103 protein-coding genes and 2 tRNA genes (1 of these 105 running past the window's edge) are annotated in these 115,343 nt (G+C 60.3%); 36 read left to right on the forward strand and 69 right to left on the reverse strand.

From position 1 onward, the window contains the following. Positions 1-171 precede the first annotated feature (171 nt). Positions 172-253, reverse strand: a tRNA-Tyr gene (locus AB1Z34_RS03955). Between the two features lie 180 nt (positions 254-433). Continuing rightward, on the reverse strand, positions 434-1,489 hold the full coding sequence (locus tag AB1Z34_RS03960) for a polyprenyl synthetase family protein (protein ID WP_016422037.1): 1,056 nt from the start codon (positions 1,487-1,489) through the stop codon (positions 434-436). Positions 1,490-1,607: 118 nt separating this feature from the next. On the opposite strand from AB1Z34_RS03960, the gene AB1Z34_RS03965 reads away from it, so the two are divergent. Further along, positions 1,608-2,960: a geranylgeranyl reductase family protein gene (locus AB1Z34_RS03965; RefSeq protein WP_222867611.1), complete on the forward strand. Its 1,353-nt coding sequence runs from the start codon at positions 1,608-1,610 to the stop codon at positions 2,958-2,960. A 51-nt stretch (positions 2,961-3,011) separates the two neighbouring features. On the opposite strand, the gene AB1Z34_RS03970 is transcribed toward AB1Z34_RS03965, so the two are convergent. From AB1Z34_RS03970 to AB1Z34_RS03990, 5 genes are all read right to left on the reverse strand, one after another. After that, on the reverse strand, positions 3,012-3,704 hold the full coding sequence (locus AB1Z34_RS03970; protein WP_070601339.1) for a demethylmenaquinone methyltransferase: 693 nt from the start codon (positions 3,702-3,704) through the stop codon (positions 3,012-3,014). 10 nt (positions 3,705-3,714) lie between these two features. After that, positions 3,715-4,923 carry a glycosyltransferase family 1 protein gene (locus AB1Z34_RS03975; RefSeq protein ID WP_187400590.1) on the reverse strand — a complete coding sequence of 403 codons (1,209 nt, stop codon included), beginning with the start codon at positions 4,921-4,923 and terminating at the stop codon, positions 3,715-3,717. Between the two features lie 4 nt (positions 4,924-4,927). After that, positions 4,928-5,419, reverse strand: coding sequence for a DUF3592 domain-containing protein (locus AB1Z34_RS03980; RefSeq protein WP_070601337.1), 492 nt, complete (start codon positions 5,417-5,419; stop codon positions 4,928-4,930). 110 nt (positions 5,420-5,529) lie between these two features. After that, entirely contained in the window at positions 5,530-7,254 is a 1,725-nt protein-coding gene (gene menD, locus AB1Z34_RS03985) for a 2-succinyl-5-enolpyruvyl-6-hydroxy-3-cyclohexene-1-carboxylic-acid synthase (protein ID WP_367157976.1), read from the reverse strand. A gap of 191 nt (positions 7,255-7,445) precedes the next feature. Beyond that, positions 7,446-8,471: an o-succinylbenzoate synthase gene (locus AB1Z34_RS03990; protein ID WP_367157936.1), complete on the reverse strand. Its 1,026-nt coding sequence runs from the start codon at positions 8,469-8,471 to the stop codon at positions 7,446-7,448. A 25-nt stretch (positions 8,472-8,496) separates the two neighbouring features. Here AB1Z34_RS03990 and AB1Z34_RS03995 point away from each other — a divergent pair, with 25 nt between their 5' ends. Then, positions 8,497-9,465, forward strand: coding sequence for a 1,4-dihydroxy-2-naphthoyl-CoA synthase (locus tag AB1Z34_RS03995; protein ID WP_367157937.1), 969 nt, complete (start codon positions 8,497-8,499; stop codon positions 9,463-9,465). A gap of 68 nt (positions 9,466-9,533) precedes the next feature. On the opposite strand, the gene pdxY is transcribed toward AB1Z34_RS03995, so the two are convergent. Continuing rightward, positions 9,534-10,460 carry a pyridoxal kinase PdxY gene (gene pdxY / locus AB1Z34_RS04000; protein ID WP_367157938.1) on the reverse strand — a complete coding sequence of 309 codons (927 nt, stop codon included), beginning with the start codon at positions 10,458-10,460 and terminating at the stop codon, positions 9,534-9,536. Positions 10,461-10,501: 41 nt separating this feature from the next. Beyond that, a complete protein-coding gene (arfB, locus tag AB1Z34_RS04005) occupies positions 10,502-10,945 on the reverse strand; it encodes an alternative ribosome rescue aminoacyl-tRNA hydrolase ArfB (RefSeq protein ID WP_284857263.1) in 444 nt (147 codons plus the stop codon). 138 nt (positions 10,946-11,083) lie between these two features. On the opposite strand from arfB, the gene AB1Z34_RS04010 reads away from it, so the two are divergent. From AB1Z34_RS04010 to AB1Z34_RS04035, 6 genes are all read left to right on the forward strand, one after another. Beyond that, the gene (locus AB1Z34_RS04010; RefSeq protein ID WP_367157940.1) at positions 11,084-11,866 is read left to right on the forward strand and encodes an SDR family oxidoreductase; all 783 of its coding nucleotides are present in this window, start codon (positions 11,084-11,086) and stop codon (positions 11,864-11,866) included. 16 nt (positions 11,867-11,882) lie between these two features. Further along, complete coding sequence (locus tag AB1Z34_RS04015; protein ID WP_367157941.1) at positions 11,883-12,563, forward strand: alpha-ketoglutarate-dependent dioxygenase AlkB; 681 nt, start codon at positions 11,883-11,885, stop codon at positions 12,561-12,563. 33 nt (positions 12,564-12,596) lie between these two features. Beyond that, a complete protein-coding gene (locus AB1Z34_RS04020) occupies positions 12,597-13,826 on the forward strand; it encodes a sensor histidine kinase (protein WP_367157942.1) in 1,230 nt (409 codons plus the stop codon). Between the two features lie 52 nt (positions 13,827-13,878). Further along, a complete protein-coding gene (locus AB1Z34_RS04025; protein WP_016422011.1) occupies positions 13,879-14,586 on the forward strand; it encodes a response regulator transcription factor in 708 nt (235 codons plus the stop codon). Positions 14,587-14,701: 115 nt separating this feature from the next. Next, positions 14,702-15,445, forward strand: coding sequence for an ABC transporter ATP-binding protein (locus AB1Z34_RS04030; RefSeq protein ID WP_016422010.1), 744 nt, complete (start codon positions 14,702-14,704; stop codon positions 15,443-15,445). After that, on the forward strand, positions 15,442-16,875 hold the full coding sequence (locus tag AB1Z34_RS04035) for a hypothetical protein (RefSeq protein WP_016422009.1): 1,434 nt from the start codon (positions 15,442-15,444) through the stop codon (positions 16,873-16,875). Before AB1Z34_RS04030 ends, AB1Z34_RS04035 begins: the two co-directional genes overlap by 4 nt. Positions 16,876-16,898: 23 nt before the next feature. On the opposite strand, the gene AB1Z34_RS04040 is transcribed toward AB1Z34_RS04035, so the two are convergent. Both AB1Z34_RS04040 and msrA read right to left on the reverse strand, forming a co-directional pair. Then, a complete protein-coding gene (locus tag AB1Z34_RS04040) occupies positions 16,899-18,080 on the reverse strand; it encodes a hypothetical protein (protein WP_016422008.1) in 1,182 nt (393 codons plus the stop codon). A gap of 99 nt (positions 18,081-18,179) precedes the next feature. Then, entirely contained in the window at positions 18,180-18,836 is a 657-nt protein-coding gene (gene msrA / locus AB1Z34_RS04045) for a peptide-methionine (S)-S-oxide reductase MsrA (protein ID WP_367157943.1), read from the reverse strand. 101 nt (positions 18,837-18,937) lie between these two features. Here msrA and menE point away from each other — a divergent pair, with 101 nt between their 5' ends. Genes menE through AB1Z34_RS04060 form a run of 3 tightly spaced genes read left to right on the forward strand, consistent with a single transcriptional unit; the run spans position 18,938 to position 22,209 of the window. Further along, positions 18,938-20,086 carry an o-succinylbenzoate--CoA ligase gene (menE, locus tag AB1Z34_RS04050; RefSeq protein ID WP_048732378.1) on the forward strand — a complete coding sequence of 383 codons (1,149 nt, stop codon included), beginning with the start codon at positions 18,938-18,940 and terminating at the stop codon, positions 20,084-20,086. A gap of 56 nt (positions 20,087-20,142) precedes the next feature. After that, on the forward strand, positions 20,143-21,039 hold the full coding sequence (locus AB1Z34_RS04055) for a 1,4-dihydroxy-2-naphthoate polyprenyltransferase (RefSeq protein ID WP_016422005.1): 897 nt from the start codon (positions 20,143-20,145) through the stop codon (positions 21,037-21,039). A 9-nt stretch (positions 21,040-21,048) separates the two neighbouring features. Beyond that, positions 21,049-22,209 carry an alpha/beta hydrolase gene (locus AB1Z34_RS04060; protein ID WP_049192983.1) on the forward strand — a complete coding sequence of 387 codons (1,161 nt, stop codon included), beginning with the start codon at positions 21,049-21,051 and terminating at the stop codon, positions 22,207-22,209. On the opposite strand, the gene AB1Z34_RS04065 is transcribed toward AB1Z34_RS04060, so the two are convergent. After that, a complete protein-coding gene (locus AB1Z34_RS04065) occupies positions 22,206-22,565 on the reverse strand; it encodes a DUF4229 domain-containing protein (RefSeq protein ID WP_016422003.1) in 360 nt (119 codons plus the stop codon). The two genes, AB1Z34_RS04060 and AB1Z34_RS04065, sit on opposite strands and share 4 nt — an antisense overlap. Positions 22,566-22,758: 193 nt before the next feature. On the opposite strand from AB1Z34_RS04065, the gene AB1Z34_RS04070 reads away from it, so the two are divergent. Next, on the forward strand, positions 22,759-23,025 hold the full coding sequence (locus AB1Z34_RS04070; RefSeq protein ID WP_016422002.1) for a hypothetical protein: 267 nt from the start codon (positions 22,759-22,761) through the stop codon (positions 23,023-23,025). On the opposite strand, the gene rfbA is transcribed toward AB1Z34_RS04070, so the two are convergent. The 17 genes from rfbA to AB1Z34_RS04155 all read right to left on the reverse strand — a co-directional run bounded on the left by rfbA (position 23,022) and on the right by AB1Z34_RS04155 (position 41,814). Then, positions 23,022-23,897, reverse strand: coding sequence for a glucose-1-phosphate thymidylyltransferase RfbA (gene rfbA / locus AB1Z34_RS04075; RefSeq protein WP_016422001.1), 876 nt, complete (start codon positions 23,895-23,897; stop codon positions 23,022-23,024). The genes AB1Z34_RS04070 and rfbA overlap by 4 nt on opposite strands. Positions 23,898-23,917: 20 nt before the next feature. After that, positions 23,918-24,607 carry a dTDP-4-dehydrorhamnose 3,5-epimerase family protein gene (locus tag AB1Z34_RS04080; RefSeq protein WP_367157944.1) on the reverse strand — a complete coding sequence of 230 codons (690 nt, stop codon included), beginning with the start codon at positions 24,605-24,607 and terminating at the stop codon, positions 23,918-23,920. Positions 24,608-24,709: 102 nt separating this feature from the next. Then, positions 24,710-25,702, reverse strand: a complete 993-nt coding sequence (gene rfbB / locus AB1Z34_RS04085) for a dTDP-glucose 4,6-dehydratase (RefSeq protein WP_016421999.1) — start codon at positions 25,700-25,702, stop codon at positions 24,710-24,712. A gap of 53 nt (positions 25,703-25,755) precedes the next feature. Further along, positions 25,756-26,766, reverse strand: a complete 1,011-nt coding sequence (gene ccsB / locus AB1Z34_RS04090; protein ID WP_367157945.1) for a c-type cytochrome biogenesis protein CcsB — start codon at positions 26,764-26,766, stop codon at positions 25,756-25,758. Between the two features lie 173 nt (positions 26,767-26,939). After that, positions 26,940-28,643, reverse strand: a complete 1,704-nt coding sequence (locus AB1Z34_RS04095; RefSeq protein ID WP_187401356.1) for a cytochrome c biogenesis protein ResB — start codon at positions 28,641-28,643, stop codon at positions 26,940-26,942. Between the two features lie 15 nt (positions 28,644-28,658). After that, entirely contained in the window at positions 28,659-29,519 is an 861-nt protein-coding gene (locus tag AB1Z34_RS04100; RefSeq protein ID WP_367157977.1) for a cytochrome c biogenesis CcdA family protein, read from the reverse strand. 23 nt (positions 29,520-29,542) lie between these two features. Then, positions 29,543-30,157 (reverse strand): TlpA disulfide reductase family protein, encoded by a 615-nt coding sequence (locus AB1Z34_RS04105; RefSeq protein ID WP_367157946.1) that lies wholly within the window; start codon positions 30,155-30,157, stop codon positions 29,543-29,545. A gap of 55 nt (positions 30,158-30,212) precedes the next feature. Beyond that, positions 30,213-30,911 carry a histidine phosphatase family protein gene (locus tag AB1Z34_RS04110; protein WP_367157947.1) on the reverse strand — a complete coding sequence of 233 codons (699 nt, stop codon included), beginning with the start codon at positions 30,909-30,911 and terminating at the stop codon, positions 30,213-30,215. A gap of 7 nt (positions 30,912-30,918) precedes the next feature. After that, positions 30,919-32,265, reverse strand: a complete 1,347-nt coding sequence (hemL, locus tag AB1Z34_RS04115) for a glutamate-1-semialdehyde 2,1-aminomutase (protein WP_049190552.1) — start codon at positions 32,263-32,265, stop codon at positions 30,919-30,921. Between the two features lie 35 nt (positions 32,266-32,300). Next, positions 32,301-34,892, reverse strand: a complete 2,592-nt coding sequence (locus AB1Z34_RS04120; RefSeq protein ID WP_069359109.1) for a cation-translocating P-type ATPase — start codon at positions 34,890-34,892, stop codon at positions 32,301-32,303. A gap of 19 nt (positions 34,893-34,911) precedes the next feature. Beyond that, complete coding sequence (locus AB1Z34_RS04125) at positions 34,912-35,292, reverse strand: hypothetical protein (protein ID WP_016421991.1); 381 nt, start codon at positions 35,290-35,292, stop codon at positions 34,912-34,914. Continuing rightward, the gene (locus AB1Z34_RS04130; protein ID WP_016421990.1) at positions 35,289-35,933 is read right to left on the reverse strand and encodes a hypothetical protein; all 645 of its coding nucleotides are present in this window, start codon (positions 35,931-35,933) and stop codon (positions 35,289-35,291) included. Before AB1Z34_RS04130 ends, AB1Z34_RS04125 begins: the two co-directional genes overlap by 4 nt. Before the next feature lie 45 nt (positions 35,934-35,978). Next, on the reverse strand, positions 35,979-37,037 hold the full coding sequence (gene hemB, locus AB1Z34_RS04135; protein WP_049172406.1) for a porphobilinogen synthase: 1,059 nt from the start codon (positions 37,035-37,037) through the stop codon (positions 35,979-35,981). A gap of 47 nt (positions 37,038-37,084) precedes the next feature. After that, positions 37,085-38,752: a uroporphyrinogen-III synthase gene (locus AB1Z34_RS04140; RefSeq protein WP_367157948.1), complete on the reverse strand. Its 1,668-nt coding sequence runs from the start codon at positions 38,750-38,752 to the stop codon at positions 37,085-37,087. 204 nt (positions 38,753-38,956) lie between these two features. Continuing rightward, entirely contained in the window at positions 38,957-39,889 is a 933-nt protein-coding gene (hemC, locus tag AB1Z34_RS04145) for a hydroxymethylbilane synthase (RefSeq protein WP_049190547.1), read from the reverse strand. A gap of 15 nt (positions 39,890-39,904) precedes the next feature. After that, positions 39,905-41,347, reverse strand: a complete 1,443-nt coding sequence (locus AB1Z34_RS04150; RefSeq protein ID WP_367157949.1) for a glutamyl-tRNA reductase — start codon at positions 41,345-41,347, stop codon at positions 39,905-39,907. 224 nt (positions 41,348-41,571) lie between these two features. Further along, entirely contained in the window at positions 41,572-41,814 is a 243-nt protein-coding gene (locus AB1Z34_RS04155) for a glutaredoxin family protein (RefSeq protein ID WP_016421985.1), read from the reverse strand. A gap of 164 nt (positions 41,815-41,978) precedes the next feature. On the opposite strand from AB1Z34_RS04155, the gene AB1Z34_RS04160 reads away from it, so the two are divergent. Further along, a complete protein-coding gene (locus tag AB1Z34_RS04160; RefSeq protein WP_070603566.1) occupies positions 41,979-43,103 on the forward strand; it encodes an HAD family phosphatase in 1,125 nt (374 codons plus the stop codon). A gap of 238 nt (positions 43,104-43,341) precedes the next feature. Here the strand turns inward: AB1Z34_RS04160 and AB1Z34_RS04165 are convergent, their stop codons facing one another. The 5 genes from AB1Z34_RS04165 to AB1Z34_RS04185 all read right to left on the reverse strand — a co-directional run bounded on the left by AB1Z34_RS04165 (position 43,342) and on the right by AB1Z34_RS04185 (position 47,315). Further along, positions 43,342-43,443 (reverse strand): AURKAIP1/COX24 domain-containing protein, encoded by a 102-nt coding sequence (locus tag AB1Z34_RS04165; protein ID WP_003855542.1) that lies wholly within the window; start codon positions 43,441-43,443, stop codon positions 43,342-43,344. Between the two features lie 242 nt (positions 43,444-43,685). After that, positions 43,686-43,877: a helix-turn-helix domain-containing protein gene (locus AB1Z34_RS04170; RefSeq protein WP_005509751.1), complete on the reverse strand. Its 192-nt coding sequence runs from the start codon at positions 43,875-43,877 to the stop codon at positions 43,686-43,688. 263 nt (positions 43,878-44,140) lie between these two features. After that, entirely contained in the window at positions 44,141-44,950 is an 810-nt protein-coding gene (gene proC, locus AB1Z34_RS04175) for a pyrroline-5-carboxylate reductase (protein ID WP_284797596.1), read from the reverse strand. A 102-nt stretch (positions 44,951-45,052) separates the two neighbouring features. Beyond that, positions 45,053-46,375: a hypothetical protein gene (locus AB1Z34_RS04180; RefSeq protein WP_284797597.1), complete on the reverse strand. Its 1,323-nt coding sequence runs from the start codon at positions 46,373-46,375 to the stop codon at positions 45,053-45,055. Position 46,376: 1 nt separating this feature from the next. After that, a complete protein-coding gene (locus AB1Z34_RS04185; protein WP_161798518.1) occupies positions 46,377-47,315 on the reverse strand; it encodes a Ppx/GppA phosphatase family protein in 939 nt (312 codons plus the stop codon). Positions 47,316-47,349: 34 nt separating this feature from the next. Here AB1Z34_RS04185 and AB1Z34_RS04190 point away from each other — a divergent pair, with 34 nt between their 5' ends. Continuing rightward, positions 47,350-48,282 (forward strand): hypothetical protein, encoded by a 933-nt coding sequence (locus tag AB1Z34_RS04190; protein WP_367157950.1) that lies wholly within the window; start codon positions 47,350-47,352, stop codon positions 48,280-48,282. A 51-nt stretch (positions 48,283-48,333) separates the two neighbouring features. On the opposite strand, the gene AB1Z34_RS04195 is transcribed toward AB1Z34_RS04190, so the two are convergent. The 5 genes from AB1Z34_RS04195 to mshA form a co-directional block, all read right to left on the reverse strand. Further along, entirely contained in the window at positions 48,334-49,029 is a 696-nt protein-coding gene (locus AB1Z34_RS04195; RefSeq protein ID WP_016421979.1) for a response regulator transcription factor, read from the reverse strand. Between the two features lie 3 nt (positions 49,030-49,032). Beyond that, complete coding sequence (locus AB1Z34_RS04200; protein ID WP_016421978.1) at positions 49,033-50,340, reverse strand: ATP-binding protein; 1,308 nt, start codon at positions 50,338-50,340, stop codon at positions 49,033-49,035. A gap of 131 nt (positions 50,341-50,471) precedes the next feature. Further along, a complete protein-coding gene (locus AB1Z34_RS04205) occupies positions 50,472-51,218 on the reverse strand; it encodes a phosphoglyceromutase (protein ID WP_070643272.1) in 747 nt (248 codons plus the stop codon). 70 nt (positions 51,219-51,288) lie between these two features. Continuing rightward, positions 51,289-51,774 carry a YbjN domain-containing protein gene (locus AB1Z34_RS04210; protein ID WP_070643274.1) on the reverse strand — a complete coding sequence of 162 codons (486 nt, stop codon included), beginning with the start codon at positions 51,772-51,774 and terminating at the stop codon, positions 51,289-51,291. A gap of 59 nt (positions 51,775-51,833) precedes the next feature. Beyond that, positions 51,834-53,096 carry a D-inositol-3-phosphate glycosyltransferase gene (mshA, locus tag AB1Z34_RS04215; protein ID WP_180950668.1) on the reverse strand — a complete coding sequence of 421 codons (1,263 nt, stop codon included), beginning with the start codon at positions 53,094-53,096 and terminating at the stop codon, positions 51,834-51,836. Positions 53,097-53,355: 259 nt separating this feature from the next. Here mshA and AB1Z34_RS04220 point away from each other — a divergent pair, with 259 nt between their 5' ends. Further along, positions 53,356-55,191, forward strand: coding sequence for a long-chain-fatty-acid--CoA ligase (locus AB1Z34_RS04220; protein ID WP_367157952.1), 1,836 nt, complete (start codon positions 53,356-53,358; stop codon positions 55,189-55,191). A 305-nt stretch (positions 55,192-55,496) separates the two neighbouring features. Here AB1Z34_RS04220 and AB1Z34_RS04225 read toward each other — a convergent pair whose 3' ends face one another. Beyond that, positions 55,497-56,672, reverse strand: a complete 1,176-nt coding sequence (locus AB1Z34_RS04225) for a UDP-N-acetylmuramate dehydrogenase (protein WP_367157979.1) — start codon at positions 56,670-56,672, stop codon at positions 55,497-55,499. Between the two features lie 85 nt (positions 56,673-56,757). On the opposite strand from AB1Z34_RS04225, the gene AB1Z34_RS04230 reads away from it, so the two are divergent. From AB1Z34_RS04230 to purU, 3 genes are all read left to right on the forward strand, one after another. Further along, entirely contained in the window at positions 56,758-57,255 is a 498-nt protein-coding gene (locus AB1Z34_RS04230; protein ID WP_367157953.1) for a DUF2505 domain-containing protein, read from the forward strand. 97 nt (positions 57,256-57,352) lie between these two features. Continuing rightward, entirely contained in the window at positions 57,353-58,123 is a 771-nt protein-coding gene (locus tag AB1Z34_RS04235; RefSeq protein ID WP_016421971.1) for an LmeA family phospholipid-binding protein, read from the forward strand. Between the two features lie 17 nt (positions 58,124-58,140). Then, complete coding sequence (gene purU, locus AB1Z34_RS04240; RefSeq protein ID WP_016421970.1) at positions 58,141-59,046, forward strand: formyltetrahydrofolate deformylase; 906 nt, start codon at positions 58,141-58,143, stop codon at positions 59,044-59,046. A 182-nt stretch (positions 59,047-59,228) separates the two neighbouring features. Here purU and AB1Z34_RS04245 read toward each other — a convergent pair whose 3' ends face one another. From AB1Z34_RS04245 to AB1Z34_RS04285, 9 genes are all read right to left on the reverse strand, one after another. Further along, positions 59,229-59,540 (reverse strand): DUF2516 family protein, encoded by a 312-nt coding sequence (locus AB1Z34_RS04245; protein WP_042388363.1) that lies wholly within the window; start codon positions 59,538-59,540, stop codon positions 59,229-59,231. A gap of 124 nt (positions 59,541-59,664) precedes the next feature. After that, complete coding sequence (locus AB1Z34_RS04250) at positions 59,665-61,014, reverse strand: DUF445 family protein (RefSeq protein ID WP_070549781.1); 1,350 nt, start codon at positions 61,012-61,014, stop codon at positions 59,665-59,667. Between the two features lie 190 nt (positions 61,015-61,204). Then, complete coding sequence (locus AB1Z34_RS04255) at positions 61,205-61,603, reverse strand: hypothetical protein (RefSeq protein WP_016421967.1); 399 nt, start codon at positions 61,601-61,603, stop codon at positions 61,205-61,207. A 40-nt stretch (positions 61,604-61,643) separates the two neighbouring features. Continuing rightward, entirely contained in the window at positions 61,644-62,393 is a 750-nt protein-coding gene (locus AB1Z34_RS04260) for a succinate dehydrogenase/fumarate reductase iron-sulfur subunit (RefSeq protein ID WP_016421966.1), read from the reverse strand. Next, complete coding sequence (locus AB1Z34_RS04265) at positions 62,393-64,411, reverse strand: fumarate reductase/succinate dehydrogenase flavoprotein subunit (protein ID WP_049172376.1); 2,019 nt, start codon at positions 64,409-64,411, stop codon at positions 62,393-62,395. The genes AB1Z34_RS04260 and AB1Z34_RS04265 overlap by 1 nt, the downstream gene beginning before the upstream one ends. A gap of 19 nt (positions 64,412-64,430) precedes the next feature. Continuing rightward, positions 64,431-65,171 (reverse strand): succinate dehydrogenase cytochrome b subunit, encoded by a 741-nt coding sequence (locus AB1Z34_RS04270; protein ID WP_049172378.1) that lies wholly within the window; start codon positions 65,169-65,171, stop codon positions 64,431-64,433. A 416-nt stretch (positions 65,172-65,587) separates the two neighbouring features. After that, the gene (locus AB1Z34_RS04275; RefSeq protein ID WP_070604907.1) at positions 65,588-68,203 is read right to left on the reverse strand and encodes a glycoside hydrolase family 65 protein; all 2,616 of its coding nucleotides are present in this window, start codon (positions 68,201-68,203) and stop codon (positions 65,588-65,590) included. A 15-nt stretch (positions 68,204-68,218) separates the two neighbouring features. After that, a complete protein-coding gene (locus AB1Z34_RS04280; protein WP_179078196.1) occupies positions 68,219-68,992 on the reverse strand; it encodes an HAD family phosphatase in 774 nt (257 codons plus the stop codon). Between the two features lie 269 nt (positions 68,993-69,261). Continuing rightward, positions 69,262-71,472, reverse strand: coding sequence for a malate synthase G (locus tag AB1Z34_RS04285; RefSeq protein WP_048732321.1), 2,211 nt, complete (start codon positions 71,470-71,472; stop codon positions 69,262-69,264). Between the two features lie 1,016 nt (positions 71,473-72,488). Here AB1Z34_RS04285 and aceA point away from each other — a divergent pair. Together aceA and ramB are read left to right on the forward strand one after the other, a co-directional pair. After that, complete coding sequence (gene aceA, locus AB1Z34_RS04290; RefSeq protein ID WP_016421960.1) at positions 72,489-73,781, forward strand: isocitrate lyase; 1,293 nt, start codon at positions 72,489-72,491, stop codon at positions 73,779-73,781. A 214-nt stretch (positions 73,782-73,995) separates the two neighbouring features. After that, a complete protein-coding gene (gene ramB / locus AB1Z34_RS04295) occupies positions 73,996-75,420 on the forward strand; it encodes an acetate metabolism transcriptional regulator RamB (RefSeq protein WP_070566583.1) in 1,425 nt (474 codons plus the stop codon). A gap of 244 nt (positions 75,421-75,664) precedes the next feature. On the opposite strand, the gene lpdA is transcribed toward ramB, so the two are convergent. Beyond that, positions 75,665-77,080 carry a dihydrolipoyl dehydrogenase gene (lpdA, locus tag AB1Z34_RS04300; RefSeq protein WP_049189521.1) on the reverse strand — a complete coding sequence of 472 codons (1,416 nt, stop codon included), beginning with the start codon at positions 77,078-77,080 and terminating at the stop codon, positions 75,665-75,667. Between the two features lie 82 nt (positions 77,081-77,162). Between lpdA and AB1Z34_RS04305 the strand changes: the two genes are divergently transcribed. From AB1Z34_RS04305 to AB1Z34_RS04335, 7 genes are all read left to right on the forward strand, one after another. Beyond that, positions 77,163-79,313 (forward strand): prolyl oligopeptidase family protein, encoded by a 2,151-nt coding sequence (locus AB1Z34_RS04305; RefSeq protein WP_367157956.1) that lies wholly within the window; start codon positions 77,163-77,165, stop codon positions 79,311-79,313. A 10-nt stretch (positions 79,314-79,323) separates the two neighbouring features. After that, complete coding sequence (locus AB1Z34_RS04310) at positions 79,324-80,784, forward strand: M1 family metallopeptidase (RefSeq protein ID WP_367157957.1); 1,461 nt, start codon at positions 79,324-79,326, stop codon at positions 80,782-80,784. Positions 80,785-80,802: 18 nt separating this feature from the next. Continuing rightward, positions 80,803-82,164 (forward strand): lipopolysaccharide biosynthesis protein, encoded by a 1,362-nt coding sequence (locus AB1Z34_RS04315; RefSeq protein ID WP_367157958.1) that lies wholly within the window; start codon positions 80,803-80,805, stop codon positions 82,162-82,164. A gap of 84 nt (positions 82,165-82,248) precedes the next feature. Further along, entirely contained in the window at positions 82,249-83,070 is an 822-nt protein-coding gene (locus tag AB1Z34_RS04320; protein ID WP_367157959.1) for a glycosyltransferase, read from the forward strand. Between the two features lie 11 nt (positions 83,071-83,081). Further along, the gene (locus tag AB1Z34_RS04325; RefSeq protein ID WP_367157960.1) at positions 83,082-83,786 is read left to right on the forward strand and encodes a glycosyltransferase family 2 protein; all 705 of its coding nucleotides are present in this window, start codon (positions 83,082-83,084) and stop codon (positions 83,784-83,786) included. Beyond that, a complete protein-coding gene (locus AB1Z34_RS04330; RefSeq protein WP_048732304.1) occupies positions 83,783-84,205 on the forward strand; it encodes a DUF2304 domain-containing protein in 423 nt (140 codons plus the stop codon). Before AB1Z34_RS04325 ends, AB1Z34_RS04330 begins: the two co-directional genes overlap by 4 nt. A gap of 49 nt (positions 84,206-84,254) precedes the next feature. After that, on the forward strand, positions 84,255-85,250 hold the full coding sequence (locus tag AB1Z34_RS04335) for a thioredoxin domain-containing protein (RefSeq protein WP_070643209.1): 996 nt from the start codon (positions 84,255-84,257) through the stop codon (positions 85,248-85,250). A 62-nt stretch (positions 85,251-85,312) separates the two neighbouring features. Here the strand turns inward: AB1Z34_RS04335 and AB1Z34_RS04340 are convergent, their stop codons facing one another. After that, positions 85,313-86,278, reverse strand: a complete 966-nt coding sequence (locus tag AB1Z34_RS04340) for a GDP-mannose 4,6-dehydratase (RefSeq protein ID WP_070643225.1) — start codon at positions 86,276-86,278, stop codon at positions 85,313-85,315. 129 nt (positions 86,279-86,407) lie between these two features. Next, positions 86,408-87,697 carry an MFS transporter gene (locus AB1Z34_RS04345; protein ID WP_070643211.1) on the reverse strand — a complete coding sequence of 430 codons (1,290 nt, stop codon included), beginning with the start codon at positions 87,695-87,697 and terminating at the stop codon, positions 86,408-86,410. Between the two features lie 817 nt (positions 87,698-88,514). Here AB1Z34_RS04345 and AB1Z34_RS04350 point away from each other — a divergent pair. Further along, on the forward strand, positions 88,515-89,858 hold the full coding sequence (locus tag AB1Z34_RS04350) for an MFS transporter (RefSeq protein ID WP_048732297.1): 1,344 nt from the start codon (positions 88,515-88,517) through the stop codon (positions 89,856-89,858). A 213-nt stretch (positions 89,859-90,071) separates the two neighbouring features. Next, positions 90,072-92,123: an acyl-CoA dehydrogenase gene (locus tag AB1Z34_RS04355; RefSeq protein WP_367157961.1), complete on the forward strand. Its 2,052-nt coding sequence runs from the start codon at positions 90,072-90,074 to the stop codon at positions 92,121-92,123. 16 nt (positions 92,124-92,139) lie between these two features. Here AB1Z34_RS04355 and AB1Z34_RS04360 read toward each other — a convergent pair whose 3' ends face one another. The 3 genes from AB1Z34_RS04360 to AB1Z34_RS04370 all read right to left on the reverse strand — a co-directional run bounded on the left by AB1Z34_RS04360 (position 92,140) and on the right by AB1Z34_RS04370 (position 94,904). Further along, positions 92,140-93,111 (reverse strand): N-acetylmuramoyl-L-alanine amidase, encoded by a 972-nt coding sequence (locus tag AB1Z34_RS04360; RefSeq protein WP_069359066.1) that lies wholly within the window; start codon positions 93,109-93,111, stop codon positions 92,140-92,142. Between the two features lie 209 nt (positions 93,112-93,320). Next, positions 93,321-93,393, reverse strand: a tRNA-Thr gene (locus AB1Z34_RS04365). 134 nt (positions 93,394-93,527) lie between these two features. Further along, positions 93,528-94,904: a DNA polymerase III subunit delta' gene (locus tag AB1Z34_RS04370; protein ID WP_367157962.1), complete on the reverse strand. Its 1,377-nt coding sequence runs from the start codon at positions 94,902-94,904 to the stop codon at positions 93,528-93,530. A gap of 82 nt (positions 94,905-94,986) precedes the next feature. Here AB1Z34_RS04370 and AB1Z34_RS04375 point away from each other — a divergent pair, with 82 nt between their 5' ends. Beyond that, positions 94,987-96,513: an adenylate/guanylate cyclase domain-containing protein gene (locus AB1Z34_RS04375; RefSeq protein WP_070549776.1), complete on the forward strand. Its 1,527-nt coding sequence runs from the start codon at positions 94,987-94,989 to the stop codon at positions 96,511-96,513. 49 nt (positions 96,514-96,562) lie between these two features. Here the strand turns inward: AB1Z34_RS04375 and AB1Z34_RS04380 are convergent, their stop codons facing one another. Both AB1Z34_RS04380 and AB1Z34_RS04385 read right to left on the reverse strand, forming a co-directional pair. After that, the gene (locus tag AB1Z34_RS04380) at positions 96,563-96,766 is read right to left on the reverse strand and encodes a helix-turn-helix transcriptional regulator (RefSeq protein ID WP_069359064.1); all 204 of its coding nucleotides are present in this window, start codon (positions 96,764-96,766) and stop codon (positions 96,563-96,565) included. Beyond that, positions 96,767-97,357, reverse strand: a complete 591-nt coding sequence (locus AB1Z34_RS04385; protein WP_070429258.1) for a hypothetical protein — start codon at positions 97,355-97,357, stop codon at positions 96,767-96,769. Positions 97,358-97,565: 208 nt separating this feature from the next. Between AB1Z34_RS04385 and AB1Z34_RS04390 the strand changes: the two genes are divergently transcribed. Then, on the forward strand, positions 97,566-98,897 hold the full coding sequence (locus AB1Z34_RS04390) for a DUF418 domain-containing protein (RefSeq protein WP_367157963.1): 1,332 nt from the start codon (positions 97,566-97,568) through the stop codon (positions 98,895-98,897). Between the two features lie 12 nt (positions 98,898-98,909). On the opposite strand, the gene topA is transcribed toward AB1Z34_RS04390, so the two are convergent. Further along, the gene (gene topA / locus AB1Z34_RS04395; protein WP_367157964.1) at positions 98,910-101,870 is read right to left on the reverse strand and encodes a type I DNA topoisomerase; all 2,961 of its coding nucleotides are present in this window, start codon (positions 101,868-101,870) and stop codon (positions 98,910-98,912) included. Positions 101,871-102,139: 269 nt separating this feature from the next. Between topA and AB1Z34_RS04400 the strand changes: the two genes are divergently transcribed. Then, on the forward strand, positions 102,140-102,289 hold the full coding sequence (locus AB1Z34_RS04400) for a hypothetical protein (protein WP_188015624.1): 150 nt from the start codon (positions 102,140-102,142) through the stop codon (positions 102,287-102,289). A 253-nt stretch (positions 102,290-102,542) separates the two neighbouring features. Here the strand turns inward: AB1Z34_RS04400 and AB1Z34_RS04405 are convergent, their stop codons facing one another. Further along, a complete protein-coding gene (locus tag AB1Z34_RS04405) occupies positions 102,543-102,746 on the reverse strand; it encodes a cold-shock protein (protein ID WP_005511370.1) in 204 nt (67 codons plus the stop codon). Between the two features lie 314 nt (positions 102,747-103,060). Here AB1Z34_RS04405 and AB1Z34_RS04410 point away from each other — a divergent pair, with 314 nt between their 5' ends. After that, positions 103,061-105,397: a DEAD/DEAH box helicase gene (locus tag AB1Z34_RS04410; RefSeq protein ID WP_367157980.1), complete on the forward strand. Its 2,337-nt coding sequence runs from the start codon at positions 103,061-103,063 to the stop codon at positions 105,395-105,397. Here AB1Z34_RS04410 and AB1Z34_RS04415 read toward each other — a convergent pair. The 8 genes from AB1Z34_RS04415 to AB1Z34_RS04450 all read right to left on the reverse strand — a co-directional run bounded on the left by AB1Z34_RS04415 (position 105,381) and on the right by AB1Z34_RS04450 (position 110,701). Continuing rightward, entirely contained in the window at positions 105,381-105,746 is a 366-nt protein-coding gene (locus tag AB1Z34_RS04415; RefSeq protein WP_367157965.1) for an Rv3654c family TadE-like protein, read from the reverse strand. The genes AB1Z34_RS04410 and AB1Z34_RS04415 overlap by 17 nt on opposite strands. Next, positions 105,743-106,096, reverse strand: a complete 354-nt coding sequence (locus tag AB1Z34_RS04420; protein ID WP_053092999.1) for a TadE family type IV pilus minor pilin — start codon at positions 106,094-106,096, stop codon at positions 105,743-105,745. Before AB1Z34_RS04420 ends, AB1Z34_RS04415 begins: the two co-directional genes overlap by 4 nt. After that, the gene (locus tag AB1Z34_RS04425; RefSeq protein ID WP_224433445.1) at positions 106,089-106,301 is read right to left on the reverse strand and encodes a DUF4244 domain-containing protein; all 213 of its coding nucleotides are present in this window, start codon (positions 106,299-106,301) and stop codon (positions 106,089-106,091) included. The genes AB1Z34_RS04420 and AB1Z34_RS04425 overlap by 8 nt, the downstream gene beginning before the upstream one ends. 95 nt (positions 106,302-106,396) lie before the next feature. Beyond that, positions 106,397-106,564, reverse strand: a complete 168-nt coding sequence (locus tag AB1Z34_RS04430; RefSeq protein ID WP_367157966.1) for a hypothetical protein — start codon at positions 106,562-106,564, stop codon at positions 106,397-106,399. A 3-nt stretch (positions 106,565-106,567) separates the two neighbouring features. After that, the gene (locus tag AB1Z34_RS04435; protein ID WP_367157967.1) at positions 106,568-107,221 is read right to left on the reverse strand and encodes a type II secretion system F family protein; all 654 of its coding nucleotides are present in this window, start codon (positions 107,219-107,221) and stop codon (positions 106,568-106,570) included. Next, entirely contained in the window at positions 107,218-108,108 is an 891-nt protein-coding gene (locus AB1Z34_RS04440) for a type II secretion system F family protein (protein WP_367157968.1), read from the reverse strand. Before AB1Z34_RS04440 ends, AB1Z34_RS04435 begins: the two co-directional genes overlap by 4 nt. A 66-nt stretch (positions 108,109-108,174) precedes the next feature. Beyond that, positions 108,175-109,320, reverse strand: a complete 1,146-nt coding sequence (locus AB1Z34_RS04445) for a TadA family conjugal transfer-associated ATPase (RefSeq protein ID WP_070642808.1) — start codon at positions 109,318-109,320, stop codon at positions 108,175-108,177. Continuing rightward, on the reverse strand, positions 109,313-110,701 hold the full coding sequence (locus tag AB1Z34_RS04450) for a hypothetical protein (RefSeq protein WP_367157969.1): 1,389 nt from the start codon (positions 110,699-110,701) through the stop codon (positions 109,313-109,315). The genes AB1Z34_RS04445 and AB1Z34_RS04450 overlap by 8 nt, the downstream gene beginning before the upstream one ends. A gap of 681 nt (positions 110,702-111,382) precedes the next feature. Between AB1Z34_RS04450 and AB1Z34_RS04455 the strand changes: the two genes are divergently transcribed. Continuing rightward, positions 111,383-112,282 (forward strand): HAD family phosphatase, encoded by a 900-nt coding sequence (locus AB1Z34_RS04455; protein WP_083308459.1) that lies wholly within the window; start codon positions 111,383-111,385, stop codon positions 112,280-112,282. 24 nt (positions 112,283-112,306) lie between these two features. On the opposite strand, the gene AB1Z34_RS04460 is transcribed toward AB1Z34_RS04455, so the two are convergent. Then, positions 112,307-113,314 (reverse strand): hypothetical protein, encoded by a 1,008-nt coding sequence (locus tag AB1Z34_RS04460; protein WP_367157970.1) that lies wholly within the window; start codon positions 113,312-113,314, stop codon positions 112,307-112,309. A 204-nt stretch (positions 113,315-113,518) separates the two neighbouring features. Here AB1Z34_RS04460 and AB1Z34_RS04465 point away from each other — a divergent pair, with 204 nt between their 5' ends. Beyond that, entirely contained in the window at positions 113,519-114,019 is a 501-nt protein-coding gene (locus AB1Z34_RS04465) for a phage holin family protein (RefSeq protein WP_016421928.1), read from the forward strand. A gap of 93 nt (positions 114,020-114,112) precedes the next feature. Further along, the gene (locus AB1Z34_RS04470) at positions 114,113-115,090 is read left to right on the forward strand and encodes an alpha/beta fold hydrolase (RefSeq protein WP_367157971.1); all 978 of its coding nucleotides are present in this window, start codon (positions 114,113-114,115) and stop codon (positions 115,088-115,090) included. Between the two features lie 82 nt (positions 115,091-115,172). On the opposite strand, the gene AB1Z34_RS04475 is transcribed toward AB1Z34_RS04470, so the two are convergent. Next, positions 115,173-115,343, reverse strand: partial view of a MarP family serine protease gene (locus AB1Z34_RS04475; protein WP_149421296.1) — the 3' end only. The gene runs 1,026 nt beyond the window's last position; the window shows 171 of its 1,197 coding nt (coding positions 1,027-1,197); its start codon lies beyond the right edge, outside the window — the gene reads right to left on this strand; it ends in the stop codon at positions 115,173-115,175.

The following is a 115,343-nucleotide window of genomic DNA, read 5'->3' on the forward strand; positions in this document are numbered from 1 at the left end:
TCGACACCGACTACACCCACTCAATCGGCATTCAAAAAGGCCAAATCTAACCCCCGCGACACGCCGAGCCAGACACACATTTTGACCCTTAACCCTCGTTTAACCCCCGCATCCCCACCAACGGGCCCTACAAAAAATCACCGCGAGAAAATTCTCGCGGTGATTTCACTGTGCCAGATGATGGATTCGAACCAACGAAGGCAATGCCGACGGATTTACAATCCGCTCCCTTTGGCCGCTCGGGCAATCTGGCGTGCACTCTTAAACGGTGCGAATGGAATGCTACCCACTACTCTGTCATTTACACAAATCGGCAGGTCGAGAGGATATTTTCCTACCCGGATTCACCCCTCAGCAGAACTCACCCCAGAGCAGAGCTCACCTCAGAGCAGTGCTCGCCCCTAGGCCCATCTCGCCGATGGAGCTCAATCCACTACCCCACGCGCTCCACGGTGTAGCGAGCAACGTGACGCAGGGACTCCTTGGCCGCACAGTCAGGAAGGTCAGCGATGACGCGGTCGGACTCATCCAGCAGTTCATTGACCTTCTCCATCGCGCGAGCCACACCGTTGGTCTGAGCCAGGAGCTCGAGGGCCTCGTCGACAAGCGCGTCGTCGGAAACTGGGCCGACGAGAATCTCACGGAGGCGGTCAGCGGCTGGGGTATCCTCCTGCAGCGCGTAGAGCACCGGCAGCGTGAAGACGCCCTCGCGCAAGTCAGTACCCGGAGTCTTGCCGGACTGATCGGTATTGGAGGAGATGTCGATGATGTCGTCGACAATCTGGAAAACGATACCGATTAGTTCGCCATAGCGGCGCAGCGCGTTGGAAATCTCGGCGGACGCACCGGCGTGATAGGCGCCGAGATAACCGGCCGATGCGATGAGCACACCGGTCTTTTCGGCAATGACCTTCAGGTAGCGCTCGATGCGCTCTTCAATCGGCAGGTCCAAGTCGTTGAGGCACTCGCGCATCTGACCTGTGACAAGAACACCGAAGGTCTCAGCGAAGTGAGCCACGCTCTCGGAGCCGAGCTCTGCCAGCAGGCGGGACGCAGCAGCGAAGAGGTAGTCACCGGCCAGAATGGCGACGGTGTTGTCCCAGCGCGAGTTTGCGGAGGGCACGCCGCGGCGCTTATCCGCTTCATCCATGACGTCGTCGTGGTAGAGCGTCGCCAGGTGCGTCAGCTCCAGCACCGTCGCGGCGGTGATGACCTTATCGCTCTCCGGGTTCTCCCCGAACTGCGCGGCCAGCATGGTAAACATCGGGCGGAAGCGCTTACCACCAGCGTGAGCTAGGTGGGAAACCCGCTCGACTAGGAAGTCCTCGCCGCGCCCCAGCTCGGTAATCAGGAGGTCCTCGCTCTTGCGCATTCCCTCGGTGATTGTTGCTTCCAGCGCCTCATCAACGAAGTGAGAACTAGTGGCGGTGTGCTCACCAGTGCCCTGAGCACTTCCGGAACTAAGCCCGGAGTAGTCTCCAGTACGCATTCGAGACCTGCCTAACTGACGATAAAAGATAAGAAACTGCTAAATAAACTACCTTACGAGCATAGTGGCTAGCAGACCAGTTCCCATATTTGTTTCAACGTCGTTATACGCTGGGGCAATGACCTCAAGCCCGATTTCGCGAGTTTCCCCCACGTTCGACGGCACCGTCGCTCTACCCAGCAGCACTGACGTGCTCATTGTTGGCGCAGGCCCCACCGGCTCCGCAGCCGCAATTCACGCCGCCCGCGCCGGTTTTTCGGTCACTGTGGTCGACTCCCAGCGCTTCCCGCGCGACAAAACTTGTGGCGACGGGCTCACTCCTCGTGCCATCGCTGAGCTACGTCGTCTAGGGCTTGACGACGAGCTCCTGCGCCGCAACCGCAACCGCGGACTCAAGCTACACGGTTTCGGCGGCTCCATCACCGCACCTTGGCCAGATGATGCCTCGGGCACTTTCCCCGCTGTCGGATCCGCGATGCCGCGAGTTGAGCTCGACACTTTCTTGCTCAATGCCGCCGCTGATGCCGGTGCGCAGGTCTTTGATGGAGTCGCAGCGCGGAAGGTGGTTCTCGGAGCGCTGAACACTGGCGGCACGCGGGGTCATGGCGTGCGCGAGGTGGAGCTTTCCGACCGCGAGGGCAAGCCACACACCATCTCGGCCCGCTGGTTGCTCGTGGCCGATGGGGTCCGCAGTACCGTCGGCAAGCAGCTGGGGCGTGCGTGGCATCGAGACAGCGTCTTTGGCGTGGCCGCACGGTCGTATGTCAGCTTCGACAGCGCAGACGTAGCGGATGACTGGATTCACTCGCACCTGGAACTGCGCGACTCCGAAGGGCATACGCACCCGGGCTATGGCTGGATTTTCCCGCTGGGAGAAGGCCGGGCGAATGTGGGGTGTGGGGCGCTGGCGACGTCGGCACGCCCGGCGCGCACGAATGTGAAGAAGTTGCTGCGCGAGTACCACGGACAGGTGCGCGATCAGTGGCAGATGAGCGAGCCTGAGCACGTGACGTCGGCGTTGCTGCCGATGGGCGGTGCTGTGTCGAATGTGGCGGGGCCGAACTGGGCGTTGCTCGGTGATGCTGCGTGCTTGGTCAACCCGCTCAACGGTGAGGGCATTGACTACGGCATGGAGTCGGCGCGGCTGGCGGTGGAGCTGATTAGCTCGATTGGTGCGGGCCGCGATGGGCTGACGCACTCCTGGCCCGCCCTCCTTCGCGAGCACTACGGCACCGGCTTCTCGCTGGCTCGCAAGTTGGCGCTGACGCTGACGTACCCGAGCTTCCTTCCCACGGTCGGCCCGTTGACCATCGGCGCCCCGTGGGGAGGCCAGCTCATGGGCGTTGCCGCACGCCTGATGGGCAACCTGGTCACGGAACACGACCGCGACGTAGTGGCGCGACTCTGGCGCGCTTCGGGGAGAGCAGCGCTGGCCTCCGATAAGTGCTTCGGACGCCAGCCCTGGCAGTAGGAATCGCTTTACGACGGACCCTGCGACCCAGCCCGACTGAGAGCTAGCGAGCTACTGCACGGGCTTGGTTGCCGAGTGCAGCGCTGCGATACCGAAGGTGAGATTCTGCCAACCGGCATCCTCCCAGCCAGAGGCATTGATGTCGCGGGCAAGCTGCGGCTGGTTTGGCCAGGCGCGAATCGACTCCGCCAAGTACACGTAGGCCTCCGGGTTCGAGGAGACGACCTTGGCGATCTGCGGAAGTGCCCGCATCAGGTATTCCTTGTAGAAGGTGCTGAACACCGGCACCACGGGGGTGGAGAACTCACAGACTGTTAGCTGGCCTCCGGGCTTGGTCACGCGGGCTAGTTCGGCGAGGCCCGCCTTGTAGTCCACGATGTTGCGCAGACCGAAGCTGATGGTCACCGCGTCGAAGGTGTTGTCCGGGAATGGCAGCTTCATGCCGTCACCGCAGACCTTGGGAACATCGCGGTGTGCACCGGCCTTGAGCATGCCTCGGGAGAAATCACAGGCAACGACGTATGCGCCAGACTTTGCCAACTCCACTGATGAAACAGCCGTACCGGCGGCCAGGTCGAGGACTTTCTGGCCAGGCTGCAGGTTCAGGCGCTTTGCCGTGCGCACGCGCCAGTAGTGGTCAATGCCACCGGTGAGCACGGTATTAGTGATGTCGTAATTCTTCCCCACGCCGTCGAACATCGAGGCGACTTCGCTGGGATTTTTCGTTAAATCAGCCCTAGACACGATGTCCAGATTACGCGACCGACTTCTGACGCGTAGCAGCACCTGTACGGGAGGCGTCAATCGCATCTGCTGCGACCTTGCTTGACGTCTCAGCCGCGGAGACCCCAGAAACCTCCTCGTAGTGGCGAACCAGGTCTGCACACAGTGCTTCCCAGGTGCGCTCGGTCACGGTGTCGCGGCAGCGGTTGCGCAGCTGCTTGCGTGCCAGCTCATCGTCGACGAGCAGTAGCTTGTCGACCGCCTCAGACAGATCGCCGGTGAAAGTCTTGGGTTCCAGCAGGTAGCCGTTGACGTCGTTGGTAATCAGGTCGCGCGGGCCGCCTGCGTTCGGAGCGATGGCCGGCACACCGGAGGCGTGGGCTTCCTGTACCGCCTGGCAGAAGGTTTCAAAGTCACCGGTGTGGACGAACACGTCCAGACTGGCGAATGCCGCTGCCAACTTATCGCCGGTGAGCTGTCCGGTAAAGACGGCATTCGGCATCTGCTTCTGCAGCTTCTGCAGCTCCGGGCCATTGCCGACAATGACCACCTGGATATCATCGCGGCTGTTCAGCGCTGCCAGCCGCTCCACAGACTTCTCCGCCGCGAGCCTGCCGACATAACCAACAATCGGCTTGCCCTCCGGGCTCCACTGCTTCCTGAGCTCTTCACTACGCTTTGTCGGAGTAAAGCGAACCGCATCAACACCGCGGCCCCAGCGGTAGACATCACGAATCTTGTGATCCTGCAGGTCCTCAATAGTCGGCGACGACGGCGCCAGCGTTCGGGCGCAGGAGTTGTGAATCACGCGCGTCCACAACCATGCGGCCGTGGAGAGCCCCGCCAACTTGTAGTTCTTGGCAAAACCCGCAACGTCCGTCTGATAGATGGCCACAGCCGGGATGCCCAGTGCCTTGGCAGTCAGCGCGCCCGCACCACCGAGCACAAATGGCGAAGCCAAGTGGACAACATCCGGCTTAAACTGCGTCAGCGCCGACGCTACCCGACGGTTCGGCACACCAATCGGTAGCGAATCAATCAACGGCACCATCACAGTGGGCACACGCTCAATGCGGTAGTCGCAGTAGAACTCTGCCTCTTCCTGCCAGTCCCGAGCACCCGGAGCAATCACCAGCGCCTCGTGTCCTTCACGGCGTAAGTGTTCCAACACCCGCAGCACGGAGTTTGTCACTCCATTGATGTTGGGCAAGAAGCTTTCAGCAATGATGGCAACGCGCATGGTGCTAGTTTTCCATCTCGTCGGAAAGCGAAAGTGACCCTCTGTTTACCTTTTGGGGATCTCTTTGTAAACGACGGGTTGCGCGCAACGACAACCACCACAACGGCGCGACGACGATAAACGCAACCGAAGCGATGCTGGTCGCCGGGAGAAGTGACAACGTCCATGTGCGTCCGGCGACGCGGACGACATTGGGATCAGTGCGGTCGTATTCGACGCGGACGCGCTGCCCCTCTTCCAGACCAACGGGATAGAGCAAACCGGTTGGTGGCGACTGAAAATCACCATTCTCGTCGACGAAATCAACCGTGGTGCGAAGGAGCTCGACCGAGCGCACATTGGCTACGGACTGCCCCATGTTCGACTCGATATTGCGGTCATTAATGAAGCAGCCAACCACCATGGCCAGACACGACAGCAGCAGGCAGATGATTACAAAAAGCAGTACCTGACGAAGGAGGCGCGGCCAATTGGCCAGGGCAGTTTTCCACTGCATGGCGGTCGCGACCTCCTATTTTTCTGTCCCTGATTGTTTCCAGCTCTGATTGGATGCTGCCGGCCGGCTAGTGCTTGTCCAGCGAGCCTTGTCCAGCGAGCCTTGTCCAGCTAGTGCTTGTCCAGCACCCCAATCTCCGCATTGTATGCCAGCTTGTGATGCAACTGCCGACGCGTCGCACGCGTGGTCGCCACCTCAATGACGCGGATGCCATCGACGTCGGTATCCGGGTGCAGCTGCGCGAGCAGATCTGGGAGGCGGTCAACGCGCACGTGCTCGACCCCGTAAGCCTGGCAGATGCCCTCAAAGTCCACGTCCTGCGGGGTGCCGAAGATGCGCTCAAAGCTTCCCCGCAGAGCCGGGCTGCCCGCCTCCAGCGTCTCGAAAATACCGCCACCGGCATCATTGGCCACCACGATGGTGAGGTTTTCCGGCCTCGGCTCCAGCGGCCCAATTGCCAACGCTGCGGAGTCGTGCTGGAACGTCAGGTCACCCATAAGTGCAATCGTCCGCGGCGGGCGGATCTCGTCGGCATGCTCGCGGTCGGACGCCAGTGCAATACCGATTGCCGTCGCCACCGTGCCGTCGATGCCCGCGGCACCTCGTCCCGCATACGTGTTCACACCCGGGAAAGGCAGGCCCGTGTACGACGCATCGCGCACCGGGTTCGACGCGCCCAGCACCACATTGTCACCCGTGCGCAGGCTGTCCGTCAGAGCCGCCGCCACATGAAATCCGGTCAGCGGTTCCTCCGCTTCAATCGACTCGGTAAGCGTCTCTCGCACGGACTTCACCGCCAACTCGCTGGCGGCCTCACAGATTTTCGTCCACTGCGGGTCCTGCTCCCCCACAGTCTGCACATGCCTAACGACGGTCCTTGCGTTCGCCGTCACATCCGGGAACTCCACCCCAAAACCGTGGTTTTCCGCTTCGGAGACAACGGTCAGCTCGATATCCGGATTGGCCAGCAGCTTAGAGATACCTCGGTGCAGCGTCGGCCTGCCGACTAACACAATCTGCTCCGGCGGAATCTGCGCGAAAGTGCCCGCCGCGAGCGGGTGCACCGGGTGCGCCGGCGCATACGCATTCGGCTCAGCGATGGTTGGCAGATCCTCCAGCGCCGGCAGGTGCGAGGCATTCGAACCCGCAATCACGAGTGTGCGGCGGCTGATGTCAATTGTGGCTGTGCTAGCCGCGTTGGCCGGGCCGGTTGCGGTGGCGGCCACGCCGACGTTGTTGCTGTTGGTAGGCGCAATCGTGGTCCAGGGGCCGCCATCGGCGCGGCCCTCGGGGATGTCGGCGACGGAGTCGTCGTCAGGCACGAGCGGTTCGACAAAACGGACGTTAAGGTGGCCGGCGCCGGATGCCATGGCGGCGACAACGCGATCAATGCGAGCGCGGATCTGCGCGGCGGTGGCCTTCATGACCGGGGCGGTGCCGTCCAGATCGAACTCGACGACGGAGGCATCAGCGAACAGGCGGTCCTGGACGATGGTCTGGTTCGCGCCAGTGCCTCGATAATGCGCGGGGCGGTCGGCGGTCAGTGCCAGCAGCGGAATGCCCGACGCGGTGGCTTCCACCATGGCGGGCACGAGGTTCGCCACTGCTGTGCCGGACGTTGTAATTACCGGGGTCACCTTGCGGGTGCGCGAGGCCAGGCCGAGGGCGAGGAAGGCGGCGGAGCGTTCATCGATACGTACGTGGAGGCGAACCTTCGCCGCGTCGGCGGCCTGGACCAGAGCGCGGGCGAGCGGGGCGGACCGGGAACCCGGGCACACCACGGCATCGACCATGCCGAGACGCAGCAGCTCATCGACGATGAGGCCCGCTACCACTGCGGATGGGGCTTGTGTGGACTGGACGGCGTGAGTGGTTTCGACCGCGCCGGTGTCCGGGTCTTGAGAGGTGTCCTGGTTATTGTTCACACTCAATAGGCTACTTGCCGGGAGTTACTGACTAGGTTTATGTCAGTTTGGAAGCCGTTTTTCGGGCTCAAAGTGTCATAAACCTAGTCACTTTCTTGGCGTTATAGATGGGCATACGCCACGCGGAGACGGTCGAACCACCAATCGCGGCGGGGACCCGGCGCGGCGAGCTCGGCCAGGCGGGAAGGGTCGGGCGCGGGGTTGGTGACGGGCAGACGGCCATCGATAAGTGGCCGGGGCTCGATGACGTCCTCAATAAACAGCGAGGACGTGGCCAAACCTGCCGCGTTCGGCTCCGGCTGCAGCTCGGTAGCAGGCAGGGCCGCCGCCGTGAACAATCCCGCGGCCATACCAACGCCGGTATCCAAGGCGCTGGCGACGGTCACCTTCATCTCCAGTTCCTCGGCCAACCGAAGCAAACGGCGTGGCCCGCCAAGCGGCGCAACCTTCATTACGCCCACGTCAGCAGCCTGCTCGCGCGCAACCAAATACGGATCCTCAGCCTTGCGAATCGACTCATCGGCAGCAATCGGGCAAAACTCCCCCACTGCGTCGCGGACCTCGCGAAGCTCGGCGACAGTCGCAACAGGCTGCTCCATGTACTCCAGCGGACCCAACTCATGAGCGGCGCGGATGGCCTGCTCCACCGACCAGCCACGGTTCGCATCGACCCGCACCACAGGTTCATAGCCATAGGCTTCGGCCACCGCGGTGCGGACGGCGGCTACGCGCTCGATGTCGTCGTTAAGCGATTGGCCGCTCTCTGCGACCTTGACCTTAAACGTGCGGCACCCGGGGTAGCGCGCCACGACCTCCGGCACCTGGTCGGGTGTGACGGCGGGGATGGTGGCGTTGACCTCGACAAACTCGCGCTTCGGGGTGGGCAGGCCGACGTATGCGCATTCGATGGCCGAGCGCAGCCACGCGGCGGCCTCGGACGCCTCGTACTCCAGGAAGGGAGCGAACTCGCCCCAGGTGACGGGGCCGTCGATGAGGAGTGCCTCGCGGGTGGTGACGCCACGGAATTTCACTGCCATGGGCAGCGCGACGACGTGGGCGCGGTCGAGGATGTCGTCGATTGGCGGAAGCTGGATGTTGGGCGCAGCGGACACAGACATACCCCTCATGCTAGAGACCTTTATGCTGGAAGCCATGACTGATACCGCGAAGTACTCGACCGATAACCCTTTCCGCCCCGAGCAGTGGAAGACGGTTGATGGTTTTGAGGATTTGACCGACATCACCTACCACCGGCACGTCGGCGAGGGCCGCGAGAACGGTATTGTGCGTATTGCGTTTGATCGCCCGGAGGTTCGTAACGCATTCCGCCCGCATACCGTCGATGAGCTCTACCGCGCGCTCGACCACGCGCGCCGCACCCCGGATGTCGGCGTAGTGCTGCTGACCGGTAACGGCCCGAGCACCAAGGACGGTGGCTGGGCATTCTGTTCGGGCGGTGACCAGCGCATTCGCGGTCGTTCCGGCTACCAGTACGCAACGTCCCACGAGCATGACGACGCTACCGCGGACGCATCCACCATCGATACCGCGCGCGCCAAGGTCGAGGGAGGTCGCCTGCACATCCTGGAGGTGCAGCGCCTAATTCGCACTATGCCGAAGGTTGTTATTGCTGTGGTCAATGGCTGGGCCGCAGGTGGCGGACACTCCCTGCACGTCGTGTGTGACCTGACGCTGGCATCGCGCCAGGAGGCCCGCTTTAAGCAGACCGACGCTGACGTGGGATCTTTCGACGCCGGCTATGGCTCGGCTTACCTGGCGAAGCAGGTTGGCCAGAAGTTTGCCCGTGAGATTTTCTTCCTCGGCCGCTCCTACGACGCTGAGACCATGCACCGCATGGGCGCCGTCAACGAGGTCGCCGACCACGCTAAGTTGGAAGATGTCGCGGTCGAGTGGGGTCGCATGATTAACGGTAAGTCCCCGACGGCGCAGCGCATGCTGAAGTTCGCCTTCAACCTGACCGATGATGGCCTGATGGGTCAGCAGGTCTTCGCGGGTGAGGCTACTCGCCTGGCGTACATGACCGACGAGGCCGTCGAGGGCAAGGAAGCGTTCCTGGAAAAGCGCGACCCGAACTGGGACCAGTTCCCGTTCTATTACTAGGCCTGTTGGGACACTGCTAGGGCGGGCTTAGCGGCGTGAACCCCCAGCCCTACTGCCCCCCCCCAGCCCTACTGAACCTTCGTAACCTCAAAACGCTGCTCTGGGTGGACATAGGCCTCCTGCGCGCGAACGAGCTCCAGCTCGCCAGAGCCGGACTCGTGGGTGACCTTCAGCAGCTCAAAGATACTGGCCGCGGTGTTGCCCAGCGCGACCGAAAGGTCACCGTCAATACCGCGACCACGCAGCAGGTTGCCTGCAAACAGCGCAGCCGCGACATCGCCGGAACCGTTGCGCTTCAGCGGCAGGTACGGTGTCGCCACCAGCCATGCGCCCGCACCATTGACGGCGAGCATCTCAATCTCGCCCTCCTTGCGCTCCGGACGCAGCACGCTGGTCACCAACACGGCCTCCGGCCCCATCTCACGAGCAGCATGGGCTGCCGCAATCGTGGACTCCAGGTCGCTCACCTCGCGGCCCGTCAGGTATCCCAGCTCGAACTGGTTTGGCGTAATCACATCTGCCACCGGCACGACCTTGTCACGCAGCAGCGGCGGAATGTCGTCCGAAACGTGGCAGCCACTCTTGGCATTTCCCATCACCGGGTCACACGAGTAGATAGCCTTCGGATTGCGCTGCTTGGCCAGCGCCACGGCTTCGATGATGACATCCGCAATATCGCTACCGCCCTGGTAGCCGGAGATAATCGCGTCGACGTCGTCAAGCTTGCCCAGCTCATCGATGCCCTTGATGACCTCGCGCACATCCGTGGCCGGAATCATCGGGCCGCGCCACTGGCCGTAGCCGGTGTGGTTGGAGAAATCGACGGTGTGGACCGGCCACACTTCAAAACCTGCGCGCTGCAGCGGGAAGACCGCAGCGGAGTTGCCCACGTGGCCATAGCTCACATGCGACTGGATGGACAGAATCGAGGGCACACGGTTGAACTCCGCAACAGCTTCAGCTGCCTTTTCGGTAGGGGCCTGGTTTTCGCTCATACCATCTATATTGCAACGGATGCGCGAAAAACCCATATTCCCTAGTAGGCGCTGGGGCGACGTCGGCTGGCTTTGAGCTCGGAGCGGCGCTGCTTCTGCGCTTTACGACGGGCAATCGAGGCCCGACTCGGTCGAGTCCGCCGGCGCCTCGGAGGCGGTGGCTGCACAGCTTCTCGGATGAGTTCCGCTAAGCGCCGCCTGGCTTCCGCGCGGTTGCGTACCTGGGAGCGCTGCGTGGTAACGGACACGGTGAGTGTGGTGCCGTCGAGTCGGTGGCTGAGGTTCTGGAGAGCGCGGCGGCGGTGGACGTCGGAAAGCACGCTGAGCTCGGCGATATCCACCGATAGCTGCACCTTGGAGTCGGTGGTGTTAACGCCCTGACCGCCTGGTCCTCCGGAGCGGGCGAAGCGTTCGGTGAGCTCCGCCGCGGGGATGACGAGGCCCTTTGGGATGCCAGAACCTGGTGGGATGTTCAGGGGTTTCATGGTGACCAGTGTAGAGGGCGCGTTTGTAATCGGGTCACACTTCCACCAATCCGCTGTTAAACAACAAATGCTCGCCTAAGCTGGCGGATAACACTCTCAAGTTATAAAAACAGCAAGAAAAGGCAGGATTGAGGCACCATGGCCACTTCTGATTCCCCGTCCATTTTCATCTCCGGCGGCGCGCAGGGTATTGGCCGTGCGGTGGCCGAGAAGTTCCTGGCTGCAGGCTGGACCGTCGGCGTCTACGACATCAACGAGGATGCCCTGGCAAAGCTTAAAGCTGAGCGCCCGGAGGTAATCGTCGGCAAGCTGGACGTGACGAACTATCAGCAGTGGGAAGACGCGCTTGCGGACTTCACCTCCCACACCGGCGGCAAGCTGACGGTGCTGGACAACAACGCGGGCATCATCGGCGATGGCGATATCATCGACCAGTCGCCGGAGATTATTCGCGCGCAGGTGGACATCAACTGCACCGGTCTGACTCTGGGCGCGAAGGCGGCGCACCCGTACCTGAAGCGCACTAAGGGGTCTCACCTGGTCAACATGGGTTCGGCTTCGGGCATTTACGGCCAGCCGCACATCGCGCCGTACTCCGCGTCGAAGTTCTACGTCTCTGGTCTGACGCAGGCTCTGGATCTGGAATGGCGCAAGGACAAGATCCGCGTCGTCGCAATCATGCCGCTGTGGGCGAAGACCAAGCTGGCGGACGTTTTCGCTGGTTCCACCCGCCGTCTTGGCGTGCGCATCACGCCGGACCAGGTCGCTGATGCTGTGTGGAAGGCAACGCACCCGCAGAACTTCATTGAGCGCCAGCGTCACTTCTACTCGGTGTCGGCGGCAGACTTTATCCTGCGCTACCTGGGCAAGATTGGCCCGCAGTTCCTGTCCCGCCCGGTTAACGCAATCATCGCGGGTTAAGAGGCAAACTAAACCTATGCTCTTTGATCAACTCCCGCGCGATGATGCCCGCATCACGCCGGGAGTTGTTCATCTGCCGGGATGGCTTCCATTGGAGCGGCAATCGGGCATCATCACGCAACTCCGCGACATCGCCCGCGACGTTGCCGGCACTTCCCTGGCCATGACTCGTCCGCAGCTCAAAAGCGGCCAGATGCAGGTATTCATGCTGCATCTCGGCCGCATGTGGGCCACAAATCCATACCGCTACGTCACGCACGTCGGCGGCGTTCGCGTCCCGCCCGTGCCTGACAATCTGCTACAGCTCGCTACCGAAGCACTCGGCGCTGCCGCGCTTTACGACGAATCCCTCAGCCAGTGGCCCACCACTTTTCGGCCCGACATGGCGTTGGTCAACTACTACCCGCCCGGGGCCACCATGGGGATGCACCAGGATCGAAACGAAAACTCCCCTGCCCCGATTGTGTCACTCTCTATCGGCGATGAGGCTCTGTTCCGCATTGGCGGGACTGAAAACCGCAACAAACCCTGGGATGACGTGACTCTCGCCAGCGGGGATGTGATTGTGTTTGGTGGTTCGAAGCGGCTTGCGTTTCATGGTGTGCCCAAGACTCGTCCGGGCACGCTGCCGGAAGGGTGCGGGCTTAAAGAGGGCCGCATCAACATCACATTCCGGCAAGTGGAAAACTCACACTAAACCGCGCAAGCCACCGACCGCTAGCCTAGACACATGCAGCGCACCGCTTCCTCCATGCACGCACAGCCTGCCACCACGCAGACTCCTGCCCCACTCGACTGGCACAGCCGGGTGCGTTACTTCGTCGGCTCATTCCCAGCTGCCGATCTCGCTATTGCGGCTGCTTTCCTGCTGTGCTGCTGGTTGAGCATGACGCCGCTACTTACTTATGGCCCGAGCTTCACATATGTCACCAATGTGATTCTGTCCGCGATGATTGCCGGAGCCGCAGCGTTTCGTCGTAAAGCAGTGCGTGCATCGTTTGTGGTTACGTACATTGCCCTGGCGGGTCTCGCCTTGCTGGTGTGGCTATCCCCTGTAAACCTTGGGCTAGACCCTATTATTGTTGCTGCCCCACTATCACTATGGGCTGTGAGCAGGTGGGAACCGAATCGCACCTGGGGCATCGTTGGGCTGTTTTTAGGGTTAATTGGCAGCTTCCTCAACCCGGCAGTTCCTGCCTTCGGCTTTACCCCGGAACGACTATTGGTCTTCGGACTACCGGCGGTGCTCATCACGGCGAGCGCGTACGCAGTGGCACTGTGGCTGCGCATCAACGCCGAGGAACATGCCGCAGAGTTGGAGAACGTCGTGGCGCGCAACAAACTGGAGTTGTCCCGGGAGCTTCACGACGTCGTGGGGCACGGACTCACCTCTATTAAGGTTCAGGCCCAAACCGCTCTGTACCTGGCGGAGATGGATGGCTCACGAGCGGAATCCGCTGCTGAAAAGACCACGCTGGAAGGTATTGCCCAGACCGCAGAACAATCGTTGCGGGATGTGCATGCGCTTGTCGATGCGCTACGTGATGGCGGCGAGATTAGCGCTGACCCGAATGAGATTCCGCGTCTGGTTGCGGCAGTTTGTCCGCCGGGTCGCGATGTTTCGGTGACTCTGCCGGAGTCTTATGGAGACCTGGCGGATTGGCCACTCGCGAAGCGTTTGACTTTGGTGCGGGCAGTGACGGAGTTGGCCGCGAATATGGCCAAGCACTCATCGGGCGCTGGTCAGCTGGCACTGGTAATCGATCCACCTGCCGATGCTGATGACAGCCCGGCGCGGGTACATTTGGTGACCGCAAACCGGGCTGAGAGCGATACTTTGGACCCCAGGAAGCGAGCTGGCGCTGGCCTGATTGGTCTGGATGAACGCGTGGCGCAGCTCGGTGGTGAGATGACTTATGGTGAAAGCGACGGCATGTTCCGCGTCAGTATTCGGCTGTAAGCAGTTCGACCGAAGCAAGGCTGACTGGCGATTCTGTCGAGAAAGACGAGCAATGGGTGTAATTCGAGTACTAGTGGCTGAAGATCAGGCTCTGATTCGACAGTCTTTCGCGCAGCTTATTGATGCCCACCCGCAGATGAAAGTCATTGGTGCCGTGGGCGACGGCGCCGAGGCTGTGCGTTGTGCCTCCGGTGCGGATGTGGTCGTCATGGACATTCGTATGCCTGTGATGGACGGTATCGAGGCCACACGGCAGATCGTGCAAGGCGTGCCGTCCAGAGGTGCGGTTCGCGCATCCGCTCCGAAAGTCCTGGTGCTGACCACTTTCCGCGAAGAAAACCTGGTGCTCGACGCTTTAGAAGCTGGGGCGGCAGGCTTTTTGCTCAAAGACTCCAATCCCCGCGAGCTGCTTTCGGCCATTATGCGCATCCACCGTGGTGAAGGAGTCATCGATCCGAAGGTGACACCGATGGTGTTGCGGCATGTTTCACCGCGTGCATCTCACTCTGAACAGCCAGCGAGGGAGTCCTCGGCCAGTGGCTCTAGCTCAGATACCACCCACGCAGCGCCCCAGTTCACACCCCGCGAACAGGAGATTTTGAACCTCGTCTGCCAAGGGCTTTCCAATGACGAAATCGCTCGCAGGTTGGTTGTCGCTACAACGACAGTGAAAACCCATGTGAAAGCCCTGTTGACCAAAACGGGCTCACGCAGTCGTGTGGATCTTGTCATTTGGGCTGCGAAAAACGGGCTGCTGTAGCTTCTCCTCGCGGTGCCGTCACCCTCGCTATTGCCTCCTCCCTAGGGAGGATATTTCCGCCACCTCATCCTCAGGGAGGGCGCGAACCGTGCCAAACACTCCTATTACTTAAGGCATGAACGCACCAACCCCCACTTCAGGCCCTTCCGCAGATGCCGCCGCTTCCCTCCTTCAGCTGCGCGGCATCACTGTCTCCTACGGCAAGAACGAACCTGTCCTAAACGGCCTCGATATGAGCGTCCGTGCCGGCGAGGTCTACGGACTATTGGGACTCAACGGCGCAGGTAAATCCACGTTGATGAGCACGGTGCTTGGGCTAATTCCCTACTCCGGTGAAATCAGCATCGCGGGACACCCGTGGTCCGTTGTCGACCTGGACCGCATCGGCGCCTCCATCAATGGCCCGGCGTTCTACCCACAGCTCTCAGCCACCGACAACCTCAAGGTTCACGCGCACCTGACCGGCACGGACAAGAGCCGTATCGCCGAAGTCCTCGACATGGTGGGGCTGCACTCGGGCAACAAGCGTGCCCGCGCTTTCTCAACGGGCATGAAGGTTCGTCTCTCGCTGGCGATGGCGCTGCTCACCGACCCCGACATTGTGCTTCTCGACGAGCCCACCAACGGCCTCGACCCCGAAGCTATCGTGGGCCTGCGCACCTTGTTGCGAAATCTTGCCGCTAGTGGCAAGGCCGTCGTGGTGTCCTCCCATCAACTCGGAGAAGTCGAAAAGAGCGTTGACCACCTTGGTGTCCTCGCCGGTGGCCGACTGGTCTACGAAGGCCCGCTGACTGACTTTGCGGCCTCTGGTCAATCCCTCGAGCAAGCTTTCTTCACCGCAGTAGGTGTTGCCCGATGAGCACTCAACCGCACACGCGCACTCTTAACACACGCACCGTTCCTACTCGCCGCTACTTCCGCGCCGAGCTACTGCGGGCGAAGTGGTCACTCACCATGTTTCTTCCCATCATCATGGTGGCAATCGCTCTGGTCAGCATGGTCTTTTCTAGAGGCGTTGACGCCACCGCCATGGCGAGCGCCCACATCTACTCGCTTATCCTGCTTCCTCCCCTGGCTGCTATTACGTCCGTCATCGGCCAAAACCGTGAAGAAAAACTCCGCCAAGGCGGCCTAATCTGGCGCAATATCTCGGGCACTCGAGTGCTCCTTGCCCGCGCAGCCACTGTCATTGCCTCCGCGGCCCTCGGTCACGCATTGATGGCTGCACTCCTTGCCCGGAGCGTGAGCACCGCATCGCAATTCACGCTCTTTAGCACGTTGTCATTCTTCGTCTTCTGGGCATTCGGCCTTGCCCTATGGCGCCTTGTGCCACGCGCAGCTCTCTTCCTCGCTCCGCTCGCTTCCATCGCTTGGGCCATCGCAGGAACACTGGACGCCATGAGCCCAAACTGGAAAGTTCTCCCGTGGACCTGGGCAATCCGCCCAACGTTACCTATCCACGGAGTGCAGGCTAATTCCATCTCGGCTCCCGCCGACAGCGAGATCTGGAACATCGCCATCCTGCCGCCCGCGTTGCTGCATTTACTCCTCGGGCTAGGTTTATTTGCCATCGCATTGCTTGCGCACGGAAAATCTCTCAGCTTGCCGACGGGCCGGGAACGCAGCACTTCGTCGTTAAGCCATGGTATGAGCGCGACCCTTCCGTGGCGCGCCTGGTGGAGTCTCGCAGCGCTGATGCTTGCCGGACTTGCGGTCGTGCGTGTGGTGTGGAACCCGGAGTATGCGCTGGGGCTGCTGAGTTTCGTCTGCGTGCCGACGGCTGCAACCGTGGTCGCCATCATGACCTGGACCTCGCAAGCTGATGCCTGGCCAGCGCTGATGTATCGGCGTGCGCGACGGAGCATCACACTCCGACTGTTTGCTTTGGATATGGCGTTTCTCGTGCCGGTGCTCGTGGTTGCGGTGATTATCAGTGGCGCGGGCGGCCAGACCAATAGCCAGACGGGCATTAACCCCTGGCCGTACCAGGCGGTCATCGCGTCTCTTGTGGCCGCGATGATAGTGGCCGTGACCGGCTTAATTGCGCGTCGAAGTGTGGCGGCCGCAATCTTTGTCTCGGTCGCGCTCGGCGGTTGGGCGGTGATGGTTGGCGGTGATGTCCTCAGCGCCTCACCGCTGTGGTGGACCTCGGAATGGGGATGGACCTGGGTAGTACGTGATTACCCCCAGCGGTGGCCGTCGATGGTTCTCGTATCCGCCATTGTGATCGTGGCTTTCGTGGCTTGGGCTCGGGCGACATCGCTAAAGGCCATCCGATCCCAAGATTGACAGCGGTGCCGCGAGCACCCCACCTACTCCTCGATAGCCTCGCGAACCTCTTCGACACTGAGGTTGGAGTCTTCAATCTCCTCGCGGGCCTCCTTGTTCCGGCCACGGCGGACCAGGCGGAAGATGCGCTTGCGGCGGGAAGTCTCTTCACTGATGCGCTCGCGGCCGCGCAACCAGGCAACAAGCATGACAGTAATGAGCAGCAGACCGATGTAGCCCAGGATTGGGTAGACCCAACCGATTAGGTTCTGGAAGCCCATGAAGCTCAAGGCGAAACCGAGCAAGACCAGCGCGACGTAGACAATCTTGAATTTTTCCGGGTGATTTGCGGTGACGCGACGCCCCAGTGCGTAGAACATGCCAAGTGCCGTGTTGAAGATCATGCCAAGGATTACCACGGCCATGGCCTGGCCTAGCCACGGGTGCAGTCGATTAATGACGGTGAGCATTGGCACGGCATCGGTGGCGACGGTACCAACAGTGTGGAACAACGTGATGGTGGTGATCAGCAGCATCGCGGAGTAGATCAAACCACCGGTAAACCCACCGGCTCCAGCGGCGCGGGGATTGAACAGGCTACCGCCAATAACAATCGCCATGGAAACCGCAACCATCAGGTTAAAACCGACATAGTTCACTGCGGCGACAACCCAGTTCGGCAGAGTGGTCGGGACTTCCGCAACGGCAGCTGCCTGCTCCGCGGCTGGGGTGGCATCGGTGAACGCCAGCGTATAAACACTGGCCAGCAGAATAAAGCCGACGATAAACGGCGTGATGGAACCGATCACTGTGGTCACTCGGTCAACATCGAGGAAACCGGCTGCAATGGTAACCAGCACCATGATTACGGCACCGATCCACACGGGAATGCCCCACTGCTGCTCCATGTTGGCACCGGCACCGGCGAACATGACGAACCCTGTGGCGAAGAGCGTGATAATCACGCCAATGTCCAGTACTCGCGAGAAGATGGGGTGCGATACGCGTCGGAAAACTTCGCCGTGCTCGCTGGCCTGAAAGTAGCTTCCCAGCTGCAAAATGATCATCGCCATCAGGCTCATGATCACCGCTGAGAGAACGGCACCCCAGACACCATTGATGCCAAAGGCGACGAAGTATTGCATGATTTCCTGACCCGTCGCAAAGCCCGCGCCGACGACCACGCCGACGAAGGCAAATGCAACGCGCAGTACTTGCTTCACCACAAGGGTTCACTCCTATTCGACTATCTGATTGATATAACCACCTTACTTTTCTCAGTGAGTTTTACTAATCGCGACTGACCGTTCTAAAAAGCTTCGCCTTTAAATTCCGCAGGCCACGCCGGTCGAATGCACTGGGCAGTAGCCGTTCGGATTCTTAAACAAGTACTGCTGATGCTCATCCTCGGCTCGGTAGTACTCCCCTGCCGGAGTCTCCGCGAGTGGCTTAATCTCCGTGGTGATGGCCCCCAGGCCAGCGTCGGCAAGCTTCGGCGCGTAGGCATCGGCGATCTCCTGTGCCCGGCGCGCTTGCTCGGGCGTCGTCGTGTAGATCGCGGAACGGTACTGCGTGCCGACATCATTACCCTGGCGGTAGCCCTGCGTGGGATCGTGGGCTTCGAAGGCCTTGGCGATCAGCTGGTCGAAGCTAATCTGCTCCGGGGCGTAGACGACCTCCACAATCTCGGTGTGGTTGGTGCGTCCGGTGCAGGACTCGCGGTAGGTGGGATTCGGCGTCATGCCCCCGGCGAACCCGACCGATGTGCTGAGCACGCCCGGTGTTTCCCAAAACAGCTTCTCAGCACCCCAGTAACAGCCAATCCCGATGTAGACGACCTCCTGGCCTTCCTCCCATGGGCCGGTGATCGGCGTGCCGAGCACCGCATGCGGCTTCGGATTTTCCAACACCGGGTGCGAGCCGCCCTTTAGCGCCTCATCTTCCGGCACCAGCTCCGCTGATCTACCAAAAATCCAACCCATCTTCGACGCCTTTTATCTATGACTGTCTTTGGTCTGCGCAACGCGCCCGAGGCCACGATTGTTCCGACCTCGCCACCAGAAACTACGGAATAACACCGACTATGGTTTGGGTTGTGCGTACGCTCAGCCTGCTTTCCATCAATCCCCACAACCCGACCGCCATCCTGCCCGACCTCCGCGCTGCGCTGGACGGTGAGGTCTCTCTTCTTCCCGTTCCGCTTCACGACGGCACGCGCGCCTCAATCTTGCGGAACTCGCAACGCGCAGGTGAGCCAATTGATGAATCCATCGCGCTTGTTGTCGGCACCTCCGGTTCCACCGGCACACCGAAGGGTGCACAGCTGACGGTGGATAACTTGGTCTCCTCTGCTACCGCTACACATCAGTGGCTCGGCGGTGAAGGGCAGTGGCTGCTGGCGATGCCGGCCTACCATATCGCTGGCCTGCAGGTTCTCATTCGTTCGCTGCTCGCGGGCACGAATCCGGTGTGTGTGGATGTGACCGACGGTTTTGATGTGGCCGCATTCGCCGACGGCGCCGAGGCCCTCACCAGCGACCGTGCCTACACCTCGCTGGCTCCGATGCAGCTGGCCAAGGCCATGGAAGAACCCTTTGGCGCGGCAGCCCTGCGCCTGTTTGATGCTGTCCTTGTCGGCGGCGCAGCCTTGAACCCGCAGGTGGCAGCGCGCGCCGAAGAACTCGGCATCAACGTCGTGACCACCTATGGTTCCTCCGAGACAGCCGGCGGCTGCGTCTATGACGGACAGCCCATCGAAGGTGCACAGGTCGCCATCGAAAATGGTCGCGTTTGGCTGGGCGGACCGATGATTGCACACGGTTACCGCAACGCGCCCAGTCACGAGGCTTTCCATAAACCAGGTTGGTTCGCCACCTCCGATGCGGGCGAGATCCACGATGGCCGACTAGTCATTACGGGACGCCTGGACACCATCATCGACTCCGGCGGGTTGAAGCTGCACCCCGAAGTCCTCGAACGTGAACTGCTCGCCATCGATGGAGTTACGGGAGCCTGCGTGGTCGGTGTGCCACACCCAAGGCTCGGCCACGCTATCGTCGCAGCGTATGAAGGCATCGCTGAGCTCGGCGATGTCATGGACGGGCTCGGCGATGCTGAAGACGCCGGGCGAATCAATCACTGGATGATTCCCAAGGACCTGCGTCGCGTGGAGGTCCTGCCACTGATTGGTCCGGGCAAGGTCGACCGGAAGAAAGTCGCGGCGCTCTTTTAGCTCATTCAGACACGCATTAGTTCAAGGCATTTGGTGTCACGTCCTATTATTAATTCATGTCTGAAGCACCAAAGAGTCCTGCAACGGCGTCGTTAAGCGATTGGCTGGAAGGCGCGCGCCCCCATACCTGGGCGAATGCGTTTGCGCCGGTCATCGTCGGTGTCGGAGCGGCATCGACGCACGCGCCGATTATCTGGGGACGTGCGGTGCTCGCGCTGGTTGTCGCGTGGGCGTTGATTGTGGGCGTGAACTTCGCCAACGACTACTCCGATGGCATCCGCGGCACTGACGATGACCGCTCGGGCCCGCTGCGCCTGACGGGTTCTGGTCTGGTCGAGCCGAAGGTTGTGAAGTACGCGGCGTTCGGTTCCTTTGGTGTCGCCGGTCTTGCCGGTGTGGCGCTGTCCCTGATGAGCGCGTGGTGGCTCATTCTGGTCGGTGCACTGTGCATCGCGGCTGCGTGGTTCTACACCGGCGGTAAAAATCCCTACGGTTATCGCGGACTTGGCGAGGTCTCGGTCTTCGTCTTTTTCGGTCTCGTCGCGGTGCTCGGCACGGAATTCACCCAGACGGGCTCGCTGTCTTGGGTCGGCCTGGCCTGCGCAATTGGTATTGGTTCGGTGTCTTCTGCCGTGAACCTGGCGAACAACTTGCGCGACATCCCCACCGACGCCGCTACCGGCAAGATCACCTTGGCAGTTCGCCTGGGCGACTTCCGCACCCGCATCGTCTGGCAGATTCTCTCCCTCATGCCCGCGCTGGCCAGCAGCTTTATCGCTTTCTGGCGCCCATGGGCGCTGGTGGGTCTGCTCATCGTGCCGCTGTGGGTGAAGGCCTCCGAGCCAATTCGCATGCATAAGAAGGGCAAGGAGCTCATCCCGGTACTGGGGCTTACCGGCAAGATGATGCTTGCCTGGTCCGTCATTACGGCACTCGCACTCGCGCTCAGCTAGGGGGTACCGATGGACTTCCGCACACTGACGCACAAGGCGCTTGACGACGTCCAGGAGGCCGCAACCCGAGTTGGCGACACAGCAGCCAAGGCTCCAGCTTTCGCCCGCAGCGCTGCTCTGCGTTTGACCAAATCGGGACGCCGCCGACTGGCGCTGGAGCACGGTGCGCTGCATTCGCAGACCCGTGAACCGGGACTCACCGATCTCACGTCAACCGGCGTGGTGCATATCAAGACCGCACCGGTCACGGCCGAGATTGCGGCCAAGGACGACGAGCGGAAGGCCAGCGACAAGCCGGATGCTGTCACCACCGATATTCCGGTGCACTGGTACGAGGTTGAACCTAGCGAACCCGCCAAAGAACCCGTGACCATCGTCTTCGTCCACGGCTTCACCCTGGCTGGTGAGTCCTGGTACCGGCAGTTCAACGCGCTGCGCAAGTCGCACCCGGAAGCACGCCTGTTGACTATGGATCTGCGCGGCCACGGCCAGACCGGAGCGGTTCCGGCTTCACTCTGCACGGTCGAAGGGGCTGCGGCCGATGCGCTGGCCGTGATCGCCGAGCGTGCCGCGACCGGAAAACTCATCGTGGTTGGGCATTCGCTAGGCGGTTTGATTGCACTGCACATGGTGCGGGCTGCCGAGGAAAGCATTCGCCGTCGGATAGCAGGCGTAGTGTTGATTTCCACGTCTATCGACAAGCTGGCCGCCCAGGGTGTGCCGCAGATTCTGGCGTCCCCGGTGGCGGATGCGGCGCGCAATGCAATTGAGTCCTCGCCGAAGGAGATTCGCAAGTTCCGCGAGGCAATCGCGTCACTGATGGCGCCGTCGTTGGCGGTGGCGGTGTTCGCCCGGCGCACGGACTACGAGATCATCGAGTTCCACGCGGCCATGATTAATGAAACACCGCTGGAAACTTTCGTGGGATATCTCGACGACCTGCAGGATCACGACGAGTTCGCATCCGGGCCTTACTTGGAGGGCTTGCCAGGAGCGGTACTGGTGGGCACGAAGGACGATGTCACTCCGCGCAAGCAAGCAGACCTAATTATGGAAAAGTGGCCGGACGCCGAACTGGTTGAAGTCGACGGGGCCGGCCACATGTTGCCGCTCGAGGCTCCGGAAGCGGTGAACCGGGCTATCGAGCGGGCCCTGGAGAAGGTGCGCTAGTTTTCCTCGCGGTCCTTAATCTGCTGCGCAATGTATTCCTTGTGCGCGCGGCGGTTCTCCGACCACACTGCAACAGACTCATTGGCCTGGACGCGCAGCTTCGGGAACACAAAAACCGACAGCGGCATCGCAATAATCAGTGCGAACACAGCCGTAATTGCAGCCGGAATCTGCACATTAACGAGGTAGATAATCACGAGCAGAATGAAGAACAGCACTAGGAATAGCAGCAGACGAGCAAGGCCGTACCAGAACAGCCCCTTCATGGCATTGCCGCGACCAGCATTCTTGGTCACCGGAGCTGCTGGCATCTGAGCCTCAGAAGCCAACTTGTCCTGCTCTGCTGGATTGGTCATTAAACCCTCACCTCTACGTGTTACGCCTGTGCTGTGCCCGGGCGTTGCTAGCGTCCATGGCTGTTCGTGTCCAACGTTCCTTTGTACCCTAACGAACTCTGTACGCCGTACCGCATGCAGTGCGATACCCCTCGTGGGCACTACGGGACTCGTTGCGTATTCTAGTCGGTAAATCCAGGAGGTTAGCTATTACATGGGTCGGCTCATTCTGCTGCTGTTCATCATCCTTGTCGTAGTCATGCTGTGGAAGGCATTTGGCCCCGGCAGTCGCGGCAACGGCATGCGACGTATTTCCGCTCCGCAACCGGAACCCCGTCCGCTCGCTCCCGACGATGATCCGGAGTTTCTCTGGAAGCTCAAGAAGGCCGAATTCGATCGCCGTAAACGTGAGCAGGAGCTGCAGGAGCGGCGCGAACGGGAGCAGGACGACAACCCCGATAATCCCGGCGAAACTGACTAAACGTCCTTGCCACGCAGCAACAACTGCTGTAGATATTCCCCGTAGCCACTGGCGCTGAGGGCGTCGGCACGCGCGCTAAGCGCAGCATCGTCAATGAATCCCATGCGCCACGCCACCTCTTCCGGCGAGCCAATCTTTAGCCCCTGCCGCTGCTCAATCGTGCGCACGAAATCACCCGCGGCCATCAGATTGTCCACCGTGCCCGTGTCCAGCCATGCCGTGCCGCGCGGCAGCACCTCTACCTGCAGTTTCCCGCGCTCCAAGTAGGCGCGGTTAACATCCGTGATTTCCAATTCGCCGCGTGACGACGGTTGCAGCGAGCGAGCTATCTCAACAACCTCGGCATCATAGAAGTACAAACCAGGCACCGCGAAATGGCTGCGTGGTTTCTTCGGTTTCTCCTGGATCGCCACGGCTTTGCCGCTTTGGTCGAAGTCCACGACTCCATAGGCTGTGGGATCTGCGACCCAGTAGGCGAAGATCGCTCCGCCATCGACGTTATGGAAGCGGCGCAGCTGCGTGCCCAAGCCAGCACCGTAAAAGATGTTGTCGCCGAGGATGAGGGCAACGGAGTCATCGCCGATGTGGTCCGCACCGATGATGAACGCTTCAGCGAGACCACGGGGCTCGTCTTGGGTGGCAAAGGTGAGGGTGAGGCCCCACTGCGAGCCGTCGCCAAGCAAGCGTTCAAACTGCGGGGCATCATGTGGCGTGGTGATGACGAGGATGTCCCTGATTCCCGCTAGCATCAGCGTGCTCAGCGGGTAGTAGATCATCGGCTTGTCATAGACGGGAACCAGCTGCTTGCTTACGCCAAGTGTGATGGGAAACAGCCGAGAGCCCGTACCACCTGCGAGGATGATGCCCTTCATAGTGCTCGCGCCTTTCTGCCTTACTGCCCGGCCGCTTCGTTGGCGATTGCCCACTCGTCGCGAGCCATGTTCTCAAGATCCTTGCAGTCAAACTCACTGGGGAGCTTATTGCCCTCGGCCTCGAACTGCTCCATAGTCGGAGCCTTCTGATCGCGCTCGGAGAGAATCATGTCCGCGTCGGTGAGACCACCCTTGGCCAGCAGCGCAGCCAGGTCAATTCCGAGAGTCGGGTCCTGGATGCTAACAGCACGCTCTGCCTCCGGGTTGTAACCGGTGGAAGTGAGGTAAGTGAGCACAGAGTCGTCGGCAAGCGAGACGAAGCCATGTCCGATGCCGTTGGGCAGATAGACCACTCGGCGGGTCTTGCTGTCGAGCTCGAAAACCTCGACCTTGCCGAAGGTATCGGAGCCGCGACGCAGGTCAACCGCAATGTCGAGGATGTGGCCCGCGGGACAAGTAACCAGCTTCGCCTGGCCGGGGTGGCCATCTGGCGCGGTGCTGACGTCAGCGAAGTGCAGGCCACGGACAACGCCTGCGGCGGAGACACTCATGTTGGCCTGCTCCGGGAAGAACGGGTAGCCCGTGGCCTCGGCGAATGCGTCGAGGCGATACCACTCGTGGAAACTACCGCGGCTGTCGCCGTGGATGACCGGTTCGAAGGTGAAAACGCCGTCGATAGAAGTGGGCTGGAATGTGCTCTTAGGGCTCATGGGTAACAAGTGTAGACGGGGCGCCCGGGCTGAGGCTGTGGCACGCGTTGAGTGTGCACTGAGTGTGCGTTGAGGGTTCGCTAGGCATGCCCCAGCAGCGAACTACAACTCCTGCTCGCGCTCCGCGTAGCCAGCCTCAGCGGCATCGTAGGCCGCCGCCCACCAGGACTCGTTGGCGCGATACCAGTCGATGGTCTCGGCGAGCCCCGCGGAAAAGTCTTGGTAGCGCGGCTGCCAGCCAAGGCTGCGGATGGATGCGGGGTCAATCGCATAACGACGGTCATGCCCCGGGCGGTCAGTGACATGGACAAAGTCGGACCGCTCACGACCGAAGCCCTCCAGGATGTCTCCGACCACGTCGAGGTTGGAACGCTCGCCATCGGCACCAATCAGGTAGGTCTCCCCCACCTCGCCAGAATCCAAGATTGCCCAGACCGCGTCGTTGTGGTCATCGACGTGAATCCAGTCCCGAACATTCTCGCCAGTGCCGTACACGCGAGGGCTACGACCGCGCAACAGACCACAGATCTGGCGGGGAATCAGCTTCTCCGGATGCTGCCTCGGCCCGTAGTTGTTCGAGCAGTTACTAATCGTCGCAACCAACCCGAAGCTGCGCACCCACGCCCGGACAAAGTGATCCGCTGAAGCCTTGGAGGCCGAGTAGGGGCTGGAGGGTTTGTACGCGGTGGCCGTCGTAAAGCGTGCTGGATCGTCGAGAGCGAGATCGCCGAAGACCTCGTCGGTGGAGATGTGGTGAAGGCGGACGTCGTGGGTGGCGCAAGCCTTGGCCAGATTCACGGTGCCCATGACATTAGTGGTGACGAAGGGATCGGCATCCACCAGCGAATTGTCGTTATGGCTCTCTGCGGCGAAGTGGACGACCACGTCGAAGCGGGGCACGAGGCGATCGATCAGCTCCGCGTCACGAACATCGCCGCGGATGATTTCACAGTCCGCGCCATCCAAGCTCGCAGGGTTCGCGGCATAGGTGAAAGCGTCCAGCACCGTGACATTCACATCGGGCCGTGTAGCCAGAGTGCGGAGAACGAAGTTGGAACCAATAAAGCCGGCACCACCGGTGACGAGAACGCGCATGGAAGCGATTCTAGTTCACCCGGCGATGCCGGCTTCGTTCGTGTGTAATCGGCTTAGTTCAGGCCAGCGTACGAGTGCAGACCCGAAACCACCATGTTGATGAAGAAGAGGTTGAACACCATGGTCGCGAAACCGAAGATGTTAATCCACGCAGCCTTGGTATTACGCCAACCCGAGGTCGCGCGAGCGTGCAGGTACAGGGCGTAGATAATCCAGGAAATCAGAGCCGTAGTCTCCTTCGGATCCCAGCCCCAGAAGCGACCCCATGCGGACTCCGCCCAAATAGCACCCAGCACAATACCCAGACCGAACAGCGGGAAGGACCAAATAGCGGTGCGGTAAGCAATCGCATCCAGCTTCTGTGCATCCGGCAGTGGCGAGACCAGCTTGCCCAGGAAACCCTTTTCGCTGCCCTTGCGGTTGTACATCCTCAGCATGTAGAGAATGGATGCCACACCGGAAATCAGCGCAATACTGCAGCCGATAGAGATGATGGACACATGAATCGGAAACCAAATCGACTGCAGGGCCGGCACCACCGGAGCGGCCTCAGTGTAGAGCTTCCTACCGCCGTAGAACATCAGCGCCAGAATCGGTGCCAGCATCCACGGCCAGAACACGCGCATGGTCTCGCGGTGCAGGACACCGGCACCAACGACCATCGCAAACAGAATGGAGACCGAAATGTACTCGTAGAGGTTGCCCCACGGGAAACGCTGCACGGCCAGGCCACGCAGTAGCACCGATGCAAAGTGCACGGCTACACCGACGTAAATCAGCATTTCCGTCACAACGCCGAGCTTGTCCGTCAGCGCCTGATTCTTAGCCACGCTTGCCGACGCCTTCGTCTCCGACTCCACCGAGTTAGCGACACTAGCGGTGGGAGCTCCATCACCAGCACCGGCGGCTACCAGCTCGCGCTCCGCAACCTGGCTCTTAGCTTCAGCGGCCGCGATACGACGGCTGTAGTAGGCAATGGAAACAACAAAGGCCACAAGATAAAAGGCGAAGGCCGTGAAGTACGACCAGTCCGAAAACTGCGCCAGTGTCTTATTGACGAGCATGTACTTGACTCCAAAGTGTGGAATTAGCGGAATACTTCTTCAAACCCTAGTCCTAAAGTGGGGCTAAGCAAAAGGGGGCCAGACACGAGGGACGCAAAAAAGTTGCGCGGAGGCGAAATTTTCGCCCCCTCGCGTTCACCCTGTGGCAGGGATGGGCCGGACTTAGTGGTCAGTTAGCTTTTGGTCTCATTGTCCGTGCTGTCCTTATCGGCATTGTCATCCTTGGCAGCATCGTTTCCTTCGCTGTCCTCGTCATCACTGTCGCGCTCCAGGATGTCGTCAACGATGTACTGGAACTCCTCGCCCCAACCTGCCTTGTCTGTGCGGGCAAGGCCACCGAACTCAACGCGAGTGCGGCCATCCTCCAGCGGGAACATGCGCACCCAAACACGCCGGCGCTTAATACCCAGCGACATCACCATGCCCGCCAGTGCGGCCACAGTAGCCACCAGCACCCAGAACTGCGTGGGATCGTGCGAAACCTGCAAGTTGACGAATTCCTTCGCACCGAGGAATTCAATCTTGGTGCCGTCGGCAAGCTCTGTGGATTCGCCCTGCTTGAGGTTGACGCGGGCCTCCTTTTCCAGCTGACCCGAGTGCATCAGGTCGCGGTCGAGCGAGAACAGGCCCTGCGAACGGCCAGTGTCCAAGCCAGCGTCGCCTCGGTAGACGTCGACGGCCACAGCCGGGTCTTGCATCGCCGGGTAAGAGGACTGCAACAGGGCACCCCCTTCACCAGTGAACTCGGCGGTCGGGGCGAACAGGCCCTCAATCGCAATCTGGTTCTGGCGGCGCTCGAACAGGTCCGGGTACATGCCTGCAGGCGGGTCAAAACGCAGAGCACCCGAAGACAGGAAGTACGTCAGGTCATCTGGTCGGAACTGAACAATCGAAGTACGCGACTCACCATTCGGCCAGGTCACCTTGAACGCCGGGGCAAAGCCGTGGCCCTGTAGGTACACGCGGTCACCTGCGATGCGCAGTGGGTGGTTGACCTGCAGCGTGGTCTTCTCCCACTCATCGACAGGCTTGCGCATGTCCTTCTCTTCCGCATAACGGATACGAGAGGTAAACATCTTGGCCTGGCCATTCGGCAGGTAGTCGGCGAAGAAGTCATCGACCTGAATACAGAACGGGTTCAACGTCGTACCGTCAAAGGTGTTGCCAGCGCGCAGCGAGTCAAAGTTCGCCGCAGCAGTATTACAGAACGGAACGCCCACCGCGCTGTTGACGTTGTCGTCAGAAATTTCGGTGCCGGTGTTGGTCAGCAAAATGACCTGACCTTCGTAATAAGTCATGCGACCCCAACCGACGACAATAATCAGCACCGCAATGCCCAGGTGAAACACCAAGTTGCCGAACTCACGCAAGTAACCCTTCTCCGCGGAAAAGGAGCGCGCCCCAGCGCGATCTTCATCTGCTGGAGTCTCGGTCAACGCCCACTTGTTCAGGCGCTCACGCACCCGCTCAGAAACCTCGTCCGCGGAAGCATCGACCACAGCTTCGTCGTGAAGCGGAAGACGCGCTAACCGTTTCGGCGCCTTGGCCGGTGGCGTCTTCATGGCCTTGTAGTGGTCGATAGTGCGCGGAATAATGCAGCCGATCAGGGAAATCAGCAGCAAGGCCACGATGGCGACGAACCAGACGGACGAGAAGACATCGAAAAGCTGCAGCTTATCCATGATCTCGGCGGTCTTGCCATTGGCGGCAAGATACTGGTCGACCTTGTCCTTATTCAGCGAGCGCTGTGGCAACAGGGCGCCCGGAACCGCTGCGAAAGCGAGGATGAACAGCAGAATCAGCGCCGTGCGCATGCTGGTCAACCAGTTCCAGACCTGCTGGAAGGGCTGTCGTACCTTATTCCAATTCACCGACATTGAAAAAATCTTTCATTAAATTGGCGTTACCGTATCAGTAATAAAAGCGGCCTGAACCCAGGCAACAAAAACATCCCACAGTCCCGTGACCAGGGCAATTCCGACCAGCACCAGCGCCACACCACCGATGATCTGAATGGTTCGCGAGTGCTTGCGCAGGAATTCCACTCCGCGCATCGCGCGTGCCGACCCCAGCGCCACCAAAATGAACGGCAGCCCCAGCCCCAGGCAGTAAGCAATAATCAGCGCTACTCCCCTAGCCGCGGTCATTCCCTGTGTACCTGCGGACACCGAAATAATTGCAGTCAGCGTCGGACCCAGACACGGCGTCCACCCCAGCGCGAACACCGCGCCAAGCAGTGGCGCTCCCAGCCACGTGGTCCAGCGCTTCGGCGCCATGCGGGTGTCCTTCTGCAGCGCCGGCACCATGCCCATGAAGGCGAGTCCCATCACGATGGTCACCACGCCACCGACAATCGTCAGCGTGCGCGCCTGCAGACGCAGCGTGGACACGAGCCCGAAAATTGAGGCCGACCCCAGCACGAAAATGACAGTAAAGCCCAACACGAACAGCAACGCAGCCAGGCCGACGCGGGCAGTCGAGGAACGCTGGCCACGGCCTCCATCGCCGTCATGCTTATCGACGGCGGTTGCGTCCGCAACTCCCGTCGTCAAGCCCTGGCCCTGCGCCCCCGATGCTCCGGAAATACCGGTGAGATACGAGACGTAACCGGGCACGAGCGGAATGACGCACGGGCTGGCAAACGAGACGAGACCAGCCAGCGCAGCAGCGAGCAGGCCTAATAGGATGGGACCGCCGGTGGCGGCGTCGGCGAACTGCTGGCCGATGCCATCGGCAAGATAAATCGTGTCCATGGCAAGAGTTCCCATGCTGGGGCCTAGCCCTCCGCCTTCACTTCATTAACAGCCTTCATCAGCATGGTGTGATCGACCTCGCGGAGGAAGACCTTGGCCGGGCGGTGCTGCTTGTCCAGAATGATGGTTGTCGGAATCACCGAAGCCGGGATGCCGCCGAGTGCGCTGGCGTTGACGAAGGCCGGGTCATAGATGGACGGGTAGGTGATGCCGTTGTCCTTCACAAAGTCGATGGGAGCCTGGCGGACATTGTCGCGGACGTTGATGCCGAGAACGGTGCCGATACCTTGCTCTTCCATCTGTTCCTGGACATACTGCAGGTCATCCGATTCGGAGCGGCACGGTGCGCACCACTGCCCCCAGGCGTTTAGGACCACAATCTGGTCCTTGAAGTCATCGAGGGAGATTTTCTTGTCGTCGTCCTCTAGAGAAGGACCGAAGACATTGCCGACCGGTTTGCGCTCCTCGGGTGCGTAGTCAATGATCTGCTGACCCCCTGGAGAAACAAACTCGAACTGACCGCCGACGGCAACGGCATCGTGTCCCACTGAATCTCCGGGGTTACATGCTGCGAGCGACAGAGACAGAGTTGCTGCCGCTAGCGTTGCTGCAATTCGGGACGATGAGACCTTAGCCACTTGGGGTGCCACCTTCCGGGGGTCAGTGAAACTTCAACAAAACTATTTATTCACCTTACAGGTGACCGGCCGGTTCACTGTAGCGCACGTCGACAATGGTGTCGCCGACGAAGACCAAGGAGGTCACGCTGGCCAGATCACACTGCCTGGTTGCCGGGTTGTGAGCCAGCTTCAAGTACCGTGCACGACGCTGAGCGGCGATGATGCACAGCTGGTGCGTCACCAGCACCGCTTCCGCTCCCTCGGCGGCCTCGCGGGCGCGCTCGATGGCGCGGAACATACGGTCCGCAATCTCCTCGTAGGGCTCTCCCCAACTCGGCACACTCGGACGACGCAGGCGTGGCCAGTACTTCGGATTCCACAGCGCGGAATCGATGCCCTTGATGTGCAATCCCTCAAAGGAGTTGCCGGCCTCTAGCAGATCTTCATCCAAGGTTGGCTTCGCGCCAATGACCTCGGTGAATGGCTTAGAGGTCTCCTGCGTGCGCTGCAGCGGAGAGCAGGCGAAGTAGCGGATGTTGTGGCCTTCAAAGGACGAGGCCGTGGCTGCTGCCTGGCGCTGACCGCGCTCCGACAGGTGCCAGCCGGGCAGACGACCGTAGAGAATTTTATCCGGGTTATAGACCTCGCCATGGCGGACGAGATGTACGACCGTGGTCTTGGCGTGCTTTGTTGCACGCTTGGATGCCTGGTTCTCTGGCTGTGTCGGCTGCGATTCCTGCTGCTCGGCCTGCGAATTGGTCTTGTTCGGCACGTGTCACCTACTCCGGCTTGGCGGTTGCCGCCGCCTCGGCCGCGCGGGCTGCTGCACGCTCGATAATCTCGAAGTCGGCGTCGGTCAGCGCAGCGGAGACGAACCAGGTCTCGTAGCAAGAAGCCGGCGGGTAGACACCATTGGCCAGTAGGGCGTGGAAGAAAGCCGGGTAGCGGAAAGTATCCGCTGCCTGCATCTGCTCAAAGTTATGGCCCTCGCCCTCGGCGAAGCGTGGCGAGAGCATCGTGCCCGCACGCTGAATGTGGTGGGCCACGCCCTGCTTGGTCAGGGCGTCGGACAGAATCGTGGCCAGGCGATCTGCATTGGCTGCGACGGTGTCATAGACATCCTTCGTGGCATTCTCCAGGTTGGCCAGGCCAGCTGCCATAGCGACCGGGTTACCGGAGAGTGTGCCTGCCTGGTACACCGGACCGTTCGGAGCCAAGTACTCCATGACGTCGCGGCGACCACCGAAGGCAGCTGCCGGCAGACCACCGGAGACGACCTTGCCGAAGGTGGTCAGGTCACCGGCCACACCATCAATGCCGTACCAGCCGTTGTAGGAAGCGCGGAAGCCAGTCATGACCTCATCGAGAATCAGCAGTGCGCCGTCTGCGTGGCAGACTTCCTTCAACTTCGCGTTGAAGTTGTCCTGCGGTGCGACGGTACCCATGTTGCCCGCTGCCGCCTCAGTGATGACACAGGCAATCTCGCCCGGGTTCTCAGCGAATGCGGCCTTGACGGCCTCAATGTCGTTATAAGGAACAACAATGGTGTCGGCAGCCGATGCACCGGTGACACCCGGCGAATCCGGCAGACCAAAAGTAGCGACACCGGAACCGGCCGATGCCAGCAGCGCGTCCACGTGACCGTGGTAGCAGCCGGCGAACTTGATGATCTTGGAACGGCCAGTGAAACCGCGAGCCAGGCGTACTGCGGACATAGTGGCCTCAGTGCCGGAGTTGACCAGACGCACCTCATCTACCGACGTGCGCTCAACGATGTGACGAGCCAGGTCGGTCTCAGCCGTCGTCGGAGCGCCGAAAGACAAACCGCGAGTGGCGGCGCTCTGAACGGCCTCCACCACTGCCGGGTGCGCGTGGCCCAGAATCATTGGACCCCACGAGCAGACCAAGTCCACATATTCGTTACCATCAACATCCACGAGACGAGAGCCCGCGGCGTGGTCAATGAAACGTGGGGTGCCACCGACGGAACCGAAGGCGCGGACCGGCGAGTTCACGCCACCCGGCGTCACTGCCTGAGCCTGCGTAAAGAACTCTGCCGAACGATCGGTGAGCTCAACGTTTTCTGGGACATGAGGAGCATTAATGTCTTGAGTCACGGTGACCATCGTAGACGGCCACTCGGATGAAGGGCTACCCTGCCCTACCAACGTCCCAGCTTCACCCTGAATAGATGCTTGCGGCGAGAGGACACTCGACGGGATCGCCAGTCGATCCACAAGCTGGAGAAAATCATCAAAAGCGATGCCAGCAGCGGGTGAATCATACCGGTCATACCCAGCAGGATGACCGCAACGTTGTAGAACCACGCAAAGTAGATGTTGGAGTCCATCATCCGCACCACAGCACGTGCGATTTCAATGGCCTCCGGAATCGACAACACGTTGTTCCGCAGTGCCACGACATCGGCGTAATCAACATCAAGATTCTGATTGCCTTCGGTGTTGTCCATCAAAACACCCACGTCAGCGGCACGCAGAGAGTCCCGGATGTCCTTGTCGCCAACCATCACGACAGTCTCGCCGTCACTGTGGACCGAACGCACCGCAATGGCCTTGCGGGAGGCAATGATGCCCGCGAATACTCGTGAGATATTCAGCCGGTCAGCAAAACGACGGGCTACTGGATACGGATCTCGCGTGATCATCATGGTGTCCACGCCCATATCCTCAAGCTGGTCAATGCTCTCGACCGCATCGGGCTTAATGTCCTCACCAATGGTGATGACACCACGGACCTTGCCACGCCACGACACCACCATCGGAGTACCGCCACTGAGCGCAGCCACGGCCATTTTCTCGCTGAGTGCAGTGAGATCACGCGGACGCCAAACACGCCCCTCAACAAAGCGCATCTCTAACTTGTCGTCGGAGTCCTTCACCGGAATCTCTACCTGGCCAACGAACGCACCATCTTCCGCAATTGCGACGTGTACGGTCTCAATCCAGTGCGGCACCTCGCCACCGCCGGAACCGGCGTCGCGGGATGCACGGCACGCGCGTACGATGGCCGCCGATGCCGGGTGGTTGCTCTCCATCATGAGAGCGCCCGCCACACGCAGAACCAGATCCGGATTTTCATTGCGCTCAGCGGCGACACCGAGCACGTGGGTGTCACCCTCGGTCAGCGTTCCAACTCGGTTAAAAATCACCACATCAGCAGCGGCCAGCTTTCGGAAAGTCTCATTGCCACGAATCAAGATTCCGTTACTAGCACCGGCCAGAATCCCGATGCGCTGCACGGTCGACGTAGACATTGCCAATGCCACCGGCGCGATGCCCGAGAGCATAGCCAGCGCCACCGCGAGGGCACCGCTCATCGTGCCCGTCGCCAGCCACCAACCGCAAAAAGCCACGCCCGCCAACGACAGCGTCCATGGCACCAGCTCTGATGCCGAGTGCACTGCGGTCTGGTGCATCACCGTTTCTTCTCGAACCGCTTGACGCAGCCAACGTGCTATCGATGACGCCCGGGTCTTGAAACCAGTGCGCTCCACACGCACCTTGAGCTCCGAATCCAGGTTGATTGCGCCGGCCCAAACCTTGGAATTGACCTTGACCTTCTGTGGTTCAACGCCGATACCGAGTAGCTGCGCATCCATCGTGGACGCACCACCGATGACTGAGCCATCAACCGGAATCACCGAGTGCGGTGGAACCACGATGTCATCACCGATATTGAGCTCCGCGACCGTCACCTCCACCCGTTTCGGCTCCGCGGATTTGGCACTCTTGCGCACGACTGTCACGTTTCGCTCAGCTGGAATGCGCAGGTTGCGCAAAATCTGTCCAGTACGCACCTTGTTGTAGCGCGTAAACATGCGACCTGTTAGCAACAGCACGGTCAGACCGCAGGCAACGTCGAAAAACACCTCTGCCGAGGCGCTTTCCCGGTAGTTGAAAGCAAACCACGTGGGCGCAGTGGTATAGCCAATCTGTCCCGCGGGGCCAAAAATAAGCTGCGCCAGTGACCACAGCCACGCCAGCAGGATGGCAATGGAGCTCGCCCCATCCAGCGCCGACATCCGCCGACGCAGAGACGCCGCCATTGCACGGTGGAACGGCCAGCCACCCCACCACACCACAATCGTGGTCAGCACAAGACACATCCACTGCCAACCCGGGAACTGCCAGTTGACGTTCAACGACGTCACCAGCACTGGAATCGATAGGAACAGGCTGCCCCAAAAGCGCTGCTTGGTCACCAGTTCACGCGCCGTGAACAATACTTCCGCACCGCCGCCGCTTCGGCGCAGGGCCGCTTCACGACGGCGAATGCGCTCCTCCTCATTCTGTTGAGCGGCAGCCGGAACAGCGGGACGGCGATGTTGTGACACATCCAGCCGAGTTGCACGACGCCGAAGCGTGCTGCGCGTGAGGTACGACTCGACCCCAATTTCGCGGAGAGCTTCGATGAACTGATTCGGATCGATGGTATCGGGCGCTGTAATCCACGCGCGTCCGGGCTTGTAGACCACAGAGGCCGTCACATCTGGAAAGGATTCCAAAACATGCTCAGCACGCTCAGCACTCTCGGCGTTTTCCAAGTTTTCCAGGATGAGTGCGAAAGCTGTGTTGGACTGGCCTCTGCGGTGTGCAAGCCGCTGATGGGCACTTTCTTCGTCGATGTCCTGACGGCTTCGTGGCAATGCCTTACGAGCAGCGACCTTGGCATCCACAATCGCTTGTTCAACGCGATTGTCCAGAGAGAAATCAAACTCACCGGTGTCACTCATGGCCTTTGAAACTTTCCGTCTAATCCTGTGGCTGGTTGGCGCGCGTGAGCGCTAATTCACGATAGAGCAACAGTAGTCCACACGCCATCGCCAGGCTGGGCGCGATAACCCATACAGTCAGCGCTCCAGCCATAATGGCAAAGAACATGGCGAGAGCCGTGATAATCACCATGATGAGCAGGCAGTTCCGGGAGAGTTTGAACTCAGTGGCCGTCGGCAAGCAGCCGCTACCAATAAGCGAGCAGACCAGCGTCACACCGGCGACGATGTAGATATCGCGGCCAACGGCGGCGGGAGCCTGCGAGTAGTCGCCGGTGACCAGTATCAAGCTCAGGACAATCTGGGCGATGAGCGCGACGAAGAGCACCCACTGCCAGGGCCGACTCGGCAGGGACATCATCGCTTGGACTCCTCAGGCTGCTTCGATTGCTTGGGCTGTGACTGGCCCAGCTGCTGTTGCCGCTTTGGATCAGCGCCATGCTTCGACGCTCTCGGCAGATGCGATTCCGGAGCGGACGGCGTCCACGGTTTCGACGGGCGCTGATGATCGAAGTAGTCCTTGGATTCCTTCGAAGCGGCGAGCACTAGGCCCGCTACCGCGGCAGTGGCCGAGGCGATTCGCACAATTCCGCTGATAAGAACGAGGGATGCCGGCACTCCCGATTCTGAAGCCGTAGAAGAGAAGAAGGACATCAGCGCCGACAGTGCCAGGTAAAGCGAGCCGATAACCAGCACGGTGCGAGCACCTTCGCTCCCCTTGCGCATTCGCTCGATGATGGCGAAGAACGCGATGCAAAGCCCCACTGCGAAAAAGAACGCGATAACGATAGTCGCCTTCATGGCAGCATCAATCTGGCCCTCGCTGAAACCCGGGAAATTCTCCTTAGCGGTTGAGGGGCTCATCAGCATTTCCGGATGCAGCCAGTAGGTCACCGTAGCTACCGCAGCGACGAGCAGCTGCAACACGGCCGTAACCCGCCACGCCTGCCTAGCTCCCTCGACCTGCTCAGGAATTGCGGGCTTCTTCTCTTCTTTAGTCATCCGTCCACTTCTCGATATTTGCTACTGCACGTTCACCCGAGCGAATTAGAACTGGGCGCGCAGCTTCTTCGCCAAGTCCACCGCTGCGTAGGTCAAAATCTGCTCCGCACCGGCACGGCGAATGCTCAGTACTGCCTCCATCATCGCAGCATCCAGGTCAATCCACCCGTTGGCGGCAGCGGCGTGAATCATCGCGTACTCACCAGAGACCTGGTAGGCGGCAACCGGCACCGGCGACATATCCGCGACCTCGCGCAGAATGTCCAGGTAGCTCATGGCCGGCTTGACCATCACCATGTCCGCACCTTCGTCAACGTCGAGCTGCACTTCAAGCAGGGACTCACGACGGTTTGCAGGATCCTGCTGGTAGGTACGGCGATCACCCTGCAGCGAGCTGCCCACAGCTTCACGGAATGGACCGTAGAAGGCGGAGGCGTACTTTGCCGAGTACGCCATGATGGAGACATCCTCATGGCCAGCGGCATCCAAGCCCTCGCGAATTGCGGCAATCTGGCCGTCCATCATGCCCGAAGGGGACACGATATGGGCACCGGCGTCGGCCTGCGCAACGGCCATCTTGATGTAGTTAATCAGCGTGCGGTCATTCTCAACGACCGTGTTGCCGAAGCGGTCCTTGCCCAGCACACCACAGTGGCCGTGGTCAGTGAACTCATCCAGGCAGGTGTCGGCCATAATCAAAATGTCATTCCCGAACTCGTCGCGGAGACGACGCAGGGCACGGTTGAGTACGCCCTCCGGATTCCAGGACTCAGAGCCCTCGCCGTCCTTGTCCGCATCCAGCGGGACACCGAAGAGGTCAACTGCCGAGATACCTGCCTCAACAGCCTCGCGCACAGCTTCTACCAGGGAGTCCTCGGTATGCTGCACTACCCCGGGCAGGGAGCTGATTGGCTTCGGCTCATCAATCCCATCTGCAACAAACATGGGCAGGATGAGATTTTTCGGAGTCAGTGTCGTCTCCGCCGTCATCGCACGCATCACCGGGTTGGTGCGCAGCCTGCGTGGGCGACGAATCGGGAGAGGAAATCCAAACTGTTCGAGATCGATTTCGCGGGATGATTCAGAAGCTCCAGATGTAGTCATAAAGACAACCTTAATCAAAACGCGAACTCGCTCCGGTACGCCCCTGCTCAGTCCTTGGTTTTACGCGAACGACGACGCTTCTTGCGCGGTGGTGGCAGCTGCCCTGCCGCCCGCAGTTGCGCAACATGCTCTGCCAGCGCATCCACCAGCTCCGGGATGCTTGCGCGCTCCGGCACGACATCTACCCGCAGGCCGTACTCGCGAGCCGTGGCTGCGGCCATCGGCCCGATGCAGGCAATGATGGTGCGAGCATGCGGCTTACCCGCGATGCCGACCAGGTTCTTCACCGTCGACCCCGAGGTGAAGCACACTGCGTCGAAGCCACCGGACTTAATCATGTCGCGGATATCCGCACTCGGTGGCGCTGCCCGCACGGTACGGTAAGCGACCACATCATCAACTTCCCAGCCCAGGTCAATCAGACCGTCGACAAGCACGTCGGTGCCGATATCGGCGCGCGGCAGCAATACGCGGTTGACCGGATCGAGATCCTCGATGTACTCCGGGAACACGTCGACAATGCCCGCGGCATTTTGACGAGTGTCATCCGGAAGCAGCTCCGGAGTGATGCCGAGATCGCGGATGGCAGCGGCGGTGCGATGGCCGACTGCTGCGATGCGGACCCCGGCGAAGGAGCGCGCGTCCAAGCCGAATTCCTGGAACTTCTCCCACACTGCGGTGACGGCGTTGACGGAAGTGAAGACAACCCACTGGTAACGGCCGTCGACAAGCCCCTTGATGGCGCGTTCCATCTGCGCCGGGCTGCGCGGTGGCTCGATTGAGATGGTCGGGACCTCAATCGGGATGGCGCCGTGCGCAACGAGACGGGCACTCATCGGCCCTGCCTGTGCCTTGGCGCGTGGGACCAGCACCTTCCATCCGTAGAGAGCGCGGTTTTCCCACCATGAGTACTTCGAACGATTGTCCACACCCTTGCCAAGCGTGACCACCAGCGGACCGGTCAGGTCACCCGAGAGCTGCGCCAAGGTGCCCAGCGTGACGTCGTAGGTGCGCTGCAGACGAGTCGTACCGTTGACAGTCACCGACACTGGCAACGACGACGGCAGGCCGCGTTCACCGAGCTCAGAGGCAATGGCGGACAGGTCGTCCTGCACGGCCTGCAGTACCAGCGGCTGCGGTGCCTGGGCCAGCTCGTCCCAGTCCACATCGGCGCGACCGAGATCGGTCTCCGTGTACGTCGAGCCCAACGCGATACCGGCAAATGCCGGAACGGTGGAGGGCACGGACATGCCAGGGACAATCTGGAACTCAACATCGGCGTGCGAGACCTCGTTGATTTCGGCCAGCAGCGAATCGTTGGTCAGCGGATTGCCTGCCACCAAACGCACCACGTCACTGCCTTTAGCAGCTTCTTCGACGAGCAGGTTGGCCATCTTCTTGGGATCGTCGATAGGCGTGCGCAAATCTGCGGCGGTCGGTGGTGCCGGACGCGGCGGCTTACGACGAGATCCCTTGGCCTTGGCTGCGGCGCACATGCGCTCGTACTCTTCCTCGGCTTCCTTCAGCAGCTCGGGAGGAACAGGCACATCGGTTGCGACGAGCTCTCGAACCCCCGGCATGACATCGGCGTCGACGTAGGCGATAGCGGTGTCTGCGAGAATCTCACGGGCGCGAAGCGTCAGCAGGTCGGGATTTCCAGGACCAGCGCCGACGAACAGGATGCGTCCCGTTGCTGAGGGGAGGGAGGTGTTCATCGTTGCGGAGTGATTTCTTTTCTATTGGTTGTTCACTTTTCGTGCCGATGAGTCTCTAAGGAAGAAAGCGGACATGCGCCAACGCATGTGAGTGGCAGGTGGACACCTGAATCTCACATGCGAGCACACGAAGGAAACCCTTATCCCAACGGCATGCATACAGGCCTATTAGCATAAAGGGTTTGAGCCAAATTAACTAACCGGCTACTTTTGAGATTCCCGCAGGGTATCGCCCATTACCTCATGAGCACCCCGTTCGAGCAGGGCCGCCGCAACCTTCCGGCCAAGCTCATCGGCCTTATCCACGTTTGCGGTAGCGGTCTCGAGCAACTGACGCGAACCGTCGAGTGCGAACACCCCCGCCTGCAGGGTGAGTTCACCACTGTCGCTCACGGTTGAGTAGGCCGCGACCGGAGCGGTGCAGCCCGCTTCCAGCTCATTGAGTACCGCGCGCTCAGCGACAGCGCGGGCATGGGACACCGGGTGGTCAATCTTGCGCAGAATATCCACAATTTCGCGGTCAGCAGTGCGGCACTCCAGCGCCAGGGCGCCCTGAGCCGGGGCCGGCATGAGGACGTCCACGTCCAGGGATTCCGCAATCTCTCCGAGGCGACCCGTGCGCTCCAGTCCGGCGCGAGCCAGAATGACAGCGTCCAAGTCCTCAGAGACGCGCCCCATGCGGGTTTCGATGTTTCCACGCAGTGGTACAAGTTCCAGGTCGGAGCGCAGCGCACGCAACTGAGAGACACGACGCGGCGCGGAGGTACCCACACGAGCCCCCTCAGGCAGGTCCATCAGCGGCGTGGCATCGCGGGAAATCAGCGCTTCTCGCGGATCGACGCGCTCCGGCACGGCTGCGACCATCATGTCGTCTTCCGGCAGGGTCGGCAGGTCCTTAAACGAGTGCACGATAATGTCGCACACCCCCTCGCGGAGTGCATGACGCAGCGCCTGGGTGAAGACACCGATGCCAATCTTTTCCACCGGGTCGTGGCGGTTATGGTCACCGGCGGTCTTTACAATCACCAGCTCTGCAGGCTGTCCCAGCTCAATCAGTGCATCACGGACGTGACCGGCCTGTGTCGTGGCCAGTTCCGAGCCCCTGGTACCGATACGAATAGTCGCTGGGTCAGGCATGTTTCCCTCCGGGTGTTAATTTTTGGTGGTTTCAGCAACGCCTTCAATGATGGCACTACTGTCAAGACCATACTGCTCAAATCCCTGCATCCGCCCAATTCGGCCCTCTACCATGAGATCTGCGGGGATATCGGTGTCAGCATACAGGCCAGAGGGGGTAGATAGGGGCAGGTCGAAGAGCTTCTGCAGCGCAAGCGCGTAGTTGCCACCACCCTGCTGACTAGAAAGCTTCTTGACCTGCACCGTTGGCACATGCAAGAGCTTATCGACGACGCGGCGAACCGTGGACTCGACTTCGCGACGTTCCTTTTGAGTAAGCCCCGGTGTCTTCGCCTCCAGGCGAGCGAGCTCAGCCGCCGCCACATCCGCCGCGCGCTCACGCAGAGCGCGAACAGTCGGTGCTACCTCGCTTGCGCGCTGCGCCGTGAGGTAGGACTCCAACTCTTCGGCCACAATGTCGCGCGCTGCAGCCTCATCATCACGACCCGGAACCTCCGTGCGAGTCATCTGCAGCAATTCGATGTTGAAGAGTGCGATCCCCTCAAGCCCGGAGACATCCTCCGCGACGTCGCGAGGCATAGACAAATCGACGATGGCGAGCGGGCCGTGGTCGACAACATCTGCAGCTGAGACCACTGGAGTCATGGCTCCGGTGGCACTGACGAGAATGTCCACATCATCGAGGACATCAGCGAAATCATGCAACGCAATAGCAGTAGCGGGGATGCCCGCTTCGATCGAGTGGTTAGCCAGGTTCTGCGCCCGGTCAACGGTGCGGTTGGCAATAATCAGACGATCAATGCCGCAGCGCCCCAGGTAACTGGCGGCCAGCGAACTCATCGCACCGGCGCCGAGGATAAGGGCCGAACGTCCGGCCAGAATATCGGTACCCTCAGCGACGTCAACACCAGAGTTGAACCCAGGATGCAGCGCAGCAATCGCCTCGTCGATGGCCACGGAGACCATCGATGCGCCCGCATTATCAATCAGTGTTTCGCTGTGGACTCGCTTGCCTGTGTGCAGCGCCTTCTGCGCCAAGTCATGCAGCATGCGACCGACGGTGCCGGCTTCGTCCGCTTCCTGGTAAGCATTGCGAAGCTGACCGATAATCTGCTGTTCCCCCAGCACCATCGAGTCAAGACCAGCACACACCGAGAAGGCATGCTCCGCTGCGGCCTGTGCGTACCGCACATAGAGGTGCGGTGTCAGTTCATCGAGTTCGAGCCCAGTACGACCGACAATTTCACGGACCACGGCCGATAGGCCAGAGTGGAAGCCGTTGGCCACCACGTAGTACTCAACGCGGTTACAGGTCGACAACAGCATCGCTTCGCTGATCGCTTCATCCGCGACCAGCCGAGCCAAAATGGCCTCTCGCTCAGTTTCACCGACGGAGACCTTTTCAAGAAGGGTCACCGGTGCAGACCGGTACGACATTCCGACGAGAAGCACACTCACCGCTCAATCACCGCTCTATTGCTCCTTCACAGGCCCCGCTACGGGCTTTTTCACACAGCTATGACTGTTAACGCTAGACAACTCTGCCATCTCGTCACAACAAAGGCATACTTTACTTAGTCTCTACCTCGATGTTCGCAGCACTCCCCTACTTCTTTGCCGCTACTCCACATTCTGCCATGTCTCCGCAGCTCCTAGCAGTTCGGCAGAGTTGTCTCCCGAACTTATTCGGCCTCCGCTATCGCTTCCAGGAGTTCATCATCATCGATTTCCCAGCAAGCGATTTCCTCATCATTGACCAAAATCACCGGCACGCGATCGCCAAATTCCATGGCCAAGTTCGGATCGGTATCGACGTCTTCCACCTGGAACTGCGCATTTTGGTCCCGAACTAGCGGCTCAATCTGCGCAATCACTCGGGCGCACGAACCGCACGTCTTCCTACTCATCACCGTCACAGTCACCATAACGGCCAGTCTAAAGGTCGACTGTTTCGCTTTACGACGTCCCCCTCCCCACACTTCCCCTGCAAAAGTGACTCTTCTTATCCTTGCCCCATCCGCTCCTTGAATCTCAGCGCGCAGCTTTGCCTAAAGACCGGATACTATTCAACAAGAGCTTCCGATAACGGATGTCGGTTGCATACACCGTGGAAAGAGATTTTCGTGCCGTGAGTGAGTTCAGTGCCGACAACCGCTCCCCCTTCCCCATCGACATGCTGGGTGACCTTGCGTCCTCGCAGGGTAACGTCCGCAACTTCCTCGAGCAGGTAGTTCTCGCTCCGCTCAATGACGAAGCACAGGAGGAAGCTGGTGCTGCAGCGGCTGCCAATGCACTGGAAGCTCTCGGCGAAGTCTACGACGTCGGCGGCGAAGAACTGGCTACGGGATTTCGCAGTGTAGCTGGTGCCGAAGATGCCGCTGGCGGTGCCCGTGTGCTCTCGCAGCCCATTCCAGGTGTCGAACGCGATCAGGGCGCAGCCGCTTTCTTCGATGTGGACAACACGCTTGTCCAAGGCGCATCAATCTTCCTCTTTGCCATGGGTTTGGTCGAGCGCGGCTTCATCAAGAAGCGTGATTTGGCCGGCATGATTTGGAAGCAGCTGAAATTCCGAATCTCAGGCGCGGAAAACGCTGCCGACGTAGCTAAGGCCCGTGAACAGGCATTGGAGTTTTTCGCCGGCCACGATGTGAATGAAATGGTCAAACTCGGCGAAGAAATCTTTGAAGAAAAGATCAGCGACCGCGTTTACCAGGGCACCCGCGATCTGGCGGAACTACATATCCAGGCTGGCCAAGAGGTCTGGCTGGTCACCGCCACCCCGGTGCAGCTGGCCCAGGTTATCGCTAAGCACATCGGACTGACCGGCGCCCTTGGCACGGTCGCCGAGGTCAAAGATGGCAAGTTCACTGGCCGCCTGGTAGGCGATATTCTCCACGGCCCGGGTAAGAAGCACGCGGTGGCAGCTCTGGCAGCCTCTTCCGGGTTGGACATGTCTCGCTGCACGGCATACTCAGATTCCGCCAACGACATTCCCATGCTGTCCATGGTAGGCACCGCCGTAGCCATCAACCCGGACCGCAAATTGCGGAATTACGCCCAGAAGATGCGGTGGACTGTCTACGACTACCGTCACTTCCGCTCCGCAACCTTCGCCACGATGCGGTGGCTCTCGATCGGAGCACTGCTGGCAGGAGCTGTCGGGGGCGCGGGACTCGTCGGCAAGCGACTGTGGGACGCGAATAAGGAAAGTTAAACGCTGCTAGGCGCACTCGAGAGTTAGTGACTGCGTTTATGACAAAAATGGCTCGAAAAATGGCATGAAAGTGTCATAAACTCCTACAGTTTCACATTTGCAGCCCGTAATCGGCAGCCCGTGATTAGCCCCCAACGACAAAACCCGCCCTATCTCAACGAGACCGGGCGGGTTCTGCTTTTAAAACGTGTACGCGACGCAGCACGCGCGCTCCTGCGATAACGGCAGGAATGCTGGCTTACTTGCCGAGCTTACGACGCTGCACGCGGGTACGGCGAAGCATCTTGCGGTGCTTCTTCTTCGACATGCGCTTGCGACGCTTCTTAATGACGGAACCCATCGGCTCGACCTCGCTATTCGTTGACGGAAATTTCTTTTCTTGCACAATGGCGGCGTACTCAATGCGGCCTTACAACCGCCGAGATGTCACGCCCTTTTTCCTTCCGCCTTCACAGCTAGATACTTCATGACTTGAAGACGATAGGAAACAGGGGCGCAGCACAGCACCATGTACTAATCGGATTAATCATAGCGGGGACATATGCGTTCAGGTCAAACAGCCCCGCTTAAAGGCAGAAAAAATTAACCCGCGTTGTAGAAGGAGGAGTCCAGGTATTCCTTGACTGCGGACTCATGGACGCGGAAAGAACGGCCAACGCGCACTGCCGGCAGCTCGCCAGCGTGAACCAGGCGGTAGACGGTCATCTTGGATACGCGCATGATGTCAGCAACTTCCGCAACGGTCAGAAAGGTGCCTTTATCTGCATTCTGCATTAGTAAATATTCCCTTCAGCGCACGCGACGCGCTGCAGGCTTCCCCTCCTGCAGAAAATCGTGACACGCACGTGCTTTTCATATCCTACCGGTAGGCAAGGTGCCGGTGCGATTTTTGATAAAAAATAGGGGCATTGGCGAATGGTGTGACAGTTGTGACTAACCCATCGTCCCTGCGTATCGGATTAGCTACTGCCGCTGACCATTTCCAATGCCCCAAATATTGGGGTTACTTGTACACCCGCCTCTACTCGGCGAAATGCTTATTTACCCATCTCGTTGGCCTTGTCATAGCAAGCCTGCAGCGCACGATGCACCGCGCGGCGAATGCCTTCTTCCTCGAAAACTCGGGTGGCCGCAGCGGTTGTACCGCCCGGCGAAGTGACATCGGCACGCAGCGCAGTCGGGTCCGCACCTTCCTGCATCATCATCTCGGCTGCACCAGCAGCCGTAGCCGACGCCAGACGCTTAGCCTGATCACGCTTGAGGCCCAGATTCACACCCGCATCGGTCATCGCCTCGACGAACTGGAAGAAGTAAGCCGGACCGGAGCCCGAGACTGCAGTAACTGCAGACATCAGCGACTCATCGACAACCTCAACGCTGCCGACCTTCTCCAACAGTTCGACAACCTCGTCGGTCTGGCTCTCCGTGACAAAGCGGCCCGGCGCGACTGCACAGACACCCTTGCCCACCAGCATCGGGGTATTCGGCATGACGCGGATCACCGGAGTACCGACAGCACAGACGCTTTCCATCTTGTCCAGCGTGATGCCAGCCGCCATCGACACCACAATGGTGTCGACCTCAGAGTCATCGAGCACGTCGGCAATCTGCTCGAGCATGTCGATAATCAAGTACGGTTTTACGCACAAGAACACCACGTCGGCACCGTCGACGGCCCCTACTGGGTCGTCGGTATCGACAATGCCGTAGGTCTCCTTCAGACCGGCCAGGCTCTCCTTGGTGCGCCCCACCACATAAATCGAGGAGGGCGAGACACCACCGTCGATGAGACCACCGACGAGTGCGCTACCTATCTTTCCGCCACCAATTACAGCAATTCTTGTCATGGACGCTAAGTGTGCCAAAACTGGCCCACACATGCGAATGCAGGGACCGGAAAACTACGCTTCCGACCCCTGCATCAGGTGATGATTATTCTGTTGACCCCACTACAACTGGAAGAGAATCCAGGGGCCAAATGTCAGCGCCAAACCGACAAGTCCTGCGAGAATCGGTGTCAGTTTGTCCTTCTCACGGCGCAGGTAGTTCGCCATTCCCGCGAAGCCACCAGCGACCACGAGAGCCATGATGACAACCACAATCTTTGGCAGCGACGACCAGGCCATGGTGAAGCCCAGGAACACCAATGCACCAGCAATCAGACCCACGAAGACCTGGATTAGCAGCAACGGCACCGAGAGGGAATTGTCCTCGGCGTAGCCATCGCGCGCGACGGCCTTGCCCTTGGAGCTCTTGGATTCTTCACGCTTAACGACGTCCCGGGGCTCCGCCTGCTTCTCGTCAGCTGCGGCCTGGGTCGGTGTGGTCTCGACCTGCGCAGCCTCAGCGGGGGCGTCCTCGGCCTGCTCGATATCGGCCTGTGCGTCTTCTGCCTGTGCAACTTCAGGAGCGACAGCGGCTGCCACTGCCGCCTTGGAAGCGGCACCGGTATCGGCGTCAGCGTCGACAGCCTCGAAAGTAGCGGTTTCCTGAGCGGCTTCAGCCTCAGCAAGCTGTTCACCGTCGACGCCATCCGTTTCAACGGATGCCTCAGACGCTTCGTCGACCTTGTCCTGGACAACCGGAATGGAGGCGGTCGGACGGTCGTCGTAAGCGTTGGAACCGGTGAGTACTGCACGAGCGACTGGCCCCGGTTCCCCAATCTGCTGCGACTCGTCTGCCATGTCACGCAGTTCGGTGAAGGTGTAGGTAATCTCCGAACGTTCGGAGTTGACCATGACCGGACGGGGTTCCATCGGAATTGCCAATGGCACCGCAGGGGCTGCTGGCTGCGCAGTTGGTGTGCTCTGCGCGGCTTGCTCCTGCTGCGGAGCTGCCGGTGCAACCGGTGCAGCCGGTTCTTCAGCAACTTCGGCAACCTCGTCAGCTTCAGCCTCGGCCTCAGCTTGAACCTCATGCTCCGAAGAACCCGCCCCTTCAGCAACTACCACTGGCTCAGCGACAGCCTCCGAGTGCTCTGGAGCTTCTACCTCCGGTTCGGTTGCCTGCGCTTCTTCGGCGGCGTTGGCCGCAGCTTCGTCGGCAAGCAAATCACTCGTAGTCGTCTGATCGTCGTCTGCGTTGGAAAGAGCGTGGGCACCACGTCGCGGTTCGTCGGCCTTTACACGAGGGATTGAGCCGGTGAGTTCCTGAACGGACACACCGCCTTCTTCAAGGCTGCGTCGACGGCGGCGCCGCGGTGGTTCAGAGGGGGCTCCTTCCTTCTGCCGCCGCGCCAGCAGTTCGGCAACGGTGAGCTTTTCCTCGCTCATCTCAACCCTTTCCGTATAGGTCACTGTCCAGTCGTCGGAAGATGATGCCCTCGCGCAGCGCCCAAGGACAAATCTCGACCTTCTCTAATCCCAATGCTCGCATACTAGCCTCTGCAACGAGAGCACCTGCGACAATTTGGTGAGAACGATTCGCACTAACACCCTCAAGTTCAGCACGGTCAGCCGCCGTCATGCGGGAAATAAACGCAATCAACTGGCGCAAACCAGCGGCAGTCAGAGTGCGCTTAACCCGGGGACCAGCGGCGGAAGGCGCCGCACCGGTCAGGCGGGCGAGAGTGCGGAAAGTCTTCGAGGTGGCGACAGCCAAGTCCGGCTCACCAAGCGTACGCAGATGACGAGCTGGCTCAGCGAGCTCAGCATCAATGTAATCGCGCAGCAGGTCAATCTTCTTGCGCTCCGGCGGATCGGTCTCGAACCACTCGTGGGTCAACCGTCCCGCACCGAGCAGCAGCGAGTACGCCGCCTCCGGATCTTCATCAGTACCCGACGTCAGCTCAAGAGAACCGCCACCGATATCCAGGTTGATTAGACGACCAGCAGACCAGCCGTACCAGCGCCGTACTGCCAAAAAGGTCAGACGAGCCTCATCCTCACCGGAGAGAATCTGCAGCTTAATGCCAGTTTCTTTCTCAACGTGGGCGAGAACCTCGTCCGCATTCGTGGCATCGCGAACAGCTGAAGTGGCGAAGCTAATCATCTCTTCGCACTTCATCTGCTCAACCAATTCCTTGGATTCAGCGACGTAGCCCGTCAGCTTGTCAATGCCCTTCTTGGACAGGTTGTTGTCCTTATCCAGGTACTCGACCAGCTTCATCGTCGACTTGGAATCGCTCATCGGAGTCGGATGTCCGCCCCGGCGGGCGTCCACCATCACCAAGTGGACGGTATTACTACCTACATCTAATACACCTAATCTCACTCTTAGTAGGTTAGACGGTCTACGGTGTATTGGTGTGAATCAACCCCACCCCCGCCCCGGTCGCGGACCGCAACCGTCTCCCGCTGAAGTCGCCTATGACTTTCCCCGCGAGTGGTTCGAGTTCGCCCACCCGGAGGACCCAGAACACATCATCACCTGCGACCTAACCTGGTTGATGAGCTCCTATCAATGCGCTTTCGGCACCTCCGCTTGCCAGGGCATCGACTCCGCGAACGCGGATGTCGGATGCTGCGGCCATGGCGCCTTTATCACCGACGAAGAAGACCGCGAGAGGGTTATTGGCGTCGTAAAGCGAATGGAAGGCGACTCCACAGAGCCTCAGTGGTGGCAGAACCGCCCCAAACAAACCCTGAAGTGGCTCGAAACCTACGAAACCGACCCCTCCGAACCGTTGGAACCGTGGTTAGTGTGGGACGAGCTTGACGACGAAAACGGAGAGCCTGAGCCTGCTCTGAAAACGAAGGTCGTGAAGAATGCCTGCATTTTTGCCAACCGTGACGGGTGGCGCAATGGTGCGGGCTGTGCCATCCACCAGTGGGCAATGGCCAACGACATTGACCCCGTGAAGGTCAAGCCGGATGTGTGCTGGCAGGTGCCGCTGCGCCGACTGGAGGACTGGGAGGAACGCCCAGACGGCCAGGAGATTCTGCGCACGACCATTACTGAATATGATCGTCGTGCCTGGGGCGATGGCGGCGAGGACTTTGAGTGGTTCTGCACGGGCGCGCCGGCCACACATACCGGTGGCGAGCCGGTGTGGCGCACGCACAAGTCCGAGCTAATAGAGCTCATCGGCGAAGAGTGCTACGAAATTCTCGCGGAGCACTGCCGTGCCCGAGAAGCAGCGGGCGCGGCCAAGGTTTTCGGGCCGAGTGGCTACCCACTGCTGGCGATTCACCCGGCCACACGCGCAGCGGCCGAGGGGCTGGCACCGGACGAGGTTTAAGTCGAGGTTTCTCAGACCGCCGGCGGAGACCGTCGGCAGCAGTCTGCTGAGCTAGTCCTCGAACTTGTAACCCAAGCCGCGAACGGTGACCAGGAATTCCGGCGAGGAAGGATTGCGCTCGATCTTGGAGCGCAGGCGCTTGATGTGTACGTCCAGCGTCTTGGTGTCGCCGACGTAGTCGGAGCCCCAGACGCGGTCGATGAGCTGGCCGCGGGTGAGCACACGACCACGGTTGCGCAGCAAATACTCCAGCAGGTCGAATTCCTTGAGCGGCATTGCGACATCATCGCCGTCAACGGTGACCACGTGGCGCTCGACATCCAGCACGACCGGACCGCCGCGCAAGACCTCCTCGTAGATATCCTCGACATCGTCGGAGTCGTCGTGGCGACCGCGGCGCAGCACAGCCCGGATACGGGCAATAAGCTCCCGGGAGGAATACGGCTTGGTCACATAGTCATCCGCACCAATTTCGAGGCCGACGACCTTGTCAATCTCAGTGTCACGGGCGGTGACCATAATCACTGGGACAGAGGACTTTAAGCGGATGTTTTTGCAGACCTCGGTGCCACTCATACCTGGCAGCATGAGGTCCAGCAGCACAATGTCCGGTTCTGCCTTGGAGAATTCTGCAAGTGCTTCCTGGCCGTCAGCGGCCATCCGCACCTCGAATCCTTCGCGCTGCAGCAGAAACGCAAGCGGCTCCGCCAAAGCCGTCTCGTCTTCGACAATAAGTACCTCAGTCACGGATTACTTCATTCCTTCCTTGGAATCCTTGTTCTGGGAATCCTTATCCTTGCCACGGGTTTTGCCCGTACCTCGCTGCGCGTTTTTCTTAGCCGCAATTTTACCCGCAGGCTGGGTGTGGCCGATTGGCAAACGTGCAGATACATCGCCATCATTCGACGCGGAACCGTTCTTTTCCATCAGCGGGAGCTCAATGGTGAAGGTCGATCCTGTGCCCAGCCGACTCCACAGCTTCACGGTTCCCTTGTGATTCGCTGCAACGTGCTTAACAATTGCCAAGCCCAGACCGGTACCGCCTGTCGCCCGCGAGCGTGCCTTATCCGCACGGAAGAAGCGCTCGAAGATACGCTTCTGATTCGCCTGGGAAATGCCGATACCGCGGTCAGTGACGCGGATAGCGACGGTGTCGTTATCCTCCTTGACCGCAGTCACAGATACAGGCGTGGCCTCTGGCGAGTAGTTGATCGCATTTGAAATCAGGTTGGACACCGCGGTGATCAGCAGGCTGCGTTCACCTTCAACCACCAAATCCGGCTCACAGTCAACGGTGATTTCAATACCCGCCTGCTCCGAGAGCATCTGGTTACGACGCACAGCTCCTTGGACAATCTCTTCAACCTTCACGGGAGACATGTCCGGCAGTGGCTCTGCCCCCTGCAGCTTCGACAGCGAGATGAGTTCCGTAATCATGGTCGACATCCGCTTGGACTCCTGCGTCAGGCTCTCACTGAAGTGACGCACGGCAACCGGGTCGTCGGTAGCTTCATTCAGCGCCTCGACCAAGAGGCTGATGGCCCCCACCGGAGTCTTGAGCTCGTGGGAGACGTTGGCCACAAAGTCACGTCGCGCGGCCTCCATACGGGCCTGTTCGGAGACATCCGCCGCATAAATCACCACAAAACGGTCGTCCACCAGCGACAACGGAGTTAGCTGACAGCGGACAATTGTGTCCGGCGCCCCCGCCCGGCGCGACGGCAGCACCAGCGTTAGCTCCTGGTCCTCCTGCGAGTCAAAGACCTTGAGCGCAGCTTCCCAGCCCACGTCATTGAGGCGGCGCTCATAGACCAGCCCCAACTTGTGCGCCATGGAGTTCGACAAAATCAAATCACGCGAGATGTCAACGACCACCACACCCGTCGGAGACTTCTGAATGGCCAGGTGCATGACCTGCGCCATAGTGGTTATTGAACTTTCCTCGTCGCTCTTCTGACGCCGAGCGGCGTTATAGGCACCCGAGACAACTCCACCAAGAATCAGCACAGCTGCCATAACCGCAGCACCTAATAGAGCGGCGATAATGATTTTTGACACGGGTCTTACCCTAAGCTCTTTTCACAGTCCGCGCGCGCTGAAAAATCATTGCGCTAGCTAGCTCTAAATAGACCAAGGAGCACAGCCCCACTTGGCTGCGCCCCTTATCGGCCTATCAAACACCTACATTTTTACTTGTTGCCCTGAGCGGCAACAGCAGCAGCACCTGCGGCTGCAGCTTCCGGATCCAGGTAGGTGCCACCCGGGTTCAAAACCTTGCCCTCAGCATCAAAGTCGTAAACCAGCGGGATACCGGTCGGGATGTTCAGAGCGGCAATGTCCTCGTCCGAGATGTTGTCCAGGTGCTTGACCAGTGCACGCAGGGAGTTACCGTGAGCTGCCACCATGACAGTCTCACCGGACTTCAGACGTGGCAGGATTTCCTCTTCAAAGTAAGGAATGAAACGCTTGACGACGTCCAGGAGGCACTCCGTACGCGGAACCTCATCCAGGTTGGCGTAACGCGGGTCATTAGCCTGCGAGAACTCGCTGTCATCCGACAGCTCCGGCGGCGGAGTGTCGTAGGAGCGACGCCAGGACATGAACTGGTCCTCGCCGTACTTCTCCTTGGTCTCTGCCTTGTTCAGACCCTGCAGAGCACCGTAGTGGCGCTCGTTCAGACGCCAGTCACGGATAACCGGAATCCACAACAGGTCAGCGGTATCCAGGGCAATGTGTGCGGTGTTAATTGCGCGACGCAGCAGCGACGTGTAGAGAACCTGCGGCTTCAGGCCTGCCTCTACGAGCATCTCACCGGCACGTACTGCCTCAGCGCGGCCCTTGTCGGTCAGTGCAACGTCGACCCAGCCCGTGAACTGGTTGGATGCGTTCCACTCACTCTGGCCATGACGGACAAGAATCAGTTTTCCATTGCTCATACCCCCAATTGTGCCCCAAAACTGGAAAGCCCGCCGTTCGTTGCCCCGCTATGTGGGTTGCTACCCCCGGCTACTCAACCATGTGGCGGAACTGCTCCAAATTGGCCAGGTTTTCCCCACGGTCAACCCGCCACTCCCACTCGCGCTTAATTGCCGATGCAAAGCCGCGTTCGAGGATCTGGTTGAAGTCCCCATCGGCCGTCTCCAGCAGCTGACCGAGGAGACGGTCGAGGTCATCGTCGGAAAGCTCAGCGGGCAGTTGACCGACCAGGTAGATGTCGCCGGCGGCGTCGATGGTGTAACCGATGCCGAACAGACGACGGTTGCGCTGCAGCAACCACTTGTAGACGGCCTCGTGGTTTTCTTCGACCGCGCGACAGACGAAGGCTTCAACACGCAGGGAGTCCGGCGCCGGGATGAGACCGACGACAGTCTTGAGCTTCTTCTTACCAGGCAGGACCACCACGGCGGCATTGTCTGCAAGACCATGCTCGACACCGAGGCGTTCCAGCTGCTCACCGAGGGATTTCAGCTGTACTTGGATGTCCGTGCTCATCGTGAATCATCTCCCTGCTTTTGTGGCTACGGCTCTGGCGGTACTGAAGCTAACGAAACCTACCGGGAGCCGCCCGCATCCCGGATAGAGCCGGGACAATTTTCCTTTTGGAGTTCGGTTCGATGATAGACATCGGCCAACCGATCCACGGTCTTTTGCCAGGAAAACTCCAAGGAGTGCTCGCGCGCCTGGGTGGCCAACTTAATGCGCAGCTCGTCGTCCTCCACCAGGCGACCGAGGGCATCGGCCCAGGCTGCGGACTCGTGACCGTCGACAAGCAAACCGCTGACCCCATCGTCGACAGCGATGGAAAGCCCGCCGACATTCGCCGCGACAACGGGAGTGCCGGTGGCCTGAGCCTCCATCGCGACCAACCCGAAAGTTTCGTTGTAACTGGGCACGGCGACAATATCTGCGGCCTGATAGAGCTTCGCCAGGTCCTGCGGCGGGCGCGGGGGCATGAACCGGACTAGGTGATCAATCCCCTCTTCCGCGGCGAGATTGGTGAATTCGTCGGGCGCATGCAGCCCAGAACCGGACAGTCCACCGCAGATAATCACTCGAACATTAGTGGCGGGATGGCGACGCATGAGCTCACCGACACCGCGCAGCAATACCTGCGGGCCTTTCAGCCGCTGCAGCCTACCGACGAACAAAATGACCTTAGTGTGCAACGGGATGCCCAGCTCACGACGGGACCGCTCGGTGGCACGATCACTGCCCGGCGAAAAGAGCTCCACGTCCACCCCGGGCGGCACAACATTGATGCGCCACGGGTCGGCATCGTGGAGATCCGCGAGCTGCTTAGCCTCGGCATCGGTGTTGACGATGAGCCGGCACGCATTGTCCACAATCTGCTGCTCACAGATACGCCGAGACTCCGGCTCCGGCGTATCTCCCTCCGCCAGATGGAGATTCTTCACTGCCGCCAGCGTGTGCGCCGTGTGCACAAACGGAATGTCAAGCAAATCCGACAGCAGCCACCCCACCTGGCCAGAGAGCCAGTAGTGCGAATGGATCAGGTCGTATTCAATCCCCTGTTTGCGGGCGAATTCAATGACCCCACCGGCAAAGGCCGGCATCTGCGTAGCCAGGTCTGACTTCTCTAACCCCTCATATGGACCAGCCACAATGTTGATGACGCGGAAGTTCTCACTGACCTGAATCACCGGCCCATCGCTGGAACGCGTGGCGCGGGTGAAAACATCCACCTTCACACCGCGTCGCGCCAGCTCCTCGCAGGTGCGCAGCACGTAGACATTCATGCCACCAGCGTCACCGATGCCCGGTTGCTCCAGCGGAGAGGTATGCATGGAGATCATCGCGATGCGGTTCGGCCACGCCGGGGTGTTAGAGGTGGCCGCGTCTGCGCCCGCCGTTGCCGCCGGAAATGTTTCGCTCATACTGCCCAGAGTGCCTACGCCAGGGGCAACCCCGCAAATGAGTACCTCAAATACGTGTATCGGAATTCCGGCATCGCAGTGCGACGTACGGCACAATAGAGGTCGATACCTACTACGTCGTAGGTTATTATCACCTCACGACATATTCAGGTGCTAAACAAAAATTTAGGAGGACCCCATGGCCGATACATCCAGCTCACACGCTGCAAATGACTCTGCCCCAGCTCACGGTTCCGCACCCAACGCTGCGGTTTCCAAGGCCTGGCTGAACTTGTATCCGGAGTGGACCCCACCCCACATCGACTACAACTTCGACACCCTCCTAGACGTCTACCGCCACACTCTGAGCAACCACCCGCGCCGCAAGGCACTGACCTTATTCGGTCGCTCCACCTCGTATGCGGAGCTGGATGCCAAGGTTCGCAGCGTTGCCGCCGGCCTGCGCGCACTTGGCGTACGCAAAGGCGATCGCGTGGCACTGCTCATGCCGAACTGCCCGCAGCACGTCATCGCCTACTGGGCAGTTCTGCACCTCGGCGCTGTTGCCGTAGAGCACAACCCCCTCTACACCGCCCACGAACTGCGCCACCCATTCAACGACCACGGCGCCCGCTTTGCCATCTGCTGGGACAAGATCGTCCCCGTACTTGAAGACCTCCGCAACAACACCCCGCTCGAGACCATCATCGCGGTCAATATGCTGCAGGACCTGCCGTTTGTCATGCGCACCGCCCTGTCGATCCCGCTGCCGAAGCTCCGCGCCGCCCGCGCTAAGCTGCACTCCTCCGCACCGCAGGTCATGGGTTTTGACGCTTTGCTTCACGACGCCGTCGGCGGAGATGGCCACGACCTCCAGGCCGATGAATCCATCACTGCCGATGACACTGCAGTGATGATGTACACCTCTGGCACCACGGGCTCGCCAAAGGGCGCACAGTTGAGTCACCAGGGGTTGGTAGCGAACATTCTGCAGGGTAAGGCCTGGGTGCCGGGCCTTGGCAAGGAGCGGGAAATCTCCCTCGGCATCCTGCCAATGTTCCATGCCTACGGCCTGACCATTGTCACCAACTTGTCCATGCTGATTGGCGCTGAACTGGTGCTGGTGCCGGCACCGGAGATTCCGCTGATTATGAAGGTGATGAAGAACAATCGCCCGACATGGGTGCCTGGTGTGCCGACTCTCTACGAGAAGATTGTCGAAGCAGCCGAGCGCGATAATGTCGATCTCTCCGGGGTAAAGTTTGCCTTCTGTGGCGCCGCTACCCTGCCGGTTTCCCTTGTACAGAAGTGGGAGAAACTCACTGGCGGGCGCCTTGTCGAAGGCTACGGCCTCACCGAAACGTCACCGATTATCGTCGGCAACCCGATGGACGGCAACCGCCGCCCGGGCTACGTTGGCCTGCCATTCCCCGACACCGAGGTTGCCATCGTTGACCCCGAAAATCCCACCAAACTCCGCGCTGACGGCGAGGAGGGCGAGGTCATCGTCCGAGGCCCACAGGTTTTCGCCGGTTATCTCAACCTCCCGGAGGCAACGGAGAAGTCCTTCACCGATGGGCCTGCTGAGCTTCCCGCTGGCGACCGTTGGTACCGCACCGGCGATGTCGGAGTCATGGAGTCGGACGGCTTCATCAAGCTGGTTGCCCGCATCAAGGAGGTCATCATCACCGGTGGCTTCAATGTCTACCCGGCCGAGGTCGAGGAAGTACTGCTCTCTCACCCGGACATCACCGATGCCACGGTCGTCGGCCTGCCGAAGAGTGACGGCTCCGAGATGGTCGTGGCCGCGATCACCCTTGCTGACTACGCCCGACTGGATTCCGACGCCTACCGCGACCACTGCTACGACAACCTGACCCGGTACAAGGTGCCGCGCGCATTCTTCCACCTGGAGGAACTTCCTCGCGACCAGATGGGCAAGGTCCGCCGCCGCGATGTCCGCGACGTGCTGCTCACACAGCTGGAGCAGAAGGGCCAGAGCGTCGATTCGCTTTCCCACCGCAAGTCCCATTAGTTCAGGGTGGTTTTGTAGTTGGGATAGGGGCCTGAGTAGAGCGGGCTCCTATCCCTTTAAGGCGGACCCCGGCTCCCCCCCCCCCCGGACTTAGTGACTAGGTTTATGACAAAAAACTGAGGGTGAATAATATTCACATGTCATAAACCTAGTCACTTTCTTTATCTCACCATTGGGAGAAAGCCCGGGAGCGCAAACTGAGGACTACCCGGCGGTTCTATCAGCCCCAGCGGCCCCGCCAGCCCCATCAGTCCCGCCAGCCTCTCCAGTCCGCCCCCACTGGCCATCAGCCACCCGCCGCGGGCCTAATCGATGCTCACGCCGACCCACACCGGCTCGGGCACCAGGGTCACGCCGAAGGCCTTTTCCACGCCAGCGCGCACATCGCGCGCCAAAGCCACCAAGTCGGCGGCGGTCGTAGGCGTACCGTCGCCGGACTCCCCGCGGTTGGTCAGGGCAAGAGTGTGCTTAGTCGACAGTCGCGCGGGCGCACCGTCACCGGGGTAGCCCTTGGGGAACCCGGCGCGCTCGATAAGCCACGCCGCCGAGAGCTTCACGGCCCCCTCGTGGCCGGGGCCAGCGGGGAATGCGGGCATATTCGCGGCCTCATCGGCCCCACGCAGCGCGGCAACCTTTGCACGCACGGCCTCCACCGAGTTCTCCGGAATAATCGGGTTGGTAAAGAAAGAACCCGCCGACCAGGTATCGCGGTCAGCATCTTCGAGCACCATGCCCTTGCCCCGGCGCAGCTCAAGCACCTTTTCGCGCACCAGCTCCGCCGGCCTGCGAATCTCGCCAGCCGCAGCCTCGGCCTCGTCGACGCCCAGGCGCCGCGCCAGTTCGCCATAGCGAAGTGGCGCGGACATGCCATCCACACTGAGCTCGAACCGCACGGCCAGCACCACTGCCCGTGCGGTGAACTTCAGGTTCGAGTAGCGGTAGGAAAGGTCGAGAGACTCCGGTTCCCCCCACTCGACCGAGCCGGTTGCGCGATCGTAAAGCTGCACCGAGTCCAGGACCTGCGACACCTCAGCACCGTAGGCGCCAACGTTTTGCACCGGAGTGGCTCCGGCCGATCCCGGAATACCCGATAGGCATTCAAGGCCGCCAAAACCTGCGTCGACACTCATCGCCACGACCTCGTCCCAGACCGCACCGGCCTCGGCCTCCACGACTGCCGACACGGACTCCAGTCCGTGTCCGCGAGTGCTCATGGTCACGTTGTCGGCCTCGATCACCACAGCCACCAGCGGCTCGAGGTCATCGGCCACCACCAGGTTGGATCCGCCTCCCACGATGAGGAGGGGTACGTTAGCGTCGTCAAGCGCGCGTACAACATCGACCACAGCGTCCGTCGTGCTACACCGGACGACGGCACGCGGCACCCCGCCGAGGCGGAGCGTCGTCAGATCCGAGAAAGCGGTATGCGTGCTGAGCTCCACCCCCTCTAGCCCCGCAAGCCCATCGATGGCTTCTTCCATGTCGGAGGTCAGGTGAATTGGGTTCGGCGATTGGTCGAGATTTTCCACGCCCCTAGCGTAGTGCAAATTACGTATCATCAAGCGCATGACTACGACTAACACGCACACCGTCAACTTCGACCAGCCGATTGAGAAGGTTTACGAGGCCCTCACCGACGCCGGTTTCTGGGAGAAGGTCGCGAACCGTTTCTCGGCAGCTGACGGCAAGGTGGAAAAGTTCGAGACCACCGACGCTGGCACCACCGTCGTGATTCGCCAGACCGTCTCTGCTGACAAGATTCCGGCGCAGGCGCAGAAGTTCGTTAAGTCCGGGGTCGGCATGACGCGCACGTTCGTCATCAGCCCGCTTAACGACGACGGCGCGACCTCCACCGTGACCACAGAAGCTTCGGGCGTACCGGCGTCCTTCAGTGCGTCCCAGAAGCTCATCGCCCAGGGTGAAGGTGCAGTGCTGACCACCAACTCCGAGTTCGCCATCAACGTGCCGCTGCTCGGTGGCAAGCTCGAGGAGAAGGCCGCTCCGTACCTGGAGCGCGTCCTCAACGCTGAGACCTCGGTACTGGCGGACTACGTCGCTAAGTAGGTTGCGCAGCGGGGCACACCGAGGCGGCACCGGGGGCGGACACCCGGGCGAAGAAAGGTGGTAGCGACGGAGCCGTCGTTAAGCAAGACTGGGAACCATGAGTTCTGCTAAACGCTCGTCGAGCGTCAAAGTCCTGCCCACCGTCCTCGGTGTCATCATCGTGGTGGCGCTCATTGCGATTGCCGGCGAAATCGGCGTCCGGATGTTCGTGAGCAAGGAGATTTCCGACGGCTACCGCACCTCCGCCGAAGAGCGTGGTGCAACGGTCACTGAGGACCCCAAGGTTTCTTTCGGCACCCGCCCGATGCTGCTCGCCTTGGCCACCAAGTCAGTGCCCTCGATGGATCTGTCCACTCCGAACACACTGGAGGTCAAGAACCCGGAGGCGCTGGGTGGCGCACCGGAGATCAACGGTGACCCGGCAGCGGAAGTGCACCTGGAAAACGTGGATCTGAGCAATCGTGCGGATCCGACGGCAGAGTCGCTGCGAGTAGACGTCACAATCCCACCTCAACTGCTGCAGGCGCTAATTAACCGGGAAAGCGGTGTACGCGCTTCCACAATCACGCCGTTGCCGGACGAAGGCCTGTTCAACATTGAATTCGCCTCCGGATTTGCGACCTCCAAGTTCCGCCCGATTGCCAACGGCGGTCATATCGAAATCAACTTGGAGGGCGGCTCAATCCTCGGCTTAAACCTCGATGGCCTGGCCGGCTGGCTGGGAGAAGCGAGCGGTACGCTGTTGAGCTACGACATCGGCCACGGTATGCAGGTGGAGGAAGCACACGTCACAGGGGAGGGCCTGGCGTTGACGCTGACGGGCGCAAATCTGCCTTTGTCGACCGTGAGCGAACTTACCTTTAGCTAGCAGGTAAGATACCGAGAATGACTCGCTCTCTCATCACCGCAAATAGCGGTACTCCCACCGAGCGCCAGTACATCTTCTCGCTCGGCTGTCCAGACCGTACCGGTATCGTTTCCACCCTGTCGACCTTCCTGTCCGACATTGGTGCGTGGATTACCGAGGCGGACTTCTTCTCCGACCCGGAGACCGGATGGTTTTTTACTCGCCAGGCGGTCCGCGCCGACGCGCTCGACCTGACGGTAGAAGAGCTGCGCGAGAAGTTCGCTGAGCTCGTCGGTGATTGGGGCCCTGAGGTCCGCTGGAAGGTCACCGACAACGCTGTCCCGAAGCGCGCTGTCATCCTGGTGACCAAGGAAGGCCACTGCCTGCAGGATCTGCTCGGCCGCGTCGCACAGTCCGACTATCCGATGGAAATCGCTGCAGTAATTGGTAACCACCGCGATCTGGAGCCACTGGTCGCAGCGTATGACATTCCCTTCCACCACGTGCCCTTCCCCAAGGATGCCGTCGGCAAGCGTAAGGCATTCGATGAGGTCGCCGAGATTGTCGACGCCGAAAACCCGGATGCCATCGTGCTCGCACGTTTCATGCAGATTCTGCCGCCGGATCTGTGCGAAAAGTGGGAAGGCCGCGCAATCAATATCCACCACAGCTTCCTGCCGTCGTTCATGGGCGCGCGCCCGTACCTGCAGGCTTATCGACGTGGTGTGAAGCTTATCGGTGCCACCTGCCACTACGCCACTGAGGACCTCGACGACGGCCCGATTATTGAGCAGGACGTCATGCGTGTCTCCCACAAGTACACCGCTGCGGACATGCAGCGTGAGGGTCGCGATGCGGAGAAGCAGGTCCTCGCCCGCGGTTTGCGCTGGCACCTGGAGGATCGTGTGCAGGTCTACGGCAACCGCACCGTGGTGTTCCAGTAGGTTACCGTGGTGTTCCAGTAGGTTTTCGGGGAGCCAGACCTATCCCTATCCCCTCCCCCAGAAAGAAAGTGTCTGGGTTTATGACAAAATCACCGGGTTTTTCACCCAGAAACTGTCATAAACCCAGACACTTTCTCAGTTGTGCGGGCTAACACCCGCCCTGGGCTAGCACCCGCCCGGGACTAATACCCGCCCTGTGCGTTCGACAAAATGTCCTTGATCTGTGGGCGAACATCCAACCAGTAAATACCCGTGATGACCAGCCCGGCAATCAGCGGGATGCCCAGCATTGCCCAGCCCAGCCACGGCAGGAGTAGGAAGATAGCCGAACCGACCAGCATGCCGGCCCAGACGTTGCGGCTCTTGCGGTCTGCAGCGTCAAAGGCATCCGCGCGGGTGGTGATGACAAGCACCGCACCGATTAGCGCCAAGATGCCGATGACAAACGGAATGGCGAACTGAAACAGGACGTCCACATAGACGGAAATTGCCATCAGCGGCGAATCCGCAAGACTGGGCAAAGATGGTAACAGGCGCACCGGGGGAACAACTCCTTTAACAGGGATGCATTGCTTTTTACATGCTAACGCACACGGTCTGATGTGCTGGGTTGTGCTGCTAAATAGCCCCAAACACCAAGGTCGACAGGGTGTAAATAGCCAAACCGGCCAGTGATCCGACAACAGTGCCGTTAACGCGAATGAACTGCAGATCGCGACCGACCATCAGTTCAATCTTGTCGGAAGCCTCATCGGCGTCCCAACGCTCGACGGTCTCGGAAATGATCGAGGTAATCTCGCCCGCGTAGTTCTCAGCGATGAAGACGACAGCCGCTTCCAGACGGCGGTCCATTCGTTTGCGCAACTCAGGATCGGACTGGATTCGCTCGCCGTAGCGGGCGGCCGTTTCCGAGACCTTCCGACGGAGCAGGGAGTCCGGGTCGCGGGCAGCGTCGACAAGCTTTGCGGATGTTGATGCCCAAATCTTCGCCGGTGCCTGTGTGACAGCGGCGGACGAAAGAATGTCAGTCTTAATTTCTTCGACCTTGGCGATGGTCTTCTCGTCGTTCTGCAAATCAACGGCGAGCTGCGTGAGGAAGCGGTGGAGCGCCAGGCGCGCGTCGTGCTTAGGGTCATGCTGCACCTGCCAGGTCCAATCAACCAGCTCGCGATAGACCTTGTCGCCGATGAGATCGTTGACAAAGCTCGGTGCCCAGGAGGGGGCGCGCTCTCCGACGAGTCGGTCGATAAGATTCTGCGAGCCCAGCGACTTCCGGTGCAGCCACTCAGCCATCTGCTGGACAATAGGCTCGGTGCGCCCTTCTTCGATCAGCTGCTCGAGAACCTTACCCGCTGGTGGCCCCCACTCCGGGGCTGCAACTTCGTCGATGACTGCTGACTTCAGCACTGCGGCGGCATCGTCAGGATTAATCGCCTCCAGCACATTTCCGGTGAACTTACCGACCTCTGCGGACACTTTGTCGGCGTTTCCCGGCGCTACCAGCCATTCGCCGATACGCTCAGGAATCTCGGCCTTACGCACCTTGTCCACAATCAAAGCGGGGTTCAGGAAGTTATCACCGACGAACTGCGCCAGGGACTCACCGACCTGGTCCTTCTTGCGGCGGACGATAGCGGTGTGTGGGATAGGAATGCCGAGCGGGTGGCGGAACAGAGCTACGACTGCGAACCAGTCGGCGAGGGCACCGACCATGCCAGCCTCAGAAGCAGCGCGAACGTAGCCCACCCACGCGGGCACAACTTCGCCTGCGGATAAGTGTGAAGACTCAATACCGCGGCATGTGAAATACACAGCGGTTGCGATGACCAGCAGCATCGTAGCGAAGGCCTTGGCCTTACGCAGTTGCGCACGTTTTTCCGCCTCAACCTCTGGTGATGGCCCGGGAACTTCGAGACGGTCCGAGACCGTATCTACAGCTGCCGGGAGCTTAGCGGGGTTGTTATCCATGTGTATAGATTAGGCGCCGAAAACGCGAAAATGCCACCGCGCCGCAGTCCGCTGTTGGTGAGAGAGGTACTTCTCAATACTTCCCTACCCCAGCGCACTGTGCACAGTGGCATCAACTGTGGAGGTGCTAGTTCAAAAGGCTAGCGTTGCATCCGCCTAGAGGCGAGCGCCTTTAAACTGGGGCAAGCCTTTAGTGGTGAGTGCCGAATTCCTTTCGGTAAGCCTTGTAGTCACGACGACCGATGGAGATGCAGGCCAGACCCGCAATAACCATAACCAGTCCGACTACCAGGCCAGCCCACATGAACACGCTGCCGTCGAAGTTCCAACCACCGGTGTAGTCGGTGTAGTTGGCGGCATCCTTAGCCAGGAAACCGTTGCTGTGAGAGGCAGCAGTCTGGTCGGCAAAAACGGTCGTTGCGAGACCGAAAATGAAGGTACCCCAAGCCGCCAGAGAGGCGAGCATGAGTCCCATGCCAATCCAGGTAATGCTCTTGTGAAGCGAGGAGTATTCGGCATTCATGCTCTGAGGCACGTAACCGTCGACGAAGTGCTCTTCGCCCTGGTAACGCTTGACTGCATTCGCCATAATCTATGTCCCTTCTGGAAAACTCTAATCGAGAAAGAGTTTAGTCGTCCTTACCGCGGAAGAACGAACGAGCTCGTTCCTTGGTAACGGCGGCAACCGCAGTCAGCGGGATACCGGCCGGGCAGACGTCAGCACATTCACCATAGAGGGAGCACGGACCGAAGGTGCCTTCGACCTCGTCAACCATCTTGCGGGCACGCTTGCCACGCTCTTCCTTACCCAGCGGGACCAGGGAGAGGTGAACCAGCTTTGCGCCGGTGAACAGATGTGCAGCACCGTTCGGGCAAGCTGCGACACAAGCACCACAGCCGATGCAGGCTGCGTGGTCAAGTGCGAACTCAGCGGTCTCGTGGTTCAGGTGCAGAGTATCTGCATCCGGAGCGGTACCAGCGTTGATGGAGACGTAGCCACCCTGCTCGAGGACACGGTCCAGAGCGGAGCGGTCAACGACCATGTCCTTGATGACCGGGTATGCGGCGGAGCGCATCGGCTCGATCTTCAGGGTGTCACCATCGCTGAACTGGTGCAGACGCTGCTGACAGGTCGGGGTGTTCTGGCCCGGGCCGTGCGGACGACCGTTGACGTTCAGACCACAGGTACCACAGATACCCTCACGGCAGTCAGATGCGAACGCGAACGGCTCCTTGCCGGACTCGACGTACTTGGAGTTGACGTGGTCAAGCAGCTCCAGGATCGACATCTCTGCGACGGCGTCGTCAACGTCAACGGATTCAAAGTGTCCCTCGACGTTCGGACCTGCTTGGCGCCAGATTTCAAGGTGCAGTTTCATTACTTGTAGTTCCTTGTCATGAGCGGGACGGCTTCGAAGGTGAGCGGCTCGGCGTGGCGAATGAATTCGTGACCGGACAGATCCCATGCAGGACCATTGTTGCCTCGCTCCCATGCGGAAACGAAGCACCAGTTAGCGTCATCGCGCTCTGCCTCGCCATCTTCGGAGATGTGGTCATCGCGGTAGTGAGCACCGCAGGACTCATCGCGGTCGAGGGCGTCGACACACATGAGCTCACCGAGGTCGATGTAGTCAGCAACACGGTTAGCGTACTCGAGCTGCTGGTTCATCTCATTCGGCTCACCCGGGATAAACAGGTCAGACCAGAATGCCTTACGCAGTTCGCGGATCTCCTCGATACCGCGAGCCAGGTCTTCCTTGTTACGGGCCACACCACAGTCGCGGTAGAGAATCTCACCGAGCTGGCGGTGGAAGTACTCAGCACCGTGCTTACCCTGGATGCTCATCAGCTTGTCCAGGCGAGCCTGAGCGCGGTCCAGTGCTTCCTTGGCCTCCGGGGCATCCTCAGCCAGGCGGTCGGTACCGAGCAGCGGGCCAAGGTAGTTCGGAATGGTGAACGGCAGGGTGAACCAACCGTCGACCGAACCGGACAGCAGGGAGTTTGCACCCAGGCGGTTTGCACCGTGGTAGGTCCAGGATGCCTCGCCACCGGTGAACAGACCCGGGATGGAGGTCATCTGGTTGAAGTCAGACCACAGACCACCCATGGTGAAGTGGCAGGTCGGAGCAATGCGCATCGGAACCTTGTACGGGTCCTCACCGATTGCCTCTTCGTACATCTGAATCAGGTTCGAGTAGCGTTCCTTGATGACCGGCTGGCCCAGGCGCTCAATTGCGTCACGCAGATCCAGGTAGACGGAGTTCTTCAGCGGACCAACACCGTAGCCGGCGTTAATCTGCTGAGAGTTGGCACGGGAAGCGACGTCACGCGGGACGAGGTTACCGAATGCCGGGTAGCGACGCTCCAGGAAGTAGTCGCGCTCGTCCTCCGGGATGTCGTTGGCCGGGCGCTCGTCGCCCTTCTTCTTCGGGGTCCAAATACGTGCGTCGTTACGCAGCGACTCGGACATCAGAATGGTCTTCGACTGCCAGTGCGCGTTGACCGGAAGACCGGTCGGGTGGAACTGGATGAAGGACGGGGATGCGAAGTAAGCACCCTGGTCGTATGCACGCATGATGGCCGAAGCGTTGGAGTTCTTGGCCAGCGTGGACATGTGGTAGACGTTGCCGTAACCGCCGGTAGCCAGAATAACTGCGTGAGCAGTGTGAACGGTCAGCTCACCATTGATGAGGTTACGCATGATGGCACCCTGGCAACGGCCGTCGGCGACGATGATGTCAACCAGCTCGTTGTGGGTGAAGATCTCGACGTTGCCGAGACCAATCTGGCGCTGCAGAGCCGAGGTAGTCGACAGCTGCAGCTGCTGACCCGTCTGACCACGGGTGTAGTACGTACGGGAGACCTGCACACCACCGAAGGAACGGGTTGCCAGGGTACCGCCGTACTCGCGAGCGAACGGAGCACCAATTGCATTCAGGTGGTCGATGACGCGGACGGACTCTACAGCCAGACGCCAGCAGTCGTTCTCGCGGCAGCGGTAGTCGCCGCCCTTAACGGTGTCCTTGACGTGGCGGTAAGCGCCGTCGTTGTCGACCTTCTTACCGCGAGCGGAGTTGACACCACCCTGTGCAGCAATGGAGTGCGCACGGCGCGGAGCGTCGTGGTAGGTGAAAACCTGCACGTCGTAACCGAGCTCGCCGAGGGCAGCAGCGGCAGCGCCACCAGCCAGGCCGGTACCGACGACCATGACGCGGAACTTACGACGGTTCAGCGGCGAAACCAGGTTGGCGTGATCCTTCTGGTACTGCCAGTGGTCCTTCATGGAGACCTTGTCACCCGGGGAGTTATCGGACAGAACCTTGCCGATCTTGACCCCGTCGACAACGCTTTCCGGCGCGCGGAAGTCCGCAGCGGCGGTTGCTTCAGTGTTAGTCATAGTAAATTTCCTCCTCGACCTACGAGACCAGACCGGTCAGGACGGCGACTGGGATGAAGATGTTGCCGACAACAACCAGCAGCGGCAGCAGGCCGGACAGGAACAGCAGAACCTTGCGCCAGCGCTTACCGGTGATACCGAGGTCGGAAGTAGCAGTCCACAGACCGTGGGACAGGTGCAGCAGCAGAGCGAGCTGCGCAATGATGTACCAAACAACAACACCCGGACGCGAGAAGGACGCAACCACGTTCTGGTACGCCTCACCGTGCTCGAAAGAAGACGGAGCAACGCCAGCACCGATGGTCAGGTCCAGCAGGTGGAAGATGATGAAAGCCAGCAGTACGATGCCGGTGATCACCATCGAACGTGCAGTAAAGGTGTTCCAGCTGGACACCATGCCCTGACGGCGGAACTTGCCGCGGGACTGCTTAGCACGTGCAGCCAGGGTGAGGCCACCGAAAATGTGCAGGACAATAGCTACCAGCAGGACAATGCGGAAAACCCACAAAATGCCCTCGTTCGGAACTGCCGGAGCACCGACAGTGCGCAGGAAGGTCGCGTATGCGTTGAAGTCTTCCGCGCCAGCGAAAATTTTCAGGTTACCCAGCATGTGGACAATAACGAAGAGGCCAAACAGCACGCCAGTGACGGCCATGGTCAGCTTCAGAGCCCATGAGGGGTATTTAGGCTGCTCGCGCAGCGGTTCTACATTAATTTTGCCGTGCGCGATTGCGTCACGGTTTGAACTTTTAACAGTCATGGCACCTCCAGTGTCATATTCACTCTAAAGTCACACAGCGCCTGGTAAACATTTTTCCCCCTTTTGGGTGGGGATTTTCACAGGTTACCTAGGTCTTTTCTCCGCCTTTTCTCAGGTTATCGCATTTTAGCCACTTCTGATGTCGTCGCTGTATAAATCCTCTTCCCCACCATAAAAACGCCCCTACCCCGACTTTTGCCGATTTTTTACCTGCCCAAACCAGCTAATAACGCAACATAAATAGCACGAAAATAAAAAAACCGCCCACTTTTCTCAGGTGGACGGTTTTAATACTCAATAATTATGTTGCGAAATTCTTTATTTTTACCCCTGCCGAATTCCCCAAAGAACCCAAACAGCCACCCCCAACAGGCAATCCCCCCCCATTGGCACCGTGTACGGCCGAAGCCGTCCGACTAATCCTCGCTCTGATCCGAGTTCGCCATCACCACGGTCAACGGCTCCGGGCCAATGATCACCTCATGGCCTGCGACCATAATCGGCCCAACCTGGTGGTCTCCCTCCTCCAGGACGACTTCCACCGTGCGGCCGCGCACCGTCACTCGGATACGACAACCACGAATAGTGACTCGGTACGTCAGACCACTCCAGTCCTCCGGCAGACGCGGGTCAATACTGTAGCGGCCGTCATGATCGCGGAAACCACCGAAGCCATAGACCAGGGACTGCCACACACCACCGGCAGATGCCACGTGGACACCATCGGCAGCGTTGCCATGCAAGTTCGCCAGGTCCACATAGAGTCCGCGGAGGAAGAAATCCATTGCCTGCTCCTGCAAGCCCAACTCGGCCGCAACAATGGACTGCACAACGGCGGACAGCGAGGAATCACCAGTGGTGAGCGGATCGTAATACATGTAGTCTGCGCGCTTTTGTTCCGTCGTAAAGCGATTGCCCATGAGGAACAGTGCGAGGACGACGTCCGCCTGCTTAATGACCTGGTGACGGTAAATCGTCAGCGGGTGGTAATGCAGCAGCAGCGGGCGCAGCGGGCCAACTTCGGGATCGTCGAGATTCCAGCGCTTACGCAGCAGGAACTGGTCATCCTGAGGGTGAATGCCGAGCTTCTCATCGAACGGGATGTACATCGCCTCAGCGGCCTGCTCCCACTCTTCAACCTCGCGCTCAGTGAGGTCGAAGCGGTTGGTCAGTTCGCGATAGGCAGCAGGGCGATCACGCTTCATCTGCTTGACGACGTCCGCAGCAACCCGCAGGTTATACTGCGCCATCACGTTGGTGTACAGGTTGTTGTTCACCACCGTGTTGTACTCATCTGGACCGGTGACGCTGTGAATTTGGAACTCTCGCTGCTCGGCATCAAAGAATCCCAACGACATCCAAAACCTGGCCGTGCCGAGCAACAGATCCGTGCCCTCCTTGAGCAGGAACTCCTCATCGCCGGAGGCATAGACGTACTTCATCATCGCGTACACGATGTCCGCATCGATGTGGTACTGCGCCGTGCCGGCCTCAAAGTAGGCCGAGGACTCCTGACCATTGATAGTGCGCCACGGGAAGAGGGCACCGTCGTGCGCCAGTTCGTCGGCACGCGCCCACGCGGCTTCGAGCATGTCCCAGCGGAAGCGCATGGCATTGCGCGAAAACTGCGGCGACGTATAGGTAAGGAATGGGGTCACGTAGATTTCCGTGTCCCAGAAGTAGTGGCCACCGTAGCCGGTGCCGGTCATTCCCTTGGCCGGGACACCTTGGAATTCGGCGCGCGCGGCGGCCTGGATAATCTGCCAAATGTTCCAGCGCACTGCCTGCTGAATCTCCGGCTGATTGTAAATGACCACGTCAGAGCGCTCCCAGAAGCGCTCGAGCCACTCTTCCTGGTTCTCCATCAGCCCCAGCATGCCGATGCGACCGACGCGGTTCAGGGTGCGTTCACAGCGGAATGCCAGCTCTTCGGCACGCACCTTGCGGGAGGAGTGGTACGCGACCAGCTTCTCCAGGCGTATGACAGTGCCGACTGGCGCATCCAGGTTGAACAGGGAGCTGGCCACATCCGGCTCGGTCGACTGCGAAATCTCTACGAACGGCTCCGTGCCGTCGGGAGTGCGGACAGTAAAGGTGTGGTCCATGGAGGTAGCCACGGTCATACCGGAGTTCGCGCAGCGGTAGCCCAGCGTCGAGCGCTGCCCGTGCGCCGATTCCGACTGAAATGCCGGAATGAGAACGCGGTCTTCCAGCGCCTCGGCGCGACGGGGATCCAGTTCGGTGCCCTGTGCCTTAGCGGCATCGTGGTATTCGTCCTCGCCGTCCTGGCGGTTGAGGATCTGCGAGTTAATCATCACCGCAGCATCCGCATCCAGCAGCTCGACTTCCAGACTCATCGCGGCGACATGCTTTTCCTGGAAAGACACCATGCGCTCAGAGGTGACGCGAACGCGCTTGCCACCCGGGGTGCGCCAAATGAACCGACGACGCAGCACACCCTCGCGGAAATCCAGGCTACGTTCGTAGTCGCTGACCTCAGCATTGCCGAGACGCAGGGGCTCATCGTCAATGTAGAGACGCATTGCCTTGGCGTCCGGAGCATTGGCAATCGTCTGCCCCTGACGGGCTAGGCCGTAGGCGTCCTCGGCGTGCCTAATCGGCCAGGTCTCATGCAGACCGTTGATATAAGTGCCGTGCTCACTGGAGTCACGGCCCTCCGGCGGGTTGCCACGCATGCCGATGTACCCGTTCGACAGCGCAAACAGCGTCTCGCCCAAACCGAGCGGGAGGCCGTTCGGCTTCGTCTCAATCAGACGCCACTCATCGACCGGAGTGATGTCTCGGTCCATGAGTCCCTCGGCATTTACAAGGTGGTGGTGCTTATCCGCACGATCCGCCGGGAAGTTACGACGCTGCTTACGACGAACTGGGGACACCGTCTCCTCCTGTTTTTCAGCCTCTGCGGTCTCCGCGTCGTGACCCTGCCCCTGCGGAATCACACGCTCGGTCTCGTCGACTGCTGCCGTGGTCGAATCGTTGGCCATGATGCCTTCCGGTTTTGTCTCAGCCATTTGTCACGAGCCAGCCTAGACGAGTGCCGCCAAGTCACTGACCACAACGTCGGCGCCCGCTCGGCGCAGCGCTTCCGCACCAGCACCGCGGTCAACACCAATGACCAGACCAAATGCGCCGGCTGCACCCGCTTGCACACCACTGATGGCATCCTCGACCACCACAGCATCGCGCGGCGCCACCCCCAGATTCTTCGCCGCGTACACGAAAGTATCGGCGGCTGGCTTACCCGGCAGGTTGTTCTCATGCGCCACCACGCCGTCAACAATCTCCACGAACCGCTCACGCAGCCCAGCGGCCGTCAGCACCGGCACCGCGTTCTTCGACGAGCTAACCACCGCCAACTGCGGTTTTTCGCTTGCCGACGAGTCCCCCGCGCCCTGTAACTCGTCGAGCAGCGCAACCGACCCCGGGTAGGCCTCAATTCCCCTCTCGACTCGCGCCAAGAAGTCATCATTTTTGCGCTTCCCGAGTCCGACAATCGTCTCGTCTTTCGCTGTGTCCTCATCGCTACCGTGCGGCAGCGAAATGCCGCGAGATTCCAGGATTGCTGCGATGCCCTCATCGCGGCGGCGGCCATCGAGGTAGGTGAAGTAGTCCTCCTCTGTGTAGGCCGAGACACCCTTGTGCTCGAAGTAGTCACTAAACATGTCCGCCCACGCCTGCTCGTGCACATCGGCGGTAGGGGTAATCACTCCGTCGAGGTCAAAGAGGATTGCGCCCGCGCTATGGAGGAATTCTTTGGCCTTAGCGAGGTTGGTAGCACTGTCGGTCGTGGAATTAGTCATGGGGGGTCGCAGCTCCTTGGACGTTGCAGACTGCATATTCTCAATTAACTTCCCAATCAACGCTAGCAACGTTGCCCCTGCCCCGCTTGCGAACCCGGGTATCTCGAATCTGAGAATCATGGTGCGATTCCAACCCGAGCACCCAATGCGAGTGCTCCCGGCACAAGCTCGCCCTGCACGAAAAACAAAACTGCCGGCGCGCATGCGCGCCGGCAGTTTGGGTATCTATTTTGTTATTTCAGGCTCGGCAGCCGCAGCCCGACCAAGAATTAATCCTGGTCGATGCCCTCGCGCTTCTTGAACTCCAGGCGACGGCGGTGCAGGATCGGCTCGGTGTAACCGGACGGCTGGTTCACACCATCGAGGATGAGCTCCTTGGCAGCCTGGAAACCAATGGACTTGTCGAAGTCCGGAGCCATCGGCAGGTATGCCTCATCGCCCTCGTTCTGGCGGTCAACGACCTCGGCCATGCGCTCCAGCGAATCGATGATCTGCTCCTCGGTGACAACACCGTGCAGCAGCCAGTTAGCCAGAGTCTGGGAGGAAATACGCAGGGTAGCGCGGTCCTCCATCAGGTCAACATCGTTGATGTCCGGCACCTTGGAGCAGCCAACACCCTGCTCAACCCAGCGGATAACGTAGCCCAGGATGGACTGGCAGTTGTTATCCAGCTCGTTGGCCTTGTCCTCATCGGACCAGTCAGCGCCCGGCTCGCCAGCCTTAGCTGCCGCTACCGGGATGGTGAGCAGATCACCGAAGGTGTCGCGGCGACCGTCGGTAAGCAGCTTGTCCTGAACGCCGAAGACGTCAACCTCGTGGTAGTGGGTAGCGTGCAGGACACCACCGGTCGGGGACGGAACCCACGCGGTGGAAGCACCCTGCTTCGGCTGACCGATCTTCTGCTCCAGCAGCTCGGCCATCTGCTCGGTCATGGCCCACATGCCCTTACCAATCTGAGCCTTGCCCTGCAGGCCGTGTGCCAGACCGGAGTCGACGTTGTTGTCCTCGTAAGCCAGCATCCATGGAGCGGTCTTCTGGACAGCCTTGCGGAACATCGGACCAGCCTGGATGGAGGTGTGGATCTCATCACCAGTGCGGTCCATGAAGCCGGTGTTAATGAAGACGACACGCTCGGAAACAGCCTTGATGGCGGCGTCCAGGTTGACGGAGGTACGACGCTCCTCGTCCATCAGGCCGACCTTCAGGGTGTTGTGCGGAAGACCCAGCAGCTTCTCAACGTCTGCGAACAGCTCGTTGGTGAATGCAGCCTCATCCGGGCCGTGCTGCTTCGGCTTCACGATGTAGATCGAACCGGTACGGGAGTTCTTACGTGCGTTGTCCTGGTCCAGGCCCGGGATTGCACACACAGCGGTGACGACGGCATCCATGATGCCCTCGAAAATCTCCTCGCCGTCGCGGTCGAGGATGGCCGGGTTCTGCATCAGGTGGCCGACGTTACGGACCAGGTTCAGGGAACGACCGTGCAGGGTGACCTCGGAACCGTCAAGAGCGGTGTAGGTGCGGTCGTCGTTGATGGTACGGGACAGCTTCTTGCCGCCACGGGTGAACTCGACTGCGAGGTCACCGACGTTCAGGCCCAGCCAGTTGGTGTAACCCAGGGTCTTGTCTGCAGCGTCAACTGCGGCGACAGAGTCCTCGAGGTCCATGATGTTGGTGACAGCGGCTTCCAGGATGATGTCCTTGACGCCAGCCTTGTCGGTCTTGCCAACCGGGGACTCCGGGTCAATCAGCAGCTGGATGTGCAGACCGTTGTGCTTGAAGTAAATGGACTCCGGCGCGTCCTTATCACCGGTGTAGCCGACCAGGGTCTCCGGCTCGCGCAGACCGGAGGTAGCGCCACCTTCCAGGGTTGCCTGCAGGTGACCGTCGACGATGTCGTAAGAGGTGACGTCCGCGTGGGAACCGTCAACCAGCGGCAGAGCCTTGTCCAGGAAGTTACGACCCCATGCGATAACGCGGTCACCGCGGACCTTGTTGTAGCCCGGGGTGTCCTTCTCCGCACCGCCATCTTCAGGAATAGCGTTGGTGCCGTACAGCGCGTCGTAAAGCGAGCCCCAGCGTGCGTTCGCAGCGTTGATGGCGAAACGGGCGTTGAGAACCGGCACAACCAGCTGCGGGCCAGCGGTGGAAGTGATCTCGGTGTCGACGTTAGCGGTAGTGACCTGGAAGTCACCCGGGTTGTCAACGAGGTAGCCAATTTCCTTCAGGAATGCGACGTACTCATCCTGATTCTGCTCGCCCGGGTGTTCCTTGTACCAAGCGTCGAGCTTTTCCTGCAGCTCATCGCGCTTGGCCAGCAGCTCGCGGTTGCGCGGAGTGTACTTAGCGACAATGTCACCGAAGCCGTTCCAGAACGCGTCCTTGTCCTCAATGCCGGCGGCGGGGAGTGCGGTGTCATTAACGAAGTCGTAAAGAACCTTCGCGACCTGCATTCCACCTGCCGAAATACGCTGTGCCATTGCTCTCCTCAAAACTATTGATTGCAATTTGCCCATCCAGCCATGGCCACGTCAACGGCTCACACTGGATGCGTTGTTCCCCTACTGTATGTGATTCGGCGCACTTATGAACCGTCTTTTTCCATAACCGCCAACCGCCAGCCCGGTATAGCGCCGCTCACATTTGCCATTTCATTCGCTTTACGACGAGCACCCTGCGAACAGACCCCACCCCTCCCCAATGACCATTCGGGCATTCAATCCTGACGCCACAACCAGTCCTCCCCCACCCGCATTGACTGCAGCATCCCCGGCACTCTTTCCTCCAGCCACAGAACACCACACACAATGGGAAAGTGTCGCGCCTCACAGACATTTACTATTGCGACCTGCGTATCAACGGCCAGCGACCAATCACGTCGCTACAGCCTCCGCCTTCAAACCAGACCATAAAAGCGAGATGACAACCGAGACCCTGGCCACTACCCAGGGATGCTCCGGCGGGGTACTGACGGTGTAACGGCAGTGTATTTAGAAGCCCGTTTCCACCTTTACGGCCGTAATTTCGGGGGTAGCGAAACACCCCCTAAACTCCAAACACTGTTAACGGCCAGCTTTGATAAATACCAAAATATAAATCACCCCAAAGCGGGGGGAACATTATTCGCGAGCCCGCCATAGGGAAATAACAGTACAAATGTACCGGCCGGTCACAGGCGAAAATTGTTAAAGCCAAGCTACACATCACAATGTTTGCAATCTTCACAAGTGTTATCCGTATTACATACTTGAATTCACATCGGAAGCTGCTTGACGAACGTAGCGCTATGCCCCAAAATGTGAGACATGGCACGCGGAAGCGGACATTGTTTTTGTTCGCGTGTTTGCGTGCAGGGGTACAGCACTTTGCTAGCGCCCCCTGCATTCACGTGACACCGCGGTCACTATCGGGTCAGCCTGTAGATCGGTTCTGTCGGAATTGTTCTTAAGTCAGCACCCGGAGTTCAAAAAGCAAGCAAAAGGAAGTGACTCCGTTTATGTCTAACGTTGGTAAGGCACGTACCGCCGCCGAAATCCAGAAGGATTGGGACGAGAACCCGCGCTGGGAAGGTATCACCCGCGACTACACCGCTGAGCAGGTTGCTGAGCTCCAGGGCTCCGTCGTCGAGGAGAACACCCTCGCTCGCCGCGGCGCTGAGATCCTGTGGGAAGGCGTCAACGTTAAGGACGACTCCTACATCAACGCTCTGGGCGCACTGACCGGTAACATGGCCGTTCAGCAGGCTCGCGCTGGCCTGAAGGCTGTCTACCTCTCCGGTTGGCAGGTTGCTGGTGACGCTAACCTCTCCGGCCACACCTACCCGGACCAGTCCCTGTACCCGGCCAACTCCGTGCCGAACGTCGTTCGCCGCATCAACAACGCTCTGCTCCGCGCAGACGAGATCGCTCGTATCGAGGGCGACGACTCCGTCGACAACTGGCTGCTGCCGATCGTCGCTGACGGTGAGGCTGGCTTCGGTGGCGCTCTGAACGTCTACGAGCTGCAGAAGGCTATGATCAACGCTGGTGCCGCTGGTACCCACTGGGAGGACCAGCTCGCTTCTGAGAAGAAGTGTGGTCACCTGGGCGGCAAGGTCCTGATCCCGACCCAGCAGCACATCCGCACCCTGACCTCTGCTCGCCTGGCTGCTGACGTCTCCAACACCCCGACCGTCATCATCGCCCGCACCGACGCTGAGGCCGCTACCCTCATCACCTCCGATGTTGATGAGCGCGACCAGAAGTTCATCACCGGTGACCGCACCTCCGAGGGCTTCTACCACGTCCAGAACGGCCTGGAGCCGTGCATCGAGCGTGCAAAGTCCTACGCTCCGTACGCTGACATGATCTGGATGGAGACCGGTACTCCGGACCTCGAGCTGGCTAAGAAGTTCGCTGAGGGCGTCAAGGCTGAGTACCCGGACCAGCTCCTGGCTTACAACTGCTCCCCGTCCTTCAACTGGTCCGCTCACCTCGAGAAGGACGAGATCGCCAAGTTCCAGAACGAGCTGGGCAAGATGGGCTTCAAGTTCCAGTTCATCACCCTGGCTGGCTTCCACGCCCTGAACTACGGCATGTTCGACCTGGCTTACGGCTACGCTCGCGAGCAGATGTCCGCATTCGTCGACCTGCAGAACCGCGAGTTCGAGGCTGCCGAGAAGCGCGGCTTCACCGCTGTCAAGCACCAGCGCGAGGTTGGCGCTGGCTACTTCGACCGCATCGCCACCACCGTCGACCCGAACTCCTCCACCACCGCCCTGAAGGGCTCCACCGAGGAGGGTCAGTTCTAAGTCACTCGGCTTAGGGCTTAGGTCAAGGGCCTAACTTCAACACCCAGCGAGGGTTGCACTTGCAGCCCTCGCTGGGTGTTTTTGTGTGTTCATCGACATGTCGACTCCGGGCCGTCGTGAAGCGTGCCTGAGAACCTCAGCACCTACACACGCAAGCAAAGGTTGCAACGGTTTTCTACACAAGTTCAGCAAAGCCCGCGATATGCTGGGCAGTATGTCGAAAACCTATGTCGGATCCCGCCTCCGCCAGCTACGCCGCGAGCGCGACCTCAGCCAGGCTGCGCTCGCGCAGGCGTTGGGCCTCTCGGCTAGTTACGTCAACCAGATTGAGCACGACGTCCGCCCGCTGACTGTGCCCGTGCTGCTCCGTATCACGGACACATTCGGCGTTGACGCGACTTTCTTCTCCCGCGATGACGACTCCCGTCTCCTCGCTGAGGTTCAGGACGTGGTGATGGACAAGGAGATCGCTAAGTCCCCCATGGATCTGCAGGAGATCTCGGAAATGGTTCGCGACCACCCTGATATCGCCCGCATCATGGTGGACATCCACCGCCGCTACCGCAACGTCACCGACAAGCTCTCCCTGGCCACCGAGGAGCGCAACTTCGGCAACAGCACCGACACCGCCTCCGGCTCACAGGCGCTGACCATGCCACATGAGGAGGTCCGCGACTACTTCTACGCCCGCCAGAACTACATCGCTTCGGTCGACACCGCCGCTGAGGAGCTGGCCCGCGAGCTGCGCATCACCGACGAGACCACCGATGTGGTCTCTGTGCTGGCCGACAAGCTGTCCAACGACCATGGGATTCGGATTGCGCTGGAATCGTCGTTAGGCGATGTGCAGCACAGCCTTGATCGGCGGACGAAGACGCTCTACCTCGCGCGGCACCTCTCGCCGGGACAGCGGGCCTTCCGCATGGCCACGGAGCTGGGGTTTTTGGAGCAGGGCGAGACCATTTCCGAAGCCGTCGCGTCCGGGCATTTCATGTCGGAAGAGTCGCGGAAGCTGGCGCAGCGCGGAGTCGCGACGTACTACGCGGCGGCGCTGATTCTGCCGTATGAGTCGTTCCATGCGATGGCTGAGTCGAAGCGCTACGACATCGAGCTGTTGTCGCGCACTTACGGCGTCGGCTACGAGACCATCTGCCACCGATTGTCCACGATGCAACGCCCCAGCTTGCGCGGCATCCCGTGGACATTCGTGCGCGTCGACCGCGCGGGCAACATGTCCAAACGTCAATCCGCCACGGGCTTCCACTTCACGCATTCGGGCGGTACCTGCCCGTTGTGGAACGTCTACGAGACCTTCTCCTACCCCGGCAAGGTCATGCGGCAGGTCGCGCTCATGCCGGATGGTCGGCCGTACATGTGGATCTCGCGGACCGTGGAGCATCACGCGGCACGTTTCGGCAAGCCAGGTAAGGTTTTTGCCATCGGTTTGGGCTGCGAGGCCCGTCACGCTGAGCGCACCGTGTACGCCGATGGTCTCGATCTCGCGGACCTCGACGCCGCCACTCCAATCGGTGCCGGCTGCAGGGTCTGCTCCCGCGAGGCCTGTCCGCAGCGCGCGTTCCCGCCGATCCATCGCGATATCGACATCAACATGCACCGCTCCACCGTCTCGCCGTACTAGTTCGCTTTACGACGGGCGCAGGGCCGGCCTGTTTGCGGGGGCTTGGTTCGCGCAGGATGCCCCCCCCCCCCAAAAAAAAGGAAGACCCCAAAAAGAAAGTGCTTAAGTTTATGACACTTTCGCACCGATTTTCACGGTCAAACTGACATAAACTTAAGCACTAACTCGTATTTGCCTGAACCGGGACCAGCCCGGTGAGAGCCAGGACCAGCGAAAACTGGCCCCGGGGCAGAGCCACAACCTCTTACAGGTTGATCATCTTGCCCATAACGCCCTCAGCTGCTTCCTTCATGGCCTCGGACATGGTCGGGTGAATGTGGACAGCACGGCCGATTTCCTCAGTGGTCAGCTCGTACTTCTCGGCCAGAACCAGCTGCGGCATGAGCTCGGAAACGTTGGCGCCCACCATGTGACCACCCAGCAGCTCGCCGTATTCGGCATCTGCAATGAGCTTCACGAAACCAGCCGGCTCCGCCAGCCCCTGGGCCTTACCGTTTGCAGAGAACGGGAAGGTGGAGACCTTAATCTCGCGACCGTTCTCCTCTGCCCACTTCTTGGCCTGCGCCTCGGTCTTACCGAAGGAACCAACCTGCGGGTTACAGAAGGTTGCGCGCGGCATCATGTTGTAGTCCGGGATGGTCTCGGTCTCGTGTCCCGCCATGTGCTCAGCTGCGATAACGCCCTGTGCCTCAGCGACGTGTGCCAGCTGCAGCTTCATGGTGACGTCGCCGATGGCGTAGATGTTGTCGACGTTGGTGCGCATGTACTCGTCGATGACAATCTCGCCGCGCTCGCCCAGCTCAACACCGGCCTTGTCCAGGCCGATGCCCTCGGTGCGCGGTGCGAAGCCGATGGAGACCATAACGCGGTCGACGGTCAGAGTCTGCTCGTCGCCGCCATCCTTGGCCTCGACCTTGACCTCAACCGAGTCACCATTGTCCACGATGGAGGTGGTCTTGTGCCCGGTCATGAGCTTGACGCCCAGCTTCTTGTATTCCTTGGCAATAACCTTGGAGACGTCTGCGTCCTCGTTCGGCAGAACGTTGTCCATGAACTCGACGATGGTGACGTCCACGCCGTAGTTAGCCAAGACGTATGCGAACTCCATACCGATGGCGCCAGCGCCGACGATAACCATGGAGTCCGGCAGCTCGTCGGAGAGAATCTGCTCTTCGTAGGAAACGATGTTGCCGCCGACCTCAACGCCCGGCAGGGAACGGACGACAGAGCCGGTTGCAATAATCGCCTTGTCGAAGGTAATTTCCTTGCCCTTGTCATCGCCATCAGTGATGGCCATGGAGGTCGGGCCAGTGAATTCACCGAAACCGTTGATTTCGGTGATCTTGTTCTTCTTCATCAGGAAATGAACACCCTTGACGATGCCCGCGGACACCTTGCGCGAACGCGCGTGTGCGGCACCGAAGTCAAAGGAGACATCGCCGGAGATACCGAAGGTCTTAGCCTCATGGTTGAAAATGTGCGCCACCTCGGCGTTCTTCAACAGAGACTTGGATGGAATACAGCCAACGTTGAGGCAGACACCGCCCCAGTATTGCTTCTCCACCACAGCAGTCTTCAGCCCCAGCTGGGATGCACGGATTGCTGCGACGTATCCGCCAGGACCGCCGCCGAGTACTACAAGATCAAAATGTTCAGCCACGTGCACAAGTCTACGCACGACTTGTCTTTACTTCACGCGCGAGTCCCGGTTTTACCTACTGCGGTCGGCTACGGTGGTGGGCATGGGCACCGACACGGACACCGACTTGGGCAACAATCCCTCCTTCCTCTCCACTGATCTTGTCCCCGATTGGCTGGACGATATCGACGGCTCCCAGGCGCTGGCGTGGGCCCGCGCGCAGTCGAAGGCCACCGTCGCAGGTGTCGATTCGCTTGCCGACGACACCAGCGACCGCACCAACCTGGAACAACGCATCCTGGCTGCGCTCAACACCGATGCCCGGATCGCATACCCGGTGCGGCGCGGCGAGTACCTCTATAACTTCTGGCGGGATGCCGAGCATCCTCGGGGCCTGTGGCGGCGCACCTCGTTGCAGAGCTATCTGGCTGGCCAGGAGGATCCGCAGGCGACCGAGTGGGAAAATCTCATCGACCTCGATGCGCTGGCGAAAGCCGAGGGAGAAAACTGGGTCTGGAAGGGCACGGTGTGCCGTTATCCGGAGTATGACCGCGCGTTGATTCTGCTCTCTCGCGGCGGCGCCGATGCCACTGTGGTGCGGGAGTTTGACCTCGTCAACTGCACTTTTGTGGAGGATGAGCCGTTCTACCTCCCGGAGGCGAAGTCCGATGTCTGTTGGTTGGGCCGTGACGAGATTCTCGTTGGCAGTGACTTTGGTCCGGGGTCACTGACGGATTCGGGCTACCCGCGGCAGGTGCGGAGGTGGCGGCGCGGCACGCCGTCGTCAAGCGCGGACGTGATTTTCTCGGGCCACAGTGATGATGTGGCCGTGGGCGGCTGGTTCGATGCGACGGAGGGTTTCGAGCGGCTGTTTGTCGAGCGTGCGCATGATTTTTATAATTCGCAGCGGTTCGTGGCAGCGGAGCGTCCGGGCAAGTTGGCGGCGCAGCAGAATGGGGACTTTTCCCTGCAGATCCTGGAGGTACCGCAGGACTGCCGGACGAGTGTCCATAGGCAGTGGTTGGTGCTGATGCCGCGCACGGAGTTCAATGGCATTCCGGCTGGTGGCGTGGCCGTTGTGGAGCTCGAAAAGTGGCTGGCGGGCTCGCGTGAGGTGGAGGTGATTTTCACCCCTGATCCGCACACCTCGTTCCAGCAGCTGGCGTGGACGAAGAACTTCCTGGTGTTGACGCTGTTGGAGGATGTCGCGACGAAGTTGGTCGTGTTGCGGGAGGGCTCGTGGGAGCCGGTGGAGGCTTTCGGCGAGTTACCGGCACAGGCCACTGTGAGCGTGATTGATACGGCCTCTGAACGCGACGATGAAATCTGGTTGGTGTCGACCTCGGCAACGCAGCCGGCAACTCTCTGGTACGGGCAAGTCGGCAGCCCGCTCACGGAAGTGCGGCGCGCTCCGGCGCTCTTCGACAGTGAGGGGATGGAGACGCGGCAGCACTGGGCGACCTCGGCCGATGGCACGCGGATTCCGTATCGCATCACCGGCCGCTTCGACGCAGGCGCTAGTGCAGAGACAACCACAGCCACACCCACTCCGAACCCAGCCCCTACCCTCGTGCACGCCTACGGCGGTTTCGAGGTCTCACTGGTCCCGCAGTACTCGGCGATCCGTGGCCTGACCTGGCTCGAGCGGGGCGGATACTTCGTGGAGGCCAACCTGCGTGGCGGTGGCGAATTCGGCCCGACCTGGCACTCCTCGGTGGTCAAGACTGAGCGGATGAGGGTCTATGAGGATCATCAGGCCGTGCTGCGCGACCTGGTTGAACGTGGCTACTGCACGCGCGAGCAGCTGGGCGTGCGCGGTGGTTCCAACGGCGGGCTGCTGACCGCTGTCTGCCTCACCTCCTACCCGGAGTTAGTGGGAGCGGTGGTGTCCCAGGTGCCGCTGGCGGACATGATGCGCTATCACAAGCTGTCCGCGGGAGCCTCCTGGATGGCCGAGTATGGAAACCCGGACGACCCCACCGAGCGGTCTGCGATTGCGCAGTATTCTCCGGTACAGCGCGTCGTCAAGCGAGAGCAGCGCGCCTACCCGCCAGCGTTGATTACGACGTCTACCAGGGACGACCGCGTCCACCCGGCACATGCGAGGAGCCTGGCGTGGCTGCTGGAGGAAGCGGGACAGCCGGTGGATTATCACGAAAATACCGAAGGAGGCCACGCCGGTGCGGCGGATAATTCGCAGGTCGCGTTCGTCGAGGCACTCATATCTACGTGGCTGTGGAACAAGCTCAAGTAAGGTAACAGCCGTGAGTAGCGCTGATTTCACTAATCCTTATACCGGTATTGCGTTCAACCTGGGTTTCCGGGTGAACAAATACGAGCTGGACCTCGATTATCGGGTCGGGCCGAATCGTCTGAAGGCGACGGCGACTCTGCATATCGAAATCAATGCTTGGACCTCACACATCACGCTCGACTTTGCGGATGCGCTGGGGGCCGATTCGGTGGATGCGATTTCCGATTCGCAGGCACACTCAATCGATGTAAAGCGCTGGCGCCATTCGGGACGCAAGCTGCGCGTCACCTTTGACCGCGAGTTGGCTCCCGACGAGACGCTGCGGCTGATTGTCACTTACTCGGGCACGCCACGTCCGGTGCGCTCGAAGTGGGGCGAAATTGGCTGGGAGGAACTCGAAAACGGCGCGCTCGTGGCATCGCAGCCGGTGGGCGCGGCGTCGTGGTACCCCTGCGATGACGATCCCGAGGTCAAGGCGTTCTACGAGTTCACAATGGTCACCGACGCTCCCTACGAGGTCGTCGCACCAGGGCTTGCCGACGCTCCGGTGAACGTGGGCGGATCGCGCCGCCGCTGGCGGTTTATCACCGAGGAGCCCATGGCCTCCTACCTGGCCACCATCAATGTCGGCCAGTTTAAGAAGGTCGAGCTGCCGTGCCAGACCTCGACCGTAGTGGCCTGGGTGCCCTCTGAGTTGGTGGCCAATGCCCGCCATGACTTCCGAGATCAGGGCCGCATGCTCGATGAATTCGCCAAGCTCTTTGGCCCTTACCCCTTCCGCGCCTACCAGGTGGTCATTTGTGAAGACGACCTGGAGATCCCCATCGAGGCACAGGGTCTGTCCATCTTCGGAGCCAACCACGCCGACGGCAAGGACACATGGAATCGACTGATTGCCCACGAGTTGTCGCACCAGTGGTTCGGCAACAGTGTCGGCATTTCGCAGTGGCGCGATATCTGGCTCAACGAGGGTTTTGCCTGCTATTCCGAGTGGGTGTGGTCCGAGGTCAGCGGCGGTGCCAGCGCGGATGTGCACGCCCGCAAGCACTACCTGGACCTGCTTGAAGATGATCAGGACATCGTCATCGCCAACCCAGGGCCCAAGCTGATGTTCGACGACCGTCTGTACAAGCGCGGCGCGCTGACTGTGCACGCTCTGCGTCTGCTGCTGGGCGACGAGGTGTTCTTCGACCTGGTGCGCAAGTGGACCACCACCAACCGCCACAGTGTGGTCGATGCAGTGGACTTCCGCGCACTGGCCAACCGCGTATGCCGTGAGCGTGGCATCACCACCTCGCACCTGGATGTCATCTTTGACTCCTGGCTGTCACGCAGCTCCTTGCCGGACTTCCCCACTGATCCGACGCGCTCCCCTGCTGACCAGGGCATCGGCGATAATGGTGCTCCAATCGTGGATGAGGAACTGACCGCTCAGTTTGAAAAGCTCGGCTACTCCAAGGCCAAGGACTAGAGAGCTAAAGGCACGTCAATGTCCGGTTTCAAATGGTTGTCGCTGGCCACGATTGTCGCGGCGATAGGCAGCTTCGCGGTGCTGATTATCTCGGCCCGCGCACTTCCGAATACTGTAAACCTGCAGTTCGTGGCGTTCTGGGGGCTTTTCTTCGCGCTCACGGGTGTCCTCGGCGGGCTGATGCAGGAGACCACGCGCGCAATCGGTGCTGCGGAATCGCGGAATCGAGAGCAGAATCGGGAGCAGGGGCAGAGCCAGGAGCAGGAAGCCTCGGAAGCGGGTCAAACTCTCGGTGCTCGTCCCATCACAGTGTCCCTGGGCGTCGCCGCACTTACTTTCGTCACCATGGCAGTGACGGGTCCGCTGTGGGCCCCACTGGTCGTGCAGGATGACGCCGGCACTGCAATTCTGCTCATGGCTTTTGGTCTGGCGCTGTACTCTATGCAGGCCACCACCTCGGGTCTGCTCAGCGGCCGCCAACTGTGGGGCCCCTACGCCGCGCTAATCATGATTGACATTCTCGTGCGCGTGGCTCTGGCACTCATCGCCTGGTACTTCGGCTGGGGCCTGCTGGCCTGGCTGATTATCACGGTATTCGGCACTGTCAGTTGGCTTATTCTCGCGCTGTTTTCCCCGGCAACCCGCTCGGTCATGTTCGCGCGTGCCGACGTCCCGGTGCGCCGCTTCGTCGCGCTTATGGTCACGGCCATGGGCGCATCCGGTGCATCTGCTGTGCTGGTCACAGGTTTTCCGACAATCGTCAAGATTGCCGGCGAAGCGGTCACCACTGGCGCCGGGATAGCCGAGTCGCTGACCCCGCCGCATGCCAACAACTTCACCGCAGCGGTGACCATTGCGGGTATCGCCTACGCCGTAACGCTGACCCGCGCTCCGCTGCTCATGCCCTTAGAGAAGTTCCAAAACGCCATCATTGTGAGCTTTGTCCGGCATCGCTCCGAAGGCGTGCTGGCAGCGCTGGCCAAGCCGTTGGGGGCGCTGGCTGCTTTCGGCACCTTCGGGGCGGGCCTGGCATGGCTCATCGGCCCGTGGATTATGACTCTCATCCTGGACGATAGCTATCACGTGTCCGGGCCGGTGCTCGCAGCGCTGACGCTCGGTGCGACGTTGACCGCCATGTTGATGATTACCGGCTCGGTCACCTTGGCAGTGGAAAAGCACCATATGTATCTGATCGGTTGGTTGGTTGCGACCACGATCGCCGTTGCCATTCTTTTCCTTCCTGGGCACCTGTCGGTACGCACGGTCGCGGCTATCGCCGTAGGCTCAGCAGTAGGTGTTGTCATTCACCTGCTTGCGCTGCGCAAACTTTCCCCACGTGCTGCCAGGTCAGCCGTATCGGAGGCTTTTGCGGTGGAATAACACCACCCGCATCCAATGCGGTCCCCCCCCCCCCAAAAAAAAACTGTCCACATCCCCCTGCAACTCCCAAGGTTCGAGACTCACATGTCCACCATCACTAACCTCACGGTTCTCATGACCGTCTACCACCGCGTCGTCCCCGACCAGCTCGATGCTGCGCTGCAGTCGCTGTGGAACCAGACGCGTCCGGCCGCGCACGTCATTGTGGTCATCGATGGCCCGATCGGGCAGGAACTCGACCGGGTCGTCGTCAAGCATGAGCAGGCGCATTCGGAGATGACCGTGCTGCGTTGTGCGGAAAATGGCGGCTCGGGAGTGGCTTCGCAGGTGGGTCTTCAGTTGGTGGAAACGCCATGGGTGGCGCGGCTGGATGCGGACGATATTGCGCGTGCGGACCGCTTTGAAAAGCAGTGGGATGCGCTGGCTGCCGATTCGGAGTTGGATGTGTTGGGCAGTGCAATGGCGGAGTTCGAGGGCACGCCGGACAATGTGGTGCGCGTGCGGACTCTGCCGCAGACGCACGCCGAGATTGCGCGTTATATCAAGATTAATTCACCCGTGAATAACCCCTCCTCGATGCTGCGAACGGCGAAGGTGCGTGAGGTCGGTGGGTATCGTGACATCCGTCTGATGGAGGACTACGACCTCTGGGTGCGCCTCATGGCCGCCGGCGCGAAGTTTGAGAATCTGCCCGAGCCGCTGGTGTACTTCCGTGCCGACGGCATGTTCGAGCGGCGAACCTCGCGCGGCATCATCCGCGGTGAACGTCAGCTCCAGCGCACGCTGGTAGCTGAGGGGCTGATTTCCAGGCCGCGGGCGGTGTTTAACTTGGCGGTGCGGACACTTTTCCGACTTTTGCCAACTCAGCTCATGTCACGCGCATATCGACGATTGTTTGTGCGGTAGGCTTCGGAACGATGACTGACAACATGGATTTCTCGGACACCTGGCTGATTGTGCCGTGCTACAACGAGGGCCAGGTTATTCGTGAGGTTCTCGAGCACGCTCGCGAGACCTTCCCCAACATTGTCGCGGTCAACGACGGCTCTTCGGATAACTCCAGCCTGGAGATCCACAGGGCTGGCGCTCACCTGGTCAACCATCCTGTCAATTTGGGTCAAGGTGCGGCTATCCAGACCGGCGTGGAATACGCTCGCGCGCAGGCTGGCTCGAAGTACTTTGTCACCTTCGACGCCGATGGCCAGCACCAGGTCAAGGATGTCGTCGCCATGGTGCAGCGACTGCGCACCGAACCAATCGACATCATTGTGGGGACCCGTTTCGGCCGCCCTCGCGCCGAGGATGACCAGGTGCCGCTGATTAAGCGAATTGTCCTCAAGACGGTGGTCATGTTGTCACCACCCACGCGCCGGCTCGGTCTTACCGACGCCCACAACGGTCTGCGCGCTTTCAACCGCACGGTGGCAGAGCAACTGAACCTGCGCATGAACGGCATGAGCCATGCCTCCGAATTTGTCGAGGTCATGGACAACAGAGGCTGGCGTACCGCTGAGCAGCCGGTGGATATCCTCTACACGGAATACTCCATGTCCAAAGGGCAATCCTTGTTCAACGGTGTCAATATCCTTGCCGACTCCCTGATTTCGAAGAGGCTGCCATGACCGCATCCATCGTTCAAATTATTTTGCTGCTGGCGATGGTGGGCCTGGTGGCTTACTTCGTCGCTAACCGTCGTAAAGCACGCGCCAAGGCGGGCGTGAAGCTGGGATTCGTCCTTTTCGTCGTCGCGTGCCTGTGGGCAATCGTGCGTCCCGACGATCTGACCGTGGTAGCCAACTGGATCGGTGTGACCCGGGGCACCGATTTGCTGCTCTACGTACTGGTATTGGCGTTTGTGTTTACCACGGTGTCGTCCTACATCCGCTTCCGCGAACAGGAGCTACGCTACGCGCGACTGGCTCGTGCAGTGGCTTTGAAGACCGCTGTGCGTCCGGAAGAAGAAATTGTGATTTCGGGCAGCCAGAACAGCAGCCAAAAGGACAGCGCGACGAAGGTCGAGAACAACGCTCCGTCCGACTAATCGGCACGCTAAGCGCATGTGAATCTGAGGCTGTGGTTCCATAGAAGCCATGAGCGAAGAAAATAAGGACAACGCCGCCGCTGACAACAGCAGCGATTCGCAGCAGCCCTCGGCAGACGCAGCGTGGCAGGAGACACCGCAGGAACCCCAGCAGGATTCTCAGCCGGTACCCACTGAGCAGGACTTGGAGTCCTGGTCTGCCGACAGCGGTGGGAAAACTAAGTCGTGGTACTCGATTCCGAACGCCGCGTGGGCGCTAGCTGTCGTCGCATTGATTGTTGTCGGTGCAGCGGGCTTCTTCGCTGGTTCGCGTTCGGCTAGCTTCAACGGCGTGAGCACCGTCAACATGGCGGGTGTTGCACCAGGCAGGGGCGAGATTGCGCCTGTGCCTGGTCCGAATGGCTCTTTCGACGCCAGCATCTACGGACCAAAGGCGGGAGCACAGTTGAAGTCCCCGGAGGATATGGACAATGTCCACCGCCGCAATGAAAATGATCCTTTTGCTCTCGGTGCAGTGGATGCGCCGGTCGTAATCTCGATCTACTCGGACTTCGAGTGCCCGTTCTGCGCGAAGTTCGCAAACGAAACCGAGCCTGACCTCGTGGAAAAGTACGTCAACGAGGGACTGGTCCGCCTGGAGTGGAACGACATGGCCATCAATGGCGAGAAGGCCATCAAGGATGCTGAGGCCGGCCGTGCCGCGGCAGCTCAGGGCAAGTTCTGGGAATTCTCCCGTGCGCTGTTTAAGAAGGCCGGGGAAAAGGGCCAGGGCCACCCGGAGTTCACTGAGAAAGACCTGATTGCCGTCGCTCGCGAGGCCGGTGTGCCGGACATGAAGCGCTTTGAAAAGGAGCTTAAGGACGGCAAGTGGACCGAGGCGGTCAAGAATGCCACCCAGTTCGGCTCCATGCTGGGCATTTCCGGTACTCCGGGCTTCCTCGTTGGTACGCAGTTCGTCTCGGGCGCACAGCCTCTTGACGTGTTCGAGGACAATATCGAGCTGGCTCTCATCCACGCTAAGCGCATGGAAGAAGCTGGCAAGTAAGTTGCGCTGACTTGCTGCTAACTTATGCGGGCGAGTGCATGAAGCCGCCCGCGTAAGTTGTGCTAGCCCTGATTCCGGAAGTACTCCACAGTACGGGCAACGCCCTCCTGAATACTCATAGCCGGCTCCCAGCCGAGTACCTCACGCGCCCGCGTGGGATCCAACGCCGACCGCGCCACATCACCAGTGCGCGGCGGTGCAAACTCCGGGTTATCCTCGGCATCCGCAGCCTGCGCCACCAACGAGTGCAGCTGCCGATCCGAGGTTTCTACACCGGTGCCAATATTAAAGCGCATTCCGCCACCGACCTCGCCGGATGCGCGGTAGAAAGCATCCACCACATCGTCGACATACACATAGTCGCGGGTATTTCCGCCGTCACCGAACACCTTGGTCGGCTCTCCCGCCAGCAGACGCTGGGCGAAAATAGCCACCACACCAGCCTCGCCGTGCGGATCCTGCCGCGGGCCGTACACATTCGCCGGCGCGATGTGCGAGCATTCGAGCCCGTAAAGGTTGCGGAACATATTCAAGTACAGTTCGCCCGTCGCCTTTGAAGCGGCATAGGGGCTCATCGGATTAACCGGCACGCTTTCCGACACCGGAAGCTCCTCCGGCGTGCCGTAGATGGAACCGCCCGAAGATGTAAACACAACCTTGCGGACACCGTGCTTTCGGGCCGCATCGGCAAGTTTGATTGTGCCAATGATGTTCAGCGTCGCATCTCGCACCGGGTCGGCTACGGAAATCCGCACATCAATCTGCGCTGCGAGGTGGAAAATAACCTCCGGGCGGTTTTGCCCGAGCAGCTCGTCCCAGTCCACCTCCAGCACATCGGCGGTTATGAACTCAAAGTCGTCGTTAAGCGATGCCTGCTGGAGATTGTCCAGCTTTCCGTGGGAGAGATCGTCCAACGCCGTGACCGCGTACCCTTCAGCCAGCAGCCGGTCAACTAGCGTCGAACCGATAAATCCGGCACCGCCCGTCACCAGCGCGCGAGGTTTCGCGCTTGCCGACGATTCTGTCATCGCGGTGGCCGGTGATTCGTTCTTGTGCTTCTCCATAGGAAGAACTATAGGCGCTTAGTAAGGAAAGCCGCTTATACGTGTGCCAACCTCACATTGACGGGGTTGATTAGTCTTCCAGGGAATGCGAGATTACTCAGCGCGCTGTGGCAGGTTGACGGTGGAATTGAAGTAAATAACCAAGCCCATCAGGATGGCGATGACCATACCGCCACCGAGCATGACCGGGTAGGTCATCCAGGAGATGGACTGGGAGAGCTTGGTCAGAATTGCCGGGAATGCGAAGCCTATGTAAGTCAGGCAGTAGAAGATACCGGTCAGCCCAGCCATATCGCGCGGACCGGCGATGCGCTGTACCTCGTTAAGACCGGTAAACATGGCCAGGCCGTAGCCCGTGCCCAGCACCAGCGCTGCAATAAACGCCGTCACTGCGGTGGGGTTGGTGGACATCCATGCGGCCATTCCCATGCCGATAACCACAATGCCCATTGCGATCAGCGAACCGCGGGCGTTGTGTTCGGTCACAAAGCGTGGACCAATCTGCTGAATACCAAAACCACAGAGCAGCGCAAACAGTGTGACCATCGCGGAGTAGAACACCGGCTGTGAGACGTGGTCCTGAAGCAACGACGGAATGATTGCGTAGGCAACACCGGCTGCACCGAAGACCCACGGCGCTCCCATCGCGGCGACGAGCAGGAAGCGACGGTTAGTTACCGAAGGGGTGTGTAGAGACTCCCAGACGCTTTCGTGCGGAGCGTTGCTGCCGCCCAGGTGCGGCGACTGGCGGGTCTCCGGCACAGCCACAAGACCGAAGATCGTTGGGATGGAAATCAGGATGTGGATGATATAAGCCAACTGCCCCGGCAGCGGTGCGAACTGCGCCAACGTGCCGGCAATACCCGCACCCAGGCCAAAGCCCAAGGTCAACGCCATGGACTGACGCTTCGCGCCCGAGGTGGAAGTGGCCTTGGGGTCAAAGCGTGGATCGGAAAGCTCCTTTACCCACGAGCCGCCCACGGCCATGACAATGCCGACTGCCAAGCCCGAGATAAAACGACCAGTGAGGATGAGCGGGGCGATGGTCTCGCCCAGCGCGATGAGAGTCGAGCCCAGAATCGAGAGCACCGGCGCGGCGAGCATCACCGGCTTACGGCCGATACGGTCCGAGATTGGGCCAGAAATCAGCAGCGCCGGCGCGATGCCGAGAGCGTAGACCAGCAATAGAAGGTCAATGAACACCGGCGCCAGGTCAGCGTTTTCGCGGTACATCACCATCAGCGGTGTGAATTCATTGCCACCCCACGCGACGGCGAAAACTGCAATTGCGGCGAGCAGCCACAACGGCGTGCCTTTATTGGATTTGGCCCTGCCGTGAGGTACCTCATTTTCATTGCCGTTAGTTCCTGCGTGAGAAGACATGTCGTTTACTTTACGACGGTCCCCAGCGCCTTACGCACAATGGTGCAGATTTAAGCCACCGGAGCTAACCACAAGAGGTGTGCCGAGATAGTTGAGCAGGCGGGGCGGGGCAACTGAGTCGGTTAGTGGAGTGGCGGCTAATCCGGTGGCGTGCCCAGTTTGGGCACCTCGGGTTGGTTTCGGCATATATGCCCCTGAAACCTGGGGCTCACACCCCCGTCTCGGGGTGGCGTATTGCCGACCTTGCGCCCCTGCCCCATCCGGGGGCAATGACCTATTCGACACTACATCGTTATCATTCCGTTACTTCCTTCATGTCTTGCGTCACTTTTGCCACATCATTCACACAATTTCTGATTATATAATTACAAATTAGTTCAATGTGGGGGTAGCCGAACAGTCATAAAACGCAGATTTCCCCTATTTAAGACAACTTCGCGCATGGACGGACATCAGGTCGCGCACATTAGGCCGGAAACGGACCGTCGTTAAGCAGCGCCCTTTCCGCACCCTTCGCACACCCCCGATTCCACCCTTCCTAGACATTCAGGAAATGAATCCGGTCACAAACAAAGGAATTCTACCGCCATTCACCACCCCCTATTACCCCCGTTGTTCACTTTTTGTCATCGCTCGCTGAAGTTCAAACGCTGGTCGCTACAGGCCTGGCTGTGTAAGAATTCGACACCGTCAAACAATCTGTCCATTCCCCAAACGCTGGCTGAGAAAAACCTGGGGCGATTTCTGCACGACCGCTGAGATCGCCAAGGTCCTCGATGGCCGTGCGGACGGGTATGTAAAGAAAGTCTTGTTATTTATGACTACTTCGATCATCGCGAATGATCCCAAGCAGCGCCGCAAGGTGCTCACGGGAACTCTCGTGGGTACGACCATCGAGTTTTATGACTTCCTGATTTACGCTCAGGCCGCAGCTATCGTGCTCGCTCCGCACTTCATCGAGCCGGCTGCGAAGTCGAACCCACAGGTCGCTCAGGTGCTCGCCTGGGCAACCCTGGGTATTTCCTTCCTCTTCCGCCCGCTTGGCGCTATCGTCGCCGGCCATATCGGTGACCGCTACGGCCGCAAGATGATTCTGGTCTTCACCCTCATCGGCATGGGTGCAGCTACTTTCTGTATCGGTCTGCTGCCGACTTATGAGTCAATCGGCATCGCTGCACCTATCCTGCTGGTTCTGCTCCGTATCTTCCAGGGCCTTTCCGCGGGTGGCGAATGGGGCGGTGCAGCCCTGATGTCCGTGGAGTACGCACCGAAGGAAAAGCGCGGTATCTACGGCGCATTCCCGCAGGCCGGTGTTCCGCTGGGTCTGACCCTGGCTACCGGAACCATGCTGATTGTTATGGCTATCATCGGCGAGGAAGCCTACATGGACTGGGGTTGGCGTGTGCCATTCTTGCTGTCCTTCATCCTGGTTCTGATTGGTTACATGATTCGTCGCACCGTCGATGAGTCCCCGGTCTTCCAGGCTATGCAGGCTGAGTCTGCTGAGCGCTCCGCTCCGCTGCCGGAGCTCTTCCGCAACCACTGGGGCAAGGTCATCCAGGGCGCCCTGATCTTCGCTGCTCAGCAGGCTACCGGTTACCTCGTGATCGCATTCTTCGGCGCTTACGCACAGAAGACACTGGGCTACCCCGCAACCGTCGCTTGGACAGGCACTCTCGTCGCCGGTATCTGCTGGACCATCTTCATGTTCATGGCCGGCGCTTGGTCCGACCGTATCGGCCGCGCAAAGACCTTCATCATCGGCTACGTCCTGATTATGATTTGGGAAGCCGTCATGTGGAGCCTCCTGGATAAGGGCCCGTTCCTCTACGTCATGACCGTCGCAGTCCTCACTCTGCCGCTGGCACTGACCTTCGGCCCGCAGCCGGCCATGTACTCCGAGATGTTCCCGGCTGAGGTTCGCTACTCCGGCGCTTCCATCGCTTACGCCATCGGCGCTGTCCTGGGTGGTGCATTCGCACCGATGATTGCCCAGATGATCATGGACGCCACCGGTAACCCGTTCTACATCTCCATCTACCTGATGGCCATGGCTATCCCGGCACTGATTGCCCTGTTCCTGCTGCCGAAGGGTCTTGAAGACCGAGACCTCATCGAGCACCCGGAAACTAACCTCGACGAAGTTAAGTCGCGCGTCTAGTTCCCACAGCTAGGGGGTCTGACCCACCGAGGGTCTGATTACGCGAGCCGTCGTCAAGCACTGCACAACGCAGTATTTGCTTGACGACGGCTTTTGCGTTTCCGCCTTCGTTCTATCCCGGTAGCTTGTTTCCGACCCGTGGCCCCGATTTCCTCATGAGTTTCTCAGTCGAAAGCGGCTGACAAGCCCCAGATATCCCATTAACGTTGGGTTATGGCACAGACTTCTTCCAGCTCCACGCGAATCCCCCGCCGTCGCTCGACCGACGGTCCGAAGACGCTCCCCTCCCGTCCTGAACCGGAAGTGGCAGGTGCACTGCAAAAGGCCCTGGACGGCTATTTCCCCGAGGCGCGCGCTGATGTCCGCGTCCTTCTAGAAGACCCCTCCCTGCGGCCCACCTCTGGGCTGACCGTGGAGGAGGCCAGGCAGCACACCACCGAGTCACTGTCCAAGGTGCTTAAGACCGGCATGCCCTATGGGGCTTTCCGCACTGACCAGGGCGGCACAGGAGATACCGGTGGCACTCTCACCGGGATTGAAATGCTTGGCCACACCGACTTGTCGTTGATGGTGAAGTCCGGAGTGCAGTGGGGCCTTTTCGGCGGCGCTGTCAGCAACCTGGGAACAGAGCGTCACGGCGAGTTGGTGCGTGACCTCATTGAGCTGCGGGCTCTCGGCTGCTTTGCGATGACCGAGCGCGGCCACGGCTCGGACGTGCAATCACTCGAGACCACGGCGCACTACGTCCCCGAGACGGAAGAATTCATCCTCAATTCCCCTACGGCTTCCTCTGAGAAGTGGTTTTTGGGCAATGCCGCGCGCGATGGGCGCTGGGCTGCGGTCTTTTGCCAGCTCTACACACCAGGGCAGGAAGAATCCCATGGTGTGCACTGCATTGTCGCTCGAATCCGCAATGATGATGGTTCGCCTGTCGACGGAGTTGCTATCGGCGACCACGGCACCAAGGGCGGCCTCTTGGGCGTGGACAACGGCACTCTCATGTTCGATCATTACCGCGTGCCGCGGGAGAACCTGCTTAACCGTTTTGCAGATGTCTCGGCCACTGGCGAGTACAGCAGCGATATTGACAGCCCCAATGCACGGTTTTTCACGATGCTCGGTGCCCTCGTGCGCGGCCGCGTGACAGTCGGTGCGGCCGCTGGTGCGGCAACCCGCACCGCATTGACCATCGGCACCAAGTACGCACACTTGCGGCGCCAATTTGCTCCCGACGATTCGCTGCCGGAAAAGAAGCTCATTGAGCACCGCCAACACCGAATCCGACTACTCCCCCGCATTGCGCGTTCGTACGGTCTGCAATTTGCCACCAACCTGCTAATCAAGCGGATTCACGACCTCGAAGCGGAGGGGCTAGACCGTGCGAATCTAACCCCGGAGCAGGCTCGCGATTTGCGTGAAGTGGAGGCGCATGCCGCCGCATTGAAGGTCGCCAACACCGCACATGCCACCGACGCCATCCAGGAGATGCGTGAGGCCACCGGTGGAGCCGGTTACATGGCAGAGAACCTGTTGACCATTCTCAAAGAAGACTCTGACGTATTCACCACTTTTGAGGGCGACAACGTGGTGATGTTGCAGCTGGTCACCAAGGAACTCTTGGGCGGTTTTGCCCGGGAGGTGCAGAGTTTTTCCAACCTGGAGATGGTGCGCTTCGGCCTCGACAATTTCAGTGGCATATTGCGCCGTCGCACCGGTGCAGATGCCGTCGTCCAGAACCTCTTGGATGCGCTGACTGACGCTGATGAGTCCTCGCTCTTTGACCCCGCCAGCCAGATGCAGCTACTTATCGAGCGCGAGAACCGACTTCTCAAGTCCCTTGCTCGCAGGCTGCGCCCGGCGCGGAAACTGCCTGTTGAAAAGGCCGCGAAGCTGGTGGACAAGGTCCAGGACCACATGATTTCCTGCGCGTGGGCGCATATCGATCGCATGATCCTGGAAGCGTTCTTCGAAGCCGAATCCACGATCACAGACGAGCGCTCTCAAGAAGTGCTCGAGCAGGTTCGTGATGTGTTCTTCCTGTCGGTTGTCTGCGATAACGCCGGCTGGTTCTTGGAGCAGTCACTGCTCACCGGTACTCGCACCAAGGGCGCGCGAGCGGGCTTGGCCGATCTGGTTGATTCCCTTGGCCCCTGGTCTGAGGTACTTGTCGATGCCTTTGGTGTCCCCAGCACCATGCTGGATATCCCCATAATGGAGCCTTACGACGCGATGACGCCGAAGGCTAAGGCCAACCCGGCTAGTTAGCAGGTTGGCCGGTTGGCTACTGGGCCAAGAACCCTTCCAACCCAGCCACAGTGGCCTCTGCCAAGCGCTGACGGCCTTCGCTGGAAGTCAAGAGGGCAATGTCGCTGCTATCGCGCATGTTGCCGTATTCGACCAGTGCCTTTGGCTTCGTCGATAGGTTGAGTCCAGTGAGGTCTGCGCGTGGATTCAGCCCCTCGCTGCCGAGATAGTTGGATGGAGCAAAACCGGCTGACACGAAAGCATCGCGCAGGGCGGTTGCCAGCGCGGTAGATCCCTGCTCGTCATTATTAGCGAGCGGCTGAGAAATCGCCGACACATGGAATCCGCGGTTGCCCTCTCCAGCGCCGTCAGCGTGGAGGCTCACCACGGCATCGGCGTTGGAAGCATTTTCCTTCTCTGCGCGAGCATCGATGCAATCTGCACGACCTGCGTCATCCTCGCGGCTGAGTAGCACCTGAGCACCGCGCTGTTCGAGCAGCTGCTTGATTTCCTGCGCCATCAGCCAATTGAACTCGTGCTCCGGGAAGCCGTCGTTGGAAGCGGTGCCGGAGGTATTACACGGCTTTTGGCCACCACGACCGTCAGTGACCATCAGGTCAGCAGGTGGTGGGGTGCCGGCGTGCCCCGGGTCGAGGTAGATGACCTTACCGGCTACAGCGCTGGAGCCGTCGGCACGCGAAGTAGCGCGATTAGCTTGCTGTTGTGGCGCGTCGCCCGGAGCGACTGCGTCGGGGTTAGCAGAATCAGGCATTGCAAACTCCTCATTCGGCGGAGTGGGGTTCGGCATCTGCATGGCCTCTTCTTCAGCTGCCAAGGACGTTTGAGTTTCCGCCGAGGCAGCTTGCTGAGCGCTTCCTGCTCTGGAAGCCTCCGTGTCGATGGTGCAGGCCACAAGACCGGCAGGCATGATTGCCGCGGCCGCCAAAACCACAGCTAGTCGTCCCGCTGATGGTCGCACTACTAATCGCTGGTGTCCGGGCTGTCGCATCGTGCGTTCTCCTAGTATCCGCGTACCTGCCATGTGCTGAGTAACAGTAGCAAACACTCGATTGAGAGTCCCCGGCTCCGAGATTTCCGCCCCCATTCGTTTCGGGGAATCACCGCACGTCGGCTTGCCGTCGGATTCGCTCTCCTCATGTTTGACCGATCCAAAAAATAGAAAACGGGACCCTTTTCCAAGGATCCCGTTTCAAACCGAGCCGCCTGCGAGAATCGAACTCGCGACCTTCTCATTACGAGTGAGACGCTCTACCGACTGAGCTAAGGCGGCACGCACATTGCGCCGAGCTTTCAAGCAAGCAGAAATAACCCTGCACAAAATGTACAAGCGGTAATACTACTGCACTGCACCCATCGCTACCAAAATGGGGCCTGCAGTCCGCTAAATTAGGCGCTTCTGCCGGCTTACCTGCGACCAACCTGCCCTGCGATCTGCAATTTAGCCATTAATTCATCCATCAAGACCGTCAACTTCACTGCAGTCACGAGCATGCCGCGCACCTCGGTTACGGCATCGATGGAGGCCAATATCGCCTCCGGCGGAAGACGTCGGGCTAGCTCTGCGGCTGTCCGACGACGGTCTGGATTTATGAGGTAGACGGAGCCATCCCCAAACTCGGAATCAGCACCGGAATCTGAAACAGAAGCGTCAAAAGCAGACCCAGCACGTTCCGCCCCAAACGCCAGCACCAGGGCGTCACGGTAAAGCCCCATAATGTCGGTCAACGACAGGTCAATCAGATCTGACTCCGCGCGCCTGCGCCGCCGCTTCTGATTATCCTCCAGCTCCTTGATCACGCCCTTAGAGCCGCGCAGCGCCGCCTGCGCCCCCTTGCCAGACGCACCTACACCCAACGAGCGCTCGAGATTCTCCAGCTCCTCAGCCTCTAGTGGCTCCATCCGCCGCTTCACCTCGCCAGCCACTTCGTTGGCTAACTCTCGCGCCACCAAATACGACTTCGCCGGGTCGAACACGGCCTCCACGAAATCCAGGGCCTTACCCCGCCAGGCACGCGAGCCCTCATCGGAGACAAAGCCACGCGCACGCCCGATGTGACCATTGGATACCGTCGCGGCCCAGACCGCTTGCTCGTCGGTAAGCTCTGGCCGCTCTGCGCGCAGGAGGTTTGTAACGTCGTCGATATGCGGCGTCGGCACATAGACGTGGCGGCAGCGCGAACGGAGCGTAACGGAGAAATCCTCCGCGTTCGTCGTAGGTGCGCACATGATAATGACCGTGCGCAGCGGCGGCTCTTCCACCACCTTGAGCAGCGCATTTGAGGCGGATTCGTTGAGGCGGTCGGCGTCTTCGATGATTAGTACGCGGCAATCCGCCGTCGTGGGCATCTTGTAGGCCCAGGGCCGCAGCTCATCCCTCACCGTCGCCACCGAAATGATGGTGCCCTCCGGGCGCACAATCTTGATATCTCCATGTGTTCCCGCCAGCGCCGTCCGGCAGCCCTCGCACTCGCCACATCCGGGGTTGTCATGTCGCGTGCACAGCAGCGCCGCCGCAAACGCCGTCGCCGTCACCGACCGCCCCGACCCCGCAGGTCCCGTGAACAGCCAGGCGTGCGTCATGTCCGAGTCGCGTGGCACATCGCTTAACGACGACCCCGCGTCCCCACCTTCCGGCGAAACCTCCACCCCATCGCCTGCCAGCGGTTGACCATTGGCAAAGCGATAATGCGCAGCGCGCACAGCAGCCTGCAGCCGCTGGCGAACCCCACCGGTTTCGGGCATACGAGAAAACACGCTGCGCTCTGTCATCGGCTCTGTCATGGCCACAACTCTAGCGCGCCCCACGAGACTCTTGTGAGGTAACTACTCCCTGCAATCCGGGGTTGCCACTAAGGTAGTAATCATGCAACGGCTCTGGCGAAATCTGAAATGGCTAAGCGGGACAATGTGGCCTGCTTATGCCTCATTTATCTTCGTCTGCAACCTTGTCGGAGCCATGATTGTCGGCTTGTTCCTCGGCATGCTGTTGCCACTGAACCAAGAAACTCACCTGCCGCGGTTGGCCAATGGGGTCATCTATGCCCTGGCTGGTTACCTGGTTCTGGCAATTATTGCGGGAATCGGCACTACTTGGATCCTGTTCAAGCCGCTGTTGAAATGGCAGCGTCATCCAGAGCTGCACGATCCGCGGCGGGTGCGCTATCTGGTCATGCGCGTGCCTGTCTATCAGGCACTCTTGGGTACCGTCATCTGGTCTCTGGGCGTGATTGTCTTCAGTGGAGTCGCGTTCGCCTATGACAGCAAGATTGGCCTGATGGTGCTGCTCACCTCGGTGCTCGGTGGCGCCATGGTGGCACTGTTGACCTATCTAATCGCGGAGCGCATGGTGCGTCCGGTTGCTGTGGAGGCGCTGGCGCGTAGGGCCCCGGATTCCTCGCTGGAGCCACCGATTGGCCACCGCCTGCGCCAGACGTGGGTGTTGACCAGCGGTGTTCCAGTGGTAGCAATCCTGCTTGTGCTGATAGGTCAGCGCCGTGGTCTATTCACAGATGACGCGGCAGATTTGCTGCCCACCATCACCGCGCTGGCAATTCTGGCTCTGATTACCGGCTATTTCGGCACGATGTTGGCCACTATGTCCATCGTCGACCCGATTCGTGATCTCACGGGCGCGATTAACAAGGTCCGCCAGGGCCAGGTGGATACGCGCGTGCCTATTTACGACGGCTCCGAGATGGGCGTCCTCCAGGCGGGTTTCAATGAAATGATGCGTGGCCTGCAGGAGCGTCAGCGGGTCCGTGACCTCTTCGGCCGCTATGTCGGGTCTGAGGTCGCCCGTAAGGCTCTGGAAGAAAAGCCGACTTTGGGCGGCGAGAATCGCCTAGTCGCGGTGCTGTTTGTGGACGTGATTGGTTCGACCAACTTCGCGGAGAAGAACTCACCAGAAGTCGTTGTCCGTGAGCTCAATGCCTTCTTCGACCACGTTGTTGACTGTGTGCACCGCAATAAGGGCATTATCAACAAGTTCCAGGGTGACGCGGCTCTGGCTGTCTTCGGCGCTCCCCTGCCCCTCGATGACACTGCTGGGCACGCCCTCACAGCCGCCCGTGAACTGCGCGAGGAACTGCTCGACCTCCAGCTCACCGCGGGTATTGGCGTCTCCGCCGGGCACGTTGTCGCCGGCCACATCGGTGCCCGCGACCGCTTTGAGTACACGGTCATTGGTGACGCGGTTAACCAGGCTGCCCGTCTGACCGAGCTGGCCAAGGACACCCCGGGCCGCGTGCTCGCCACGGCTTCTACTATTCGCCTGGCTAACGAGGACGAGCAGGCTCGCTGGACCACCCTGAAGTCTGTGGAGCTGCGTGGCCGTACGCACATGACGCAGCTTGCACGCCCGGTGCGCCCGACGCTTGCCGACGAAGCCTAGTGCTCGTTGGGCGCCCAGTACCCCTAGACTCCTCAGACGGCGAGCACACTTACTCCACCGAGAATAAATCTCCTGGCTGGCAGTCCAAAGCTTCGCACAACATACTGAGCGTCGTGAATCGCACGGCCTTCGCCCTGTTGTTTTTCAGCACTGAGAGGTTGACCGGAGTGACCCCGACCTGTTCGGAAAGGGCTGCCAACGTCATTCCGCGGCTTTCAAGCAGCTCATCTAAGTGGCACACAACCTTCGCCATTTAAATGAGTCCTTCCTGGTCTTCCTGCATTCGCGCAGCTCGGAACAACATAACTCCGAGAGTGGAGATGACTATCATAAGGACAAACCATATTCCCAGGTGCTCATTGAAATCGGCATGATCACGCTGGTACCACGTGCTCAGATTCAGGCTACTTGCGACCCAGTTTTCGCCCATATGCTGCAGGAAACTACTTGCCGGATACATCGCTACCAGCCAGGAGATAGCCATAACTCGTCGCGCAGTCTTAACTGTAAAAAACTCGCCTTTCAGGTACGAGAGTGAGAACAACACGCAGAGCACGGCAATCGCGGCGACGATAGCGCATCGAACAACAGTCGCAGCAATAAACAAGGAGAGGACTCCACCACTCATAACCTCGATAGGAACCCCTTTGTCACTTCCCAGCACTTCGGGCAAAAGCAGGGTCAGATCACTGGGGAACTGCTGATGAAGAACCGGATGGCGGAGCTGGAGCAAAATGTAAGCCAGTGCAAACACTCCGGCAAAAAGGCTCACGATTACATCCCGGCGCTCCTTAGTTTGATTGACATACGGGTCATTTGGCTTCTTGGTCTGTGGAGATACCATAGCTAACTTCCTTACTGCACCGTAATTGGCGCGGTTAGTGAGATTATTCTGTGGGCAGACTGGGTCCGCCACCCAACACCAACACATCGTTATTCGATGTATCGATTTTCGATACTATATCGTTTTTCGATATACCGCAAGACCCCTGCAACAATCGCTGTCCACCGCGAACCTGCGCACCCTCCCGCCAATCCTTTACGTTGGAGGAATGACTGACAACCGACCCAGTTCTAACACCGACCCCAGACCCCGCATGCTCGTCCCCGATGCTGCGCGCGGATTCGCCCTCCTTGGCATCGCGATCGCGAACATTGCCACTGCCTGGTTGGTTGCAGATCCAGAACTGCCCGCAGCATTCTTCGGCGGCGTCATAAACGACAGCATCGCCGACAAGGCCACCGTGCTGTTTACCGCCGTGACCGCACACAATCGCGGGTTGCCGATGTTCGCAACGCTGCTCGGCTTCGGTGTGGGACTCATCGTCCGCAGTTTGGCCAGGAGGAACTTTCCACGGTCGCGGGCGCGGGTGGTCGTCGTAAAGCGTTATGCGTTCCTGGGGCTGTTCGGCGTTGCGCACATGCTGTTTCTGTTCTTTGGCGACATCATATTTCTCTATGGCATCTGCGGCATCATCCTCGGGCTACTTATGGGCCTCAGCAACAAGGTGCTGACGATTCTCGCGTGGATTGCGCTGACGATCAACGCTGCACTGAGCCTGCTGTTTTTGGGATTCGTAATTGCGATGCCCGACGCCGAGTTCGTCGGCTCCGACATGAGCCAGTTCGTCAACGGCGGTGCGATTGAAACAAGTTACCTGGATATGCTCGCCGCGAATCTGCAGGTCCTGACAATGAGCATCACTACCCTGCCGCTGCAGCTGTTCCTCTACCTGCCGGTGATGATGATTGGCTTCGTGTGGGCTCGCAAGGGCGTGCTTGACGACGTTGACGCGCACCGCCCCCTGCTTATTCGGTGGCTCGTGGTGGCTGTGGTCGTGGCTTTCGGTATCGGCATCCCTATGGGGTTGGCAGCGATTGGTGTTCTTCCAGCCGGACAGCACATGGCCTTCTTGGCCATCAATAGCTTTGCTGGAGTCTTCACCGGCCCGGGAATTCTGGCCGGTTTGGCGCTGGCGCTGCAGCCGCTCCAGCGACGTCTGAACGCGGGCGCGGCTGTGCCTGGCTGGTTGGTGCCGATTGTGGCGCTCGGCAAGCGTTCGATGACGGGCTACCTGATGCAGTCGGTGATCTTCTTTGCGCTGGTGTACCCGTTTACTCTGAACATCCCGCGCGATATGGGTGCATTTGTGCAAACACTCATCGCTGTTGGTGTCTGGCTGGTGACGTTGTTGGCCGCGTGGGCGATGGAGCGTCGCGGCATGCAGGGGCCGTTCGAGAAAGTGCATCGCCGGCTGTCGTACGGGCCGACGATGCGAGCGGAGTTGGCCGGGGTCGGTGGCCCCAAGCCGGCTCCGCAGGGTGCGCCGGGTGCGGCGGGTGCGGCGGGCACGCCAGGTGTGGCGGACGCGGCGGGCGCTTAAGACCTACTTGCCCTACTTGCCCCGGCGGGTCGCCTTCACCACTCGCTTGGTGGTGCGCTTGACCGCCTTCCTGGTGGTCTTCTTCGCAGCCTTCTTCGTGGTCTTGCGAGTCGACTTCTTCGCCGCCTTCTTTGTGCCACCATCGGCGGCTTCCTTCGCACGACGCTCAGACAGCAGTTCGCAGGCGCGGGCATCGGTCAGTGTCTCAGGTGTATCACCCTTGCGCAGCGAGGCATTGGTAACGCCATCGGTGACGTAGGGCCCAAAGCGGCCATCCTTCACCGACATCGGGCGACCGGAGACATCGTTGTCACCCAACTGCTTCAGCGGTGGCTTCGCAGCAGCGCGACCGCGTCGCTTCGGCTCAGCGTAGATACGACGCGCCTCGTCCAAAGCCACGGTGAAGATCTGCTCTTCGTTGGCCAGTGAACGCGAGTCCGTGCCCTTCTTCAGGTACGGACCGTAACGGCCATTCTGAGCAGTAATAACCTCGTTATCGACCGGATCGACACCGACCTCGCGCGGCAGGCTCATCAGCTTCAGAGCCTCTTCCAGCGTCACGGTCGACGGTTCCATGGAGGAAAACAGCGAGGCCGTCTTCGGCTTCAGAGTTTCCTCGATGATTTCCGCGGTGCGCTTTTCCTTCTGCTTGGCGGCGGTCTTGGTTTCCCAGTTCTTCTTCCGCTTGCCCTCGGCAGCGCGCTGAGCGTCCTCTTCGGCGCGCTCAGCTGCGATGATCTCCTCAGCCTTGGCTACGACACTCTCGCGTTCTTCATCGGTGACCAGCTCGGTGACGTAGGGACCGTAGCGGCCATCGCGAGCAACAATCATGCGACCATTAGCCGGGTTAATGCCCAGTTCACGACCGCCCTGCGGCATGGCCAGCAGCTTCTCAGCGGCAGCCAGATCCAGCTCGTCCGGAGTCATGGCCTCCGGGATGTTGGCACGCTGCACCTCGTCGGCACCGTTTTCACCGGCACCCGGGCGCGTACGCTCCAGGTACGGCCCATAGCGGCCAACGCGAACGATGATCGGGTTGCCCTCGGCATCGTCGAAAAGGTGGAGCGAATTGACCTTCCGAGCATCAATCGATTCCAAGTTCACATCGATGATGTTCTTCAGACCACCGTGGGTCGCAATAGCGTCGGCTCCCTTGTGGCGGTGATCCTTGTCATCGCCGAAGTAGAAACCGGTCAGCCAGGTCGTGCGATCCTTATTGCCCGCAGCAATGCCGTCGAGCTCATCCTCCAGCTCGGAGGTGAAGTCGTAGTTGACCAAATCGGAGAACGCTTCCTCCATCAGCCCCACCACGGCAAAGGCCACCCACGAGGGCACCAGAGCGTTACCGCGGGAGTAGACGTAGCCGCGATCCTGAATGGTCTTGATAATCGACGCGTAGGTCGACGGACGACCAATTCCCAGATCCTCCATCTTCTTCACCAAGCTGGCCTCGGTGAAGCGCGCAGGCGGGTTGGTGGAGTGGCTGTCGGCACTGAAGTCCGTGGCCGTCAGGCCCTGGCCTTCCGTCAACTGTGGCAGACGCTTCTCGGCGTTGTCGGCGACCTTGCGGCCGTCGGAAAGCGCGGAGACCTCGACGTATGCCTTGAGGAAGCCCGGGAAGCGAATCGTGCGTCCGGTGGAGGCGAACTCGACGGCGTGTGTGTCGGTAGCACCGGCGATGGTGACCTTCATGGACGTGCCGCGTGCGTCGGCCATCTGCGAGGCGACGGTGCGCTGCCAGATTAGTTCGTAGAGTTTGAATTCCTCGGCATCCAGCGATCCCGCCAGCTGCCCCGGCGTTGCGAATGTCTCGCCAGCCGGACGAATTGCCTCGTGCGCTTCCTGCGAGTTCTTCACCTTGCGCGAGTACTGGCGCGGCGCATCGGCGACGTACTCCGAGCCGTAGAGCTCCAGCGCCTGCTTACGCGCGGCGTCGATACCGGCCTTGGACAGCGTCGTAGAGTCGGTACGCATGTAGGTAATGTGACCGTTTTCGTACAGGCGCTGCGCCACACGCATCGTGCGCTCAGAGGTGTAATGCAGCTTGCGGCCCGCCTCCTGCTGCAGCGTAGAAGTCATGAACGGCGGGTACGGGCGGCGCGTGTACGGCTTCTCCTCCACCGACGCGACCTTGAGCTCAGAGCCCACGAGGTCCGCCGCCAGGGTTTCGGCGAGCTGCTTATCGACGACCCGGATGCCATCGGACTTCTTCAGCTGGCCACGGTCATCGAAGTCTCGGCCCTGCGCTACGCGCTGACCATCAACGCTGGTCAGGGTTGCGACGAACTCCTTCGGCTGGTTGGCGTCAGCAGAAGCTGAGCCGGTGTCCAAAGTTGCGGCGACATCCCAGTACTCGGCGGAGATAAACGCCATGCGTTCTCGCTCACGCTCGACGATGACGCGCGTTGCCACCGACTGCACACGGCCTGCCGACAGGCGCGGCATGACCTTCTTCCACAGCACCGGGGAGACCTCGTAGCCGTAGAGACGGTCGAGGATACGGCGACCCTCTTGGGCGTCGACCAGGTTCTGGTCCAGCTCACGGGTGTTGGCGGCGGCCTCTAAGATGGCCTGCTTGGTGATCTCATGGAACACCATGCGACGCACCGGCACCTTGGGCTTCAGAACCTCCAGCAAGTGCCAGGCAATGGCCTCGCCCTCACGGTCGGGGTCAGTTGCGAGATAGAGCTCGTCGACTTCCTTGAGCTTGGCCTTCAGGTCGGCGACTTTCTTCTTCTTATCAGCGCTGACGACATACAACGGAGCGAATCCGTTGTCGACATTCACGCCCAGACGAGCCCAGGGCTCCTTCTTGTAACGAGCCGGAACGTCGGCTGCGCCACGGGGCAAGTCGCGAATGTGGCCCACCGACGCCTCCACGATGTAATCATCGCCGAGATACGGCTGAATCTTGCGAGCTTTCGTCGCCGACTCGACAATTACAAGGCGCTTGAGGCCGTCTGAATTCGCCATAGAAGTTTTTCTATCCTGCAACGTTGAATGTTTTTGACTGTTTAGGTTCTGGTTTTCGTTTAAATCTTGGGGTTCTTGGCCGGACTCTGGCTGGGCTTCAGCTGTGAGAAGCCCGCAATCGGTTCCACCGGTTCCGATCAGTGCAAATCAGTTCCCGGCCGCGTTCTCCCCGGAAGATTATCTGGAAAGAATATGAAGAATATAAGGAATACCGTACACACAATCTAGTTTGTCGCGTGGATTCCTCAAGTATCGGGCGGATTTTGGGTGTGACTGAAGGGGCTGCTGTGGGGGATCCCCGGTGGCCGGCAGTTGCAGACCCGACGGCTGCTGTGCGGCTGGCCATGATCATCCCCGTGGCTGTCAGTGGCTGGCCACGACAGGCCGCAGCGGGCGCAGCCGCCGCAGCGGCCGCGTGATCGCGGGCTGCAAATGTGAAACTGTATGAGTTTATGACACTTTCAAGCCATTTTTCGGGCCATTTTTGTCATAAACGCAGTCAGTAACTCGGATTGACCCGCTGCCACCAGAAATACAAAAATCCCACGCAGAAATCACTTTCCACGTGGGAGAATCAAGGCTCACCCCATGAACACAACATGGACCTTGAAAAGCCAAAAATTCCGCGCGCCAAACCAGACAATAACCCAGTTCAACCCGGAAACGGTTGACTTACAGAGGCTTCACGTCCAGAGCCTGCGGACCCTTCTGGCCCTCACCAATCTCAAACTCGACTGCCTGGTTCTCTTCCAGCGTCTTGAAACCAGTGCCCTGGATCTCGGAGTAGTGAACGAACACGTCGTTGCCACCGTCAGCTGGGGCGATAAACCCGAAGCCCTTCTCCGAGTTGAACCACTTCACAGTACCCTGTGCCATTACAAAACTTCCCAACTTCAGGATTCGATAAAACAAGTATTCGCCACGCACATCCGGCCACACACGATGGGGTAAACACGGCCAGAACACCCTTTCGCCTCGTGCGGGTTTTTCAGGGTGCCCTTTGGCGGGCGATACACTCAAAAAGTCTGCCACGTTTGGGGCGCGAGCGCCGATTAGGAACAGCTTCTTGCCACCCCCGTAAACCCGTGTTTGGAGTCCGGAGAAACTGGGGTGTCGAATAGCGAGAATGTGGCTGATAGGAAGCGTCGTCAAGCATATGAAGTGCGCGTTTACAGGAAAGGGTGGTGTCGGTGGAATCGTTTGGGCGGGAGCTGCTGGGGCCGGTTATTCGTGCGCATCCGCGGGCGACGGTGACGCACATTGCGGATCTTCCTGCACGCGCTGGCGTGACTGCGCCTTGGCCTGAGTGGGTGCCAAGTTGGCTAAGAGAAGTGCTGGTAGATCGCGGAATTGAGAACCTGTGGACTCATCAGGCGACAACCGCGAACCTCGCCCGCGAGGGCGTGCACTGCGTCGTCGCGACGGGCACGGCGTCGGGTAAATCGCTCGGCTACCTGCTGCCCGTGCTCACAGAACTGTCCGCCACCCCCGCGGCCACCGCGCTGTACCTCTCTCCGACCAAGGCGCTGGGCGCCGATCAGCTGGACACTGCACGCGCGATGGCGCCGGTGTCGCTGAGCTCGCTGATTTCGCTTTACGACGGCGACACCCCACAAGACGCCCGGCGCGCCATCCGCGACCATGCCCGCTGGGTGTTTACCAACCCCGATATGCTGCATGTTTCGGTGCTCGGCAACCATGTTCGGTGGGCGCGGATGCTGCGCAACCTGCGCTATATCGTCGTCGACGAATGCCATGCCTATCGAGGCGTGTTCGGCGCCAACGTCTCTCAGATTTTGCGTCGCCTCCTGCGGCTATCCCGCGAGTACGGTGCCTCGCCGACCGTGATTTTTGCCTCTGCGACGACCAACGACCCCGCTGACCAGGCTCGTCGCCTCATCGGCGAGCCTGTCGAGGCCATCACCGAAGACGGCGCCCCGGTCGGCGAGCGAACGATCGCCCTGTGGGAACCCGGCCTGCTCCCCGACCTCCAAGGCGAGAACGGCGCACCCGTGCGCCGCCCCGCCCCGACCGAGGCCGCGGATATCATGGCCGACCTGCTTGTCGAGGGCGCCCGCACCCTGACCTTCACCCGTTCGCGGAGCAGTGCCGAGAAGGTAGCGCTCGGCGTGCGCGAGCGCCTGGAGAAGCGCCACCGCAGCGATATCGCCGAGCGCATCGAGTCTTACCGCGCCGGCTACCTGGCCGAAGAACGCCGCGACATCGAGCGCATGCTCGATGACGGCACTCTGCTAGGTGTGGCCACCACCAATGCACTGGAGCTGGGCATTGACGTCGGTGGCCTCGACGCGGTGGTGCAGGCCGGTTTCCCGGGCACGGTCGCTTCTTTCTGGCAGCAGGCCGGCCGCGCGGGCCGTCGTGGCCAGGGAGCGCTGGTGGTGTTGGTGGCTCGTGATGACCCCATGGACACGTACTTGGTCCACAACCCGTCCGCACTGCTGGGCAGGCCGGTGGAGAAGACCGTCTTCGATCCCCGCAACCCACATGTGGTGTGGTCACACCTCTACTGCGCGGCTGTGGAGAAACCCGTAACCACCAGTCAGCTTCAAGCGTGGGGAACCCTACCCGTAGCCGAAGACATGGTGGCCGCGGGATGGTTGCGCAAGCGCACCTGGGAAGGACAAGAACCCGTCTACTACCCAACCGACCGCGATGAAGGGCCGCGTATCGCCACTGCTCACGATGCCGTGAACGTCCGTGGCGGCGATGGCCAGGAAGTAGCTATCGTCGACCAGACCGATGGTCGACTGCTTGGCACCATCGATCTTGGCCGTGCGATGCAGCAGGTCCACGACGGTGCCGTCTACTTGCACCGCGGTGAGTCCTACCTTGTCGACCAGCTGGACTTCGACAGCCTCGTCGCCCTGGTCCACCCCGAGCAGCCGCGCTATTCCACCAGCTCGCGCATGGACACCACCATCCGCATTCTGGACGTTGACGATATGTGCCACTACCAGGGCCTACAGGTCGCCTCCTGCCAGGTCGAGGTCTTTCACCAGGTCACCTCCTATCTTCGTCGCCTGGATACCGGCGAGATTCTCGACAGTGTTGAACTTGACTACCCTCCGCAACGTTTGGTCACGCGCGCCGTGGCCTACACAATGCCCGAGTCCACCCTGCGCTCCTGGGGCGTGGGCTCCGACATCGCGCCGGGGGCTCTTCACGCAGCCGAGCACGCGGCTATCGGCATGCTGCCACTGATTGCCACCTGCGACCGCTGGGACATCGGCGGTGTTTCCACGGTCATGCACGCCGATACCCAGCAGCCCACCGTTTTTGTGTACGACGGGCACCCTGGTGGTGCGGGGTTTGCCGACCGTGGCTACGAGGCCTTCGCTCAGTGGATTCGCGCAACCCGCGATGCCGTCGCCGCCTGCGAGTGCGAATCCGGCTGCCCATCGTGCATCCAGTCGCCCAAGTGCGGCAATGGCAACGATCCGCTGGACAAGGCCGGCGCAATCAAGGTGCTCAGTGGGGTGTCGCGCGCGCTTAACGACGGCCAGTAGCAGCATCCTCCACCGCTACCGGCCCTGCTCTGGACGTGGCTTTTCTCTCCTTTCGTTGGACGCTGACCTGCACGTCCTCCCCATCAATCTCGCAGGCCACAAGGCGTGCGTGGTTAGCTTTTGCGATTGACCCCGCAGCTTTGCAGGCGTCGTCGCTCTCTTGCGCAGCCACGGCGCCGGCCACCGCGGCCAGATCCGCTGCTACCGCTGCCTGCCGCGCCTGCACCACCCTCACCCCGGCCGTAACTCCGACCAAAGTCAGAACGACGAAAGCGGCGATGAACAGTGCGGCTGCGACCGTGGTGGAACCTTCTTCTTCGCGGAGAAGGCGGGCTGTCACGTTTCTCATGACGATGCCGCTCTTTCCCGCAGTGCGACCGCGCGTGCTTCCAGCGAAAATGGCCCCGCTGAGCGCCGAATGGTCACGCGCACGGTACCGGAGGTTTCCGATATCGCGACCTGCCCATCCGCGTCTGCGCGAAGCTCGGCTACTGTCTCCGCATCGCCCCGCGCCTCAGCCCGTGCGATGGCTCCGGCTGCGTCGGTAAGCCCTAGGTACATTGCGATGGTGACCAGCCCGGACAGAGCTGTGACCATGACCGTGACCAGTGCCGCGAGACCGAAAGCGGTTTCTACCGTGGTTTGGCCTTCGTCGCCGACGCACAGGCGATGAAGCGTAGAGCGGATGCGGCTAGACATCGGTGTTGAGCGCCCTTTCGATGATGTCGGTGAGCGCCTGGGTGATATCGCCGCCGGTCACGACGGTGTAGAGCAGGGCTCCGAAAGCGGCGGCCGCAATAGTTCCGAGAGCATATTCCACGGTTGACATGCCGTTTTCCTCAGTTGCCAGAGCGTGCAGACGCTTGTGCAAATACGAGCGCAGCTGGGACTGCGCAGCGGTCAGCGGATCGGTTGAAGAGTTGGTTGGAAGGTTGGTCGGATGGTTGGAGTTTTGAGTGGTCATGAGTGTCTCCCCCTGTGTGGATGTCGAGTGACAGGTCAGTTGTGAGGTGCGATGTGCATTGACGCGCGTTGATGCGGGTTGATGCGGGTTGGATTGCGGCGCGGCAGGCGGACCACGCGCACAACCGAAGTCACAGCTGAGAGCGCAACCAGCACTGCATCCGGCGCGTGCCAGCGCGCGGGGCTTGGCGCAGAAGTGTCCACGCTTCATGACGGCATCAGTCCTGCAAACATTTCGTCGGCAAGCCCAGCGATGGTGGGCACCAAACCCAGCACCACAAACGCGGGTAGAAAGCACAACGCCAGCGGCCCGGCAATGAGGACACCAGCCTTTTCGGCGACGGCTTGCGCCGCATCGTGCGCTTGACTGCGGTACATGGCAGCGGTGTCCTCCAACGCCTGCGCCAGAACGGTGCCGGATTCGCTTGCGCGGCGCCCAGCCGTCGCCAGAGGCACGAGCGCGGGTGTGGCAGCAAGGCTGTCCCAAGCTGAGTGCGCGCCCACGGACAACCTGGCGGAGCACTGTCGAAGTGGCTCGGCCAGCTCAGGGTTTGCACCATCGGCAGCTGCTGCCATGGCCTGCGACAACGGCATACCGGAGCTCAAACAAGCGCCAATGATGTCCAGGGCCGCTGCGGCATCGAGCAGCACAGCCGAGCTGATGCGCTCACCGCCAATGACAGTTCGCACACGTTCCCGCACCTGTGCGACAATCTGCGCCACCCGATTGGTCACCTGTCGGCGTACGCCTCCTCGCACACGAGCATCCGACTCGGCTACCAATTCGGGCAGTCGGCTGCGGACGGGATTGAACGTCGGCAAGCAGAGGTAGACGGCGATGAGAAGTGCGGCGGCGATCACTGTCCGGCCTCCGCGCGATCGATGATGGCAACCGCCCATTCGATGCCCGCGCACACCAGCCCGACACCGATGACCAGCACAATTCCTCCGATGCCGCGACTGAGGAACTCGAATGGGGAAGCCCCGAACGCTTGCCCCATGACCAAACCGAACACCGGCAGTGAAGCCAAGATGGCGATCGTCATGCGCGGTCCCGCCAGCGCAGCAGACGTCTGTGAGCGATGCGCCTGACGAGCCTGCAAATCACCCCGCGCGCAGTCCAGCAACCCAGCCAAACTCAGACCGTGCTGCTGCGCCACCGTCCACATACGCCCAATCCGGCGCAGTTGCTCCGAAGACTCTTCGCTCTCCCACGGGTCGGCGAAGTTCGCGCGATGCGCCGCGTGCGCGAGATGGTCAGCCAACACAGTCTCATCCCCTGACCTGCGCAATTCCGCCGCTGCCGCGTTGAGTGCTCTTGATGCCGCCGCTCCTGCGCGCAGCCGCGCGGTCAAAGTTTCCAGCGCTACCGCAGCGCTGTCCGCTTCCCGACGTCCACAGCGCCTCTCCCTCACAGCGCGCACTACTGCCCCTGCGGTACGGCCCAGCAACAGCCCGGCTACAACGCCTGGAATCCCGGCGAGCCACAGCAACACGAGCGCCGGGCCTGCAGCGATGAGGATTGATAGCCCTGCAGTTCGATTCGCACTGCCAGTGCTTGCTGCACGCGACCCCGTGGAACCAGCACCAAGTCCAACCATGCGCTGCAACCACTTCAGCCCGCCGGACACCTCGCGGGCACGGCCTGCCAGTGCTCGCGAGCGCACCGCCGCCGAGCTGTCCGGCCAGATAGCGACTGCTGCAGCCGCTCCCCCAATGAGCATCGCCACGCTAAACCCTTCCCCCATAGCTGTTAATCTCCCCGTCTAATCCCCTGACTTTTCCTCTAGTCATTCCATCGGGTATTCCACCGGTTATTCCCCGCCGACCAGCAACTTCTGCAACGCTTCCCACCCCGGCCCAGGCCCATCCCGAGCAGTCCAGACCTCCACCACCTCCGGTGGGTTACCGCGTAGCAGCCCGATCTGTGCCAGCCTGCGAACATCAGCGCGTTCGACCACCAACACCACCTGCACCGCCGAGACCAACTGCGCATGCAGCCCGGCGCGACCAAGGCCACCGATCAGCCCCAGGGCCTCAAAGCGCGCGACGACATCCCCGATGCGGTTGGCGTGAATTGTCCCCGCCCCACCGCGATGCCCCGTATTCAACGCTGCCAGCAGATCCACCACTTCGGCGCCGCGAATCTCACCGACGACAATGCGATCGGGACGCATGCGCAACGCCTGCTTCAGCAACTCCTGCTGTCCAATCGCACCGGCGCCCTCCAGGTTGGCGGCCCTGGTCACCAGCTTCACCACATGCGGATGCTGAGGCTGCAGCTCCGGAGTGTCCTCGATACACACAATGCGCTGGTCAGGATTAACTTCTGAGAGCATCGCCGCCAATAGCGTGGTCTTTCCCGCACCCGTGCCTCCGGCAACAATAAATGACAGCTGTCCCGCCACAATTCCCCGGAGCACCGGCAGAATCTCCGGCGGAAATAGCCCGACATCGCATAGCTCCGCAAGTCCGCGACGAGCCGGACGCAACACCCGCAGGCTAATCTGAGTGCCGGTCGCCGACGGTGGTGAAAGCACCGCATGAACTCGCACACCACAGCCGCCGACACCACCAGGAATATGGCCGTCGGCCCAGGGTTGCGCGTCGTCAAGCCTTCGTCCACACCGCGACGCGAGCCGCACCGCATACGCGCGCACCTCACCCTCGTCCGCGAAGGAAATCTCGGCGCGCTCCAGTCCGTTGCCGGCGTCGACCCAGACCTCGCCCGGCGCGGTGACCAGCACATCGCTGACACCCGGGCGTCGCAACAGCGCATCGAGCACACCCGCGCCCACCGTTTCCTCGCGAATCGTGCGCAGAATCTCCAGCACCTTCACATCGGAGACAACCCCCGAGGTCTCTGCGCGAATTATGTCGGCGACCTCGCTATGCGATGCCACCCCAGGCCGCTCCGCAAGCGCCGTCCGCACCGCCGCCAACAGCCTGACGTCATCCATCGCCACCACCGCCGACAAGGGCAAACATCGCTTCCAATCCCCGCGTCAGCTTGCCGACGGTTCCAGCGAGCCCGCCCACATCTATCTCGTGAGCTACCTTCTTGCAGTACTCAATCTCACCAACAATGGGCAGGTCGAGAGCGTATTCCACCTCTTCGACACTGATATCGCGGTGCTGCTGGTACCTCACTGCAAGATTTGGGGTGAACCCCGCCTGTGCACAGATGCTCGCCAAGGGGCCAGCGGCTGCGATAGCTCGAACGGAGGTGGGCAGGACTATGACGGTGTCATCGGCAAGTGCGCCGAGAGTGGTGACGTACTCCACCTGCTTCGGGCAGTCCACGATGACCGTAATTCCGGCATGAATAAGGCAACTAATGGTGCTGGCAATGTGCCGGACATCGTCGGGCCTGTCGGTTCTGTCGGCGCTGTCGAATTTGTTGTTCGCAGAGGCGTGGTTGTAAGTCGTCTCGGGCGTGCGACTGCGAGTCCACGTCAACACTTTCAGAGCGGGTGATCGCGGGCAGGATGGCAGTGCTTCGTAGAGTGCCGCCCCGTCGAGACGACCATCAGCAGCCGAGAAGTCCTGCCACCTCAGTCCCGGTTCCGTTTCCATCCCGAGCACCAGATCAATGCCTCCTGCCAGTGCGTCCGAGTCCACCAAACAGATGGGCCTTTCACGGGAAAGAACCAATGCACTTGCTGCCGCCGCGATGGAAGCACCGGCACCGCCGACCGCAGGAACCAACATCAGGCACGTTGCCGTGGCATCGGTTGTAGTTGCCGGCACGTTCGGTACGGGTTCTGTACCTGGCGCTGTAATCACGTCGGTGCTTGCAGGTAACGCTGGGTTCTGATGGTGGTTCAGGAGGCTCGAGCTGTTTTGGTGATCGGTGGGATTCGGAGCATCCGGGCGTACGTCGCCACGGCCGAGCAGCTCGACAATATCGACGTTATCCGCGGGCAAACTAGCACTGTAAACAGGAGCTAAAACCTTCGCTACCTGCGCATCTTCCTCCTCAGTATCACTGCGGACCAGGAAGATTGCTCCCTCACTATGAGGCCGTCCGGCTAATCTTCGGGCTGCCGGTGCATCGACGAACACCGCTGGTGCCCGACGCCACAGGGCCGATGAAACTCCCGCTCCTGTCGATACTGACGATGGGGCTAACGCTGTGGCTGATGCTGGCGGCGAAGCAAATGTTTGTGCGGCCACTGGCGCTGCAGCCACAGGTGGCACGGTCTCCTGCACACAGTCACGACCGGTAGCAGCGACTATGAGCGCAACCTCTTCACGCAGCGCCTCATCATCGACGGCGTTGACTACTGGATTTGTTGGAGCCTCAGTTCGATGAGCCATGGACAGTTTCTTGATTGCCATGGCCATAGCGTGCACTACAGGGCGGATTCAATGATGCCCACAAGGGGCCAAAACCTCGCTGTCTGTGGATAATTTTCAGACTGTGGATAACTGCAGAATGCCACGTCGCCTTTGCCTTATGGCTACTGCGCGACCTGGCTACTGCGCGGCCTGACCAATGCAAGTTAGTGACTACGTTTATGTCAGGTGGCGTTGGGTCGATGCGAGTTAGTGACTGTGTTTATGACAAAAATGGCACGAAAAATGACTTGAAAGTGTCATAAACTCATACAGTTTCACATTTGCAGCCCGCAATTTTTACTACGTACCCCTCAACATTGGGCCAAAAAGGGGCGACGCCCCGCGCCGGGGGGGGATTGGCGCGAGGCGTCTTTAACCGGCTCGGGGGGGGGATTGAGCCGGGGCGGCCTCGCAGTCTGTTTCTAAAAAGAACAAGAAGGGGCCAGCCACGTCCAAGTATTACATATCCCGAGGAATCTGCAAATACCTTACAAAGGATTTAATGCCCAATATGTTCGATGTCACGTTTCCTCGATTAATCGCGCCCAGGAAATGCCGCGCCCCAATCGCCGCCAAGCCCCCACGACCGCCACCGCCCCAATCGCCCCAGTCCCCCACCCAGCAGTTAAACACTCATAATGCTCTCCCCGAGCCCGACATCCATGGGTAAGCTCGGAGTCTATGAACACCGGCGAGAACAAGGCTTCAACAACGCCGCAGCCGCGCGCTTCTACGGACACGAGCAGCTCTAAAGATGCCCAAATCGCTGCAGGCCTCCACGCCACCGCTGACTCTCGCGTCGCTGCGTTCTTTGACCTGGATAAAACCATTATTGCCAAGAGCTCGGCATATGCGTTCAACAAGCAATTCCTCGAGCGCGGCATCATTTCGCCGACGGACATGCTGCAAATGGCGCTCAGCCATGCCCTGTACATGTCGCAGGGGCACGATGAGGCGCAAATGGAGGCCACCCGCGAGCAGTTTTCCGCCCTTATCGCTGGTCACAGCGCCAGGGAGCTGCGCCAGGTCGCCATCGAAACCCTAGAGCAGAACATCACGCCGTACATCTACGCCGAGGCATTGGAGCTCATTCGTGAACACCGCGCACAGGGGCATCAGGTGTTCATTATCTCGGCATCGGCTCGGCAGATTGTTGAGCCCATTGCGCAGGCGCTCGGTGTCTACAACGTGGTGGCCACCGAGCTGGAGGTCCGCGATGGGCTCTTCACGGGTGAAACGGAGTTCTTCTGCCGAGGCGAAAACAAGGCCGTGCAGATGCGTCGGATAGCGGAAAAGCGCCAGTTCGACCTGGCCGAATGCTTTGCGTACTCGGATTCCATCACTGATGAGCCCATGCTGTCTGCAGTCGGCCATCCCGTTGTGGTCAATCCCGATCGCGCTCTGCGCAAGATTGCGACGGAACGTGAGTGGCCTGTGCGCCAATTTCGGAATCCCGTCCCGCTGTTTCGCGCGCCGTCGAAACGCAATGCTGCAATTCTTGCCGGCGTCACACTGGCGCTTGGCGCGGGTGCGACGCTATTGGCACTGCGCAAAAACGACGACGAGCCAAAGGCCGACTAACCCATCATCCGGCAGCCGGCCCGCCTACACCGCTTCGGCGATACCGCGCGCTTCCACGGCACCGGCCTTCAGCCCCTCCAGGTGCAGGAGAATCCACGCACGCAGGCCATCGGCGCTTCCCGACGCGAACCCCTCTGCGGCCTCGACATACTCCTGGCGGTGGCGAGTCCAGTAGACCTCAGGCACGGCCAAGCCACGCGGATCCAGGCCGGTTGCGACAGTCGTCAGTCGCGAGGCGGCGCGGGCGATGATGCCGTTGTGGTACTCGAAGGGGCGCAGGGTCAGCAGCTCACCGTGCACAATCGCCGAGAGCACGCCAGCATGGATCTGGCTGCGGCCAGTGATGAAGTCACCGAGCACGTGCAGACGCTGCTCCTTCATCGCGGATGAGAGCTTGTCGTCACCGACCGGACGGCCGGCCTTCATCCGCGCTTCGGAACCGTCTTCAGTTTCACCTGCGGGCGATGCGTTCAACGCAAACTTGGCCAGCACTTGCTGCGGAGCGCGCTGCCACACGCGAGTGGTCTCGCCAATTGACTCCGGGGAAATGGTGTCGGCAACCCGCAGGGCTGCTGCGAGCACGGGGTCGGTGATGTTGCCGTCGTCGGGAAGCGATGGCTCGCCGCCTTCTAGCCACGCCGATGCCCGCGCGCCACGCAGGACCGACTCGGAGCCGGTGACGTTGTGCTTGCGCAGGTTGGCCTTGTGCCTGTGGACGGCCTGGATAGCCTTGGCCGCGACATCAGCCGCGTGCGCAACGCCGTCGAGCTGCCACAGGGGCGCGAGGGGGTCCTTGGGGTCAAGCTGCGGAATAGCAGCGGCGGGAGCACTGTCAGCGCCACCGGCACCCGATTCAGATGCCTTCGCCTGCGCTGCCTCACGCTCTGCGCGCTTCTTCGCCGACACGGAGGACACACCCAGGCTCATGCCAGCTAGGCCACCCTTTCCGACACCGGCGCCATTGCCGACACCATTGCCAGCACCGGCACCAACTCCATCGGCTCCACGCACGTTCTCAGGCTGATTGTTCATATCCCACACCCTAATTCTTCACCGCTAAGTAAGTGACAAACTTATATAGAAATGGTCAAAGATGAGAAAAACTTCAACGAGTTCTTGGCTTTTTCGCCCTTATGGCGCGCTCTACCCACAATCAGAGGTAGTATGGCAGTTTGTAACTGCAGTTTTAAAGTTTCAAACCATCTTTTCCAACCATCTGCGTAGGAGGAAGTACACGTGAGCAACGACGATACGAAGGGTCTCTTTACCGACGGCACCGAACCGCGTGTTACCGCTATCCCGCTGAGTGATGTGGATAGCAACGCTTCGGGTGATGCTAGCGTCGGCCAGCTCGTGTCTAATGCTTCTTCGCAGATTTCCGCTCTGGTTCGCTCTGAGATTGAGCTGGCCAAGGCTGAAATTGCTGGCGAGGCTAAGAAGGGCGCAGTTGGCGGTGGCTTCTTCGCGGTTGCCGGCGTCGTCGCGCTGTACTCCTCGTTCTTCTTTTTCTTCTTCCTCGGCTGGCTGCTGGATGTTTGGCTGCCAACCTGGGCTGCGTTCCTCATCGTTTTCGTTCTGATGCTGGTCATCGCCGGTGTGGCAGCACTGCTGGGTCTGAAGAAGGTCAAGTCGATCCGCAAGCCGGAGAAGACCATCGAGTCGATGCAGGAGCTGAAGGGGGTCGTGCCGTCGGGGTCGGCGAAGAAGTCTTCGCAGTCGAACGGTATGTACACCTAAAGGCTTGAAAGAAATTGGGCGGGACTTGTTGGTCTCGCCCTTTTGTCTTATTCAGTCCCGGTTTAAGCCCTTCGGATAAGGTATTTTCGCCTCATGACCTCCCTCAGCGATTCTCTCACTGGCCCCTGGCGTCATCGTCTCATTCACGTCCGCGGCCAGCGCCTACACATCGCCGAGTGCGGCCGCCCCTCCGATCCGCTCGTGTTGTTTATTCACGGCTCGACTGGCGGTTGGTTTGAATGGCGCGAGGTTTTGCCACTGCTTAACGACGACTCGGGAGGCCCCCTCCCCGTGCACGCTGTGGCTATCTCTATGCGTGGCTACGGTCAGTCCGACCGAACACCGCAAGGCTACGATCCGTTTGAGGCGGCCCAGGACATCGCCTCATCGATTCGCTCGTTGGGGCATTCGACCGCGCTGCTGGTCTGTCAGGGGTTCGGCACCTGGGTGGCGTGGACGTTGGCTTCGCGGCAGCCGAACCTTGTTGCCGGAATTATTGGTTGTGGTGCTGCGCATCCAAAGGTCTGGCTCAACCAGTTGAAGAGCCCGTGGTCGGAGGACTTCCGCAGTAGCCTGGCCCCGCTGCTGCGCCGTTCGTGGTGGGACTCGCGGCCACGGGTACCGCAGTTGCGTCGCAATAAGTTCAGCACGCAGGCGGCTGAGGCTCGCCAGCAGCGGCTCATTGACCGCATCGTGCGCGAGTCCATGTCCACCACCGGGGAGGGGTTCGCCGAGACCTCCGAGGGAAAACAGACCGCGGAACTCATGGCTGACAGTCTGGCCAGTGGTGCACTCCGCCCTGCACTGGCTCACATGAATTGGTGGACGCGGCCGGCTCCGGCCGCTTTCCGCAAGTGGTTGAGTGCGATGGAGGGCCCGTCGAAAAACGATGAGCACACGGTGCTGCTCGTCGGCGAGCAGGACACTCGTACCCCACGTGCGCTAGTGGAGCTCAGCTCCACCCACGTGCGCGTTGTGCCGGATTGTGGGCACTTCCTGCCGGCAGAGAAACCTCAGGCTGTGGTGCAGGCAATCAGGGATCACCTGCACTGGTTGCCGGAGGGGTCTTAGACTCAGGCTCGGCTGGGGTTAGCCGGAACTCTCCTGCGGTTGCGGCTGGGGCTGACCTGCCCATAGACACACAACTTTCCGCTTACCCTGCCACGCACTGCTGCGTGCCGATCGCCCCGTAGTTATCCATCGCCTCATCAATGTGTGGCTGGACCTCGGCGTGCGTCAGCGCGTAACCAGTCTGGTCATTATTCACACCGGCACCGAAGACCAAGCCCAGAATCTGACCCTGCGGCGTAATCAATGGGCCGCC

The organism is Corynebacterium sp. 045007 (assembly GCF_040743205.1).
Taxonomy (GTDB): Bacteria; Actinomycetota; Actinomycetes; order Mycobacteriales; family Mycobacteriaceae; genus Corynebacterium; species Corynebacterium jeikeium_D.

Bases quoted from the DNA above. Each gene is read 5' to 3' on its own strand.
- AB1Z34_RS03960 (WP_016422037.1), bottom strand. From the start codon at position 1,489: ATGCGTACTGGAGACTACTCCGGGCTTAGTTCCGGAAGTGCTCAGGGC.
- AB1Z34_RS03965 (WP_222867611.1), top strand. From the start codon at position 1,608: ATGACCTCAAGCCCGATTTCGCGAGTTTCCCCCACGTTCGACGGCACC.
- AB1Z34_RS03975 (WP_187400590.1), bottom strand. From the start codon at position 4,923: ATGCGCGTTGCCATCATTGCTGAAAGCTTCTTGCCCAACATCAATGGA.
- AB1Z34_RS03980 (WP_070601337.1), bottom strand. From the start codon at position 5,419: ATGCAGTGGAAAACTGCCCTGGCCAATTGGCCGCGCCTCCTTCGTCAG.
- AB1Z34_RS03990 (WP_367157936.1), bottom strand. From the start codon at position 8,471: ATGAGGGGTATGTCTGTGTCCGCTGCGCCCAACATCCAGCTTCCGCCA.
- AB1Z34_RS03995 (WP_367157937.1), top strand. From the start codon at position 8,497: ATGACTGATACCGCGAAGTACTCGACCGATAACCCTTTCCGCCCCGAG.
- pdxY (WP_367157938.1), bottom strand. From the start codon at position 10,460: ATGAGCGAAAACCAGGCCCCTACCGAAAAGGCAGCTGAAGCTGTTGCG.
- arfB (WP_284857263.1), bottom strand. From the start codon at position 10,945: ATGAAACCCCTGAACATCCCACCAGGTTCTGGCATCCCAAAGGGCCTC.
- AB1Z34_RS04010 (WP_367157940.1), top strand. From the start codon at position 11,084: ATGGCCACTTCTGATTCCCCGTCCATTTTCATCTCCGGCGGCGCGCAG.
- AB1Z34_RS04015 (WP_367157941.1), top strand. From the start codon at position 11,883: ATGCTCTTTGATCAACTCCCGCGCGATGATGCCCGCATCACGCCGGGA.
- AB1Z34_RS04020 (WP_367157942.1), top strand. From the start codon at position 12,597: ATGCAGCGCACCGCTTCCTCCATGCACGCACAGCCTGCCACCACGCAG.
- AB1Z34_RS04025 (WP_016422011.1), top strand. From the start codon at position 13,879: ATGGGTGTAATTCGAGTACTAGTGGCTGAAGATCAGGCTCTGATTCGA.
- AB1Z34_RS04030 (WP_016422010.1), top strand. From the start codon at position 14,702: ATGAACGCACCAACCCCCACTTCAGGCCCTTCCGCAGATGCCGCCGCT.
- AB1Z34_RS04035 (WP_016422009.1), top strand. From the start codon at position 15,442: ATGAGCACTCAACCGCACACGCGCACTCTTAACACACGCACCGTTCCT.
- msrA (WP_367157943.1), bottom strand. From the start codon at position 18,836: ATGGGTTGGATTTTTGGTAGATCAGCGGAGCTGGTGCCGGAAGATGAG.
- menE (WP_048732378.1), top strand. From the start codon at position 18,938: ATGGTTTGGGTTGTGCGTACGCTCAGCCTGCTTTCCATCAATCCCCAC.
- AB1Z34_RS04055 (WP_016422005.1), top strand. From the start codon at position 20,143: ATGTCTGAAGCACCAAAGAGTCCTGCAACGGCGTCGTTAAGCGATTGG.
- AB1Z34_RS04060 (WP_049192983.1), top strand. From the start codon at position 21,049: ATGGACTTCCGCACACTGACGCACAAGGCGCTTGACGACGTCCAGGAG.
- AB1Z34_RS04065 (WP_016422003.1), bottom strand. From the start codon at position 22,565: ATGACCAATCCAGCAGAGCAGGACAAGTTGGCTTCTGAGGCTCAGATG.
- AB1Z34_RS04070 (WP_016422002.1), top strand. From the start codon at position 22,759: ATGGGTCGGCTCATTCTGCTGCTGTTCATCATCCTTGTCGTAGTCATG.
- rfbA (WP_016422001.1), bottom strand. From the start codon at position 23,897: ATGAAGGGCATCATCCTCGCAGGTGGTACGGGCTCTCGGCTGTTTCCC.
- AB1Z34_RS04080 (WP_367157944.1), bottom strand. From the start codon at position 24,607: ATGAGCCCTAAGAGCACATTCCAGCCCACTTCTATCGACGGCGTTTTC.
- rfbB (WP_016421999.1), bottom strand. From the start codon at position 25,702: ATGCGCGTTCTCGTCACCGGTGGTGCCGGCTTTATTGGTTCCAACTTC.
- ccsB (WP_367157945.1), bottom strand. From the start codon at position 26,766: ATGCTCGTCAATAAGACACTGGCGCAGTTTTCGGACTGGTCGTACTTC.
- AB1Z34_RS04095 (WP_187401356.1), bottom strand. From the start codon at position 28,643: ATGTCGGTGAATTGGAATAAGGTACGACAGCCCTTCCAGCAGGTCTGG.
- AB1Z34_RS04100 (WP_367157977.1), bottom strand. From the start codon at position 29,519: ATGGACACGATTTATCTTGCCGATGGCATCGGCCAGCAGTTCGCCGAC.
- hemL (WP_049190552.1), bottom strand. From the start codon at position 32,265: ATGGTCACCGTGACTCAAGACATTAATGCTCCTCATGTCCCAGAAAAC.
- AB1Z34_RS04120 (WP_069359109.1), bottom strand. From the start codon at position 34,892: ATGAGTGACACCGGTGAGTTTGATTTCTCTCTGGACAATCGCGTTGAA.
- AB1Z34_RS04125 (WP_016421991.1), bottom strand. From the start codon at position 35,292: ATGATGTCCCTGCCGAGTCGGCCCTGGCAGTGGGTGCTCTTCGTCGCG.
- AB1Z34_RS04130 (WP_016421990.1), bottom strand. From the start codon at position 35,933: ATGACTAAAGAAGAGAAGAAGCCCGCAATTCCTGAGCAGGTCGAGGGA.
- hemB (WP_049172406.1), bottom strand. From the start codon at position 37,037: ATGACTACATCTGGAGCTTCTGAATCATCCCGCGAAATCGATCTCGAA.
- AB1Z34_RS04140 (WP_367157948.1), bottom strand. From the start codon at position 38,752: ATGAACACCTCCCTCCCCTCAGCAACGGGACGCATCCTGTTCGTCGGC.
- hemC (WP_049190547.1), bottom strand. From the start codon at position 39,889: ATGCCTGACCCAGCGACTATTCGTATCGGTACCAGGGGCTCGGAACTG.
- AB1Z34_RS04155 (WP_016421985.1), bottom strand. From the start codon at position 41,814: ATGGTGACTGTGACGGTGATGAGTAGGAAGACGTGCGGTTCGTGCGCC.
- AB1Z34_RS04160 (WP_070603566.1), top strand. From the start codon at position 41,979: ATGTCGGTTGCATACACCGTGGAAAGAGATTTTCGTGCCGTGAGTGAG.
- AB1Z34_RS04165 (WP_003855542.1), bottom strand. From the start codon at position 43,443: ATGGGTTCCGTCATTAAGAAGCGTCGCAAGCGCATGTCGAAGAAGAAG.
- AB1Z34_RS04170 (WP_005509751.1), bottom strand. From the start codon at position 43,877: ATGCAGAATGCAGATAAAGGCACCTTTCTGACCGTTGCGGAAGTTGCT.
- proC (WP_284797596.1), bottom strand. From the start codon at position 44,950: ATGACAAGAATTGCTGTAATTGGTGGCGGAAAGATAGGTAGCGCACTC.
- AB1Z34_RS04180 (WP_284797597.1), bottom strand. From the start codon at position 46,375: ATGAGCGAGGAAAAGCTCACCGTTGCCGAACTGCTGGCGCGGCGGCAG.
- AB1Z34_RS04205 (WP_070643272.1), bottom strand. From the start codon at position 51,218: ATGAGCAATGGAAAACTGATTCTTGTCCGTCATGGCCAGAGTGAGTGG.
- AB1Z34_RS04210 (WP_070643274.1), bottom strand. From the start codon at position 51,774: ATGAGCACGGACATCCAAGTACAGCTGAAATCCCTCGGTGAGCAGCTG.
- mshA (WP_180950668.1), bottom strand. From the start codon at position 53,096: ATGATCTCCATGCATACCTCTCCGCTGGAGCAACCGGGCATCGGTGAC.
- AB1Z34_RS04220 (WP_367157952.1), top strand. From the start codon at position 53,356: ATGGCCGATACATCCAGCTCACACGCTGCAAATGACTCTGCCCCAGCT.
- AB1Z34_RS04225 (WP_367157979.1), bottom strand. From the start codon at position 56,672: ATGGAAGAAGCCATCGATGGGCTTGCGGGGCTAGAGGGGGTGGAGCTC.
- AB1Z34_RS04230 (WP_367157953.1), top strand. From the start codon at position 56,758: ATGACTACGACTAACACGCACACCGTCAACTTCGACCAGCCGATTGAG.
- AB1Z34_RS04235 (WP_016421971.1), top strand. From the start codon at position 57,353: ATGAGTTCTGCTAAACGCTCGTCGAGCGTCAAAGTCCTGCCCACCGTC.
- purU (WP_016421970.1), top strand. From the start codon at position 58,141: ATGACTCGCTCTCTCATCACCGCAAATAGCGGTACTCCCACCGAGCGC.
- AB1Z34_RS04245 (WP_042388363.1), bottom strand. From the start codon at position 59,540: ATGGCAATTTCCGTCTATGTGGACGTCCTGTTTCAGTTCGCCATTCCG.
- AB1Z34_RS04250 (WP_070549781.1), bottom strand. From the start codon at position 61,014: ATGGATAACAACCCCGCTAAGCTCCCGGCAGCTGTAGATACGGTCTCG.
- AB1Z34_RS04255 (WP_016421967.1), bottom strand. From the start codon at position 61,603: ATGGCGAATGCAGTCAAGCGTTACCAGGGCGAAGAGCACTTCGTCGAC.
- AB1Z34_RS04260 (WP_016421966.1), bottom strand. From the start codon at position 62,393: ATGAAACTGCACCTTGAAATCTGGCGCCAAGCAGGTCCGAACGTCGAG.
- AB1Z34_RS04265 (WP_049172376.1), bottom strand. From the start codon at position 64,411: ATGACTAACACTGAAGCAACCGCCGCTGCGGACTTCCGCGCGCCGGAA.
- AB1Z34_RS04270 (WP_049172378.1), bottom strand. From the start codon at position 65,171: ATGACTGTTAAAAGTTCAAACCGTGACGCAATCGCGCACGGCAAAATT.
- AB1Z34_RS04275 (WP_070604907.1), bottom strand. From the start codon at position 68,203: ATGGCTGAGACAAAACCGGAAGGCATCATGGCCAACGATTCGACCACG.
- AB1Z34_RS04280 (WP_179078196.1), bottom strand. From the start codon at position 68,992: ATGACTAATTCCACGACCGACAGTGCTACCAACCTCGCTAAGGCCAAA.
- AB1Z34_RS04285 (WP_048732321.1), bottom strand. From the start codon at position 71,472: ATGGCACAGCGTATTTCGGCAGGTGGAATGCAGGTCGCGAAGGTTCTT.
- aceA (WP_016421960.1), top strand. From the start codon at position 72,489: ATGTCTAACGTTGGTAAGGCACGTACCGCCGCCGAAATCCAGAAGGAT.
- ramB (WP_070566583.1), top strand. From the start codon at position 73,996: ATGTCGAAAACCTATGTCGGATCCCGCCTCCGCCAGCTACGCCGCGAG.
- AB1Z34_RS04305 (WP_367157956.1), top strand. From the start codon at position 77,163: ATGGGCACCGACACGGACACCGACTTGGGCAACAATCCCTCCTTCCTC.
- AB1Z34_RS04315 (WP_367157958.1), top strand. From the start codon at position 80,803: ATGTCCGGTTTCAAATGGTTGTCGCTGGCCACGATTGTCGCGGCGATA.
- AB1Z34_RS04320 (WP_367157959.1), top strand. From the start codon at position 82,249: ATGTCCACCATCACTAACCTCACGGTTCTCATGACCGTCTACCACCGC.
- AB1Z34_RS04325 (WP_367157960.1), top strand. From the start codon at position 83,082: ATGACTGACAACATGGATTTCTCGGACACCTGGCTGATTGTGCCGTGC.
- AB1Z34_RS04330 (WP_048732304.1), top strand. From the start codon at position 83,783: ATGACCGCATCCATCGTTCAAATTATTTTGCTGCTGGCGATGGTGGGC.
- AB1Z34_RS04335 (WP_070643209.1), top strand. From the start codon at position 84,255: ATGAGCGAAGAAAATAAGGACAACGCCGCCGCTGACAACAGCAGCGAT.
- AB1Z34_RS04340 (WP_070643225.1), bottom strand. From the start codon at position 86,278: ATGACAGAATCGTCGGCAAGCGCGAAACCTCGCGCGCTGGTGACGGGC.
- AB1Z34_RS04345 (WP_070643211.1), bottom strand. From the start codon at position 87,697: ATGTCTTCTCACGCAGGAACTAACGGCAATGAAAATGAGGTACCTCAC.
- AB1Z34_RS04350 (WP_048732297.1), top strand. From the start codon at position 88,515: ATGACTACTTCGATCATCGCGAATGATCCCAAGCAGCGCCGCAAGGTG.
- AB1Z34_RS04355 (WP_367157961.1), top strand. From the start codon at position 90,072: ATGGCACAGACTTCTTCCAGCTCCACGCGAATCCCCCGCCGTCGCTCG.
- AB1Z34_RS04360 (WP_069359066.1), bottom strand. From the start codon at position 93,111: ATGCGACAGCCCGGACACCAGCGATTAGTAGTGCGACCATCAGCGGGA.
- AB1Z34_RS04370 (WP_367157962.1), bottom strand. From the start codon at position 94,904: ATGACAGAGCCGATGACAGAGCGCAGCGTGTTTTCTCGTATGCCCGAA.
- AB1Z34_RS04375 (WP_070549776.1), top strand. From the start codon at position 94,987: ATGCAACGGCTCTGGCGAAATCTGAAATGGCTAAGCGGGACAATGTGG.
- AB1Z34_RS04380 (WP_069359064.1), bottom strand. From the start codon at position 96,766: ATGGCGAAGGTTGTGTGCCACTTAGATGAGCTGCTTGAAAGCCGCGGA.
- AB1Z34_RS04385 (WP_070429258.1), bottom strand. From the start codon at position 97,357: ATGGTATCTCCACAGACCAAGAAGCCAAATGACCCGTATGTCAATCAA.
- AB1Z34_RS04390 (WP_367157963.1), top strand. From the start codon at position 97,566: ATGACTGACAACCGACCCAGTTCTAACACCGACCCCAGACCCCGCATG.
- topA (WP_367157964.1), bottom strand. From the start codon at position 101,870: ATGGCGAATTCAGACGGCCTCAAGCGCCTTGTAATTGTCGAGTCGGCG.
- AB1Z34_RS04405 (WP_005511370.1), bottom strand. From the start codon at position 102,746: ATGGCACAGGGTACTGTGAAGTGGTTCAACTCGGAGAAGGGCTTCGGG.
- AB1Z34_RS04415 (WP_367157965.1), bottom strand. From the start codon at position 105,746: ATGAGAAACGTGACAGCCCGCCTTCTCCGCGAAGAAGAAGGTTCCACC.
- AB1Z34_RS04420 (WP_053092999.1), bottom strand. From the start codon at position 106,096: ATGTCTAGCCGCATCCGCTCTACGCTTCATCGCCTGTGCGTCGGCGAC.
- AB1Z34_RS04440 (WP_367157968.1), bottom strand. From the start codon at position 108,108: ATGGGGGAAGGGTTTAGCGTGGCGATGCTCATTGGGGGAGCGGCTGCA.
- AB1Z34_RS04445 (WP_070642808.1), bottom strand. From the start codon at position 109,320: ATGGATGACGTCAGGCTGTTGGCGGCGGTGCGGACGGCGCTTGCGGAG.
- AB1Z34_RS04450 (WP_367157969.1), bottom strand. From the start codon at position 110,701: ATGGCAATCAAGAAACTGTCCATGGCTCATCGAACTGAGGCTCCAACA.
- AB1Z34_RS04455 (WP_083308459.1), top strand. From the start codon at position 111,383: ATGAACACCGGCGAGAACAAGGCTTCAACAACGCCGCAGCCGCGCGCT.
- AB1Z34_RS04460 (WP_367157970.1), bottom strand. From the start codon at position 113,314: ATGAACAATCAGCCTGAGAACGTGCGTGGAGCCGATGGAGTTGGTGCC.
- AB1Z34_RS04470 (WP_367157971.1), top strand. From the start codon at position 114,113: ATGACCTCCCTCAGCGATTCTCTCACTGGCCCCTGGCGTCATCGTCTC.